Origin of the sequence: Streptomyces sp. NPDC096136, from assembly GCF_044763325.1 — a bacterium.
Taxonomy (GTDB): Bacteria; Actinomycetota; Actinomycetes; order Streptomycetales; family Streptomycetaceae; genus Streptomyces.
The window spans coordinates 430,483-521,651 of sequence record NZ_JBIWFZ010000005.1 but is presented as its reverse complement, the minus strand read 5'-3'; the positions used below and the strand labels follow the sequence as shown (position 1 = coordinate 521,651).

The window sequence follows — 91,169 nt, the reverse complement described above, 5'->3', positions numbered from 1 at the left end:
GAAACCACCCGACGGACGGTCGTCACGGCGGTCGTCACGACGGAACCCACCGGACGGACGGTCGTCGCGGCGGAAGCCACCACGGTCACCGCGGTCACCGCGGTCGTCGCGGCGGTTGTCGCGGCGCTCGTAGTTGCCCCGGTCGTCGCGGCGCTCGAAGCTGCGCTGCTCCTGGGCGGCGGCCTGCGCGGCCTGCTCGGCCACGGCGGCGGCGAGCTCGGCCTCGGCGGCCTCGACGACCTCGGCGACGGCGGCCTCCGGGTCCTCACCGCGCTCGCGGGCGGAGCGGGCGACGAGGCGGTCGGCCTCCTCGCGCAGCTCGGCGGCGCGACGGGTGGCGCGCTCCAGCTGCTTGGTCAGGTCGGAGACCTCGCGCTCGGCCTGCTTGGCGGCGTTGTTCGCGGAGTCGGCCTGGACCTCGGTGAGCGAGCGCGCACCGGTGATCTCGGCGACCTCCGGGTCGAACGCGCCGGCACCGCCGACGATGTGGCGCGAGGCGTCGACGCCCGCGTCCTCCATCAGGCGGAAGATCTGGCGGCGCTGGTGCGGCAGGGCGAGGGAGACCACGACGCCCGACTTGCCGGCGCGGGCGGTACGGCCCGAGCGGTGCAGGTAGTCCTTGTGGTCGCCGGCCGGGTCCACGTTGAGGACCAGGTCGATGCCGTCGACGTGGATGCCGCGGGCGGCGACGTCGGTGGCGACGAGCGCGTTGACGTAGCCGTCCTTGAAGTCGGCGAGGACGCGGGTACGGGCGCCCTGCGTCATACCGCCGTGCAGCGCGTCGGCCTTCACGCCGGCCTCGACGAGCTGCTCGGCGATGCGGTCGGCGCCCAGCTGGGTGCGGACGAAGATGATGGTGCGGCCCTTGCGGGCGGCGATGGCGGCCGTGACCGGGGCCTTGTCCTTCGGCTTCACGACGAGGACGTGGTGGGTCATGGTCGTGACGTTGCCCTGGGCGCTGTCGACCTCGTGGCTGACCGGGTTCGACAGGTAGCGCTTGACCAGGGTGCCGATCTCGTTCTCCATCGTGGCGGAGAAGAGCATGCGCTGGCCGCCGGCCGGGACCTGGTCGAGCAGCTCGGTGACCTCGGGCAGGAAGCCCAGGTCGGCCATCTGGTCGGCCTCGTCGAGGACCGCGACCTCGACGTTCTCCAGGGAGCAGGCGCCGCGGTTGATGATGTCGCGCAGACGGCCGGGGGTGGCGACGAGGATGTCGACACCGCGCTCCAGGGCGTAGATCTGGTTGCCCATGGAGGTACCGCCGCAGACGACCTTCATCTTCAGGCCGAGGACGTCGCCGTACGGCTGGAGGGCGTCCGCCACCTGCATCGCGAGCTCGCGGGTGGGGGTGAGGATGACGGCGCGGGGCTTCTTCTTCTCCGTGTAGCCGTCGGCCAGGCGGGCCAGGGTCGGCAGACCGAAGGAGAGGGTCTTGCCGGAGCCGGTGCGGCCGCGGCCGAGGATGTCCTTGCCGGCCAGGGCGTCCGGGATGGTCGCGGCCTGGATCGGGAACGGGGTGGTGACGCCGTTCTGGCCGAGCTTGCGCACGACGCCCTCGGGCAGACCGAGGTCCGCGAAGGTGACCGTGGGCTCGGCGTCGGCGCCGTCCTCGTCGGAGTCGGCGGCGGCGTCGGCCGTCACGTCGGCCTCGAGCGCCTCGATGATCTCGTTGGCCTCCGCGGCCTCCATGGCCTCGGTCACCACAAGGGCCTCAACGGCGTCGACGATCTCGGTGGAGTCGTTCTCGGGCATGACGGAACGGTCAGAACTGGAAATGGACATGCGAAATGCGAAACCTTCCGGAGTCTCGGCACGCGCCCAAACTCCGTGAATCGCAAATCGACCGCCTCAATGCGGTCAGCCACGGCTAGGGAGAGTACGCGCCACACGGCGCTCTTCGGATTCGGCGCCGGGCAATGGGATCAAACGATCTATAACCATACGCACCCTCCCGGGGGTCTGGCAAGTCGTTCCTGCAATACCCCCTCCGACCTGCGACGGGATCCCCGGCGGCGGCCCGGCTCCGGCCGCTCAGGCGATGCTCGGGCCGGGGGTCGCCGGGGCCGTGTCGCTCGGCGTGGGTTGCGTCACAGGAGGAGTGGTCTCCCCTCCGCCGGGCGTGGTGGTCGACCCCCCGGAGCCTCCGGAGCCGCCCGACCCTGACCCACCGGCCCCACCGGCGCCGCCCGCACCACCGGACCCCGACCCGGAACCAGAACCTCCCGCTCCCGAGCCCGAACCCGACCCGGAACCTCCCGCCCCGGACCCCGAGCCCGACCCGGAACCGCCCCCGGACGGCACCGGGCCCCCCTGACCGCCCGCCCCGCCCCCGGGGCCGGCCGACGGCGAGGGCGGGCCCGGCCGGCCCGCGGGCGTGCCGGGGCCGGGGGAGGCCCCGGTCGCCCCGGAGGCCTTGCCGGGCTCCCCGGACTTCACGCCCTGGGGCCCCGTGCCGTCCTTCACGCCGTGCCCGTTGCCGTGGATCCCGGAGCCGTGCCCCGAGCCCGCCGCCGCGCCCGCCCCGCCGGCGCCCCGGCCGCCGACCGAGGCGGAGGGCCCCGGCTTGGCGGCGTCCTCGCCGACGCTCATACAGCCCGCCGTCGCGGCCACCGCGAGGGCGGAGACGGCCAGTCTGAGGGTCGCGGACAGGGATGCGGGCAATGGGCGCACGGGGGCACCTCCGGGGCGCGGGACGGGGTCCGCGATGAGCGGGTCAATGAGCCCAACTCCCTTTACCCCGTAAGAGACACGCCCCTTGCGCGAGTTGCGCGGACGGCCCGCGGGTCAGGCGAACAGCGCCTGCGCCAGCTCCGAGCCCAGCGTCACCGCACCGAGGCCGACGAGCACCGACGCCGCCACGTTCGCCGCGGCGAGGAACCTCCAGCCGCGCTCGGCGAGCCGCAGCGTCTCGTACGAGAAGGTCGAGTACGTGCTCAGCGCCCCGCACAGCCCGGTCCCCAGCAGCAGCGACAGGTGCGAGGAGCCGGCGCCCGTGAGGGCGACCCCGGCCAGCGTCCCGAGCAGCAGGCAGGCCCCCGCGTTGACCACGAAGGTCCCCCACGGGAAGACGGAGTCGTGCCGCGCCTGGACGGCCCGGTCGGTCAGGTAGCGCAACGGCGCCCCGACGACCGCGCCCGCCACCACCAGCAGCCAGTTCACGCGGCCCCCCGCGTCCGTACCGCCAGCCGCGTCAGCGAGGCCGCCGCCCACACGGCGCCCAGCGCGCCCACGACGGTCAGCCCGGCGTACACCAGGGCGAGCCCGGCCCGGCCGGCGTCCAGCAGCCGCGAGAAGTCCACGGCGTAGGTCGAGAAGGTGGTGAACCCGCCGAGCACCCCGGTGCCGGCGAAGGGCCGCAGCAGCGGGTGCGGGGAGCGCCGCCCCTCCTCGCTGATCAGCGCCATCAGCACGCCGATCAGCGCGCAGCCGGCGACGTTGGTCCCGAAGGTCGCCCACGGGAAGCCCTCGGACCCGGCCGGCCACAGCAGCGTGAGCGCGTAGCGCGCGGTCGCCCCCAGGGCCCCGCCGACGGCCACCGCCGCGATGACGCGGGCCTGCGGCTCGGCCCGCTGGGCCGGGACGTGGAGGTCGACGTCGGGGTCGATCGCCTCCGCCCCCGGCACGGGCCGGGTCACCCGTACCCCAGGGCGTGCAGGCGCTCGTCGTCGATGCCGAAGTGGTGGGCGATCTCGTGGACCACGGTCACCTCCGTCTCGGCGACCACGCTCTCGCGGTCCTCGCACATCCGCAGGGTGGGGTTCCGGTAGATCGTGATGCGGTCGGGGAGCACGCCGGCGTACCACTCGCCGCGCTCGGTGAGCGGGGTCCCCTCGTACAGGCCGAGCAGCTCGGGGTCTCCGGCCGGCGGCTCGTCCTCGACGAAGACCGCCACGTTGTCCATGAGTCGCGTCAGCTCCGGCGGGATCCGGTCCAGGGCCTCTGCGACGAGCTCCTCGAACTCCTCGCGCGTCATCTCCAGCACCCGGCCATTGTCGCCCCGCCGGGGGCGGTTCCCGCGCCCGGGCGGAAGTCGTTTTGGCGTTACCTCCTCCGATCCCATATGCTTCTCACGTCCCCGACGCGCTGAAAAGTGCCCGGCGGGCCTTTAGCCCTCATCGTCTAGTGGCCCAGGACGCCGCCCTTTCAAGGCGGTAGCACGGGTTCGAATCCCGTTGGGGGTACGCAACACCATGTGCAAGACTTGCTCTTGCACACACCAGGTCCTGTGGAGCAGTTGGTTAGCTCGCCACCCTGTCAAGGTGGAGGTCGCGGGTTCAAGTCCCGTCAGGATCGCTGAGGCTGGAAACAGTCTCGTGGCTGGGTAGCTCAGTTGGTACGAGCGATCGCCTGAAAAGCGATAGGTCGCCGGTTCGACCCCGGCCCCAGCCACAAAAGGAAGGCCCCGTCTCCGGACGGGGCCTTCCGCGTTTCACTCCTCCTCCGCCTCCTTGCGGGCCGCGCGCCGCCGGTGCAGCAGCCCGAAGGCCACCGCCGCGACGCCGACCAGCCCGAGCAGGGCCCAGTCCGGGACGGCGTCCGCCACGGCGCCCACCTTCTCCTCGACGGCGTACGAGTCGTCCACGTCCAGCAGCCCCGGCAGCGCGCTCGCCCCGTCGTACAGCAGGAACAGGGCGCCCAGGGCGATGAAGAACAGCCCGGACAGCAGCGAGGCCGTGTGCAGTTCCAGGCGCCCCACCCGCACGGCGCGGCCGCGCAGCCAGCGCCGCCGGCCGAGGTCGAAGCGCTCCCAGAGCAGGGCCAGCACGAACAGCGGCACGGCCATGCCCAGCGCGTACACCGCCAGCAGCAGGCCGCCGTAGACCGGGCTGCCGCTGACCGCCGCCACCGTCAGGACGCTGCCCAGGATCGGGCCCGCGCAGAAGCCGGCCAGCCCGTAGACGGCGCCGAGGGCGTACACCGACAGGGCGGTGGTCGGGCGGATCCGCCCCGAGAGCTCGGAGAGCCGCTTCGGGGCGAAGCCGAGGCCGAGGATCTGGGCCAGGCCCAGCGCGATGATCAGCCAGCCGCCGGCCAGCACCAGCTGGTCGCGGTGGGAGTGGAAGAACCGGCCCGCGAACGAGCCGGCCGCGCCGAGCGGGACGAGGGTGGTGGCGAGGCCCGCGTAGAAGATCCCGGTCCGGGCCAGCAGCCGGGAGCGGGAGTCGATGGAGTAGGCGAAGAAGGCCGGCAGCAGCAGGGCGCTGCAGGGGCTGAGCAGGGCGAGGAGGCCGCCGATCAGGGCGGCCGCGTACCCGATGCCGTTCACTGCCCGGCCCGCGCCTGCGCCTTGGCCCGGGCGATGGCCGTGGCGAAGGCCTCGAAGGGCTGGGCGCCCGCGATGGGCTGCCCGTTGACGAGGAAGGAGGGGGTGGACTGCACGCCGATGCGGTAGCCCTCCTCCCGGTCGCGGCGCAGGGCGGCCGCGGCCTGCTCGCCGGCCATGTCGGCCTTGAACCTCTCCAGGTCGGGGACCCCGGCCTCGCGGGCCAGCTCGACCAGCCGGTCCTCGCCGAAGCCCTTGGCCTTGGCGCCCTCGGCGTAGGCGGCGGCGTGGAAGGCGGTGAAGCGGTCCTGCTGCCCGGCCGCCCAGGCGGCCTTGGCGGCGGCCTCGGACTCGGCGCCGAAGATCGGGAAGTTGCGCCACTCGATGCGCAGGGTGCCGTCCTCGACGTACTTCTTCACCAGTTCGGGCTCGGTGTCCCGGGCGAACTTGGCGCAGTAGCCGCACTTGAAGTCGGAGTACTCGATCAGGACGACGGGTGCGTCGGTGCGGCCCACGGCGAGCTTGTCGCCGCCGTCGCGGCGGGCCAGCGCCTTCAGCTCGGCGGCGGCGCCGGTCTCGGGGGCGTCAGGGGCGGAGGCGCTGGCGCTGGCTCCGGCCGGAGTGCCGCGCTCCCTCTCCGGGGGCGCGGTGGCCTGCCAGGAGGCGAGGCCGAGGGCGACCGAGGCGACGGCGACCGCGGCGGCGTACAGCAGGGGCTTGCGGGAGGTCTTGCGGGATGCGGGCATACGGGTGCTCCAAAACGGGATGTACAGGGGTGATACCGGCAGACCGGCTCCCCTACACCCGCATCATGGAGAGCTCCACCGGTCCGGGCGCCCGCGGGGCGGGCCCGCACACGGGCACCCGTACGCACACGGCCCGGTACGGCCGCACCCCCTCCGGCGCGGGGCGCGCGGCGGGGACGGAGACGTGCTCCTGCCCGGCCCGGGGCGGCACGGCCGGGGCGGTGCCGAGCCCGTCGGAGCCGGGCGCGCAGGACGGCGCCCGCTCCGGGAGGGCGCCGGCGGCCGCGGGGGCCGGGCGCGCGGAGGAAGCGGTGGCCGGACCGGGACCCGGCCGCGCCGCGGGCACCGCGGCCGGACCGGATCCGCCGGGAGCCGCGTCCGCCGAGGCCGCAGAGGCCGCCCGCGGGAGGGGGCCGCGGTCCGCCGCCCCCCGTACGGGCCCGGCCAGGGCGAGGGCCAGCACCCCCAGGACCAGCGCGAGCACGGCGGCGGCCGACGGGCACCACACGTGACGACGGCCTGACAAGGTGGGCTGCCTCTCACTCGCTCGGCTGGGGGACTCGTCCCGAAATGGTACGGGGCGGGGCACAAATGCGTTCGCCACCCGCCGGGCCCAGGTGAGATCCTCGATCAGGTATGTCTACTTCCTTCGCCGCCCTGCAGACGCTCCTCGGTGAGATCTCCCTCCGGGACGCGCACCGCCTCGGCCGCCGCCTCGAGGGCGCCCGCCGTATCCGCAAGCCCGAGGCCAAGCAGGCCGTGCTCGACGAGATCGCCGCGGAGGCCGAGAAGGCCGCCGCGCGACTGGCCGGCCGCGCCTCGCGCATGCCGGAGGTCACGTATCCCGAGAACCTGCCCGTCAGCCAGAAGAAGGACGAGATCGCCGAGGCGATACGCGACCACCAGGTCGTGATCGTCGCCGGCGAGACCGGCTCCGGGAAGACCACGCAGATCCCCAAGATCTGCATGGACCTGGGGCGCGGCGTCCGGGGCATGATCGGGCACACCCAGCCCCGCCGGCTCGCCGCCCGCACGGTCGCGGAGCGCATCGCCGAGGAGCTGGGGTCCGAGATCGGCCGCACGGTCGGCTGGAAGGTCCGCTTCACCGACCAGGTGAACCCGGACGAGACCTTCGTGAAGCTGATGACCGACGGCATCCTGCTCGCCGAGATCCAGACGGACCGCGAGCTGCGCGCCTACGACACGATCATCATCGACGAGGCCCACGAGCGCAGCCTCAACATCGACTTCCTCCTCGGCTACCTGGCCCAGCTGCTCCCCAAGCGCCCCGACCTCAAGGTCGTGATCACCTCCGCCACCATCGACCCGGAGCGCTTCTCCCGCCACTTCGGCGACGCCCCGATCGTCGAGGTCAGCGGCCGTACGTACCCGGTCGAGGTCCGCTACCGGCCGCTCCTGGAGGAGGATTCCGAGGAGAGCGACCGCGACCAGATCACCGCGATCTGCGACGCCGTGGACGAGCTCCAGGGCGAGGGCGCGGGCGACATCCTGGTCTTCCTCTCCGGCGAGCGGGAGATCCGCGACACCGCCGACGCGCTGATCAAGAAGAAGCTCCGCTTCACCGAGGTCCTGCCCCTCTACGCCCGCCTCTCGCACGCCGAGCAGCACCGGGTCTTCCAGGCCCACACCGGCCGCCGGATCGTCCTGGCGACCAACGTCGCCGAGACCTCCCTGACGGTCCCCGGCATCAAGTACGTGATCGACCCGGGCACGGCCCGCATCTCCCGCTACAGCCACCGCACGAAGGTGCAGCGGCTGCCCATCGAGCGGATCAGCCAGGCCAGCGCCAACCAGCGCAAGGGCCGCTGCGGCCGCACCAGCGACGGCATCTGCATCCGGCTGTACTCCGAGGACGACTTCAACGCCCGCCCGGAGTTCACCGACGCCGAGATCCTGCGGACGAACCTGGCCTCCGTCATCCTCCAGATGACCGCCGCCGGGCTCGGCGAGATCGAGAAGTTCCCCTTCATCGACCCGCCGGACCACCGCAACATCCGCGACGGCGTGCAGCTGCTCCAGGAGCTCGGCGCGCTCGACCCGGCCGAGAAGGACCCGAAGAAGCGACTCACCCCGATGGGCCGCCAGCTGTCCCAGCTGCCGGTGGACCCGCGCCTGGCCCGCATGGTCGTGGAGGCGGACAAGAACAACTGCGTCCGCGAGGTCATGGTCATCGCGGCGGCCCTGTCGATCCAGGACCCGCGCGAGCGCCCTTCGGACAAGCAGACCCAGGCGGACCAGAACCACGCCCGGTTCAAGGACGAGACGAGCGACTTCCTCTCGTTCCTGAACATGTGGCGCTACATCCGCGAGCAGCAGAAGGAGCGCGGCTCGTCCTCCTTCCGCCGGATGTGCAAGCAGGAGTACCTGAACTTCCTGCGGATCCGCGAGTGGCAGGACATCTACGCCCAGCTGCGCTCGGTCGCCAAGACGATGGGCATCCACGTCAACGAGGCGGACGGCGCCGAGACGAACATCCACGTCTCGCTGCTGGCCGGCCTGCTGTCGCACATCGGTCTGAAGGACACCGACAAGAACGAGTACCTGGGCGCGCGGTCCGCGAAGTTCGCGGTCTTCCCGGGGTCTGCGCTGTTCAAGAAGCAGCCGCGGTTCGTGATGTCGGCGGAGCTGGTGGAGACCTCGCGGCTGTGGGCGCGGGTCAACGCCAAGGTGGAGCCGGAGTGGGTGGAGCCCCTCGCCCAGCACCTGATCAAGCGCACGTACAGCGAGCCGCACTGGGAGAAGGACCAGGCGGCCGTGATGGCGTACGAGAAGGTCACCCTGTACGGGGTGCCGATCGTCGCCCAGCGGAAGATCAACTACGGCCGGATCGATCCCGAGGTCTCGCGCGAGCTGTTCATCCGCAACGCGCTGGTCGAGGGCGACTGGCGCACCCACCACAAGTTCTACGCGGACAACCGCAAGCTGCTGACCGAGGTCGAGGAGCTGGAGAACCGGGCGCGGCGCCGCGACATCGTCGTGGACGACGAGACCCTGTTCGACTTCTACGACCAGCGGATCCCCGAGCACGTGGTGTCGGGGGCCCACTTCGACTCCTGGTGGAAGCACAAGCGGCGCGAGGAGCCCGAACTCCTCGACTTCGAGCGCGAGATGCTGCTGACGGAGAAGGCGGCCGGGGTCACCAAGGCCGACTACCCGGACTCCTGGCGGCAGGGGCAGCTGAAGTTCCGGGTGACCTACCAGTTCGAGCCCGGCGCGGACGCGGACGGCGTGACCGTGCACATCCCGCTCCAGGTACTGAACCAGGTCGCCGACGAGGGCTTCGACTGGCAGATCCCGGGTCTGCGCGAGGAGGTCGTCACCGAGCTGATCCGCTCGCTGCCGAAGCCGATCCGCCGGCACTGCGTGCCCGCCCCCAACTACGCCTCGCGCTTCCTGGAACAGCAGCCCGCGCTCCGGGAGCCCCTGCCGGCGGTGCTGGCGCGCGAGCTCCGGCGGATGGTCGGGGTGCCGGTCTCGGCGGAGGACTTCGACCTCTCCCGGATCCCCGACCACCTGAAGATCACCTTCCGGATCGTTGACGAGCGCCGGCGCAAGCTCGCCGAGGCCAAGGACCTGGAGGCCCTGCGGCTCCAGCTGAAGCCGAAGGCCCGCCAGGCCCTCTCCCAGGCCGCGGCCGCCACCGCCGAGCGGGCGGGCGGGGAGTCGGTGGAGCGCACCGGGTTGACCGACTGGACGATCGGCAGCCTGGTGAAGGTCTTCGAGGCCCGGCGGGCCGGCCAGCCGGTGAAGGCCTACCCGGCGCTGGTGGACGAGGGGGCGAGCGTCTCCGTACGGCTCTTCGACACCGAGGCCGAGCAGCAGCAGGCGATGTGGCTGGGCACCCGGCGGCTGATCCTGCTCAACATCCCGGTGAACCCGGCGAAGTTCGCCTCGGAGAAGCTGACCAACCAGCAGAAGCTGGCCCTCTCCCGCAATCCGCACGGCTCCATCCAGGCGCTGTTCGACGACTGCGCGACCGCCGCAACTGACCGGCTGATCGCCGACCACGGCGGTCCGGCCTGGGACGAGGCGGGCTTCCGCCGGCTGTTCGACGCGGTGCGGGCCGACCTGGTGGACACCACCGTGCGGACCGTCCAGCAGGTCCAGCAGGTCCTGGCGGCCTGGCAGGCCTGCGAGCGGCGGCTGAAGGCCACCGGCAGCCTGGCCCTGATGGCGAACGTCGCGGACGTGAAGGCGCAGCTGGCGGCCCTGATGCCGACCGGTTTCGTGACGCTGACCGGGCTGAAGCGGCTGCCGGACCTGATGCGCTACCTGGTGGCGATCGACCGGCGGCTCCAGCAGATGCCGACGGGCGCCCAGCGCGACACCACGCGCATGGAGAAGGTCCACGAGATGCGGGACGAGTACCTGTGGCTGCTGGAGCAGCTGCCGAAGGGCCGGCCGGTGCCGGAGGCCGTCACCGAGATCCGCTGGATGCTCGAGGAGCTGCGGGTCAGCTACTTCGCGCACGCGCTGGGGACGGCGTACCCGATCTCCGACAAGCGCATCGTGAAGGCGGTGGACGCCCTCGCTCCGTGATCCGGTTCGACCGAACCCCCTGACCTGCTGTACAGTCTGAATCGCAGCCGAGCGATCGGCAGCGATCGAGGACCTGTGGAGCAGTTGGTTAGCTCGCCACCCTGTCAAGGTGGAGGTCGCGGGTTCAAGTCCCGTCAGGTTCGCAGAAACGTCAGGGCCCGTATCCCGCAAGGGATGCGGGCCCTGACGCGTTGTCGGGTCCGGCGCTCCGGGCCCGCGCGGACGCGCTCCGCCACCTCATGATCACACCGGGCTCACGACACCCCTGGAAGCCCCTCAGGCGGCTCCGGCCGACCTCCCGGACCTTCCCGTCCGACGCGCGCGCCACAGCCCCTCCAGGGGCCTTCCAGCCGACCCGGGGTGCACATCGCCCGGAGGGGAGAAATCCCCCATTCGCGTGAGGCGCTCTGCGCGGGACGTCCCTTTACGAGACGCATTGCCGGATGTACAAGAGTTATCAGCTGTGACGGGAGTCACCCGACGAGTTTTTGAGACTCGTACGTTTATCGGAGCCCTACGCCTGCTCGATTTAATATGTGCAATGGCACCCACCCGTCAGGAGCCCCGGCCCGGTACCCGGCAGTAGCCTCCGGAACCCCCGAAACCCTCCGGGACTCCCCGAGCCCCTCGAGACCCTCCCGGCACAAAAAAATCGCGCTGGACCCGGCGGAGTCCAGCGCGATCGACGACGGTGCCTGTTGGGGCAGGCCCCGTCGCATGAAGCTGTGTGGGTTCATCGGATTGGGGGATCCGATACGCACCCTTTAAAGCGGTGGTGCTGCGGGACCTCAGGCCTCGCTGCGCTGCTGCGGAATTCCCGCGAGCAGTGCGCGAACCTCGGCCTCGCGGTAACGGCGGTGTCCACCCAGGGTGCGGATGGACGTGAGCTTGCCGGCCTTGGCCCAGCGGGTAACCGTCTTCGGGTCCACGCGGAACATGGTGGCAACCTCAGCCGGGGTCAGCAGCGGCTCGGCATCAGGGGTGCGAGCGGTCATGAGCGGCCTCCTCGGGAGAACCGAACCATCTCGGTTCTTTCCTCTAAATTCTGCACCTTGGCCCGCGTTGCCCGAAATGGACATACGCAGGCCGAGTCGGTTATAGGACGAACGGCTTGTCCTCGGCACTACAACTACACCATCCGTCCAGCCTCGACGGCCAAACCGATGGAATTGCCCTCCGAGGTGTTCATCAGCGGCGGAAGCCGATGGACCGCCCCATAACGGACAGTCACCCCACTGTGACGATCAGTCACAGAGCGATCAGGAGTCGTCAGACCCCCCATAGAGTGCAATACCGAGCATTCCGCCCGAAGTTGGGCGGAAGGAACCCTCCCCGGACTCCTTGTCCTATTTTGGCATGAGGATAGGGGATGGGCGCAAGGGTGTGGATAGTGCGGTCCGTCACGCTTGGGCCAATGGCCCGGATCGGGACGTAGGTCCTGGAACAAAGACCCTAATACCGTGATCAAGCCCCTGATCTGCGACTTGTGGGCCATTCAGCCGATCATGACCGATACGGGCGATACGCCTAGCGCCCGAACGGGTTCCGAACAGGTACGTCCATGATCTACGCAGACCCCGCCTCCGGAAAGGGTCAAGGCTGCCTCTAGTTCGCGAAAAGTCTCTCCCTCACCGTCCGCCAGCGCCCCGCCAGTTCCTCGTACGCCGCCACCGCCCCGTCGTCGTCCCCCTCGCGCAGGGCCGCGATCCCCTCCGCGAGGTCGCGGGCCGACCGGTCGCCGGCCAGTCCGTCAGCCGGGAGCGCGTGCAGCAGCCCGCCGTAGTCCAGTTCGACCATCGACCTCGGGTGGAACTCCTCCAGCCAGCGGCCGACCTCCGCCAGCCCCTCCGCCAGCGGCCCGTACCCCGGCCGCCCCCGCTCCTGCGCCTGGCGCAGCGTCCGCAGGGCCCGCGCGAGCCGGCGCCGCGCCTGCACCATCGGCGTCCGGTACCGCAGCCGCTCGCCCGGCAGGTACTCCCGCTCCTCGTCCGCCACCAGCACGAACCAGCGCAGCGGCACCTGCCACACCCCGGTGCGGATCCACGGCCGGGCGTCGGGGTTCCGCTCCCGCCAGGCCTCGTACTCGGCCGCGGCCCGCCGGCGCGCCGACGGCGGGAGCGCCGCGTCCAGCACCGCCGCCGGGAAGTTCGCCACCAGCTCCTCCAGCGCCAGCCAGCCGCGCAGCCGCGTCCGCCAGGGGCAGACCAGCAGCACCCCGTCCAGCTCCGCCGTGAACGCGTCCCCGCTCTCGTGCGCCGGCACCCCGACCACGGGCACCCGCACCAAGTCGGACAGGGACCGGCGCAGTTCGTCCTGGGCGGTCGGTGCGGGCCCGCGCCGGGCGTACGCCGCCCAGTGCGTGCGCTCCGGTTCCGGGAAGGAGGCCAGGGGTTCGTAGACCCTCAGGTAGGAGGCGTACGGGACCGTCGGCGCGGGGCGCGCGGACGGCGGCCGGAGGTCGGGGGATTCGCTCACCCCCTCGTCCTCCCCGTTCCGGGGGCCGGGTTCACCTCCAACTCGCGGCCCGGAAAAGGAATCCGGCGACCGGTGGCCGAGGGGGCCGTGCCCCGGGAGTGTTCCGATCCCCGGACAAGGGCCACCCGTACGCGCCGCAGGTCTTACTCTGCTCCCAGTGCGCCCTCCCCCACCCGCAGGGCGGGCGTCTTTCCGCCGCATCTCTTCCATGGGAGTCACCACCGTGACCGAAATGACCGACGGCGTCCTGCACACCCTGTTCCGCAGTGAGCAGGGCGGCCACGAGCAAGTCGTGCTGTGCCAGGACCGGGCCACCGGACTCAAGGCCGTCATCGCCATCCACTCCACCGCCCTGGGCCCCGCCCTCGGCGGTACGCGCTTCCACGCGTACGCCTCCGACGAGGAAGCGGTCCGTGACGCGCTGAACCTCTCGCGCGGCATGTCGTACAAGAACGCCCTCGCCGGTCTCGACCTGGGCGGCGGCAAGGCCGTGATCATCGGCGACCCGGCCGTCCTGAAGACCGAGGAACTCCTGCTGGCCTACGGCCGCTTCGTGGAGTCGCTCGGCGGCCGCTACGTCACCGCCTGCGACGTCGGCACGTACGTCGCCGACATGGACGTCGTCGCCCGCGAGACCCGCTGGGCCACCGGCCGCTCCCCCGAGAACGGCGGCGCCGGCGACTCCTCGGTGCTCACCGCCTTCGGCGTCTTCCAGGGCATGCGCGCCAGCGCCCAGCACCTGTGGGGCGACCCGACCCTGCGCGGCCGCAAGGTCGGCGTCGCGGGCGTCGGCAAGGTCGGCCGCCACCTGGTCGAGCACCTCCTGGAGGACGGCGCCGAGGTCGTGATCACGGACGTCCGCGAGGAGTCCGTGCGCGAGATCCTCGACAAGCACCCCGGCGGCAAGGTCACGGCCGTCGCGGACACCGAGGCGCTGATCCGCACCGAGGGCCTGGACATCTACGCCCCCTGCGCGCTCGGCGGCGCCCTGAACGACGGCTCCGTCCCGGTGCTCACGGCCTCGGTCGTGTGCGGCGCGGCGAACAACCAGCTGGCCCACCCCGGCGTGGAGAAGGACCTCGCGGACCGCGGGATCCTCTACGCCCCGGACTACGTGGTCAACGCGGGCGGCGTGATCCAGGTCGCCGACGAGCTGCACGGCTTCGACTTCGACCGCTGCAAGGCCAAGGCCTCGAAGATCTTCGACACCACCCTGGCCATATTCGCGCGTGCGAAGGAAGACGGCATCCCGCCGGCCGCCGCGGCCGACCGGATCGCCGAGCAGCGGATGGCCGACGCCCTCGCCGCGCGCGCCGCGGCCCGCACGGCCTAGCCCCGCCGGGGTCCGGCCGGACCCCCGCCGGACCCCTGCCGGAGCGCGGCGAGACGGAACTCACTGCGCTTCGGCGGGTCGGCGGCCAGGAAAGCGTTAAAATCGCAGCTGACCAGCGAGTACGGGGTGTCCCGCTGGTTCTGTGGACAGGCGCGTCATGCGGGCGGCGTACCGTATGGGCACGGAAGCAGGTACCGTTAAACCCCTACGGACGGTCTCTCCACGGAGAGCCCGCTCCGAACCATGAACGCGTGTCAGACTCTGGGGCCGTCGAGCCCCGTCACCGAGGGGGTCGAGCCATGGGGCGCGGCCGGGCCAAGGCCAAGCAGACAAAGGTCGCCCGCCAGCTGAAGTACAACAGCGGCGGGACTGACCTCTCGCGTCTGGCCAATGAGCTGGGCGCATCGCCGACAGAGCCGCTGCCTATCAGCGCGCCGGTCGAAGTCGATGACGATCTGGACGACGACGACCCGTACGCCAAGTACGCGGATCTGTACAACGATGACGACGAGGACGAGGACGACGAGTCCGGTCCGTCGGCGCACCGTCGCGGGGCTTGACGCGCAGCACCTCTGCATCGAGCGTCTGCACAGCCCAGCTCTTGCTGGCTGACAGCTGAAGAATGCCGAAACCCGGTCCAGGGCCTTGCCCCGGACCGGGTTTTAGCGCTGCTCAGCCCGCGTAGCTGCCGGTGAGGGCGGCACCCTCGGCGTGGTCGCCGCGGTCCAGGATCTCGCCCGCGACCCAGGCCTCGACACCCCGGTCGGCCAGCGCGGTCAGGGCCACGTCCACCGACTCCTGCGGGACCACGGCCATCATGCCGACGCCCATGTTCAGGGTCTTCTCCAGCTCCAGCTGCTCGACGTTCCCGGCCTTGCCGACCAGGTCGAAGACGGCACCCGGGGTCCAGGTGGAGCGGTCGACCGTGGCGTGCAGGTGGTCCGGGATGACCCGGGCCAGGTTCGCGGCGAGGCCGCCGCCGGTGATGTGCGAGTAGGCGTGGACCTCGGCCGTACGGGTGAGGGCCATGCAGTCGAGCGAGTAGATCTTGGTCGGCTCCAGCAGCTCCTCGCCGAGGGTCCGGCCGAGCTCCTCGACGTGCTGGTCGAGGGACATGCCGGCGCGGTCGAAGAGGACGTGGCGGACGAGCGAGTACCCGTTCGAGTGAAGGCCGGACGAAGCCATCGCGATGACGGCGTCCCCCGTACGGATGCGATCGGCGCCGAGGAGGCGGTCGTACTCGACCACGCCCGTGCCGGCGCCCGCGACGTCGAAGTCGTCCGGTCCCAGCAGGCCCGGGTGCTCGGCGGTCTCGCCGCCGACCAGGGCGCAGCCGGCGAGGACGCAGCCCTCGGCGATGCCCTTGACGATGGCCGCGACGCGCTCGGGGTGGACCTTGCCGACGCAGATGTAGTCCGTCATGAAGAGGGGCTCGGCACCGCAGACGACGATGTCGTCCATGACCATGGCGACCAGGTCGTGGCCGATGGTGTCGTAGACGCCCATCTGGCGGGCGATGTCCACCTTGGTGCCGACGCCGTCCGTGGCCGAGGCCAGCAGCGGGCGCTCGTAGCGCTTGAGGGCGGAGGCGTCGAAGAGGCCGGCGAAGCCGCCGAGGCCGCCGAGGACCTCGGGGCGCTGCGTCTTCTTCACCCACTCCTTCATCAGCTCGACGGCGCGGTCGCCCGCTTCGATGTCGACGCCGGCGGCTGCGTAGCTGGCACCGGTGGTCTTCTCTGTCATGACAGGCGAGAGCTTTCGTGTCGTTGCTGCGTGTGGTGCCGGGCCCCGGGAGAAGCCTCAAAGACAGGGCTCGGCGCAGGTGGAGCCGGGCCGGCCCGGGGAGGGCCGGCCCACGGGCCTACGGTCGGCGGAGCGCGTCGGCGGCGTCGGTGCCGCCCGCGAGCTCGTTCTCCAGGAGCTGCTTGCCCAGGAGCTGCGGGTCGGGCAGCTCCATGGGGTACTCGCCGTCGAAGCAGGCACGGCAGAGGTTGGGCTTCTGGATGGTCGTCGCCTCGATCATCGCGTCGAGCGAGATGTACGACAGCGAGTCCGCGCCCAGCGACGTGGCGATCTCGTCGACCGTCATGCCGTTGGCGATCAGCTCGGCCCGGGTGGCGAAGTCGATGCCGAAGAAGCACGGCCACTTCACCGGCGGCGAGGAGATCCGGATGTGGACCTCGGCCGCGCCGGCCTCGCGGAGCATCTTCACGAGGGCGCGCTGGGTGTTGCCGCGGACGATGGAGTCGTCGACGACGACGAGGCGCTTGCCCCGGATGACTTCCTTGAGCGGGTTGAGCTTGAGGCGGATGCCGAGCTGGCGGATCGTCTGCGAGGGCTGGATGAAGGTCCGGCCGACGTAGGCGTTCTTGACCAGGCCGGAGCCGTACGGGATCCCGCTGGCCTCGGCGTAGCCGACGGCGGCGGGCGTGCCGGATTCCGGCGTCGCTATCACCAGGTCGGCCTCGACCGGGGCCTCCTTGGCGAGGCGCCGGCCCATCTCGACGCGCGAGAGGTAGACGTTGCGGCCGGCGATGTCGGTGTCCGGGCGCGCCAGGTAGACGTACTCGAACACACAGCCCTTGGGCTTCGCTTCCGCGAAGCGCGAGGTGCGCAGGCCGTTCTCGTCGATCGCGATGAGCTCGCCCGGCTCGACCTCGCGGACGAAGCTGGCGCCGCAGATGTCGAGGGCGGCGGTCTCGCTCGCGACCACCCAGCCGCGCTCCAGGCGGCCGAGGACCAGCGGGCGGATGCCCTGCGGGTCACGGGCGGTGTAGAGGGTCCCCTCGTCCATGAACACCAGCGAGAAGGCGCCCTTGACCTGCGGGAGGACCTTGGCGGCCGACTCCTCGATGGTCAGGGGCCTGCCCTCGTCGTCGGTCTGGCCGGCGAGGAGGGCGGTCACCAGGTCGGTGTCGTTGGTGGCCGCCACCTGGGTGGCGCGGCCGTCCTGACGGGGGAGGTCGGCGACCATCTCGGCGAGCTCGGCGGTGTTCACCAGGTTGCCGTTGTGACCCAGGGCAATGGAGCCGTGGGCGGTCGCCCGGAAGGTGGGCTGAGCGTTCTCCCAGACCGACGCTCCGGTGGTCGAGTAGCGGGCGTGACCGACCGCGATATGACCCTGGAGCGAGCCGAGGGAGGTTTCGTCGAAGACCTGGGAAACGAGGCCCATGTCCTTGAAGACGAGGATCTGGGAACCGTTGCTCACAGCGATTCCCGCGGACTCTTGTCCGCGGTGCTGCAGTGCATACAGTCCGAAGTAGGTGAGCTTGGCGACCTCTTCACCCGGAGCCCAGACACCGAAGACGCCGCAAGCGTCCTGGGGGCCCTTCTCGCCGGGGAGCAGGTCGTGGTTGAGTCGTCCATCACCACGAGGCACGTCCCCGAGTGTAGGCGAGATCGACCACTGGTCCGAATTGGGGACGGCCGGGAAATGTCACAGCACAGAGGGTGACCGAATGCCTCCGTCTCGCTCTTCGATCTTTTGTTGACATCTACGAGGGCATTCGTACAGGCTCTCGCCCCATGCAGCCTCTCGGTGACCGCGCCGTCACCCTCGTCGAGCGCCGGCACGTGGACCTGGTCCGTGTCGCGAGCGCCATCTGTCGCTGTTTCGCGTAGTCGCAACTCCGCTTCCCCCTCTCACCATTCCGCTTCGCCCCGGCCTGCCCCGCCGCGCCGCGCGCCGTCCCGCGCCCCGCCGGGGGCGGGCGGGTGAGCCGTGCCCTGGAGTACCTGTGTCTTCGCACAACAGCAACTTTTCCCGCCGTGCCTTCGGAGGCGCCGTCGGAGCGACCGCGGCGGCCGCCGCCGCGGGGCTCGGGGCGGCTCCCGCCCAGGCCGCCGACCGGTCCGCCGACGCCCGTGGGGCCGCTCCCGGGGAGCGGGACTTCCGGGCCGCCCGCGAGCGCCGCTCGCGGCGTCCCAACGTCCTGTTCGTCCTCGGCGACGACCTCGGCTGGGCCGACCTGTCCTCGTACGGGTCCCCGCACATCAAGACCCCGAACCTGGACCGGCTGGCCCGCCAGGGGGTCCGCTTCACCGACGCCTACTCGGGCTCGGCCACCTGCTCGCCGACCCGCTTCAGCCTGTACACGGGGCGCTACCCGGCCCGTACCAAGGGCGGGCTGGCCGAGCCGATCGCGGACAGGTCCGTCGGCCTGGACCCGAACCACCCGACGCTGGCCTCGCTGCTGCGGGAGGCCGGGTACTCCACCGCGCTGATCGGCAAGTGGCACGCGGGCTACCTGCCGGACTACGGCCCGACCCGGTCGGGGTGGGAGGAGTTCTTCGGGAACTTCGGCGGGGCGCTGGAGTACTACTCCAAGCTGGGCCTGGGCGGCGAGTACGACCTGTACGAGGGCGACGCCGCGTACGAGGACCTGCGGTACTACACGCGGATCATCACCGAGCGGGCGGTCGAGTACGTCTCCCGCGACCACCACGGGAAGCCGTGGCTGCTGAACCTGAACTTCACCACCCCGCACTGGCCGTGGATCGCCGAGGGCGACACCGCGCAGAGCGCCGAGGTCGTCCGGCGGATCGAGGCGGGGGACGCGCGGGCGCTGTGGCACCAGGACGGCGGCTCGGTGGAGAAGTACAAGCAGATGGTGGAGGACCTGGACCGCTCGGTCGGCCGGGTGCTGGACGCGCTGGGGCGCTCGGGCCAGGAGGAGGACACCGTGGTCGTCTTCTCCAGCGACAACGGCGGCGAGCGCTTCTCGTACAACTGGCCGCTGTCGGGCAACAAGGCCTCCCTCCAGGAGGGCGGCATCCGCGTCCCGAACATCCTGCGCTGGCCCGCCCGGATCGACGGCGGCCAGGTCAGCCGGGTCCCGGTGTTCAGCCCGGACTGGACGGCGACCCTGCTGGAGCTGGCCGGGACCCGGCCGCACCGGGCGTACCCGCTGGACGGCGTGAGCCTGGCCGGGTACCTGCTGCGGGGGGAGGAGCCGGCCGAGCGGGACCTGTTCTGGCGGGTGCGGGGGGAGCGGGCGCTGAGGCGCGGGAACTGGAAGTACTACCGGGGGAAGTCGGGCCGCGACCAGCTGTTCGACCTGGCCGGGGACCTGCGCGAGCAGGCCGACCGCGCGGCGGCGGAACCGGCCCGGCTGGCGGAGCTGCGGTCCGCCTGGGAGCGGACGGACGCGGGCCTGCTCCCGTACCCGGCCTGACCGGGGCTCCCCCGGGGGGGGAGCCCGCGTCTGATCACTCGGCCGCCGAGGCCGCCTCGGCGGTCAGGGTCCGGCCGTCGGCGGCGGTGAGGGTGAGGGTCCGGCCCCGCACCGTCCAGGTGAGCGGGCCCGCGCCGAAGAGCCCGGTCAGGGCCCGTTCGACCTCGCCCGCCGGGCCCTCGCAGGCCATCCGGGTGCTGGTGACGGGCCCGAAGGTGACGGTGGCGCCCTCGACGGCGGCCGGGGCGCTGAACCGGTTGCAGCCGAGGCTGCCGCCGGCGGTGCCGTCGGGTGCCAGGCCGAACCGGGCCCGGCCGGCCGCGCCAGCGGGGACCGGCACGCCGTCCAGGGCGGTCACGGTCCACTGGGTCGCGGTCAGCGGGGCGTCCGCCGGCGGGGGCGTGGCGGAGCTCTGCACGGTCGCGGCGGTGTCGCTCCCGTCCTGCGGGGCGGCGGTGCAGCCGGCGAGGGCCAGCAGGAGGGCCAGCCCCGCTGCGGCGGCGGGCCCGGCGGGGTGCCTGGGGGTACGCATGCCCCTGGGACGGTCCCGGCCCCCGTCGGGTTCCCCCCTCAGCCCATCAGCGGCAGCAGCCCGGACAGGTCGGCCCGCTCGCCGCTGGCGCTGACCCGGGCCTCCGCCAGGGCCTCGGCCCAGCCGGTACGGCCCGTGGCGAGGCGGAGCCAGGTGAGCGGGTCGGTCTCCACCACGTTGGGCGGGGTGCCGCGCGTGTGCCGGGGGCCCTGCACGCACTGGACCACCGCGAAGGGCGGGATCCGCACCTCCACCGACCCGCCGGGCGCCTTCAGGGCGAGGGCGTCGGCGAGCAGCCGGGTGCAGGCGGCCAGGGCCTGCCGCTCGACCGGGATGTCCAGGCCGGCGGCCCGGTTCAGGTCGTCGGTGTGGACCACCAGCTCCACGGTCCGGGTGACCAGGAAGTCGGCGAGGGTCATGTCCCCGATCCACAGGTCCATCACCCGGCTGCCGGGGTTCGCCTCCAGGGCCTCGGCCAGCCGGGCGCCGGCCCGCTCGAACAGCTCGGGGACCGGGGCGCCGGTGAGGGTCTCGCGGGCCGCCTCGGAGATCTTCCCGGCGAGGGAGGCCGTGGCGAAGGGCCACTCGACGGCGGTCAGCTCGGCGACGGCGCCCGGCGGCCGGGCCAGCCCCGCGGCCAGCGAGTCCGCGATCCAGGCGATGTGCCCGGCGAGCTCCCCGACGCTCCACTCCCCGAGCCCGCTGGGCAGCCCCAGCTGCTGCGGGGTCAGTTCCCGGACGGCTTCGGTGATGTGGCCGAACTGTGCGGTGACGGCTACTCGGATCTTCGCGGCGTCGTACGTACGGGTACGGGTCCTGGATGCCATGCGGCGAGTCTGCCCGATCGGCCCGCGCGGTGGCGGGCTCGGTCCCGCGGTCCGGCGTCGAACACCTCCCGGCCCGCCGGGACGCCGACGCCGCGCCAGGTGAAGGGCAGTCCTCGCGCGGTCCGCGGATCCGGGCCGTCCATCAGCTGGAAGTCGGCGGCGGGGCGGGTCACGGCGTGGCCGCCGCGAACAGGACCAGCAGCGGTACGACCCTGCCGCCGGGGACCTCGTACCGGCCGCGGCCGGTGGTGTGCAGCCAGCCGGCGGCGGTGAGCTGGCGCAGGTGGTGGTACACCTGCCCGCTGGTACCGACCCCGTCGAGCGCGGTGAGCTCGGCCGCGGTGCGCCGGCCGGCCAGGATCTCCCGGAGCAGGCGGATCCGTACGGGGCTGCCGAGGGCGGCGAGGGCGTCGGCGGTGCGCTGCCGGTCGGCGGCGGGGGCGTCGGCCCGGTCGCCTCCGCCTTCGCCGAGCAGTCCGGCGGTGGGGAAGGCCTGCTGCCACTCGTAGTGCTCGCCGGCGGGGAGGCGGACGGCGCCGGTGAAGAGCACCCCGCCGTCGGGGGCGTCGAGGTCGGCGAGCTGCCGCTTCCAGCCCTCCAGGGCCCAGAAGTCGCCCGCCTCCACGGCCGGTCCGGCCCGCTCGGGCCCCTGTGCTCCGCGTGCTTCGAGTGCGTCGAGCCGGTGTTCCAGCTCCGCGACGCGCGCTGCGAGATCATCCATGACACGAAATTACGTGATTACGTAATTCCGTACAAGAGGGGGCCGGGAACGCACCGAGGCCCCGCCCACAGGGTGTGGGCGGGGCCTCGGGGAGCCGGGGGCGGTCAGGCCAGGAGGGCCGGAATGGTCGCCTCGTGGGCCTCGCGGAGTTCGGCCAGGGGGAGGGTGAACTCGCCCTGGATCTCGATCGCCTCGCCGTCCACCACGCCGATGCGGGTGGCGGGCAGGCCGCGGGCGCCGCACATGTCGGTGAAGCGGAGCTCCTCGCTGCGCGGGACCGACACGACGGCACGGCCGGCGGACTCGGAGAACAGGAACGTGAACGCGTCCAGGCCCTCCGGGACCACGATCCGCGCACCGTTGCCGCCCTTGAGGCAGGACTCGGTGAGCGCCTGGATCACGCCGCCGTCCGACAGGTCGTGCGCCGCGTCGACCATGCCGTCGCGGGAGGCGGAGATCAGGATCTCGGCGAGCAGCTTCTCGCGGCCCAGGTCCACCTTGGGCGGCATGCCGCCGAGGTGGTCGTGGACGACCTGCGACCAGGCCGAGCCGCCGAACTCCTCGGAGGTGTCGCCCAGCAGGTACAGCAGCTGGCCGGCCTCCTTGAACGCCATCGGCGTGCGGCGGTTGACGTCGTCGATCACACCGAGGACCGCCACGACCGGGGTCGGGTGGATCGCCGTGTCGCCCGTCTGGTTGTAGAGGGAGACGTTGCCGCCGGTCACCGGGGTGCCCAGCTCCAGGCAGCCGTCCGCCAGGCCGCGGGTGGCCTCGGCGAACTGCCACATGACGCCCGGGTCCTCCGGCGAGCCGAAGTTCAGGCAGTCGGAGATGGCCAGCGGCTTGGCGCCGGTCGCGGCGACGTTGCGGTACGCCTCGGCCAGGGCCAGCTGCGCGCCCGTGTACGGGTCGAGCTTGGCGTAGCGGCCGTTGCCGTCGGTGGCCATGGCCACGCCGAGGTTGGACTCCTCGTCGATGCGGACCATGCCCGCGTCCTCGGGCTGCGCCAGGACGGTGTTGCCCTGCACGAACCGGTCGTACTGGTCGGTGACCCAGGACTTGGAGGCCTGGTTCGGGGAGGAGGCCAGCGCCAGGACCTGCGCGCGCAGCTCCTCGGAGGTCTGCGGCCGCGGCAGCGCGTTCGCGTCGTCCGCCTGGAGGGCGTCCTGCCAGTCCGGACGGGCGTAGGGGCGGTGGTAGACCGGGCCCTCGTGGGCGACGGTGCCCGGGGGCACGTCCACGATCTGCTCGCCGTGCCAGAAGATCTCCAGGCGCTCGCCGTCGGTCACCTCACCGATGACGGTGGCGATGACGTCCCACTTCTCGCAGATCTCCATGAAGCGGTCGACGTGCTGCGGCTCGACGATCGCGCACATGCGCTCCTGCGACTCGCTCATGAGGATCTCCTCGGGCGAGAGCGTCGCGTCGCGCAGCGGGACGGTGTCCAGTTCCACGCGCATGCCGCCGGAGCCCGCGGAGGCCAGCTCGGACGTGGCGCAGGAGAGCCCGGCGCCGCCGAGGTCCTGGATGCCGGCGACCAGCTTCTCCTTGAAGATCTCCAGGGTGCACTCGATGAGGAGCTTCTCCTGGAACGGGTCGCCGACCTGGACGGCGGGGCGCTTGGTGGGCTTGGTGTCGTCGAAGGTCTCGGACGCGAGGACCGAGACGCCGCCGATGCCGTCGCCGCCGGTGCGGGCGCCGTAGAGGATGACCTTGTTGCCCGGGCCGGAGGCCTTGGCGAGGTGGATGTCCTCGTGCTTCATCACGCCGATGCAGCCGGCGTTGACCAGCGGGTTGCCCTGGTAGCAGGCGTCGAAGACGACCTCGCCGCCGATGTTCGGCAGGCCCAGGCAGTTGCCGTAGCCGCCGATGCCCGCGACCACGCCCGGCAGGACGCGCTTGGTGTCGGGGTGGTCGGCCGCGCCGAAGCGCAGCGGGTCCACGACCGCGACCGGGCGGGCGCCCATGGCGAGGATGTCGCGGACGATGCCGCCGACGCCGGTGGCCGCGCCCTGGTAGGGCTCGATGTACGACGGGTGGTTGTGCGACTCGACCTTGAAGGTGACCGCGTAGCCCTGGCCGACGTCGACGACGCCGGCGTTCTCGCCGATCCCGACGAGCATGGCGTCGTTCTGCGGGACCTTCTCGCCGAACTGCTTCAGGTGGACCTTGCTGCTCTTGTACGAGCAGTGCTCGGACCACATGACCGAGTACATGGCGAGCTCGGCGCCCGTGGGACGGCGGCCGAGGATCTCGCGGATCCGGGCGTACTCGTCCTCCTTGAGGCCGAGTTCCTTCCAGGGCTGCGCCGCGTCCGGGGTTTCGGTGGCGTTCTTGACGGTGTCGAGGCTCATGCGCTGACCAGCTTCTTCAGGACCGACGTGAAGAACGGGAGGCCGTCGGTGCGGCCGGTCCCGATCAGCGGCTCGACCGCGTGCTCGGGGTGCGGCATGAGGCCGACGACGTTCCCCTCGGCGTTGGTGATGCCGGCGATGTCGCGCAGCGAGCCGTTGGGGTTCACGTCCAGGTACCGGAAGGCCACGCGGCCCTCGGCCTCCAGTTCGTCGAGCGTGCGCTCGTCGGCGACGTACCGGCCGTCCATGTTCTTGAGCGGCACGGAGATCTCCTGGCCGGCGGTGTAGTCGCCGGTCCACGCTGTCTCCGCGTTCTCCACCCGCAGCTTCTGGTCGCGGCAGATGAAGTGGAGGTGGTTGTTGCGGAGCATCGCCCCCGGCAGCAGGTGGGCCTCGGTGAGGACCTGGAAGCCGTTGCAGATGCCGAGGACCGGCATGCCGGCCCTGGCCTGCTCGATGATGGTCTCCATCACCGGCGAGAAGCGGGAGATGGCCCCGGCGCGCAGGTAGTCCCCGTAGGAGAAGCCGCCCGCGAGGACGACCGCGTCGACCTGGTGCAGGTCCTTGTCGCGGTGCCACAGCGAGACCGGCTCCGCCCCCGCGAGGCGGACGGCGCGCAGCGAGTCACGGTCGTCGAGCGTTCCGGGGAACGTGACGACACCGATGCGAGTGGTCACCGTCAGGCCTCGACCTTCACGGTGAAGTCTTCGATGACGGTGTTGGCGAGGAACGTTTCGGCCATCTTGTGGATGCGGTCGAGGGCGGCCTGGTCGACCGGTCCCTCCACTTCCAGTTCGAAGCGCTTCCCCTGGCGGACGTCGGCGATCCCCTCGAAGCCCAGGCGCGGCAGTGCACGCTGCACCGCCTGGCCCTGGGGGTCGAGGATCTCCGGCTTGAGCATGACGTCGACTACGACGCGTGCCACTGGCACTCCCGATGAGGTGGTTGGTGCAAGGCGGTTCCCTCAGCGTACCCGTCCGAAATTTCTACGCGGGTAGATATCGGCCGGGGTCGCCCGGGCCGCGGTTTCGGCTTCACCAACGCTTCGCAAAATCCACCGGAAAACCACTCGCCCGGCATTGCGGCGGGACACGCGGGAGGAATTAACTGGGCTTCGCAATTCAATGGGAATCGCGGTACAAAGGAATCAGCCGAGCCCGTAACATTTACCGCTTCGCGACGGGCACGGTTTGCCGCATTCCACCGAAACCTCCACACAGGCGACATCACCGCACGTCAGCGCGCGGCGAGGCGCACGAAGGGACCGATATCCGTGGCGCAGCGCGTAGTAGTCACGATCTCCGACGACCTCGACGGCGGGGAAGCGGCGGAAACGGTGACGTTCGCCCTGGACGGTAAGTCCTACGAGATCGACCTCAATGTGGCGAACGCAAAGAAACTGCGGAAGAGCCTGGAGCCCTTCGTGGCCGCCGGCCGCCGCCAGTCCCGCTCCGGCAAGGCCTTCAAGCACACGGCCGTCGCCCCGGACCCGGCGGTCGTCCGGGCCTGGGCCCGCTCCCACGGGCACGACGTGCCCCCGCGCGGGCGCATCCCGAAGGCGGTCTACGCCGCCTACAACGACGCCCACTGACCCCGGATTTGCCATGCACCCCCTCTGATCGGCTAGTGTGTGGATCACGCCGAGGGGCCGGGCCGAAAAGCCGGGAACCGAAGTCGTGCGGGTGTAGTTCAGTAGCAGAACACCCCCCTTCCAGGGGGGAGGCGCAGTGTGCAATCCCTGTCACCCGCTCTGCATCGCTTTACCGACCACCGTCGTGGATCAGGTAGAGTGAGGCACACAGTGAACGGCCCACAAGCCGTCGCTGGACCTGCGGACGTAGCTCAGTTGGTAGAGCACCACCTTGCCAAGGTGGATGTCGCGCGTTCGAGTCGCGTCGTCCGCTCAGATGACAAAGGCCCCGATCTTAGATCGGGGCCTTTGTCGTTGTGGCGTGCGCCCGCACCGTTGTGGCGCATCCCACTCCCGATGACAAATGTCATCGCGGGTCATGACAGCGCGCACTGCTCCCCCGCCCGGCCCGCCGGGAGCCTTGGAGCATGACCACCGACACAGTGATCCAGGCGCGGGAACTCCGCCGCGGCTACGCCGGGGGCTTCGAGGCCGTGCGCGGCATCGACTTCTCCGTCGCCCGCGGCGAGGTCTTCGCGCTGCTCGGCACCAACGGCGCGGGCAAGACGTCCACCGTCGAACTGCTGGAGGGGCTCGCCGCCCCCACCGGCGGCGAGGTCCGCGTGTTCGGGCTCGACCCGTACGCCCGCCGCGCCGAGGTCCGCCCGCGCACCGGGGTCATGCTCCAGGAGGGCGGCTTCCCCTCCGACCTGACCGTCGCCGAGACCCTGCGGATGTGGGGCGGGGTCACCACGGGCGCCCGCCCGGCCGGGGAGGTGCTGGAGCTGGTCGGACTGGCCGCGCGGTCCTCCGTACGGGTCAAGCAGCTGTCCGGCGGCGAGCGGCGCCGGCTCGACCTGGCACTGGCCCTGCTGGGACGGCCCGAGGTGCTGTTCCTCGACGAGCCGACCACCGGGATGGACCCCGAGGGCCGCCAGGACACCTGGGCCCTCGTCCGGGAGCTGCGGGCCCAGGGCACCACCGTGCTGCTGACCACGCACTACCTGGAGGAGGCCGAGTCCCTCGCGGACCGGCTCGCGATCATGCACGAGGGGGAGCTGGTGCTGTCCGGCACCCCCCGGGAGGTCACCGCGACCCGGCCGTCCCGGATCCGCTTCACCCTGCCCGACGGGGTGCCCGCCGGACGGCTGCCGCTGGCGCTGCGCGCCGCCGCCGACGGCCCGCGCGTGGAGATCCGTACCGACCGGCTCCAGGCCGACCTCACCGCGCTGCTGCGCTGGGCCGAGGGGGCCGGGGTCGAACTGGCCGGGCTCGACGCCCGCCACGCCTCCCTGGAGGAGGCCTTCCTGGAGATCGCCCGGAGCCGCCGCGACGCGGCCGCCGTCGCCCACCGCACCGACGGCACGAGGGCGGGGACCCGATGAAGGCGCTCACCCCGGACCCCGGCCGGCTCGCCGCGCTCGGCCGCTCCGAACTGACCCTGCTGGTCCGCAACCGGGCCACGCTGGGCGTGGCCGTGCTGATGCCGGCTTCGATGGTCTTCGTCCTGCGCACGATCGCCGGCGGGGACACCGCGGCCGCCGTCGCCGAGGCCACCCTCACCGGGGGCATCGGGATGGTGCTGGTCCTCGTCGTCTACATGAACCTGGTCTCCGCCTACGTCGCCCGGCGCGAGGAGCTCGTGCTGAAGCGGCTGCGCACGGGCGAGGCCGGCGACCTGGAGATCCTCACCGGGACGGCGCTGCCCGCGGCGGTGATCGCCCTCGCCCAGATCGCCGCCCTCGCGGTGGCCGGGGCCGCCGTGCTGGGCGCGCCGATGCCGCAGCACCCGGCGCTGCTGGCCGCGGGCGTCCTCGGCGCCCTGCCGCTGCTCGCCGCACTGGCCGCGCTGACCAGCGCCGTCACCCGGAACGTGGAGACCGCGGGGCTGACGACGCTGCCGCTGTTCCTGGTGACGGCAATCGGCTCGGGGCTGTTCACGGCGACGGACTCCCTGCCCGGCTCCGTGGCCTCGGTGTGCGAACTGCTGCCGCTCAGCGGGGTGATGGCACTGGTCCGGGCCGGCTGGAGCGGCGGGGCCGGGGGGTACGAACTGCTGGGGGCCGCGCTCACCACGCTGGCCTGGATCATGGTCACGGTGTTTGCTGTCCGGCGGTGGTTCCGCTGGGAACCGCGCCGTTAGACGAGGGAAGAACCGGGGGACGGGCCGTGTCGAAGCTGACCGGGTGGTGGAAGAACCGCAGCAGTGCGGGCAAGGTCGAGGTGTACACGCGCTGGTCGTTCCACTTCTTCGTGCTCGTGGAGATCCTGTCCTTCGGGTCGATGGCCTTCACGGTCCGCGACCCCGCCTCCCCCAAGCCGCTGGCGCCGGCGGTGGCGGCCTTCCTCGCGGTGTGCGCGCACTCCCTGCTCGTCGGGTTCCTGTCCTCCAGGGCCCTGGACGGGGTGACCGGCCGGCGCGAACGGCCCGTGCGGCTCGCGGTGGCCACCGCGGTCGTCACGGCCGGCACGGTCCTGCTCTTCCTCGGCCTGCGCCGGTTCGGCTGGCTCCACGAGGCCGCGGCCCCCGGACTGGTGGTCGGGGTGAGCTGCTTCGGCTGCGGATCCCTCGTGCTGACCCTGGAGAAGGTCCGCCACATGAGGCTCGTCCCCCTGGCCGCCGCCGTGGGGACCGCGGCGGCCGTCGCCGCGCTGGGCCTGCCGCTGGAGGAGGCCGTCGGGTATTTCATCGGGGTCCTGCTGACCTGCGCGTTCCTCGCCTTCACCTGCGGGTTCTCCGGGTGGCTGCTGCGCACCGTCTACGAGCTCGACCAGGCCCGGGAGGTCCAGGCCCGGCTGGCGGTTGCGGAGGAGCGGCTGCGGTTCGGGCGGGACCTGCACGACGTGATGGGCCGCAACCTGGCGGTGATCGCCCTCAAGAGCGAGCTGGCGGTGCAGCTGGCCCGGCGAGAACGCCCCGAGGCCGTGGACCAGATGATCGAGGTACAGCGGATCGCGCGGGAGTCGCAGAAGGAGGTGCGCGACGTCGTGCGCGGCTACCGCGAGGCGGATCTGGCCGTGGAGCTGGAGGGTGCGCGCGGGGTGCTCAGCGCGGCCGGGATGGACTGCCGGGTGGAGTTCGCGACGGCCGGGAGGGAGCTGCCGGGCGAGGTGCAGTCGGCGCTGGGCTGGGTGGTCCGGGAGGCGACGACGAACGTGCTGCGGCACGGGGACGCCCGCAGCTGCCTGATCCGGCTGACGGACCGGGAGGCTCCGGGCATCCTGACGCTGCTGGTGGAGAACGACGGGGTGCCCGACGCCCCGGTCGGACCACCCGGATCCGGGCTCGCGGGCCTGCGGGAGCGGCTCGCGGCCGTCGACGGGACCCTGCACGCGGGACCGGCCGGTGACGGCAGGTTCCGGCTGCGGGCCGAGATACCCCTGGACGCACGACGAGTGGAGGTGCGGGCGTGAGCCCCGTACGGGTACTGCTGGCGGACGACGAACATCTGATCCGGGGCGCGCTGGCCGCCCTGCTGGGTCTGGAGGACGACCTGGCGGTCGTCGCCGAGGCGGCCTCCGGGCCGGAGGCCCTCGCCATGGCGCGGGCGCACCGGCCCGACGTGGCGGTGCTGGACCTCCAGATGCCCGGGGCGGACGGTGTGAGCGTCGCCACATCGCTGCGGACCGAGCTGCCCGACTGCAAGGTCATGATCGTGACCAGTCACGGCCGTCCCGGGCACCTGAAGCGGGCCCTCGCGGCGGGGGTGCGGGCCTTCGCCCCGAAGACGGTGTCGGCGCAGCGGCTGGCCGAGCTGATCCGTACGGTGCACGCCGGAGGCCGTTACGTGGACCCGGAGTTGGCGGCCGACGCGATCAGCGCGGGGGACTCCCCGCTGACGGCCCGCGAGGCGGAGGTGCTGGAACTCGCGGCCGACGGGGCGCCCATCGCGGAGATCGCGGAGCGGGCCCGGCTGTCGCAGGGGACCGTGCGCAACTACCTGTCCTCGGCCGCCATGAAGCTGGGCGCGGAGAACCGTCATACGGCAGTGCGTCTCGCCCGGTCCCGGGGTTGGGTATAGTAGGCATCGCGCTGAGGCGCACAGGCGGACATAGCTCAGTTGGTAGAGCACCACCTTGCCAAGGTGGATGTCGCGCGTTCGAGTCGCGTTGTCCGCTCAGTCAACGAAGGCCCCGATCGGTTGATCGGGGCCTTCGTCGTATCAGCTCCAGGTCTGGCCGGTGAGGCGCTCGTAGGCCTCGACGTACTTGGCGCGGGTCTGCGCCACGACGTCCTGCGGGAGGACCGGCGGCGGGAGCTCGCCCTTGGAGTCCCAGCCGGAGGCCGGGGAGGCCAGCCAGTCGCGGACGTACTGCTTGTCGAACGAGGGCTGCGTGCGGCCCGGCTGCCACTGGTCGGCCGGCCAGAAGCGGGAGGAGTCCGGGGTGAGGACCTCGTCGGCGGCGACGAGCGTGCCGTCCTTGTCGAAGCCGAACTCGAACTTGGTGTCCGCGAGGATGATCCCGCGCTCGCGGGCGATGTCGCGGGCGCGGCCGTAGACGGCGAGGGTGGTCTGGCGCAGCAGCGCCGCCGTCTCGGCGCCGGTGGTGCGGGCGACCTCCTCGTAGGAGACGTTCTCGTCGTGGTCGCCGACCTCGGCCTTGGCGGCCGGGGTGAAGATCGGGGCGGGCAGCTCGGAGCCGTCGACGAGGCCCTCGGGGAGGGCGAGTCCGCAGACCGTGCGGGACTGGACGTACTCCTTGAGGCCGGAGCCGGTGAGGTAGCCGCGGGCCACGCACTCGACCGGGACCATGTCCAGGCTCGTGCAGACCAGCGTGCGGCCCTCCCAGTCGGCGGGGGCGCCGGCGGGCAGGTCGGTGCTGATGACGTGGTTCGGGACCAGGTCCGAGAGCTGCTCGAACCACCAGAGGGAGAGCTGCGTGAGGATGCGGCCCTTCTCCGGGATCTCGGTGGGCAGCACCCAGTCGGCGGCGGAGATGCGGTCGCTGGCGACCATGACGAGGTTGCCGTCCTCGCCGCGGTAGAGGTCGCGGACCTTGCCGGTGTGGAGGTGGACGAGGCCGGGCACCTGCACCGGCTCGGGCTTTTCGACGAATCCGGGCACGGGGTCTCCCTGTGGTTCTGTACGAGCGCGGGGCGCGGGACCATTCTCCCGCACGGGGAACCGTGCCCGGGGCAGGGGGGTGGGCCGGTCGTCCGGCCGCCGCCGGGCCGGGGCGTCCCGTCAGTCCCGCTTGCAGATCCGGTCGAGGAGGTTGGCGGTCGCCCGCTGGATCCGCTCGTCCACGTGTCCGGGGCGGTCCAGGGCCGGGGACCAGGCGAAGGTGCCGGAGGCGAAGACGAGGGACCCGCTGGGGGCCCGGTACAGGGAGGTCTCCTGGTGGCGCTTGGCTCCCTCGCCGTCGAGGTACGGGGAGTGGGCGAGGAGGATCCGGTCCTGGTGCTCGGGGAGCTGGGTGCGCGGGAAGTACCGGTCGGCCTCGCCCGCGACCAGGCCGTCGAGCTCGTCGTTCTCGACGGCGCCGGTGGAGTCCCAGAGCCAGTGCGTGGCGTTGCGGACGATCAGGGGCGCGGGCTCCGGGACCCGGCCCGCGTACTGGATGCCGAGCAGCTGCTGCTCCGGGCGGTCCACCTCGCGCCACAGGCTGGGGCGGCCGGGGCCGCGGCGTTTTCGGCAGGTCAGGAGCCGGTCGGGCACCCCGGAGGGGGAGGGGGCCAGCTCGACCTGCCAGTACATGGTGTTGGCGGAGAGGAAGACGAGCGAGGTGCCGTGGTCGCGGGCGCGCTCGACGGTGCGGCGCATGGGGAGCGACCAGTACTCGTCGTGCCCGGGGAAGACCAGGCCCCGGTAGCGGGTGGGGTCGACGCGGCCGGCGTGGAGGTCGCGGGTGTCGGCGTAGGCGAGGTCGTAGCCGTAGCGCTCGGCCCAGCGGATGAAGTCGTAGGCGTGGCCGACGTGCAGGGGCAGCCCGGCGCCCGCGTAGGGGCGGTCGAAGGAGACGGTGATGGCGGCGTCCCGCTCGCCGAGCAGCCGGCCCTCCTCGTCCCAGGCGTGGTACAGGCTGGCGCCGGTGTGGCCGTCCTCGGGGTAGAGGTTGTAGGCCTGCCAGGTGATGTCGGGGAGCAGGAGGAGCAGGTCCGCGGGGTGGTCGTCGCGGACCGTGAAGGGGATGTGGGAGCGGTAGCCGTCGGCGGTCGTGAGGACGGCCACGTACGCGCCGACGCTCCAGTACGAGGGGATCTGGAGCCGCCAGGACTGCCACCAGTGGTGGCAGGAGACCGTGCGGTCGGCGGTGAGCGGGGGCGGCTGGACGATGCCGGACAGCCGGGGGCTGGTGGTGATCTTCGAGGCGCCGTCGCCGCCGTAGTGGCCGATGCGGTAGACGTCGACCTGGAACTGCTGGGGCGGGTCGACGGTGATGTGGAAGTCGATGGCCTCGCCGGGGGCCACGGCTCCGGTGGAGCTGAAGCCCTTGATCTGCCGGTGCACGTCGTCGGCGGTACGGGGGCCGCCGCCGCGGTGGGCGCCGGGCTTCTGGCCGGGGGCCAGGGCGGGGTCCACGTACCAGGGGACGACGTGTCCCGTGTCGTCGAAGTACAGCTCGCTGCCCCGGAACCAGGGCAGCGGGCCCTGGCCGAAGGGGTCGTTCACCGCGTGCGCGAGCGCACCCGATTCCCAGCGACGGATCTGGTCCGCACCCATTCCGCTCCCCTCCCTCGCTCCCCCGAACGCGTTCTCGACACGGTGGCGCGGGCCGGGTTCGGACACCCGCGTCGCGACCGGTCCCAGCACATCACATAACGCACTCACTCCGTCACCGTTCGTCGTGAATTGACGGGAATGGAACCTGAGGCGCCGCTTTGCTTGGCGCGGCGGGTGGCGCCGGGGTGGCCCGCGGTGGCGCGGAGCCCTTGCCCGGCCGGGCATGACGGCGGGCGCGGCGGCGTGCGGGCGGCACCTGCCGCCGCGGCGGCGCGGCGGGCTGCCGGGCCGGGGGATGGCCGGGATCGGCGCCGGGGCGGGCGCTCAGACGAGGCGTACGGGCTTCTCCGGGCGGACGCCGAGCTCGGCGAGCCAGTCCCGCAGGGGTTCCGGGTCCCCGTCCTCGACGAGGGAGAGCACCCGGGCGCCGAGGTCGGCCCGCCGCTCGCCGCCGACCAGCAGCACCGGGCCGTCCAGCCAGTCCAGTCCGGGGTCGGCCCCGGCCGAGTCCACGGCCGCGCAGCAGACCAGGGCGGTGACGTGGTCGGCCAGCAGGTCGCGGCCGCTGCGCGGGGGCTGGAGCGGGAACAGCGGCAGGGTGTCGGCGCCCCCGGACCGGCCGCCGGGGCCCGCCGCACGGGCTCCGGCGGTACGTTCCTCCCGCGCGAGGTCCCCGCTGAGCCGGCCGGCGAGGGCCTCGCCGGCGGCGCCGCCCCCGGCGGGGTCCGTGAGGTAGCCGAGCACCCGCTCCAGCGTCGGCCCGCCGAAGGCGTCGGCGGTGGCGGGGGCCTTCGCCGGGGCGGGCGCGGAGTGGGCGGAAGGCGCGGAGGAGGCGGAGGAGGCGGACGGCGCGGAGGAGGCGGACGGCGCGGGCGCGGACGGCGCGGGCCGGACCGCGGCCGACGCGGGGGCCGCCGGCTCCGGGCGGGGCGTGCCGGAGGCGGCGGGGAGGCCCGGGCCCGCCGGGACGGACAGGGCGTCCAGGGCGGCGTGCAGGCGGGCCGCCTCCGTGCGCCACTTGCGGTCGACGACCTCCTCCGGGTAGGCCGCCCAGTCCACCGGGGACCAGTCCGGGCCGGCCTCGGCCGGACCGCCGTGGAACAGCCGGGCCGCCAGCAGCGAGGCGGCCTCGTCGATCATCCCGGGCTGCTCCAGCAGGTCGCAGGCCGGACGCTCCCCGAGCCGCGAGGCGAAGCCCTCCGCCAGCCGGTCGCGCCGGGACAGTTCGGTCAGGGCGGAGACGACCCCCGCGTCGAGGTGCGCGGGCCAGCGGCCCATCCGCCAGGCGGGCAGCGCGACCCGGGTCAGCAGCCGGTCCCAGCCCGCGTAGGCCAGGCCGACCTGCTCCTGGGCCACGGTGCGCATCCCCTGGTCCACCCCCTGCGCGCGCTCCGAGGCGGCCGCGGCCACCCCGCGCTCCATCTCGGCGGCGTCGGGCCCGCACAGCCGCAGCAGCAGCCGGGCGGGGCGGCCGACGAGCCAGCCCAGTCCGGGCCGGCTCCCGACGTCCGCCGCGGCGTCGAGCCCCCGCACGAAGCCGCGGGCGTCGGCTATGTCGGGGTGCGCGGAGGGGCCCGTGCCGGCGACGACGGGCGCGAGGAGGGCCCGCAGCTCCGCGACGCGCATCCACCACAGGAACGGCGAGCCGATCACCAGCACGGGGGCCGCGCCGGGCTCCGACTCCGGGCTGGCGGATATGCCGCCCCGGCGGTGCGCGCCGTGGCTGCGGTCCTCCAGCCAGCTGTCGCAGTCGGGGGTCAGGGCTATCGCGGAGGGCGCGGGCACGCCCATCCGGTCGGAGAGGTCCCGTACGAGCCGGTACAGGTCGGGCGCCGCGGCCTCGGGCAGCGGCACGGTGGGCGTCACGGCGGGGCTCGCCCGCAGCACCACGGCACCGAAGATCCCGCCCGCCAGCAGCACCAGCACGGCCACCGCGCAGACGGCCAGGGTCACGGAGGGCCAGGGGTCGCCGGCCAGCCGGCCCGTCAGCCGGGCGGCGACCAGCACCACGGCGAGGGCGGCGGGCAGCAGCACGGCCGCCATCGCCCGGCTGCGGACCCGCAGCACGGCGAGGGCCCGGGAGCGCGCGGACGGCACGCCCACTTCTGCGATCGAACCGGTTCCGGACACGGCCGGACCTCACCCCCTCTGCCCTGCGGCGGCTTTGCTCACTCCCCCACTGTGACACCCGCCACTGACATCGCAATGCCGGTGGGCCATGTGCCGGAATGCTTGCGCCGCACCCTAGTTGGGGCGCACGCGGCCGTCAGGCGGACAAGGGGACCATCACCCGATGGAATGGCTTTGGGCAAAGGTGGGTGCGCTCGAGCGCCGCTAGAGGCAGGCGCACGCGGGCGCACGCGAAGGCCCGGCGCGCGCTGTCGCGCCCCGGGCCCCCGGTTGCTCACAGGCCTGCTGGTCAGCGGCCCTCGGCCGCCTTGGCGGCGATGTCCGTGCGGTGCTGCGATCCGTCGAGGCGGATCCGCGCGACGGCCTTATACGCCCTCTCTCGCGCCTGCGCCAGATCGGTGCCGGTCGCCGTCACGGACAGCACGCGGCCGCCCGCGCTGACGACGGCGTCGCCCTCCTGCCGGGTCCCGGCGTGCAGCACGTAGGCCTCCGGCCCGTCCTCGGCGGCCACCTCGGCGAGGCCCTCGATCGGGTCGCCGGTGCGCGGGGTGCCGGGGTAGTTGTGCGAGGCGATGACCACGGTGACGGCGGCCTCGTCGCGCCAGCTCAGCGGCGGCAGCGCGTTCAGGGTGCCGTTCGCGGCGCCCAGCAGCACGCCGGCGAGGGGGGTCCGCAGCCGGGCGAGGACCACCTGGGTCTCGGGGTCGCCGAAGCGGGCGTTGAACTCGATCACCCGGGTGCCGCGGCCGGTGAGGGCGAGCCCGGCGTACAGCAGGCCGGAGAAGGGGGTGCCGCGGTGGCGGAGCTCGTCCACGGTCGGCTGGAGGACGGTCTCCAGGACCTCGTCGACCAGCTTCGGGTCGGCCCAGGGGAGCGGGGAGTACGCGCCCATGCCGCCGGTGTTGGGGCCCTCGTCGCCGTCGAGCGCGCGCTTGAAGTCCTGCGCGGGCTGGAGCGGCAGCACGGTGACGCCGTCGGTGATGGCGAAGAGGGAGACCTCGGGGCCGTCGAGGTACTCCTCGATGACCACGCGGTCGCAGCCGGCCGCGTGCGCCCGGGCGGCCTCGCGGTCCTCGGTGACCACGACGCCCTTGCCGGCGGCCAGGCCGTCGTCCTTGACCACGTACGGGGCGCCGAAGGCGTCGAGCGCCGCGTCGACCTCCTCGGCGGTGGTGCAGACGTAGCTGCGGGCGGTCGGGACGCCGGCGGCGGCCATCACGTCCTTGGCGAAGGCCTTGGAGCCCTCCAGCTGCGCCGCCTCGCCGGACGGGCCGAAGACGGGGATGCCGGCCGCGCGGACGGCGTCGCCGACCCCGGCGACCAGCGGCGCCTCCGGGCCGACGACGACCAGGTCGGCGCCGAGTTCGCCGGCGAGCGCGGCGACCGCGGCGCCGTCGAGGGCGTCGACCGGACGCAGCTCCGCCACCTCGGCGATGCCGGCGTTGCCGGGGGCGCAGTACAGCGCGGAGACGTCGGGGTCGAGGGACAGAGAGCGGCACAGGGCGTGTTCGCGGGCGCCGCCGCCGATGACGAGGACCTTCACGCCGCCCAGGGTAGCCCGGACGGCGTGGCCGGTTTCGTGCGGCCACCCATATACCGGGGGCCTACTCGTTCGTGTATTCCTCCACAACGGTCGCTCCGAGCTCGCGCACGATCAGGTCGTGTCCGGTCAGGGCGCTGTCGACGAGGTCGGGGTCGTCCGCCTCGGGCACGTCGTCCTCGGGGGCCACCGGCGGGGGCGCCTGCTGTACGGAGGGCCGCGGCGCGGGGGCCGCCTGCGGGGGCGGCGGCTGCGGCGACTGCTGCTGGGGCGCGGGGGCCTGCGCCGCCGGGGGCGGGCTGTACGCGGGCGCCGGGGGCGGGCTGTAGGCCGGGGCCGCCGGGGCTCCGTACGAGGGCGCGGACGGCGCGGGGCCTCCGCCGCCGCCGACGACGGCGTCGATCTTCCAGTGGACCTGGAACTGCTCGGCCAGTACCGCCTTGAGGACGTCCTCGCTGCCGCTGCTCGCGAAGTTGTCGCGGGCGCCGGGGTTGGGGAAGCCGAGCTGGAGGGTGGTCCCGTCGAAGCCGGTGACCTGGGCGTTCTGGCTGAGCAGGATCCAGGTGAAGCGGCGGCGGTTCTTCACGGCCTCCAGCACGCCGGGCCACATCGCCTGCACCTGGCCGGCGCCGGCCGCCATCTCGGCGGAGGGCGGGGCGGAGACGGGCACGGCGGGACCGCCCTGCGCCGGGGCGGGAGCGGGCGCAGGGGTCCGTGCGGGTGCGCCGCTGCCGGGCGCGGCCGCCGTGGGCCAGGCTCCGGCGGCGGGAGCGGCGGCCGCGGGGGCACCGGCTCCCGGCCAGGCGCCGGGGGCGGCGGCGGAGGAGGGAGCGGGAGCCGCAGCGGGGGGAGCGCCCGCGCCGGGCTGCGCCGCCCCGGGCCACGCCCCGGGTGCCTGCGCGGGGGCACCGCCGCCCGCCTGGGCGGCGCCGGGCCAGGCGCCGGCCGCCTGCGCCGGAGCGGCGGCCTCGGCGGGCGCGGGCGCCTGAACGGGTGCGGGAGCCGGCACCGGGACCGGGACGGGAGCCGCTGCGGGCTCCTCCGCGGCCGGGCGGACGGCGGCGCGCGCGGCGGCCACCCCGCCCCCCGGACCGGCCGGGGCCATGCCGTGCGCGTCGGGCGCGGGCACGTAGCCCATGGCGGGCACGGCGGCCGGGGCCGCGAAGGCGGCGCCGGCGGGCGGGCCGCTGCGCTCCAGCCGGTCGAGCCTGGCCTGGAGGGACCGCTCGTCGTCGAAGGCGGCCGGGAGCAGCACCCGGGCGCAGATCAGCTCCAGCTGGAGGCGCGGGGAGGTGGCCCCGCGCATCTCCGTCAGGCCGGCGTTGACCAGGTCGGCGGCGCGGCTGAGCTCGGCGGCGCCGAACACCGACGCCTGCGCCTGCATCCGCTCCACCACGTCGGCGGGGGCGTCGATGAGCCCCTTCTCCCCGGCGTCGGGCACGGCGGCCAGGATCACCAGGTCGCGCAGCCGCTCCAGCAGGTCGGCGACGAAGCGGCGCGGGTCGTTCCCGCCCTCGACCACCCGGTCGACCACCTCGAAGGCGGCGGCCCCGTCCCCGGCGGCGAAGGCGTCCACGACGGAGTCGAGCAGCGACCCCTCCGTGTACCCGAGCAGGGAGGTGGCCATGGCGTATGTCACACCCTCCTCGCCCGCGCCGGCGAGGAGCTGGTCCATGACGGACATGGAGTCGCGCACGGAGCCGGCGCCTGCGCGCACGACGAGCGGGAGCACCCCGTCCTCGACCGCGGCCCCCTCGCGCCCGCACACGTCCCCGAGGTACTCGCGCAGGGTCCCGGGCGGCACGAGCCGGAAGGGGTAGTGGTGCGTACGCGACCGGATCGTCCCGATGACCTTCTCGGGCTCGGTGGTGGCGAAGATGAACTTGAGGTGCTCCGGCGGCTCCTCGACCACCTTCAGCAGGGCGTTGAAGCCCGCCGAGGTGACCATGTGGGCCTCGTCGATGATGTAGATCTTGTAGCGGCTGGACGCGGGCCCGAAGAAGGCCTTCTCGCGCAGGTCGCGGGCGTCGTCGACACCACCGTGCGAGGCGGCGTCGATCTCGATCACGTCGATGGACCCGGGGCCGTTCCTCGCCAGGTCGCGGCAGGACTGGCACTCACCGCAGGGGTCGGGGGTGGGACCCTGCTCACAGTTGAGGCAGCGGGCCAGGATGCGCGCGCTGGTCGTCTTTCCACACCCGCGCGGCCCGCTGAACAGGTACGCGTGGTTGACCCGGTTGTTCCGCAGGGCCTGCATCAGCGGGACAGTGACATGCTCCTGCCCGATGACCTCGGCGAACGACTCGGGGCGATAGCGGCGGTACAGCGCAAGGGACGACACGTCTACGAGGTTATCCGGGCCCACCGACAACAGCCGCCCGCCGCCGCCCCCGGAACGCAAAGCGCCCCCCACGCACCCGCCAGAGCCCACTTACCCTTGCTGCCTTCCGGCCCTGGGGGAGTTGGGTGAGATAGCGCCACGTGAGGGGCTGGGCCCCACCCTAGCGGATGGAAGCCCCGGGAATCGAGCCCGCCCCGACCTCCCTCCCCCGCCCCGACCCCCGATCCGGATCGTGTTCGCGAGCACCCCTCAACGTCTTGTATTGTTTGCGGCGGAGGATTCGCCTAGAGGCCTAGGGCGCACGCTTGGAAAGCGTGTTGGGGGCAACCCCTCACGAGTTCGAATCTCGTATCCTCCGCCAGCCCAGAGGGCCGGACCGCGGAAGCGGTCCGGCCCTCTGGCGTTTCCCGTCCCGTTTCCCGTCCCGGTTTCCGTCCCGGCTCCCGTCCCACCCGGATGTGCGGAGCCCTGATCCCGGGCGGTCCCGCCGGCCCCCTCCCCCGCCCTCTAGCGCCGCTCGACGGGGACTCCGGCGCTCGCGCCTAACGTCGGGACGGGATCGCGGTGTCCGCGTCCCCCGCCCTCAGGCGTCTTTTCAACAAGGAGTCCGACCATGACCGTTCGCGTCCTCGCCCTCGTCGGCAGCCTCCGGGCCGGCTCGCACAACCGCCAGCTGGCCGAGGCGGCCGTCAAGCACGCGCCGGGCGACGTCTCCGTCGAGATCCACGAGGGCCTCGCCGAGATCCCCTTCTACAACGAGGACATCGACGTCGAGGGTTCCGTCCCCGCCGCGGCGACGGCCCTGCGGGAGGCGGTGTCCGGTGCGGACGCGCTCCTGCTCGTCTCCCCCGAGTACAACGGCACCATCCCCGCCGTCCTGAAGAACGCGATCGACTGGCTGTCCCGCCCGTACGGGACCGGCGCGATCACCGGCAAGCCGGTCGCCGTCATCGGCACCGCCTTCGGCAGCTACGGCGGCGTGTGGGCGCAGGACGAGGCCCGCAAGTCCGCCGGCGTCGCCGGCGGCGCCGTCCTGGAGGAGGCCCGCCTCTCGGTCGCCGGATCCGTCACCCGCTTCGCCGACACCCACCCCGCCGACGACACCGAGATCGCCACCGCGGTCCTCGGTGTCCTGGAGCAGCTCGCCACCAAGGCCAACGCCTGACGCACCCCGCGGCCGCAGCTCCGTCGGCCGTTCACGCTGCAGCCGGGCGACCGGCCGGAAAGGAACACCGCCATGCTCACCCTGACTCCCCGCGAGGGCGCGGCCCCGAAGGTCTTCGGCCCGGCCCCGCACGGCCAGGGCTCCCAGATCTCCCCGATCATGCTGCAGGAGGAGCTGTGGGAGCGGATGCGCGCGCTGCCCTACGTGTACATGGCGCCCACGCTCGTCTCGGTCCCGCACGCCCGGGCGCTCTTCCTGCCCGAGGGCGTCGGCACGGGCCCGGCCGAGGCCTTCCAGCGCGGTAGGGAGTGGGCCCACATCCACCCCCACCACGACGGCTCCCTCCACCTCACCCTCCCGAAGGAGGCCGAGGAGGAGGTGATCTCCGCGGGCTGGGGCGTGCACCACCCGGTCCAGGCGGTGACGCTCGTCTACGGCCCCCGCAGCTACGCGGAGCTGGAGACGGTCTGGAAGATCGTCCACTTCTCGTTCCGGTACGCCGTCGGCATGAAGTGACGCCTGGGGGACCTCCGCCAGGAGAGGGCCGGACCGCGGCGGCGGTCCGGCCCTCCGGCGTCCACGGTCGGCGAGGCGGACTGGGAGCCCACCGACGGGCTCAAGGTCGAGACGGGGCGCCCCGCCTCCCCCGAACGGCTCGCCCGCGCGCTGGGCGGCCACCGCCTCGTGGTGGTGGGCGGCACGTTCTGACGGCGCGCGAGCGCCCGTCTGACGGCGTGCGAGCGCCCGGCGGCCCCTAGCGCAGCCGGTCGGCCGCCCAGCGGGCCCACTCCCGCTGCATCTCGTTGAGGCGCAGGCCGTACTCCAGCGCGATCCGGCCGTACACCGACAGCTGGTCCTCGCCCCAGTCGATGGACCGCTCCAGCGCGCGCAGGGCCTCGTACTCCTCGTCGGAGTGGTCCATCAGCCCGGTCAGGTAGGCGGTCGCCTGCTCCCGGGGGAGCACGCCGAGGAAGAAGACCCTCAGCAGGGTGTCGCTGCGGGGGGTGCGCTGCGGCCTGGTCTCCGTCAGCCAGTGGCGCAGTTCGGCCATCCCCTCGTCGGTGAGGGTGTACTCCTTGCGGCCGCGCGGACCCTCCGCCGAGACGGTGATCAGCCCGGCGGCGGCGAGCTTGGACAGCTCGCCGTACATCTGGCTCTGGGTGGCGGGCCAGACGTTGGCCAGCGAGGTATCGAAGCGCTTCAGCAGGTCGTAGCCGCTGGCCGGGCGCTCGGCGAGGAGTCCGAGGAGGGCGTGTCGAAGGCTCATACCCCTCACCTTACATTCCATCCTTGACATGTCAGTTTTGGAAGGTCTACCTTCGACGTGTCAGAGCAGGAATGTCAGAGCGGCGAGCAGCACACACCCGGGGGTCTTCGATGTCGTACCTGCGCACCTTCCTTCCGTGGATCGTCTTCGCCGTGATCCCCTCCGCCCAGTGGCAGTGGGGCGCGCTCGCCGCGCTGGCGGCCGCCGTCGCGGTGGCCGTGCAGCAGCGCCGCGAGGGGGCCGGGTTCGACGCGCTGATCATCGAGATCGGATCGGCGGTCTTCTTCGCGGCCCTGGCCGGCATCGCCTTCGCCGATCCGGGGTCGGCCGCGCACGGCTACTCGGCGGCCCTCTCCTCGGCCACGCTGGCCCTGGTCGCCGCCGTCTCGCTGCTCATCCGCAGGCCCTTCACGCTGGGGATCGCGAAGCGCACCACCCCGCGCGAGGTCTGGGGGCTGCGCGCCTTCGTCCGGGCCAACACGGTCATCACCGGCGCCTGGACGGCCGCCTTCGCCCTGACCGCCGGCGCGCTCGCCGTCCTCGCCCACGCCGGCCAGGGCCACTCCACGGCCGCCACGGCCGTCCAGGCCGCCGGCTTCGTCGTCCCGATGCTCTTCACCTCCCGCTACGTCGCCTCCCTCCAGAAGAAGGCCGGTGCCCGATGACCTCCCCCGACACGACCCCCCGCCACCTCTCCGGCAACTACGCCCCGGTCATGGACGAGCTGACGGCGCACGACCTGCCCGTCACCGGCCGGATACCCGAGGAGCTGGCCGGCTGGTACCTGCGCAACGGGCCGAACCCGGCCGACGCCGCCTCCGGCCACTGGTTCTTCGGCGACGGCATGGTCCACGGCGTACGCCTGGAGGGCGGCCGGGCCCTCTCGTACCGCAACCGCTGGGTCCGTACGGCGCAGTTCACCGACGGGGCCCGCATGTACGACGGGCGGGGCCGCCGCGACCTCGCCGCCGGACCGGCCAACACCCACGTCGTCCGGCACGCCGGCCGCACCCTCGCCCTCGTCGAGACGGCCCTGCCGTACGAGCTCACCCCCGCGCTGGACACCGTCGGCCCGTACGACTTCGGCGGCCGGCTGACCACCGCGATGACCGCGCACCCGAAGGCCTGCCCCGTCACCGGCGAGCTGCACTTCTTCGGCTACGGCATCGCCGAGGCCCCCCACCTCACCTACCACCGGGCCGACGCCTCCGGCGAGCTGACGGTCAGCCGGCCGGTGGAGGTCCCCGGGGCGACGATGATGCACGACTTCGCCCTCACCGCCGGCCACGTCGTCTTCCTGGACCTCCCGGTGGTCCTCGACCCCGGCCTGCTGGGCAGCGGCACCATGCCGTACCGCTGGGACGACGGGTACGGGGCCCGGCTGGGGGTGCTGCGCCGCGACGACCCGTACGGGCGGGTGCGCTGGTGCGCCGTCGACCCCTGCTACGTGTTCCACGTGCTGAACGCCTACGACGCCCCGGACGGGACGGTGGTGGTCCACGTGATGCGCTACCCCGAGCACGCCCGGCGCGCCGCGGACGGGACGGTCGTCGGGGGAGGGGAGGCCGTGCTGTGGAAGTGGACGGCCGACCCCGCCACCGGGACGGTCCGGGAGGAGCAGTGCGACGACCGGCCGGGCGAGTTCCCCCGCATCGACGACCGGCTGGCCGGGCTGCGGGCCGAGCACGGGCACGTGACCTGCGGGAACTCCCTGGTCCGCTACGACCTGGAGACCGGGGCGTCCACCGCCCACGACTTCGGCCCGGCCCGGACGCCCGGCGAGGCCGCCTTCGCCCCGGCCGCCGACGGGTCGCCGTCCGGCACGTCCGGCTGGCTCGTGACGTACGTCCACGACGCCGGGACCGGCCGCAGCGACCTGGTCGTCCTCGACGCCGAGGACCTCGCGGCCGGACCGGTCGCCACGGTCCACCTCCCGGCCCGCGTCCCGCACGGCTTCCACGGCAACTGGCTGCCGGACGCGGCGGTGTAGGGGCGGGGCAGGGGCCGCGGAGGCGCTAGGAGCGGCGCAGGGCCTCCTGGGAGGCGACGTACTTGACCATGAGGCGGGCGAGCTCCAGCCGGTCGCGCTCGCTCCAGTCGGCGGTGATGTACTCGTACGCCGAGCGCTGGTGGCGGCGGAAGCGGGCCATCAGCTCCTCGCCCTCGGGGCTGAGGTGCAGGACGGTGCGGCGGCCGTCGCGCTGGGAGGCGGCGCGGACCAGGTAGCCGGCGGAGATGCAGTCGGACACCATGCGGCTGGCCACCGAGGGGTCGACGCCCAGGTGGGAGCCGACGGCGCCGACGGTGACCTCGCGGGCCTCGTCCCGGGCGTCGTCCCGGGCGATCTCCAGGACGACGTTGAGGACGAGGGTCCTGCCGAGGTCCTTCGGGGAGATCGGGTGCTCGACCTCCAGCAGCGAGGAGCGGCGCAGCTTCCCGAAGGCGGGGCCCACGGCGTTCAGCAGCTCTTCGGCCACGGCGGCCTCGACGGCCGTCTCCGCCTCGTGATTCTTCATGGACACCATCGTATCTACGTGACACTCCGCAAGCATGTGTTGACATGAAAACGTGTGCGTGTCAGCATGCATATGTCTTCAGTCAATGAAAAGGCCGAACGGAGCTTCCCATGACCACCCTCATCACCGGCGCCCGCGGCAAGGTCGGCCGGGCCGTCCTCGGCCGCCTGTACTCCGCCGGGCACCCCGTCCGCGCCGCCAGCGCCCACCCGGCCGAGCTGAGCCTCCCGGCCGGGGTGGAGGCCGTCGGGCTGGTCCTCGACCGCCCCGAGACCTTCGCCGCCGCGCTCGACGGCGTCCGCCAGGTCTTCCTCTACCCCGAGCCGTCCGGCATCCGGGAGCTGGTGGAGGCCGCCGAGGCCGCCGGCGTCGAGCAGGTCGTCCTCCTCTCCTCGTCCTCGGTCCTCGGCCCCGATGCGGAGGCCGACCCGCTCGCGAGCCACAGCCTCCGGGTCGAGCGCGCCCTCGCGGCCTCCTCGCTGACCTGCACCTTCCTGCGCCCCGACGCCTTCGCGAGCAACTCCTTCGCCTGGGCGCACCCCATCGGCCGGTCGCTGCCGGTCCAGCTCGCCTACCCCGACGCGCAGACCGCGCCCATCCACCCCGAGGACATCGCCGACATCGCCTTCGAGGCCCTGACCGGGGACTCCCTCACCGGCCGCTCCGTCACCCTCACCGGCCCCGAGTCGCTCACCTTCCGCGCGCAGCTGGCCGTCCTCTCCGAGGCCATCGGCCGGGAGATCCCCGTCGAGCGCATATCCCGCGAGGCCGCCGAGCGGCAGATGGCGGCCTTCATGCCCGCACCGGTGGCCGGCTCGCTGCTCGACCTGTGGGCCGCCGCGAGCCACGGCCCCGCCGCCGTCGCCGACACCACCGAGACCCTCCTCGGCCGCCCCGCCCGCAGCTACACCCAGTGGGCCGCCGAGAACGCCCCCGCCTTCACCGGGCACTGAACGCACCGCCCGGCCCTCCCCGTCGAAGGAGCACGACCGTGAAACCCATCGGCTACTGGCTCAACCGCACCGACGCGGCCCTGACCGCCACCATGGACGCGCTGCTGGCCGAGTTCGGGCTCACGCGCCTCGCCTGGCAGGTCCTCAACGTCGTCGAGGACGAACCCCGGGCCACCGACGGCGGCGTACGGTCCGTCCTCGCGGCCAACGCCGACGCCGAGGCCCTGACCGCCGCCATCGAGGCGGTCCTCGCCGGCGGCTGGGCGCTGCGCCCGGAGCCGGGCCGGCTGGCCCTGACCGAGGGCGGTCGCGCCCGCCTCGACGAAGTCGGCGTGCGCGTCGGGGCCTTCCGGGAGCTGGCGGCGGCGGGCATATCCCCGCAGGAGTACCGGACCGCAGTGGGCGTCCTGGAGCGCATGACCCGCAATCTGGAACGGGCGACGGTCTGAGCGTTCCGGCCCCGGCCGGGGCGCGGGGGCGCCGATAGGGTGGGCGGGTGCCCTCGTACTCCATCGGTCAGGCCGCCGGTCTGCTGCGCGTGAGTCCCGAGACCGTCCGCCGCTGGGCCGAATCCGGGAGGCTTCCCGCCCTGCGCGCGCCCGACGGGACGCGGGCCGTCGACGGGACGGCGCTCGCCGCCTTCGCCAAGGAGCGGGCCGCCGGGCTGCACCCGGTGCCGGACCGGGCCGCGGCCACCTCCGTGCGCAACTCCTTCGCGGGGATCGTCACCGCCGTCCGGATGGACGAGGTGGCGGCCCAGGTGGAGATCCAGTCGGGCCCGCACCGGATCGTCTCCGTGGTGACCCGGGAGTCGGTGGAGCAGCTGGGGATCGCGGTCGGTGTGAGTGTCACCGCCCGGGTGAAGTCGACGGAGGTCTACGTGGACGTGCCCGGCGGACCCGGCGGGCCGGCCGGGGCGTAGGCGCCGCGCTCAGCGGCAGCGGAGGGCGGCGTACAGGTCGAGCTTGTGGTCCAGGCGGGACAGGTCGCGGCCGGTCAGGGCCTGCACCCGCTCCATCCGGTAGTGCACGGTGTTGACGTGCAGGTGGAGCGCCTGCGCGGTCCGGGCCCACGAGCAGTTGTTGGCCAGGAACACCTCCAGGGTCTCGCGCAGCATGCCGTCGCCGAGCGCCCCCAGCACCCGCTCGCCGAACACCGCCCGGACCTCCTCGGGCACGCCCGCCATCAGCCCGCCCAGGGTGTCCAGCTGCTCGACCCCCCGCACCGGGGCCACCGCGTCGGCGGCCGTCAGCGCGAAGCGGGCCTGGGTCAGGGAGGCCCGCAGGTCCTCCGGCCCGACGGCGGTCGCGCCCGCGCCGAGGCGCAGGTCGGCCTCCGGGCCGCCGCAGACCTGGAGCAGCGGCCACAGCCCGCGCAGCCCGGCCGCCGTGTCGACCGGGGCCTGCGGGCCCTCGTGCAGGACGGCCACCGCCTCCCCGCCGGCCGCCTCGCCGAGCGCCCACCGCACCCCCTCCAGGTGCGCGAGCGCTTCGGCCAGCGCCGGGGCCGAGGTGGCCACCAGCACCCGGTAGGGCCCCTGCACCGGGAGTCCGGCGGCGGTGAGGGCCTCCTCCAGGGCGGCGGGCTCGCAGTCCGCCGCCAGCAGCCCGGCCAGCTCCCGCCCCGCCGCCCGCGCGGCGGCGGCCTCCCGGTGGGCCGGGCCGTCGCGGTGCTGGGCCAGCACCTCGGCGATCTCGTGCAGGACGCGCGGCGGCGCCGCGTCCGCGTCGGGCACGTGGAGCTGCCAGGCGTCGTAGGGGGAGCCGTCGGCCTCGATCCGCAGCGTGAGCCCGCCCCGGGAGGGGGAGGCCGCCCGCTGGGCGGGGATCGCGGGGGCCGAGGGCGTACGGGCCACCGTGCGCCCGCTGGCGGTGAGCAGGTAGGCGTCCACCCGGCCCAGGTGGGCGCAGGCCCGCTCCAGCAGCTCGCCGGGCGCGGCCCCGTCCTCCAGCAGCCGGCTCAGCTCGGCGCGCACGTTGGAGGGGAGGGCGAAGGTCCGGGTCGGCCGGCGGCTGAGGTCCCCCCAGTGCCTCAGGTACACGGCCTCGGTGACGGCCCGGAAGCTGGTCCGCGCGGGGACGGCCACGATCGGCACCCGGTGGGCCCGGCAGGCGTCCACGAGGGCGTCGGGGACCCGCCCGTGGGTCTCCTCGCCGGCCAGCAGGGCGGTGGCCCCGGCGTCGGCGAGCGCGGAGACGAAGCGGTCCGCCTTCCCCAGGTCTCCGTCGGCCCACCACACCAGCCCGCTCAGCACGATCTCGCCGGGCCCCAGGAAGCGGCCCGGGTCCTCCAGGTCGGTCGCGGTGACCCCGCTGACCTCCTGGCCGAGAAGGGCTTCCTCGCCCCAGAGCAGGGTGAGGCCGAGACTGTCGGACTGGAGCAGGTCGAGGACGTGCATGGCAGGGACTCCTTGCGGTGGGGGTCACCCACATTCGCCAGGCGAATACGAGGAACCTCATCGTAAATGCAAGGGCATCGCCCGCCTATGCCCCGTCTGTACCCCTTGGTGAATCATCCAGGGCGACACCTTCCGGACTCTCTTGTTTCCGTGGCCTGGACCAGTCGTTTCGCCCCCTTCGCCGTTGCTTCACTGAAGTGCACGCCCCGGACGACAGAGAGGCTGGTGGCGCGAAATGGACCTCAACACGGTGCTCGACGTGCGCGATGCCCGCCGCCGCGAACCCTGGCGCCCCGGCGACGCCTTCCTCGGCGGGGGCACCTACCTCTTCTCCGAGCCGCAGCCCCACATCCGCCGCCTCGTCGACCTCTCCAGGATGGGCTGGCCGCCGCTGTCCTGGCAGCCCGACGGCTCCCTCGACATCGCCGCGACCTGCACCATCACCGAGCTGTCCCGCTTCGGCCGCGGCCTGCCCGCGACCGCCGCCCCGCTGTTCGAGCAGTGCTGCCGGGCCTTCCTGGCAAGCTTCAAGATCTGGAACATGGCCACCGTCGGCGGGAACCTCTGCAACGGCCTCCCGGCCGGGCCGGTCATCTCGCTGACCGCCGCCCTCGACGGCACCGTCCTGCTCCAGGGCCAGGACGGCGCCACCCGCCGCATGCCGGTCACCGAGTTCATCCGCGGCGCGGGCGTCAAGGACCTGCGCGACGGGGAGATGCTGCGCTCGGTCCGCCTCCCGGCCCGCGCGCTCGACGCCCGCACGGCCTTCCGCCAGGCCTCCCTCTACGGGCTCGGCCGCTCCGGCTCCCTGGTGATCGGCACGGGCGACCCGCAGGACGGCTCCCTCGCGATCACGGTCTCCGCCGCGACCACCCGCCCGTTCCGCTTCTGGTTCGCGCTGCCGCCCACCGCCGCCGAGCTGCGCGCCGCGATCGACGGCACCGTCCGCCCCGACGAGTGGTTCGACGACATCCACGGACTGCCCGCATGGCGGCGGCACATGGCCCTGCTCCAGGCCGAGCAGATCCGCCGCGAACTGCTCCCCCCGGAGGGACCCCGATGAGCTACGAGATCGAGATCAACCGGCAGCGCTTCGGGGACGAGCCCCGGGCGGGCCAGTGCCTGCGCACCTACCTGCGCGAACGCGGCTGGTTCGGCGTCAAGAAGGGCTGCGACCAGGGCGACTGCGGGGCCTGCACCGTCCACGTCGACGGGCAGCCCGTGCACAGCTGCCTCTACCCCGCCGTCCGCGCCGAGGGCCGCTCCGTCACCACCGTCGAGGGCCTGGCCTCCCCGTGCGGGGACCTCCACCCGGCGCAGAAGCAGTTCCTGGAGGCCCAGGGCTTCCAGTGCGGCTTCTGCACGGCCGGCTTCCTGATGACCACATCCGCCCTCCAGGCCGAGCAGGGCACCGCCCACGACGACGGGAAGCTCGACGACCTCCCGCGCGCCTTCAAGGGCAACATCTGCCGCTGCACCGGCTACCGCGCCATCGAGGACGCCGTCCGCGGGGTCAGGCACGTCGAGGAGCCCGAGGCCGGCCAGGCCGTCGGCCGCAGCCCGGGCGCCCCGGCCGGCCCCCAGGTCGTCACCGGCACCGCCCGCTACACCTTCGACGTCGAGGTCCCCGGGCTGCTGCACATGAAGCTGCTGCGCTCCCCGCACCCGCACGCCCGCATCGTCGACATCGACATCCGCGACGCCCTCCAGGTCCCGGGCGTGCACGCCGTGTTCACCCATCACGACGCCCCGGACCACCTGTACTCCTCCGCCCGCCACGAACACCCCACCGAGGACCCTATGGACACCCGGGTCCTGGACGACGTGGTCCGCTTCGTCGGCCAGCGCGTGGCGGCCGTGGTCGCCGACAGCGAGCAGGCCGCCGAGGAGGGCTGCCGGCGCGTGGTCGTCACGTACGAGGAGCTCCCGTACGTCATCGACCCGGAGGAGGCGATGCTGCCGGGCGCCCCCGTCCTGCACCCCAAGGGCCCCGAGTCGGGGATCTTCCGTGCCGAGAACAACGTCTGCGGCGAGGTCCACGGCACGATCGGCGACATGGAGAAGGGGTACGCCCAGGCGGACGTCGTCCTGGAGGAGACGTTCCGGACCCAGCGCGTGCAGCACGCCAGCCTGGAGACCCACGGCTGCGTCGCCTACTTCGAGCCCAAGGAGGACGGCGACGGCGAGCGGATCACCGTGCGCACCTCCAGCCAGGCCCCCTTCCTCACCCGGCGGGCGCTGTGCGCCCTCTACGACCTCGACGAGGACGAGGTCCGCGTCGTCGCGGGGCGCGTGGGCGGCGGGTTCGGCGGCAAGCAGGAGATGCTCACCGAGGACGTCGTGGTCCTCGCCGCACTGAAGCTGCGGCGCCCGGTGAAACTCGAATTCACCCGGGCCGAGCAGTTCTACGGGGCCACCACCCGCCACCCGTTCAAGATCACCATCAAGATGGGGGCGAAGGCGGACGGCACGCTCACCGCGCTGCGCATCCGCATCGTCTCCAACACCGGCGCCTACGGGAACCACGGCCCGGCGGTCATGTTCCACAGCGCGGGCGAGTCCTTCGCCGTGTACAAGGCGCCGAACAAGCAGGTGGAGGCGTACTCGGTCTACACCAACGGCGTACCCGCGGGCGCCTTCCGCGGCTACGGCCTGGGCCAGGTCCTCTTCGCCCTCGAATCGATGATGGACGAGCTCGCGATCCGGCTCGGCATGGACCCCCTCGCACTGCGCGAGAAGAACGTCATCGGCGCCGGCGACCACATGGTGACCCCGATCGGCCACGAGGAGGACCTCTTCATCGCCTCCTACGGGATGAAGCAGTGCATGGACATCATCCGCAGGGCCGAGGCCGAGGACCGCAGCCACGAGGACGTCCCCGAGGGCTGGCTCACCGGCACCGGATCCGCGGTCGCCATGATCGCGACCGGCCCTCCGGGCGGCCACTTCGCCGACGCCCGGGTCAGCCTGCTGCGGGACGGCAGGTACGACATCGCGGTCGGCACCGCCGAGTTCGGCAACGGCACCACCACCGTCCACAAGCAGATCACCGCGGGCGCGCTGAACACCACGGTCGACCGGATCACGGTCCGCCAGTCCGACACGGACGTGGTCCGCCACGACACCGGCGCGTTCGGCTCGGCCGGCACGGTGGTGGCGGGCAAGGCCGTGATGCTGGCGGCCGGTTCGCTCGCGGAGCGCCTGAAGGGCTTCGCGGCCCGGCACACGGGCGTGGCCCGGCACCTGTGCAGGCTGGAGGCGGAGGCCTTCGACTGCGCGGGCCGCGTCGTCACCCTCAAGGAGCTCTACGAGGCCGCCCACGACAAGGGCGCGCTGGACGAGGTCGCTGCGGACGGGCACTGGGGCGGCTCCCCGCGCTCGGTCGCCTTCAACGCCCAGTGGTTCCGCCTCGCCGTGGAGCCGGACACGGGCGAGATGAGGATCCTGCGCAGCGTGCACGCGGCCGACGCGGGCAAGGTGATGAACCCGATGCAGTGCCGGGGCCAGGTGGAGGGCGGCGTGGCCCAGGCCCTGGGCGCCACCCTCTTCGAGACGGTACGGGTGGACGAGCGCGGGGAGGTCACCACGGCCGCCTTCCGCCGCTACCGGCTCCCGCAGTACGCGGACGTCCCGCGCACGGAGGTCCACTTCATGGAGACCTCGGACGCGATCGGCCCGCTGGGCGCCAAGTCCATGAGCGAGAGCCCGTTCAACCCCGTGGCCCCGGCCTTCGCGAACGCCCTGCGGAACGCGACGGGGATCCGCTTCACGGAGCTGCCGGTGACCCGTGACGTGGTGTGGCGGGAAATCAACCGGAAACTGCAAGGCGGAAGTGACGAATGATGACACAGGTGCGGCTCATAGGACCCTCTCAACCTGGCAGATGAGGTTCCACCGCGCCTCCGGCGGGGCATGACTGGCCCATGGCCTCACTCCTGCTGCACGGCGACCTCGACCACCCGGCGACCCTGACCGTCGCCGACCTGCGGCGGTGGCCGCAGCACCGGGCGAAGGTCGTCTTCGACTGCGCGACGAACGGCCCGCAGCACCACGTCTTCGAGGGGGCGCTGCTGCGGGACGTCATCTCCGACGCCGGCCCCGTCTTCGACGCCCGCCGGCGCAAGGACCGCAGCCGCTACCTCCTGGCGGTCAGCGGCGGCGACGGCCACCACACCGTCCTGTCCTGGGCGGAGCTGGACGACGACTTCTGCGGGAGCCCCGTCCTGCTGGCCACCCGCCTCGACGGCGAGGACCTCGAGGGCTCGGGCAGCCAGCTGGTGGTCCCGTCCGACCGCTGCGGGGCCCGCTACGTCAGCGCGGTGACGCACGTCTGGTTCGGCACCCTGGACGTCCCGGCTCTGATCGCGGTCTAGCCGGCCGGGAACCGCCCGCCGGGTTCCGCTTCCGCCCGCGCGCGGACCGCGTCCGCCAGGCGGGTGGCCGTCGTGTCGGCGGGGTGGACGAGGCGGGTGCGGGTCAGGGCGAAGGACAGGCGGCGCCGGCGGTCGGCGAAGGCGATGGAACCGCCGCTGCCGTGATGGCCGAAGGCGGCCGGGTCGCCGCCCGCCGGGGGGAGGCCGAGGAAGTAGCCGAGCCCCTTGGCGTGGTGGCGCAGCAGCATCCGGTCCCGGCCGTCCACCGCCGACGCCGTGGCCTGTGCGACCCGGTCCGCGGGGAGCAGCCGCACGCCGTCCACCTCGCCCAGCAGCGCCGCGTACATCCGGGCGGCGGCCCGGGCGGTGGCGGTGGCGCAGGCGGGCAGGTCGGCCGCGAGGTACCCGGGGCGGTTGGCGAGGGAGGCGGTGGTCCACAGGCTCCGGTTCGGGGCGATGAGCCGGACGAAGGGGGCCTCGGGGGGCAGCCCGGCCAGGTACGCCTCCCATCCGCCCTCCACCAGCGGCGCCACCCGGGCCGGCCGGTCGGCGGGCAGCCCGAAGTACAGCTCGTCGGCGATCCCGAGGGGCCCGGTGACGTACTCCCGCAGGGCCTGACCCGGGGTGAGTCCGGTGATGCGGCGGACGGTCTCCCCGAGGATCCAGCCGTAGGTCCAGCCGTGGTAGCCGCTGTCCGTCCCCGGCTCCCACAGCGGGCGCAGCCCGGCGACGACCCCGCACATGTGCTCCCAGTCGCACAGTTCGGCGACCGTGAGGGCGCGCGGCAGCTGGGGGATCCCGGCGGTGTGCGTGAGGGCGTGGCGGACGGTGACGCCCTCCTTGCCGCGGGCCGCGAAGGCGGGCCAGTAGCGGGCGACGGGCGCGTCGTACTCGATCAGCCCGCGCTCGGCGAGCACGTGCACGAGGGTCGCCGTGCACCCCTTGCCGAGGGAGAAGGAGTGCACGGGCGTCGCCGGCCCGGGAACCCCGGCGCACGCCTCCAGGAACGGCCGCCCGTCGCGGTACGCCGCCACCTGGAGCCCGGCCTCCCGCCCGGAGGCGACCAGCTCGTCCACGGTCTCCTGGAGATCCATGCGCCCCTCTTTCGCCACCGCACGCCTCAGCACACACCGTAATCGGAAGGGCTACAGTCCGTCACGACATCCGGTCCGGTCGGGCGAGAGGAACGAGGCGGGCGAATGACGATGCGAACGGCACGGCGTGCGGGGAAGGCCCTGGGGGCGTGCGCGGCGGCCGCGCTGCTGGCGCTGGCCACCCCGGCGGGCACCGCGCAGGCGGCGGAAGGGGTCCTGTCCATCGACGGGACCGAGCACGAGGACCCGTCGGGCTGCTACCGGCTGGGCGACTTCGCCCCGCCGAAGGTCGTCAACCACACGGACGAGGCGGCGTGGGTGTGGTCCGGCCCGGACTGCGACGGCCGGGTGACGCAGCAGATCGACCCCGGCGCGAGCGCCATCGGGCGCGGCCGGAGCCTCTTCATCGAATGAGGGTCCCGGCCGCCGCCCCGGCGGGCCCTACGCGGCCTGGAGGGAGACCTCGGTCGACTTGATCAGCGCGACGACGGAGGAGCCGGCGGCCAGGCCGAGCGCGTCGACGGCGTCGGCGGTGATCGCGGCGGTCAGCCCGCCGCCGTTCACGTCCACCTTGACGGAGGCCATGGCCGGACCGGTGGCGACGTCCACGACGGTGCCGGCGATCTGGTTGCGGATGGACAGCCCCTCGACGGGCCCGGTCGCCAGGGCCACCTCGGTGGCCTTGACCAAGGCCTTCACGGGCGAACCGGCGGCCAGGCCCAGCTCCTTCACGGCGTCGACGGTGATGGCGGCGGTGATGTCCTGACCGCCGTCGAGACGGACCTTGACCGTCGCCATGGCCTCACCGGTGGTGATGGCGGTGACGGTTCCGGCAATCTGGTTGCGGATGCTCAGGCTCATGGGTGATTCGACCTCTTGCGTAGTCACGTCGCGCGGTCCGGGAAGAACCGCGCGGGACCGACCGTAGGGCGGACGGGACCACCCTGCCGGGAGCCCCTCGCATCCACGAACCGGAACCACCCGTGCGCCTCGCCTACGCCGCCAATGACGTGACGAAACCCGCCCAGGCCGAGTCGCTGACCTCGAACTGGGGGCCGAGGGCCTTGGAGTCCCGGACGTGAACCGTGCCCGGGGTGGTCGCCACCTCGACGCAGTCGTTGATGTCGCTGCTGTCGCTGTAGCTGCTCTTGAACCAGTCCAGATCCGACGCGTGGTTCATGTCTCTCCCAGCAAGTGCTCGATGAAGACCCGAGACTCCCGTGGCGTCAGGGCCTGGGATCGGATCATCCCATACCGCAGCTCCAGTATCTGGAGCTGCTTGCGGTCGGAGACGGGGCGTCCGTTGAAGGCACCCTCGGACCGACCAACCGCCGTACCGTCCGCGAATTTCAGCAACTCGATACCGCCCGTCATTCCGGCATGCGATTCACAGTTGAGCGGCATCACCTGGAGGACCAGATGCCTCAACTGCATCAATTCCAGGATCCGTTCGAGCTGCCTGCGCCACACCATTGTGGCCCCGATGCGCCGCCGGAGCGTCGCCTCCTCCTGGACGATGCTGATGGTCGGCGAGGACGTACGCTCGAAGACCGAACGGCGGGCCATCCGCCCGGCGACACCCCGCTCGACCTCCTCCTCCGAGTAGGCCGGCTGCTGCATCTCGAACAGGGCCCGCGCATGCTCGTCCGTCTGGAGCAGCCCATGGAGGTTGTGCGTGCGGTACCCGCAGATCTCGACGGCCTTGGCCTCCAACTTCGCCAGAGCGCGGACCTTCTTGGGGTACCGGACGCCCAGCAGGTCGTCCTTCATGGCCTTGATCAGCCCGCCGGCCTTCAGCGCCTCGTCCACCTCGTCCAGGTACTCCGGCTTCGGAATCCGCTTCCCCGACTCGACCTTGTACACGAGGTCCTCGCTGTAACCGATGCGCCGCGCCAACTGCGCGACCCGCAGCCCCATCGCCTCCCGCCTCGACCTCATCTGGCGACCGAAGGCCGCGACCAGCGCCGCCCCCTGTTCGTCTTCGGGGTCCACGGCCCAGCTGTGCTCTTCGACACCGTCACTGTCCATACGGCTCCCACCTCCTCAACCCGCCCTACCCGGCGGACCTGTTGGGACAGTCCGGACAGCGTTGGACAAGCCTTGGACAAACCCTCTACGGACCGGGCGGGCCACTTCACAGAGATAGCACGCGCCGACACGCTAAGTGACGTGAATCCTCCACTCCACTACGCCGTGCAGCTGTCCGCCACCCCTCGCGCCGCGCGTCTCGCCCGGCTGCTCGCCGTCGAGCAACTCCGCGCCTGGGGGCTGCCCTTCGAGAACGCCGCGCAGGTCGTGGCCGAGCTGTGCTCCAACGCCGTCACCCACGGCCGGGTCCCCGGCCGGGACTTCCATCTGGAGCTGAGCGTCACCGATGCCGGCCGGGTGCGGATCGAGGTGGCCGACACCCGGAGCGACCGGTTCCCCGATGAGCCCCGGTACGGGCTGTCCATCGTGGGCGCCCTCGCGGACCGCTGGGGGAGCTCCACCGGGCCCGCGCCGCGCAAGACGGTGTGGGCCGAGCTCAGTTCGTAGCTAGCCGGGCCGGACGGCGGAGGAGGCGGGCCGGCGTCCGGCCATGCGGCAGCCGAGGCACTCGGCGTGGCCCTCGCGCGCGGTGTGGTCGCGGGCGCCCATGGCCCAGTGCGACTGCGGCCGGGGGCCGGGCCCCTTGCCCCAGCCCGCCAGGTGCAGCACCCAGGTGAGTAGGGCGGCCGCGACCATGACGCCGGTCCCGATCCATATGCCCGGCGTCCAGCCGACCACCCCCAGGCCCGCCACCGAGGCCCCCACGGCGGCGACGGCCGTTCCGGCCCATCCGGCGACCGTGTGCCCCTCGTCGTACCCGTGCGCACTCATACGGCACCCCTTCCCGACCTATGATGTCTTAGTCAGTGAGCAATTTATCTTAGGCACTAAGGGATTTTCAATGGAGGGCACACACCGCCCCGCCGCCTCCGTCCCGGCGGCGATCGGCGCGATGGACGACCTGATCGCGACGAGCATGGTGGCCCAGCAGGAGTTCGCCCGGAACCTGGGCCTGAGCCCGACGGACCTCATCTGCTTCGCGTACGTCCTCCAGGCCGGGGACGCCCCCGTCACCGCCGGCGACCTGGCCGCGCGCGCGCACGTCACCACGGGCGCCGTCACGGGCATCGTCAACCGGCTGGAGCGCGGCGGCTTCGTGACCCGGCAGCCCGACCCCGCCGACCGGCGCCGGGTGCGCGTGGTCGCCGTACCGGAGGCCGCGCAGCGGGTCCGCGCCGTCTACGAGCCGTACTACGCGCTCCTCGCGGAGCTCTTCGCGCGGTACAGCCCGGAGGAGGTCGCGGTGCTCAACGACTGGTTCAGCCGCGCGGGCACCCTGGCCGCCACTTACCTCGCGGAGTCCTGCGGCTCCTGACCCGGCCCGGGCCGTGGCGTTCACATCCCATCCATTGCAACGAAATCCCCCGATTCATTGCGTTAAACCGCAGGCCCACTGCAACGATTTCACGGCTCTGAGCTGCATAAATGAACACCACGCGCAACTCTGCTGTTGCCGCACCCCTGAACGCAACATAGCGTTTCTCTCGTCGGAAACACCGACGGACCACCGCAGAGCACAGGAGCCCACCGTGCAGAAGTTCGCCACCTCCACCCCCGTCTCCGCCGTCCTCGACATCCCGGCCGGACGCATCCAGCTCATCGCCGCCGACCGCGCCGACGCCACCGTCGAAGTCCGCCCCGCGAACCCCGCCAAGAGCCGCGACGTGAAGGCGGCGGAGCAGATCACGGTCGACTTCCGCGAGGGCGTCCTGCGGATCGCGGCCGCCCCGGCGAAGAACCGCCTCCTCGGCCACTCCGGCGCCGTCGAGGTGACCGTCCAGCTCCCCGCCGGCTCCCGCGTCGAGGCGAAGGCGGCCGCCGCCGACCTCCGGGGCGTCGGACGCCTGGGCGACGTCGTCTTCGACGGCGCGCACGCCCAGGTCAAGCTGGACGAGACGGCCTCCGCCCGGCTGACCGTCCAGGCCGGTGACGTCGCGCTCGGCCGCACCGGCGGTCCGGTCGAGGTCAGCACCCAGAAGGGCGACATCAGCATCGCCGAGGCCGTCAGGGGCACGGTCTCCCTCTCCACCCAGTACGGCGCCATCTCGGTCGGCGCCGCCCGCGGGGTCTCCGCCTCCCTGGACGCCGGCACCTCCTACGGGCGGATCCACAACGCCCTCACCAACAGCGGGGGCGGGGACACCGCCCTGAGCATCCACGCGACCACCGCCTACGGCGACATCACCGCCCGCAGCATCTGACCTCTCCCGCTCCGCATGACCGCCGATCATGACCGCCGAGCGCACGTCCGAGCCGCACGTCCGGGCCGCGGGTCCGGGCCGCCGACCGGCGCGCGGGAGAACGCGATCCGGTCCGCCCGTACGTTTCTTCTGCTGCGCAAGAACCGGGAAAAGAACCCTCTCCCCACCCCACCAGCCTCCCGCGGCGGCCGTCTCACTCGCACGGGTGAAGAAGTCCAACTCAGCTGGATTTCGGCCGGGTTGCCGGGCATATGCTCGCCCCGACCAACCCCGGAAACTGAGACGGCCCCCGCCAGGAACGCAAATCCGGACGAGGGCCTGACCAAACAGGAAGTCAGCACACTTCCCATGGCTCCCCAGCACTTTAGCGCCCCCGAGCGCGCCACGTACGGAGTTCATCACTCCAACGTCCGTCACACGACCAGGTTCACCGTCATCGGCAACCACCTGGCCCAGCACCCCCATCTCACGCTGACCGCACGCGGCTTGGGCGCGTACATCCAGTCGCTGCCGTCCGGAACGCCCATCGGCATCAAAGACCTGGCCAGGCGCCTGCCGGAGGGCGAGATCCGCATCGCGTCGGCCCTGCGCGAGCTGGAGGCGTACGGATACCTGAAGCGGGTCCGCGAACAACTGCCCGACGGGCGGTTCGTCACCCACACGGTGTCCTACAACCACCCCAAGGCCACGGCCACCCGCCCTGCCCTGCCGCCGAAGCCCGAGCCGGAGCCCGAGCCCGAGCCGGAGCCCGCCCCACCCGCCGGGCCGGAACGCGCCGCGGAACCCGAACCGGAGCCCGTCCCGCCCCCCGCGCCGGCCCCACGGCCCGCGCCACCGTGCCCCGCCCCGGAGCCGGAACGGCGGCCCCGGCCGCCCTCCCCCGCCCTCCGGGCGGCGAAGACCGTCCTCGCGGAACTGCGCCGCACGGACCACCGCCTCCTCCTCGGCCGCCAGGACATCGAACGCCTCGCCCCGCGGCTGGAATCCTGGCTGGAACGCGGCGTGACCAGGGAAGCGGTGATCTCGGTCCTCACGGCGAGGATCCCCGCCGAACTCCGCAACCCCGCGGGCCTGATCTCCCACCGCCTCGCCGCCCAGGAACCCCCGGACCTGCCACCCGCCTTCCGCAGGCCCGCCTTCGTCCCACCGGACCCCCTGGTCTCCTGCACCAGGTGCGACAGGGCCTTCCGCAGCCCGGTCCCGGGCACCTGCAAGGACTGCTCCCGGCCCGGGCCGGCGGTCTAGGTGAAGTCCGGCATCTCGCCGACCCGGGTGTTCATGTCGATCACCGCGAACACCGCGCCCTGCGGGTCGCCGAGGGCGGCGAAGCGGCCGAAGGGGCTGTCCATCGGGCCGAAGTACACCCTCCCGCCGCGCGCCTGCGCCTTCTCGACCGCCAGATCGCAGTTCGGGACACCGAAGTAGACCTGGAGGTAGGACGGGACCTGCGGCGGGAACTCGTCGCCCATCTTCATCCGGCCCAGCACCGCGTGGTCCGCGCCGCCCACGCTGAAGATCTTGAAGTCCATCCCGGCCGCCTCCGGGTCGTCCCCGACCGCCATCTGACGGGAGGTGTAGGGGAAGACCCGCTCCAGGAACGGGTCCGCCTTGCCCGGCTCGCGGGTGTAGACCTCGGCCCAGGCGTACGAGCCCGCCTCGCCCTGCTTCTCGAAGCCCTTGTGCTCGCCCGGCTGCCAGACGCCGAAGACCGCGCCGCTGGGCTCCTTGGCGATCGCCATCGTGCCGAACGTGCCGACCTGCATCGGCTCCATCATCAGCGTGCCGCCCGCCGCCCTGATCTTCTCCGCGGTGGCGGCGGCGTCGTCCGAGGCGAAGTACAGGCACCACTGGGACGGCGCGTCGCCGCCCGGCATCGGCGGGACGACCGCCGCGACCGCCTTGCCGTCGGAGTAGGCCTGCGTGTAGTTGCCGTACTCGCTGCCGGCCTCGCCGAAGGTCCAGCCCAGCACGTCGGCGTAGAACTCCTTGGCGGCCTCCACATCGGTGAACATCGCGTCCACCCAGCAGGGGGTGCCTTCCGGGAACTCGGCCATGGTCGATCGACTCCTGTGTCGTCCGTCGTCCGTCGTCCGTCGTCCGTCGTCCGTCGTCTTTCGTCTGCCCGTACGTCCCTCCCACGCTAGGGCCGGGGTCCGGCGACCGCGCGCCGAACGGGCGCGGGAACCGGTCCCGGGGGAGGCTGGGGGCATGGACGACATCACCATCCGGCTCGCGCAGCAGCCCGAGGCCGACGCCCTGCTGGCCCGCAGCCCGCTGGCCGCCCTCACCGGGATGCTGCTCGACCAGCAGGTGCCGATGGAGTGGGCGTTCTCCGGGCCGTGGACGATCGCCCAGCGGCTCGGCGCCGACGACCTGGACGCGCACGCCATCGCCGCCTACGACCCGGAGGCGTTCGCGGCGCTGCTGTCGCAGAAGCCGGCGGTCCACCGGTACCCGGGGTCGATGGCGAAGCGGATCCAGCAGCTGTGCGCGTACCTGGTGGAGCACTACGACGGGGACGCGGCGGCCGTCTGGGCGGACGCGGCCACGGGGGCCGAGCTGCTGAAGCGGCTGAAGGCGCTGCCGGGGTTCGGGGAGCAGAAGGCCCAGATCTTCCTGGCCCTGCTGGGAAAGCGGTACGGGGTGCGGCCGAAGGGGTGGCGGGAGGCGGCCGGGGGCTACGGGCCCGCGAACGTCCACCGCTCGGCGGCGGACATCACCGGCCCGGAGTCGCTGGCGAAGGTCCGCGCCTACAAGCAGGCGGCGAAGGCCGCCGCCAAGGCCTCGGGGGGCGCGTAGACCCCTCGGCGCCGGGTCGGCGCGGCAGCCCGCCCTCCACCGCCCCTGCGGGAGGCGCGAGTTGACGGACCGTGGGACCGGGCGGGTCGATGTCCGAGGCCCCGGGTAGCGTCGGCGGGATGACCGAGAACCTCACCCGTGCCACCGCCGCCGAACGCATCTCCGACGGCCCCGGCAGCGTCATCACCCTGCTCACCGACACCGCCGAACTCACTTGCAACACCGCCAGCTTCGAGGTCGGCGCGGTCGGCGCCCCGGTGCACTTCCACACCAAGGCCACCGAGTTCTTCCACGTCACCGACGGCCGCCTCGACGTCCTCGTCGGCGACGAGGTCCACACCCTCTCCAGGGGCGACTTCCTCAGCATCGCGCCCGGCGTGAAGCACGCCTTCGCCCCGGCCGCCGGCCACACCGCCGAGGTGTTCGTCGGGTTCACCCCCGGCATGGGCCGCTTCGACTACTACCGGCTGCTCGGCCGGGTGCGGGCGGGCGAGGCCACCGTGCAGGACATCATCGACAGCCAGCCCACCTACGACAACCACTACGCCGAGAGCGAGGCCTGGGCCGGCCGGCTGCTGCGCAGCGCCGAGGCGTAGACCTCGTCGGCGTCCAGGCGCCGCAGCTCCTCCGCGATCAGCTCCGCCGTGCTGCGGATCTTGAGGGCGACCTTCCGGTCGGGCCACCCCGGCAGGACCAGGGTGGCCAGCGAGCCGGTGGGCCGGTCCACCACGACCTCGCCGGCGGCCGTCTCCAGCCGGACCCGGGTGATGACCGGCCCGCCGGTGGCCACCCGGGCCACCGGCGCGCCCAGCCGGTCCTCCAGCCAGCGCGCCAGCAGCTCGGCACTGGCGTTGTCGGGCTCGCTCTCCACCGCCGCCGCGGTCACCGGCAGGGCCTTCTGGTCGAAGGCGCAGGCCAGCAGCGAGCGCCACGGCGTGAGCCGGGTCCACGCCAGGTCGGTGTCGCCGGGGGCGTAGGCGCCGGCACGGGCGGCCAGGGCGCCGACCGGGTCCACGGCCGCCTGCGCGTCGGTGATCCGGCGCTGCGCCAGCGCGCCCAGGTCGTCGCGGGCCGGGTCGGCGGGGGCGTCGGCCGGCCACCAGGCCACCACCGGCGCGTCCGGCACCAGCAGCGGCAGCACGATCGAGCCGGCCTGGGTGGTGAGGTCGCCGTGCAGGCGCAGGATGACGATCTCTCCGGACCCGGCGTCCGAGCCCACGCGCAGCTCGGCGTCGAGGCGGGTCCGCCGCCGCCGCTCCGGGCCGCGGTGGGTCCGCTTGATCACCGCGATGATCCGGCACGGGTGCGCGCGGGCGGCCTCGGAGGCCGCGCGCACGGCGTCGTAGGCGTTCTCCTCGTCCGTGACGATGACGAGGGTCAGCACGAGCCCCATGGTCGGGCTGCCCACGGCTCGACGGGCCGCCAGCATGGCCCGGTCGATCTTGCTGGACGTGGTGTCGGTGAGTTCGGTCCGCATGCCTACGAGTCTGTCAGCGGCTGCCGCAACGCGGACAACCGGTTCGCTCGATTCCCCCTGGAGCACCGCGTCTCATCGGCGCCGGCGGGCCGTGCCGAAGAGGGAGCGGGAGATCTCGCGCCCCAGCTGGGTGCCGATCGAGCGGGCCAGCGAGCGGAACAGCCCGCTGCCGACGACCTGTTCGGCAAGCGAGGGCTCCGGCTTCGGGGCGCGGCCCGCGGGCCGCCGCGCCGCCCCGGCCTCCCGTCCGGCCTCCCTGCCGGCTTCCTTTTCGGCCTCCGCCGCCGCGGCGGCCGCCTCCGCCTCGGCCTCCGCGGCCGCCTGTTCGGCGGTGATCTTCTCGTAGGCGGACTCGCGGTCGACGGGCTGCGCGTAACGCGGGTACAGCGGGGAGGCCTTGACCGCCGCGTCGAGGGCCGCCGCGTCGATGGGGCCCATCAGCGACTGCGGGGCGCGCAGCCGGATGGCCGCCACGGGGGTGGGGGCGCCCTTCTCGCCGAGCACGGTGACGACGGCCTCGCCGGTGCCGAGGCCGGTCAGCAGTTCCTCCAGGTCGTAGGCGGAGTGGGGGAAGGTCCGGACGGTGGCCTTGAGGGCCTTGGCGTCGTCGGGGGTGAAGGCGCGCAGGGCGTGCTGGACCCGGTTGCCGAGCTGGCCCAGGACGTCGGCGGGGACGTCCTTGGGGGTCTGGGTGACGAAGAAGACGCCGATCCCCTTGGAGCGGATCAGGCGCACGGTCTGGGTGACGGATTCCAGGAAGGCCTTCGAGGCCCCGTTGAAGAGGAGGTGGGCCTCGTCGAAGAAGAAGACCAGCTTCGGACGCTCCGGATCGCCGACTTCCGGAAGGTCGGCATAGAGGTCGGCGAGCAGCCACATGAGAAATGTAGAGAAAAGCTGCGGTTTGTCCTGGACGGCGGGGAGTTCCAGTACGGAAATCAGCCCGCGCCCGTCCGGGGCCGTTCGCAGGAATTCACCGGTGTCGAATTCGGGTTCGCCGAAGAATTCCGAGGCGCCCTGCTGCTCGAATGCGGTGAGCGACCGCAGAATCACCCCGGCGGTGGCGGTGGAGAGTCCGCCGATCCCCTTCAGCTCCGGTTTTCCCTGGTCGGAGACGAGGAAGGCGACGACCGCCCGCAGGTCCTTGAGGTCGATCAGTTCCAGGCCCTTGGAATCGGCGTAGTGGAAGATCAGGCCGAGCGACTGCTCCTGCGTCGGGTTCAGCCGCAGCACCTTGGACATCAGGACCGGTCCGAAGGCGGTCACGCTCGCCCGGAGCGGGATTCCGGGGCCGATGCCGCCGAGCGCATAGAAGGCGGCGGGATATCCGGCGGCCTCCCACGCCTGGCCGACCTCCGCCGCCCGCTCCGCGGTCCTGCCCCCCGGCGCGCCGGGGGCGGAGATCCCCGAGAGGTCCCCCTTGACGTCGGCGAGGAAGACGGGGACGCCGTTCGCGGACAGCTGCTCGGCGATCAGCTGGAGGGTCTTGGTCTTGCCGGTACCGGTGGCGCCCGCGACGAGCCCGTGCCGGTTGAGCACCGAGAGCGGGACGCGGATCCGCCGCTCGGGCAGGCAGGCGCCGTCCCAGAGCAGGGCCCCCAGTTCCAGCGCGGGCCCGGTGAAGGCGTACCCGGCGGCGATCCCGGCGGCCGGACTCTCCGGGTCCGCTTGGCCCACCGCGGCGGCCGTCGGCTCGGGCGGGTCGGTGCTCTGGCTCATGCGTCACTCCCGGAATAGCCCTGAGTGCCACTTTTGCACCGCCGGAGCGAGGCTGCGCCCGGAGGCACGGGCCCGGTAGGCTTTCCGTGTGATCTTCAAGCGCATCGGAAGCGGACGGCCGTACCCCGACCACGGCAGGGAAACCACCCGTCAGTGGGCGGACGTCGCCCCGCGCCCGGTCCGGCTGGACCAGCTCGTGACGACCAAGGGACAGCTGGACCTGGAGACGCTGCTCGCCGAGGACTCCACCTTCTACGGCGACCTCTTCGCGCACGTCGTGAAGTGGCAGGGCGACCTGTACCTGGAGGACGGGCTCCACCGCGCCGTGCGCGCGGCCCTCCAGCAGCGGCAGGTGCTGCACGCCCGCGTGCTCGAAATGGACTGACCGGGGGCCCTCCGAGAGGCCCGCACGGGGCCCGGCCGGGCGCCGGTTGCGCCTTTCGGGTCTGCCTTACCCGATCAACAGATCATTTAGTAGGCATCGTTCCGGTACGGCACTACGCTGCGCCCATGAGCATGCTCACTCCCCCCGGCATGGGCGGAAAGTACCGCGTCACGGGGACTGCGTACCCCCGCATGAGCCGGCCTCGGCGACGCCGGAAGATCGTGTTCGCCCTGCTCGGATCGGTCCTCGCGCTGGCCCTGCTCGGCTACGGGGCACTGCAGCTCATCGACGTGTTCCGGGGCGGCGACGGCGACCGGCGCGCCGCCGCGGCCGCGAAGGACTGCCCGACCAAGAGCCCCGCGGCCTCCGCCCGGCCCGCCGAGGCGGCGAACCCCGGCCCGGCCGCCTCCGGCGCCCCCGCGGCCGCCCTGCCGCAGCCCGGCCAGATCACCGTCAACGTCTACAACGCCACCCCGCGCGCGGGCCTCGCCAAGGCCGTCGGCGACGAGCTGAAGAAGCGCGGCTTCACCATCGGCCACGTCGGCAACGCCCCCGCCGACTTCGACAAGAAGGTCCCCGGGCCCGGGATACTGCTCGGCTCCCCGCGCACCGACAAGGCGGTGTACTCCGTCCTCGGCACCCAGCTCACCGGCGTCACCCAGCAGACCGACACCCGCGAGGGCGCGGACGTCGACCTGATCCTGGGCGACTCCTTCAAGGAGCTGAACACGAAGGAGGACGCGGACAAGGCGCTGGCCGTCCTGGCCAACCCCGCGCCCGCGCCCTCCCCGAAGTGCTGAAGGCGGGCCTGCGCTACTCGGCCGAGCCGTACATGCGGTCGCCCGCGTCGCCCAGGCCCGGCACGATGTAGCCGTGCTCGTTGAGCCGCTCGTCCACGGCGGCCGTCACCACCGTCACCGGCGTGCCCGCCAGCTCGCGCTCCATGACCTCGACGCCCTCGGGCGCGGCCAGCAGCACCACGGCGGTCACGTCGTCGGCGCCGCGCTTGATGAGCTCCTGGATCGCGGCGACCAGCGTGCCGCCGGTGGCCAGCATCGGGTCCACGACGTAGACCTGGCGGCCGGAGAGGTCCTCGGGCATGCGCGTCGCGTACGTGGAGGCCTCCAGGGTCTCCTCGTTGCGGACCATGCCCAGGAAGCCCACCTCGGCGGTCGGCAGCAGCCGGACCATGCCGTCCAGCATGCCGAGGCCGGCGCGCAGGATCGGCACGACCAGCGGGCGCGGGTGCGACAGCTTGACGCCGGTGGTCGGGCCGACCGGGGTCTCGATGTCCGACTGCTCGGTGCGCACGTCACGGGTGGCCTCGTACGCGAGGAGCGTCACCAGCTCGTCGGCGAGCCGCCGGAACGTGGGGGAATCGGTGCGCTTGTCGCGCAGCGTGGTGAGTTTGTGCGCCACCAAGGGGTGATCGACGACCTGCAAACGCACAACATCCTCCAAGACTCAGCCGGGCTTCGACCTGCGATCCGCGACCTGCGACCCTGCTACCTGCGATAAACGGCCGCTGTTCGCGACCTGCTGCCAAAAGGCTACGCGGTGGAAGGGGCGCGGCGCGTCCCGCGCACGCCCCGGGCCCATGAGATGCGGGCCGCCGCGACGACCAGCACGCTGGACGGGTGAGCAACGGCCCAGCGGGCGGCGGCCTCGTGATCGCCGCCGTCGACGGATCCGAGCACAGCCTGCGCGCCCTGGAATGGGCCCGTCTGGCCGCCCTGCGCCACGGCGCCGGCCTGATGGTCGCGCACGTCCTGCCCGACGTCTCCCAGCTCTACGCCGGGCGCCGCTCGTCCCTGCACGACCCCAACGAGCCCGAGGAGTACGCCGACCCCGTGGGCGACCGCGTCCGGGCCCTGCTGGCGGCGGGCCCGCAGTACCCCGCCCACGTCCGCTACGAGGCCCTGGAGGGCTCCGTGCCCGAGGCGCTGCGGGTCGTGGGCGCCGAGAACGCGCCCCTGATGCTGGTCATGGGATCGCGGGGGCGCGGCGGGTTCGCCACCCTGATGCTCGGGTCCAGCAGCCGGGCCGTGGCCGGCAGCGCGAAGTGCCCGGTGGTGGTCGTCCCGCACGAGGACCGCGCGGTCGAGGACCCCTGGGGCGCTTCCGCCGGGCGGGTGGTGGTCGGGCTGCACGCCGCCGAGACGCCCGAGGACGTGCTGCGCTTCGCGTTCGCGGAAGCCGCCGCCCGGGGGACCACCGTCCAGGTGGTCTCCGCGTACGCCGTGCCGCCCGGACCGACGGCGCTGGTCGACGCCCCCTTCGAGGTGGTCCCGCCCGAGGGCCTCGCCGACGGCGGGGACGGGGTGCCGGCCGAACGGGAGATGCTGCGGGCCCAGACGGAGCGGCTGGCCCCGCTGCGGGCCCGCCATCCGGACGTACCGGTCGAGCAGGCCGCCGTGCCCGGGGACGCGGCGGGGCGCCTGGTGGAGGCGTCCCGGTCGGCCGCGCTGGTCGTGGTCGGCCGCCACCATCCGCGCCGGCGGTCGCTGCTGATGGGATCGGTGGCGCACGCCGTCCTCCACCACGCGCACGGCCCGGTGGCCGTCGTCCCGGCGCTCACGGACGACGGCGCGGACTGAGGCGGGCCGCGGCCCGAGGTCACCGGGCGTGATCTGACCCTTCAGGGGTTCCCCGTCCTGACCTGGGCCTATCCGGAAGAGGGTGGCATCAAACGCGCCGGCGGGGGGAAGGTGGGAGCCGGGGGGTCTGCTTCGCGCCGGCGGAGGAGGACGACCCGGACCAGCCTGGGGTGGTGCCGATGCCCGAGACGCAGCCCGAGAACGACGGCAAGGGGAGCGAGGCGGACCGAGCGCCGGAGACAGCGGCGCAGCGCAGGGCGCGACGCGCCCAGTTCCTGCGCGACCTGATGGAGGCCCGGGCGCTGCGCGACCGGGTCCAGCCCCGCCGCGCCCGCGCGGCACGGATGCGGCAGCAGATGCGGATGCGTACGTTCCGTTGGTGAGGGGCACGATGCCCACGGCAGCGACCGGCCCCCGACCGGCCCTCCGCCCGGCGCCGCGACACGGCCGCCGCGCGGAAGACCTCTCGCAAAGCCGCTGTTTCTGCCACGATGCCGATTGGGCGGGGTGCGAACAGCTTGTGTCACGACCGTTCACACCCCAACCTCCGGCCGGGGGGACCTCCAACCGGCACGCCTATGACCAGTGGGAGAGTCACGGTGTATTTCGCCGCACTGCTCGCGCGCACCGAAGACGGGTGGGAAGCGAGCGACCTGGAACTCGACGACGTCGAGTCCCTCAGTGATCTGATCGATCTCGCACGTTCCGCCGCTGTCGACGACGACACGGTGGTCGCCCTCATCGAGCAGGAGGACGCCTGGTTCGGCGTCATCCGCGTGGACGGAGAGGAGGACCCCCGGTACTTCGTGTCGAACGCCTCCGCCGCCGACCGGAGCTCTTACGGATCGATGCTGACCAAGGAGCTGCTGGGCAGCGTCGACGAGGACGACGAACTCGACGAACTGGACCTGGACGGCACCGAGGACGGGGAGGACGAGCCCGTCGCCGCCTACGCGGACGAGGACGACGGGGCGGAAGCCGGGGCGGGGTCGGGCTCCGAGCCGGTGCCGGCCGGCCCGCTCGGCGATCCGCGCCTGCTGGACGACCTCGGCGTCGGCCACAAGGAGCTGATGTCCCTCGACGGGGAGGCCCTCTCGGAGATCGCCGACGCGCTCGGAGCCACCGAGGTGCTGGAGGCCGTCCGCTAGTGATCGCCGCGCACCACCTCACGTACGACACGCACGACCCGCAGGACCCGCACGGCACCGGGGACGGGCCCGGTGTCGGCCCCGACCCGGTCCGGGACCCCTGGCGCGACTCCATGCGCCTGGCGCTCCGGGAGGCCGCCCTGGCGGTGCCGGCCGGCGACGTGCCGGTCGGCGCCGTCCTGCTCGGACCGGACGGCGCCGTCCTCGCCACCGGCCACAACGAACGGGAGGCCGTCGGGGATCCCACGGCGCACGCCGAGGTGCTGGCGCTGCGCCGGGCGGCCGCCCGGCTCGGGGAGTGGCGGCTCACGGGGTGCACCCTGGTGGTCACCCTGGAGCCGTGCGTGATGTGTGCGGGCGCGCTCGTCCAGTCCCGGGTGGCCCGGGTGGTCTACGGCGCGGGGGACGAGAAGGCGGGTGCGGCGGGATCCCTGTGGGACCTCGTGCGGGACCGCCGGCTCAACCACCGCCCCGAGGTGATCCGCGGGGTGCTGGAGGAGGAGTGCGCGCGGCAGCTGACGGAGTTCTTCCGGGAGCGGTGAGCGGGCGGCGGGCGGCGGGCGGCCGGTGGGCGGGCGGCCGGTGGGCGGGCGCCGCGACCGGGTGGTGAGGGGTGAGCAGGGCCACTCGACCGGAAGTTGCGAAGCACTCCCCACCATCGGCTAGGATCTCTCTCGGTGGTGTGTCCGAGTGGCCGAAGGAGCTCGCCTCGAAAGCGAGTATGGGGCAACCCATCGGGGGTTCAAATCCCTCCACCACCGCTCTGGAAACGAGAGCCCCGGTTCGTACGAACCGGGGCTCTCGTGCGTTCCCGCCGTGACCGGGCGTCGGCTCGGCCGTTGGACACGGCATGACCAAGACCCAGCGCCTCCTCGCCGCCTTCGCCCTCGCGGGGGCCGCCGCGGGCCTCGCCGCGCCCGCGGCCTCCGCCGCGCCGCTCGCCCCGCTCACCCTCCCCGACCTGCCGACGGCCGCCCCGGGCATGCCCGCGGGCGCCACGCCGTCCTCGGTCCAGGAGATCGGCGGCAAGATCGGCGAGGGGGCCAACCAGCTCAACCAGCTCATGACGCTGCCGGACCAGCTCCAGCCCGCGATCGCCCCCGTCGCGCCCCTCGTGGACCTGCTGGGCGCCGTCCAGTAGGCCGGCCCGGGGCTCCGTCCGGCGCGCGCCGGGGCACGCGAAGAAGGCCCCGGCCGGAGCCGGGGCCTTCCACGCGGACGGGGGAAGTGACATCGGGGGGACAAGCCACTTCCCCCGGTGAGGACGGAACCCGCCAGCCCGGGCCGCGGTCAGGGGGGGAAGCCCGCGGCTCGGACCCCGCAGTGAGGCCCTGTCCCTCACCCACCGGTTTCCTGCCAGAACCGGTGGGCTCGTGTTCCATCCTGCTCCTCCCGCGCCCGGACGCCTACCGGCAAAAGACCTGTCCGACAGGGTCATTGGTCCTTAAAGGACAGGTGAGTGTCCAAACCTGACCGGTTAGACTCACCCGACTTTGCAGTACCGGTTGGGGAGGCCGACACCGTTCATGGACACCAAGAAGCTCATCACGGGCGCCCTCACGGTGTTCGTCCTCTTCGTGATCATCACCCAGCCCAAGCGGGCGGCCGAGATGGTCGGAATAGGCTTCCAGGGCATATCGGATGCCGCATCCGGCATCGGCGAGTTCATCACCGAACTGGTGACCTGAGCCCGTACGCTGAAGCGATTTCCGGACATCCAGGCCCCTCACTCCGCGGGTGGGGGGCCTTTCGCGTTCTCACCGGTAAAAAGAATACCCCTAAATGCCCAACTTGCCCTCAACACGGCTATATACGGTGCTTGCACACAGTCCACATCTCTTGTGATGCTATGACCACTTTTGACGGATGAGACGGATGAGTTGACCGAAGGGGTGGCGTGACCGTGCCGGCCAGTACTGCGCCTCAGGTGCCTCCCCAGCATGAGCCCCGGCAGGAGCCCAGGCCGGAGCCGCCGCACGAGCCGCCCGCCGACCTCCAGGAGCCCGTGGCGGCCACGGCGAGACCCCAGGGCCGGGGCGCCGACACCCGGGCCCTGACCCAGGTCCTCTTCGGCCAGCTGAAGGGCCTGGAGCCGGGCACCAGCGAGCACAACCGGGTGCGCGGGGCCCTGATCGAGGCCAACCTCCCGCTGGTGCGCTACGCGGCCGCCCGCTTCCGCAGCCGCAACGAGCCCATGGAGGACGTGGTCCAGGTCGGCACCATCGGGCTGATCAACGCGATCGACCGGTTCGACCCCGAGCGCGGGGTCCAGTTCCCCACCTTCGCGATGCCGACGGTCGTGGGGGAGATCAAACGATACTTCCGGGACAACGTCCGCACCGTCCACGTCCCGCGCCGCCTCCACGAGCTGTGGGTGCAGGTCAACGCCGCCACCGAGGACCTCACCACCCTCCACGGCCGCACCCCGACCACCCCGGAGATCGCCGAGCGGCTGCGGATCAGCGAGGACGAGGTGCTCTCCTGCATCGAGGCGGGCCGCAGCTACCACGCGACCTCGCTCGAAGCCGCCCAGGAGGGCGACGGGATGCCCGGGCTGCTCGACCGGCTCGGCTACGAGGACCCCGAGCTGGCCGGCGTCGAGCACCGCGACCTCGTGCGCCACCTGCTCGTACAGCTGCCCGAGCGGGAGCAGCGGATCCTCCTGCTGCGCTACTACAACAACCTGACGCAGTCGCAGATCAGCGCCGAGCTCGGGGTCTCCCAGATGCACGTCTCCCGGCTGCTGGCGCGCAGCTTCGCCCGTCTGAGATCCGCAAACAGGATCGAGGCGTAACCGGATCGGGTGGAGCCCGGCCCGCGATTCCCTACAGAACCGGCTCATTCCGCTCGGTCGGCCGTCTGTCGCTGGAGATACTTGTCGACATGACGCTACAGCGTGTTGCCGACATGTGACATTCTGCTGGAACCGCGTTTGCCGCAGCTCCGCCTCCGGTATTCAGGTGGAGGCTGCGTTCCTCCGACGGACGCGCCGATACGCGACCGTCCGCGACCTCAAGGGGGTGGCATGTCCGTAGACCAGGGCAGCTCCAAGGTGCTCACGCTCGACGAGCGTGAGCTGCCGGCAGTGGCCGACCGCTCGGAAGCCATCGACACCCGCACCCTCTCCCGCTCCCTCTTCCAGCGACTCGCCACCCTGGACCCGGACAGCCCCGAACGGGCTTACGTGCGCGACACCCTGATCGAGCTGAACCTGCCGCTGGTGCGCTACGCGGCAGCCCGGTTCCGCAGCCGCAACGAGCCGATGGAGGACATCGTCCAGGTCGGCACCATCGGCCTGATCAAGGCGATCGACCGCTTCGACTGCGAACGCGGAGTGGAGTTCCCGACGTTCGCGATGCCGACCGTCGTGGGCGAGATCAAACGATTCTTTCGGGACACCTCCTGGTCCGTCCGCGTCCCGCGCCGACTCCAGGAGCTGCGCCTCGCGCTGACCAAGGCCAGCGACGAGCTCGCCCAGCGCCTCGACCGGTCTCCGACCGTGCCGGAGCTGGCGGCCGTCCTCGGCGTCTCCGAGGAGGAGGTCGTCGACGGGCTCGCCGTCGGCAACGCCTACACGGCCTCCTCGCTGGACTCCCCCTCCCCGGAGGACGAGGGCGGCGAGGGCTCGCTCGCGGACCGGCTCGGGTACGAGGACACCGCGCTCGAAGGCGTCGAGTACCGCGAGTCGCTCAAGCCGCTGCTGGCCAAACTCCCGCCCAGGGAGCGGCAGATCATCATGCTGCGCTTCTTCGCGAACATGACCCAGTCGCAGATCGGCGAGGAGGTCGGCATCTCGCAGATGCACGTCTCCCGGCTGCTGACGCGCACGCTCGCGCAGCTGCGCACGGGCCTCATCGGCGAATAGTCCCGCCGGCCGGCCCGACACCCGCCGGACCGGCCATCCGCAGGCGCGGGGTTCACATTTGACAGGGCGTCAGGAACACTGGCGCGATGCGAACGGGATCCCGCGCGGCGCGCACGCTCGCCCTGGCCCTCTGCTGCACGGCCGCCGCCACCCTGACCGGTTGCGGCGGCCCGGACCGCGACGGCTACGCCGCCGTCGGCGCCGCGGCCGCCGGGCCCGAGCGGGGTGCGGGGGAGAACGTGCCGCCGCAGGGGCGGGTGGAGTACCAGCCGATCGCGTCGGCGGGCTCGGCCCCTTCCACGAGCGCCTCCGGCTCCACGGCGTCCGGCGCACCGGGGTCACCGGCAGCCGGCGGCTCCGCACAGGGGGGCTCCGGCCCCGCACCCGGCACCCCGCCGGTCCCGGGCACCCCCGGGACCGCCCCCGCCCCCGCCCCCGGCGCCGGGGGCTCGGGCGGCGGGAACGGCGGCGCGGCGGGCGGCACGGGTGGCCCCGGCACCCCGACGCCCCGGCCGGGCGGCTCCGGCGGCACGGACGGCTCCGACTCCACAGGCGGCTCCGGCGGCGGCACGGCCGGCGGCAGCACCGGCGGCCCGGGAGGATCCGGGGGCTCCGGCGGCTCCGGTGGCACCACGCCCCCGCCCGCCACCCCCGCCGCCCTCACCCTGGGCACCCCGGTCCGCGCGGCGGCGTCCGACCGCTGGTGCGAGCGCGTCACGGTGACCTTCACCAACACCGGCACCACCGCGGCCCGTTCCGGCACGGTCGGCTTCGCGACGCACGTCATCGGCGCGCTGGGCATCGACTGGGCCACGATCACCACCACCCAGCCCCTGCCCGCCCCCATCGCGGGCCGGACCTCCAGGACGCAGGCCTACACGGTCTGCGTGGAGGCCTGGCGGGTCCCCCTGGGCATGCGCGTGGAGACCCGCGGGGTCACCGCGAGCTGGAGCTGACCCGCCCGGGCCCGGCCGGTCAGTGCAGGACCACCCACAGCGCCGCGCCGAGCACCAGCGCCAGCGCGAGGACCAGGGCGAGCCGGCCGGCGCCCTTCGAGCCGGACTCCTTGGGCCGGCGGCGCGATCCCGGCACGGACGGGGTGCGCGCCGCCTGGTCCTCGCCCTCCGCCACGAACGCGCGGAACATCTGCGTGCTGCCGGCGGGGTCGTAGGAGCCCTCGGCGCCGGATGAGTTGTGCTGTGCGGACATGGCTGGACCCTAGCGGGTTTTCCGATTCCTTTACCGCTCCACCCCCGGAATTCATTTGCCTGTAGCAACCATGCTCTTCTATGGTTGCCCTAAGCAACGAGATGGGGGCGGTCCGGTGGGCACGCAGACGACGCAGAGCACCCGGTACGAGGAGCTGGCCCGCCAGCTCACCGGCATCGGGGCGGTCAAACGCGACCTCGCCCGGATCCTGCCCCCGCACTGTCCGCCCGGCGCCGCCGCCGTCCTCACCGTGCTCGACCGGCACGGCGAGATGCGGCTCAGCCGGCTCACCGAGTTCATGGCCGTCGACATCTCCGTCAGCAGCCGGCACGTCGCCCACGTGGCGCAGCGCGGCTGGATCGACCGGGAGACCGACCCCGGCGACGGCCGCTGCCGGATCCTGCGCCTGACCGACGAGGGGCGCGCCGTGCTCGCCGAGCTCGGCGCCCGCTACACGGACGCGCTGGAGAAGGCCCTGGCCGACTGGTCGGCCGAGGACATCGACGCACTCAACACCCTGCTGGCCCGACTCCGATCGAGCTTCTAGGCAAAGGAAACCCATGGCTACGACCACACCCTCCGGTGTGCGGGGAGGCGGCCAGTCGGAGACCACGTCCGACGGCGCCCCCATGACCCACTCCCAGATCATGAAGGCGCTGTCCGGGCTCATGCTCGGCATGTTCGTGGCGATCCTGTCCTCCACGATCGTCTCCAACGCCCTGCCCCAGATCATCAGCGACCTCGGCGGCACCCAGTCCTCCTACACCTGGGTCGTCACCGCCGCCCTGCTGTCGATGACGGCCGCGACCCCGCTGTGGGGCAAGCTGTCCGACCTCTTCAGCAAGAAGCTGCTCGTCCAGATATCCCTGGTGATCTACGTCCTCGGCTCCGTGGTCGCGGGCCTGTCCCAGAACACCGGCATGCTGATCGCCTGCCGCGTGGTCCAGGGCATCGGCGTCGGCGGCCTCTCCGCCCTCGCCCAGATCGTGATGGCCGCGATGATCTCCCCGCGCGAGCGCGGCCGCTACAGCGGCTACCTCGGCGCGGTCTTCGCCGTCGCCACCGTCGGCGGCCCGCTGCTCGGCGGCGTCATCACCGACACCTCGTGGCTCGGCTGGCGCTGGTGCTTCTACGTCGGCGTGCCCTTCGCGGTGATCGCCCTGATCGTCCTCCAGCGCACCCTGCACCTGCCGGTCGTCCGCCGGGACGTGAAGGTCGACTGGCTGGGCGCCTTCCTGATCAGCGGCGCCGTCTCGCTGCTGCTGATCTGGGTCACCCAGGCCGGCGACTCCTACGACTGGATCTCCTGGACCACCCTGGCCATGACCGGCGGCGCCGTCGTGCTCGGCCTGCTCTTCCTCCTCGTGGAGTCCCGCGCGAGCGACCCGATCATCCCGATGCGCCTCTTCCGCAACAAGACCATCAGCCTGGCCTCGGCCGCCTCGCTCTTCGTCGGCATCGCGATGTTCTCCGGCACGGTCTTCTTCAGCCAGTACTTCCAGCTGGCCCGCGGCGAGTCCCCCACCATGTCGGGCATCCTGACCATCCCGATGATCGGCGGCCTCTTCGTCTCCTCCACGGTCTCCGGCCAGATCATCACCAAGACCGGCCGGTGGAAGGCCTTCCTGGTCTCCGGCGGCGTGCTGCTGACCGCGGGCCTCGGCTTCCTGGGCACCCTGCGCTACGACACCCCGTACTGGCGCATCGCCCTGTTCATGGCGCTGACCGGCCTCGGCCTCGGCATGATGATGCAGAACCTGGTCCTCGCCACCCAGAACCAGGTCGCCCCCGAGGACCTCGGCGCGGCCAGCTCCGTCGTCACCTTCTTCCGCTCCCTCGGCGGCGCCATGGGCGTCTCGGCGCTGGGCGCGGTCATGGCCAACCGGGTCACCCACTACGTCAAGGACGGGCTGGCCGCCCTCGGCCCGAAGGCGGCGGCCCTGGGGCACGGCGGCTCCGGCGGGGGCGGCATCCCCGACCTCGACAAGCTCCCCGCGCCGCTGCGGCAGGTCATGGAGTCCGCGTACGGGCACGGCGTCGGCGACGTCTTCCTCTACGCCGCCCCGAGCGCGCTCCTCGGACTGGTGCTGGTCGTCTTCATCAAGGAGGTCGCGCTGAAGTCGAAGCCGGCCGCGCACGCCCCGAGCGCGGAGGGCACCACCGCCGGGATCCCGGCGCAGTCGTCCGGCGAGGACTCCGAGGCCTCCTCTCAGGCCCCGTCCCAGGCCTGAGTCCGGCGGTCTGCGGCCTTGGCCTCGATGCCCGCGATCAGGACGTCGAGGGCCAGGGCGAAGTCCGCCTCGGGCGCCCGCCGGACCGTGCCCCCGCAGCCGTGCAGCGCGCAGCCGTTCAGGAACTGCGACACGGCCAGGTGGGCGCCGGTCCGGCCGGCGTCCGCCAGGCCGGCGGCCTCCAGCAGCCGCTGCAGGGCGGCGTCGAAGGCCCGCGCGTGCGGGCCGATGTTCGGGTAGACGGCGCTGAGCGGGGCCACCCACGGGTGCTCCGCCAGCAGCCTGCGGTAGCCGCAGGCCAGTCCCCTCAGCCGGCTCGGCCAGGACTCCCCCGGCGGCGGGCCGGCCGGCAGCGGCTGCTGGCCCAGGGCACTGTCCAGGGCCAGTTCGAGCAGGTCGTGCTTGGTGTCCACGTACCAGTACAGGGACATCGCGGTGACGCCCAGCTCGGCCGCCAGCCTGCGCATGGAGAAACGGCCGAGCCCCTGCGCGTCCAGCAGCCGCACGGTGGCGGCGGTGATCCGGTCCCGGTCCAGCCCCGAGGGGGCCTCGGTACGCCGTCTGACGGGGGCGGCGGGCCTCACGGCCAGCCACACACTGGTCCTGGCCTCGCCCGGATCAGCCTCGGTCACCATCGAGGTGCCCTCCTCATCACAAGGGGATCAGCCCGGAATGCCCGGTCCGCCCTCTTGATGCTAGGGGGTGCCGCGTGGATCGGGGCGGGTTCAGGACGTGCCGGTCGAAGGGGCCGTCAGGTCGTAGAAGGTGGCCCCGCCGATGGTGGTGGGCTTGAACGTCGCCCGCACCCAGCTGTCGATGGCGGTACTGGTCGACCCGCCCGGGCCGCCCTGCCCGCCCGCCCGGCCCGCCGTCCGGGACTCCCCGCCGCCCGCGCCGCCTTCGAGGCCGCCCTGGGCGATGAACCAGTGGATCCTGCCGGCCTTCACGTAGGCCTTGAACTGCTCCAGCGTCGGAGAGGGGTCACTGCCGTTGAAGCCGCCCAGGGGCATCACGGGCCGGCCGGAGGCCAGCTGGTAGCTCGCCGCGTTCTGCGAACCGATGGCGGCCGCCGCCCAGGTGTGGCGGTCGGCGTCGGCGCGCAGCGCGGCCTTGGCCCCGGCGGAGACCCGGGCCCCGTCGAGCAGTCCGCCGGCGCCGCCCCGCATGCCCGGGCCGCCGCCGCGGGCGCCCCGGCCGGATCCGGACCGGCCCGCGCCGCCCGTACCGCCGGCGCCGCCCGTACCGCCCGGCTGTCCGAAGCCCGGTGCGCCGCCCGGCGGGAAGCCCTGGGGCCCGCCCTGCGGCACGCCCCCCTGGCCGCCCTGCGGCGCCCCTTGCGGCGCGGCTCCGCCGGGACCGCCTCCGGGAAGGCCCGGCAGGCCGCCCCCGAACCGCTCCCCGCCCGGACCGAAGCGCATCCCGCCGGGACCTCCCCGCCCGCCGGCCACCGCCGGACCGGCCGTGACGATCGACCCCGTGTGACCGGTGGAGACCGTGGTCAGGCAGTACGCGAACGGGCCCGCCAGGGCAGCTCCCAGCCCCAGCGCCGCCACACCGAGCAGCACCCGGCGTCCCAGGCGGGCGGCGAACGGCAGCGCGACGGCGGCGAGGAGGCCGGCCACCAGCACCGCCCAGCGCAGCCACGGCACATAGCCGGAGGAGCGGCCGAGCAGCACGTACGACCAGACGGCGGTCAGGGCGAGGGTGCCGGACAGGGTGAGCGCGGCGGCCCGGCCGCCCCGCTCCTCCCACAGCACGGCCACGCCCATGCCCACCAGCGCCGCCACGAAGGGGGCCAGCGCGACCGTGTAGTACTGGTGGAAGATGCCCTGCATCCAGCTGAACACCGCGGCGGTGATCAGCAGGCAGCCGCCCCAGGCCAGGAAGGCCGCGCGGGCCATGCTCTGGAGGGAGTCGGCGGCCCGGCCGGCCCGCCAGGTCACCACCAGCCCCGCCACGAGCAGCACGAGCGCCGCGGGCAGCAGCCAGGAGATCTGACCGCCCACATCGGCCGAGAACAACCGGCCCGCGCCGGTCTCCCCCCAGCCCCCGCCGCGCAGGCCCGGCCCGCCCTCGGGCAGCCCGTACGCCCCGGAGCCGCCGGGGGCCCCGCCGGTCCGGCCGCCGCCCACGCTGCCGGTCTCGTTGCCGTTCAGCCGGCCGAGCCCGTTGTAGCCGAAGGTCAGCTCCAGGAAGGAGTTGTGCTGCGAACCGCCGATGTACGGGCGCGAGGAGGCGGGCCACAGCTCCACGACCGCCACCCACCAGCCTCCGGCCGCCACCATCGCGGCCCCGCCCAGCAGCAGCTGCCCGAGCCTGCGGCGCAGCCGGGTCGGCGCGCAGACGGCGTACAGCACGGCCAGCGGCGGCAGGATGAGGAAGGCCTGGAGGGTCTTGGTGAGGAAGCCCAGGCCGATCGCCGCCCCGGCCGCCACGAGCCACCCGGTCCGTGCCCCGTCGAGGGCGCGCAGCACGCAGTACACGGTGACGGTGAGCAGCAGCGTCAGCAGCGCGTCGGGGTTGTTGAAGCGGAACATCAGCGCGGCGACGGGCGTGAGGGCGAACGCGGCCCCGCTCAGCAGCGCGGCCGCGGGCCCGAACTGGCGGCGCACGGCGGCGTACAGGACGGCGGTGGTGCCGACGCCCATCAGGGCCTGCGGGACGAGGATCTGCCAGGAGCCGAGGCCGAACATCCGGACGGACAGCATCATCGGCCACAGCGCGGCCGGGGGCTTGTCGACGGTGATGGAGTTCCCGGCGTCGGAGGAGCCGAAGAAGAAGGCCTTCCAGCTCTCGGAGCCGGCCTGTACGGCGGCGGAGTAGAAGGAGTTGGCGTATCCGGACGCGCCCAGGTTCCACAGCAGGAGGACGGCGGTGGCGAGCAGCAGCGCCGCGTACGCGGGCCGCTCCCAGCCGGGCCGGCCGGCGGCGGTCCGGTCCCCGGCCGGGGACGCGTCCCGGACGCGGGCGCGGTCGGGGAGCGGGGAGTCGAAGGGTGGGAGGGCCGTGGTCATCGCTGGTCGTCCTTCACGGGAACGGGAGTGGTGCGGCGCTCGGGGAACACCCAGGCGCGGAAGAGCAGGAACCGCAGCACGGTGGCGGCGAGGTTGGCCGTGATGAGCACGGCCAGTTCGGTGCCGTGGGCGGGGTCGTCGGTGGCCGCGCCGAGGGCGGCGAGCGAACCGCTGGTCAGGGCGAGTCCGATGGCGAACACGACCAGGCCCTGGGCCTGGTGGCGCAGGGCCCGGTCGCGGCCCCGGACGCCGAAGGTGAGCCGGCGGTTGGCGGCGGTGTTGGCCACGGCGGAGACCAGCAGGGCGGCGGCGTTGGCGGCCTGCGGTCCGGTGCCGAGCCGGAAGAGCGAGTACAGGGCGAGGTAGCCGAGGGTGGAGAGCACGCCGACCGCGCAGAAGCCGAGCAGCTGGCGGGCCAGCCCGCGCGGCACGCCGGGCAGGGCGGTGCGGTCGCGCGGGTCGTCGCCGAAGGGGCGGGCCAGCCGGTCCAGGGGGAGCGCCCCCAGGGCCAGCGCCCGGCCCACCCGCCAGACGCCCTTCAGGTCCTCGGCGGCGGTCTTGACGAGGTGCACCGTGGAATCGGGGTCGTCGACCCAGTCCACCGGCACCTCGTGGATGCGCAGCCCGGCCCGCTCGGCGAGCACCAGCATCTCGGTGTCGAAGAACCATCCGGTGTCCTCGACGAGCGGCAGGAGCCGCTGCGCCACCTCCCGCCGGATGGCCTTGAAGCCGCACTGGGCGTCGCTGAACCGGGCGGCGAGCGAGGAGCGCAGCAGCAGGTTGTAGGCGCGGGAGACGAACTCCCGCTTCGCCCCCCGCACCACGCGCGAGGAGCGGGCGAGCCGGGTGCCGATGGCCAGGTCGGAATGGCCGGAGATCAGCGGGGCGACCAGGGGCAGCAGGGCGTTGAGGTCGGTGGAGAGGTCCACGTCCATGTACGCGAGGACGGGTGCCTCCGAGCCGCTCCACACGGTGCGCAGGGCGCGGCCGCGGCCCTTCTCCTCCAGCCGGACGCTGCGTACGCCGGGGATCCCGGCGGCGAGCTCGGCCGCGCACGCGGGGGTGCGGTCGGTGCTGGCGTTGTCGGCGATGGTGATGCGGAAGGGGTAGGGGAAGGTCCGGGTGAGGTGGGCGTGCAGCCGGCGCACGCAGGGGCCGAGGTCCCTTTCCTCGTTGTAGACCGGGATCACCACGTCGAGTACGGGCTCGCCGGGCACGGGCGCGAGGGGCGCCCGGGCCGGGAGGGCGTCGGAAGAGGTGTCGGTTGGCATGCTCCGACCCTCGCCGGGCGCCCTGTCACCTCGGTGTGCTGAGCCTGTGGCCCCTCTGTGAGTCCGCCGGTGTCAGGGGACGGTGGTCCGCGGTGAGGGGGAACAGCACCTCGAAGCAGGTCCGTCCGGGCTCGCTGCGCACCTCGACCCGGCCGTCGTGCGCCGTGACCACGGCCTGGACGATGGCCAGGCCCAGGCCGGTGGAGCCCGCCGCGCGGGAGCGGGAGGCGTCGCCCCGGGCGAAGCGCTCGAAGACGTGCGGCATCAGCTCGGCCGGGATCCCGGGACCGTCGTCCTCGATCCGCAGCCGGACGGCGGATGTTTCACGTGAAACACGGGCCGTCACGGTGGTCCCCGGCGGGGTGTGGGTGCGGGCGTTGGCGAGGAGGTTCACCAGGACCTGCTGGATCCGGGCCGGGTCGGCCAGGACGGGGGCGGGGTCTTCGGGCAGTTCCAGGCGCCAGTGGTGTCCGGGGCCGGCGGCCCGGGCGTCGCTGACGGCGTCGACGACGAGCGGGGCCAGGTCGGTGTCCTCGCGGGACAGCGGGCGGCCCGCGTCCAGCCGGGCCAGCAGGAGCAGGTCCTCGACCAGACCGGTCATCCGGGTGGCCTCGGACTCGATCCGGGCCAGCGCGTGGCGGGTGTCGGGGCCGGGCTCCTCCCTGCCCCGGCGGGTGAGTTCGGCGTAGCCGCGGATGGAGGCGAGCGGGGTGCGCAGCTCGTGGGAGGCGTCCGCGACGAACTGGCGGACCTGCGTCTCGCTCTGCTGGCGTGCCGTCAGCGCGGAGGAGACGTGGCCCAGCATCCGGTTGAGGGCCGCACCGACCTGCCCCACCTCGGTACGGGGGTCGGCCTCGGCCTCGGGTACCCGTTCGTGCAGGGCCGGTTCCCCGCTGTGCAGGGGGAGTTCGGAGACCCGGGTGGCGGTGGCGGCGACCCGGCGCAGCGGGCGCAGGGCGACCGCGACCAGGGCCTGTCCGGCGAGGGAGGCGGCGATCAGCCCGGCGAGGGTGACGCAGACCTCCACGGCGATCAGGGTGTTCACGGTGGAGTCCACACCCCTGAGCGGGAAGGCGAGCACCAGGACCCCGTCGGGCGCGGCCAGCGCCCGGTAGGCGCCGAGGCCCGGCAGGTCCACGTCCACCGTGCGGGGCCGGCCGGGGCCGGCGGTCCGCGCGACGTGCTCCAGCACGGCCGTCTGCGCCTCGGTGAGGACCTCCCGGTGGTCGAGCCCCGGTCCCTCCACGGGGGCGATCCTGGCGCCGCCGATCACCTTCCCGACCGGGTCGAGCCGGATCCCGGCGGCACCCATGGGGGAGCCGGGGGCGAAGACGAAGCCGAGGCTGCCCTCGCGGGCCGCCTTGCCCGCGCCCGGTCCCCGGACGGCCATCCCCACGGAGTTGTCCAGCTGCTTGTCCAGCTCGCCCATCAGGCGGGAGCGCATGGCGAGGGTGGTGACGGTCCCGATGGCCGCGCCCACCACGGCGATCAGCGCCACCGCGGACACGACCAGCCGGGTGCGCAGCGACCACGGCCGCCGGCGGCGCGGTCCGCGGCGTCCGGACCGCGGCCGTGTGAGGCGGAGTGCCACTACTCGGCCGGCTTGATCAGGTAGCCGGCGCCGCGCCGGGTGTGGATCATCGGGGGCAGCCCGGTGCCGCCCTCCAGCTTCCGGCGCAGGTAGGAGATGTAGAGCTCGACCACGTTGGCCTGGCCGCCGAAGTCGTACGACCACACCCGGTCCAGGATCTGCGCCTTGCTGAGGACCCGGCGCGGATTGCGCATCAGGTAGCGCAGCAGCTCGAACTCGGTGGCGGTCAGATGGACCTCACGGCCGCCCCGGACCACCTCGTGGCTGTCCTCGTCGAGGCTCAGGTCACCGACGGTGAGGACCGAGCCGCCGCGCGCGGCCTGCGCCGCTCCGGAGCGCCGGACCAGTCCGCGCAGCCGGGCCACGACCTCCTCCAGGCTGAACGGCTTGGTGACGTAGTCGTCGCCGCCCGCCGTCAGGCCCGCGATGCGGTCCTCGACGGAGTCCTTGGCGGTCAGGAACAGCACCGGGACCTGCGGGATCTCCCGGCGGAGCAGGCCGAGCACGGCCAGCCCGTCCATGTCCGGCAGCATGACGTCGAGGACCACCACGTCCGGCCGGAACTCCCGCGCCGCCCGGACGGCGCCCGCTCCGTCACCGGCGCTGCGGACCTCGCAGCCCTCGTAGCGCAGGGCCATGGACAGCAGCTCGGAGAGGGAGGCCTCGTCGTCGACGACGAGGACCCGGCAGGGACCCCCGTCGGGGCGCCGCAGCGCCGTCGGGTTGGCGGTGGACGTGGACGCGTGGGAGGTGGTCGTCGCTGTCATGCCCCCACGCTGGCCCGCGCCCGTGAGAGCGATCTTGCCCCAACCTGTGAATCTCCTGAGAAAGGGATCGGGGCGGACCGGGCCGTCAGCCGGGCAGGGAGAACAGCCGGGCGCCGTTGTCGTGGCAGACCGCGCGCAGCCAGTCGTCGCCGAGCCCGAGGCGTTCCAGGGCCTCCAGCTGGTGCTCGTAGGGGTAGGGGATGTTGGGGAAGTCGGTCCCGAGCAGGATCCGGTCCCCGAGGTCGGCGAGCCGTCCGAGGTCCCCGGGCGGGAAGCCGCTGAACTGCGCCGAGAAGTCGGTGAAGGCCATGGTGGTGTCCAGCCGCACCTCGCGGTGGCGGTCGGCGAGGTCGAGGAAGTCGGCGTACTCGGGCATCCCCATGTGCGCGACGACCAGCGGCAGCCGGGGGTGGCGGGCCAGCAGCCGGGCGATCGGCCCGGGCCCGGTGTACGCGGCCGCGACGGGCCCGGAGCCGCAGTGGACCACGACCGGGATCCCCGCCTCGGCGAGCAGCCCCCACACCGGTGTGAGCAGGGGGTCGTTCGGGTCGTACCCGCCGACCTGGAGGTGGGCCTTGAAGACGCGGGCGCCGCGCTCCACGGCCCGCCCGACGTAGGCGGCCGCGTCCTCCTCCGGGAAGAAGGTCGCGGTGTGCAGGCAGTCGGGGGTGCGGGCGGCGAAGTCCTCGGCCCAGGCGTTGAGCCAGGCGGCCATCGCGGGCTTGTGGGGGTACAGCATCGAGGTGAAGGCCCGCACGCCGAACTCCCGCAGCAGCGCGACCCGCTGCTCTTCCTCGTGCCGGTAGGTGATCGGCCACTCGACGCCGGTCAGCGGGCCGGCGGCGTCGAAGTAGTCCCACACCTTGCGCATCACCCGGTCCGGCATGAAGTGCGTGTGCACGTCCACCAGTGCGGGCAGGCCCAGCCGGTCGCGGAAGGCCCGGACGGCCTCAGCCGTGGCGGGCAAAGCCGTGGCTCCGCTCGACGGTCGCGACGTGCAGGGTGTAGCTCTCGTACCAGTGGTCGCGGCCCCGGCTCATGGCCGCCTGGTGCTCCAGGTCCGTGCGCCACGCGGTCAGGGAGGTGTGGTCGCGGAAGTAGGCGACGGTGATGCCGAGGCCCCCGGGGGTGCGCGCGGACTCGTACCCGAGGAAGCCGGGGTTGTCCCGGACGAGCTCGTTCATCCGGGCGTTGACCTCCGGGTAGCCGGTGTCGTCGGGGGTGCGGACATTGCTGAATACGGCCATGACGTAAGGCGGTTCGAACGCCGGAACGGGCTGGATGCTCATGACCGCCACCCTCTGCGGAAGCCCCTCGGCATGTCCACCGGAAACGGCCCCGGGCGTCCAAAGGGATCCAAGTCTTGACCTTCGGGGGCCCCGCGGCTCCCGGTCAGAACAGCCCGTCCTGCCCGCCCGGCCGGGCGGGCGGGGCGGCGGCCGCCGTCGGGGCGTCGGTCGCCGCCCGGTCGGGTGCGGCGGCCAGCTCCCAGCCGGCCAGCAGCCGGGTGTCCACCACGAGCCCGTCCGCGAAGTGCAGGTCCGGTCCCGCGGCGCCCGCCAGCCGCCCCACGACGGCCGCGCCGGGCAGCAGTTCGGTGACCACGCGGGCCGGGGCGGGCAGTGCGGCCAGCCCGAACGGACCGGCGTGGTCGGTGGTCGCGCACCCCAGCCGCTCCAGCGACTCCGGCCACCCCGGGAGCCCCGCCGCCCGGGCGTGCAGTTCGGCCACCTCCCGCGCCCGCTCGGCCTCCGGCGGCAGCCCGGCCCGCACGGCGCGCTTGCGGGCGTAGGCGATCCGGTCCGGCACGCCGAGGGCGGCGCGCAGCAGCTCCTCGGTCCGGCGCGCCGCCATCAGCGGCCCGCGCCCCAGCCAGGTCCAGGTCACCGCCCCCTGCTCCAGCAGCCGTACCGCACCGCGCTCCTCGGCGGTGATGCCGACCTTGACCATCCCGGGCCCGAACCACGCCAGGTACACCCGGTACGGGCGCGGATCGGCGGCGTTGGTGTCGGCCGCCACCGAGAAGGACCGGTCCAGCCGGGCGCACTCGGGACACTGGGCACTCCCGGCCCGCCCCGGCACCGTCCGGCCCGCCGGGCACGGGGTCCGCTTCCCGGCCCGCCGCACGCCGAGGCAGTGCCGCTCGCCCCGGGCGGCGAAGGCCAGCCGCTGCCCGTAGCTGAGCGGACTGCGGCGCTCGCCCCGCCCGGGCCCGGACCACCCGATGGCGGGCCGCCCGTCGCTCCACCGGATCCCGGTGCACCACCAGCCCCCGGCGGCGGTCACAGGGGCAGCGGCCGCTCGAAGAAGGTCTCCAGGACCACGGTCGCCTGCGTCCCGCTGACCCCGTCGATGGCGTAGAGGCGGCGCAGCACGTCCTGGAGCTGCTCGGTGGTGGCCGTGCGGACCTTCACCAGCACGGAGGCGCTGCCGGCGATGATGTGCGCCTCCTGGATCTCCGGGATCGCCGCGAAGTCCCCGGCCGACTCGCCCATCCAGGCGTTGGAGTCGACCATCACGTAGGCCAGCACCCCGCTGCCGACGGCCGCCGGATCCACGTCGACCGTGGTCCGTCTGATCACCCCGCGCTCGCGCAGTTTGCGCACCCGCTCGTGGGTGGCTCCCGCCGAGAGCCCCACGGCCGTCCCGAGGGCGGCGTAGGACTGCCCCGCGTCCTCCTGGAGGCGCAGGAGCAGCGCCCGGTCGATGTCGTCCACGCGTTCTTCCTCCCAAGTGCCCGCCCGCCCTTGCGAAGACGGTACCTGATCCTGCAATCTCACCGTCAAGCCGAATGACATTCGGCCTTCCACTCTGATGGGGGAACCATGTTGGGTATTGCCGACCTCGCCCTGTACGAGATCCTGGACGAGCGCTTCCGGACCGGCCGCTGCGCCAACGGCGACCTCCGCCTGGAGCGGCTCCACGACGGCTGCCGCTGGGCCGAGGGCCCGCTGTACCTGCCGGCCTGGCGGCAGCTGGTGTGGAGCGACATCCCCAACGACCGGATGCTCCGCTGGGACGAGGCGACGGGCGCGGTGTCCGCCTTCCGCACCCCGGCCGGCCACCCCAACGGCAACACCCTCGACCGCGAGGGCCGCCTGATCACCTGTGAACAGGGCAACCGCCGCGTCACCCGCACCGAGCCCGACGGCAGCCTCACCGTCATCGCCGACCGCCACGACGGCAAGCGGCTCAACAGCCCGAACGACGCGGTGGTGCGTTCCGACGGGTCGATCTGGTTCTCCGACCCCGACTTCGGCATCACCAACGACTACGAGGGCCGGCGCGCCCCGAGCGAGATCGGCTCCTGCAACCTCTACCGCGCCGACCCGGCCACCGGCGAGGTCCGCCTCGTGGCCGACGGCTTCCTCGGGCCGAACGGGCTGGTCTTCTCCCCCGACGAGAGCGAGCTGTACGCGGCAGACACCCGCGCGGGCCACATCCGCGCCTTCACGGTCGGGGACGACGGCACGCTGGGCGGGGACCGGGTCTTCACGGCGTGCCCCTCGGTCGACAACATCCGCTTCGACGACGAGGGCCGGCTCTGGGCGGCCGCGATGGAGTCGGGCGTGCACTGCTACGCGGCGGACGGCGACCTCATCGGCCGCCTGCGCGTCCCGGAACCCGTCTCGAACATCGCCTTCGGCGGCCCGAAGAACAACCGCCTCTTCATCACCGCCACCACCTCGCTCTACTCGCTGGTGATGTCGGTGACGGGCCTCCCCCGCGTCCTGCCCGCCCGCCGGCCCTAGCCGACGGGGACGGCCCGTCCGGACATACGCGAGAGGCCCTCAGGATTTCTCCTGAGGGCCTCTCGGGCTGTGCACTCGGCAGGATTCGAACCTGCAACCTTCTGATCCGTAGTCAGATGCTCTATCCGTTAAGCTACGAGTGCTTGGCTTCCCGGCGTTTTCTGCCCGGTTGGCCTTGCGAGAACAACAATACATGGACCTCGCCGGGACGCGAAATCCATAAGCCGCAACGCCTCTGACCTGCGGAAACATGCTGAACGAAGATCGTCGGACCTGTTCCGGGCGGAGCGCGGGAGCCCCGGCGGTTACCCACGGAGGGCCGTCCCAAACGCCAAGGCCCGCCTTCGAGCCCCGAACGCACCGAAGCCCCGGTCCGTCAGGACCGGGGCTTCGGTGAGGTGCGGAGGCGGAGGGATTTGAACCCTCGATGGGGTGTAAGCCCCAAACCGCATTAGCAGTGCGGCGCCATAGACCGGACTAGGCGACGCCTCCAGCACACCCCCGTAACGAGGGCGCGTGCAGATGATGACACAGCCGCGGGGCCGGTCACCAATCCGCTCCCACGGTACAAGGAGCCGGGCCCACAGGGCAAAGCCTTAAGCCCTCTTCCTTGATCCCTTTCGCCCGGACCCTCCCCGTCGCAACGTCCGGGCGGGCGGGTCGTTGGTGAGGCGTACGACGTACGGACGACCTGGAGTGCCCCATGCTGCGTCTCGCCGCCTTCGCCGTCACCTCCGCGCTGGCCGCCGCGGCGGCCGGACCGCTGCCGCCGCTGCCCCTGGGCCGGCTGCTGGCTTCCCCCGACCGGCTGACGATCGACATCTCCAAGGCGGGCGGCCTCGACGGCCGGTACCGCCTCGACTGCCGGCCCGTCGGCGGCGACCACCCCAAGGCGGAGGAGGCCTGCGCCCGCCTCGACGCGCTCACGAGGCAGGGGAAGGACCCGTTCGGCCCCGCGCCGAAGCCCGGCGTGTGCACCTTCCAGAGCGGCGGACCGGCCACCGCGCACATCACGGGAACGTGGCACGGACAGAAGGTGGACAGCTGGTTCGGACGCGAGAACGGGTGCGACATCGCCCGCTGGGACAACCTGGAACCTGTCCTTCCGACTGCGGGTGCCTGACCTGGGAGGATGCGGCGGATGCGCGGTTTCCCCCGTTCATCCGCCCCCTCTCGGCGGGACGGTGCCCTTAGACTCCTCCCGTGACATGCCGGTAGTCGTGGTCAGGGAGGACGCTCGTCGTGAGCAGCAGGCCATCCCGAGGCGCTGCTCGCCTCGCAGCAATACTCGACGCGCTTCCGGACGCGCTGTTGCTCGTCAACGCCAACGGCACGGTCGTCAACGCGAATTCGATCGCCCTCGAGGTCATGGAGAGCCCCGGCACCGGTCTCGTCGGCCGCGGTGTGCTCGACCTCTTCCCCGAGTTCGACTCGAAACTGATCCCCGGTTCGATGCGCCGTCCCGGCGACGAGCTGACGGGCCGCTCCAAGCCGAAACGGATGACCGCGCGCCGCACCGACGGCACCGAGTTCCCCGTCGAGGTCACCAGCGCCCACCTCGACGGCCGTGACGCCTACCGCGAGCCCCAGCCGTACACCGGCGACGAGCTGCTGATGCTGGTCGTGCGCGACCTCACCGAGGCCGTGGACACCGAGGCCGAGCTGGCCCGCTCCCAGCGGCAGACCGAGATGATCCTGCGCGCCGCCGCCGAGGGCGTGGTGGGCACCGACACCGACGGCCGCGTGGTCCTGGTCAACCCGGCGGCCGCCCAGATCCTCGGCTACCGCGCCACCGACCTCGGCAACCGCGAGCTGCACGGGCTGATCCAGCACTCGCGCGCCGACGGCTCGCCCTTCCCCTTCGACGAGTCCCCGCTCGCCGACACCCTGCGCAGCGGACGCAAGCACCGGGTCCGCGGCCAGGTGCTGTGGAACAAGGCCGGCCAGGCCGTGGCCGTCGACCTGACCACCTCGCCCGTACGGGACGGGGACCTGCTCGTCGGCGCCGTCATGACCTTCACCGACCGGCGCCCCTACGACGCGCTCGCCGCACGCCACGCCCAGCTGGTGGCCGTGCTCGGGGACGCGCTGCGCGGGCCGCTGGAGGAACTGCGCGGGGAGCTGGCCACGCTGGCCGCCGACGACGGCGGGCAGCTGTGGCCCGAGGCCAACCAGCTGCTGCACCATCTGGCCGCCGGGTACTCGCGGATGACCACCCTGGTGGACAACGTCCTCGGCTACCAGCGCCTGGACGCGGGCAGCGAGAAGCTCAAGAAGCGGAACGTCCTCATCAACGAGGTCGTCAAGACCGGCATCGACGGGGCGGTCGAGCTGATCGGCCCCGGCCGGGCGCAGTTCGCCGTCCACGCCCCGACCATCGAGGCCGAAGTGGACCCGGAGCGGGTCGCGACCGCCCTGGCCCATCTGGTCGCGGACGTGGCCGGGGTGGACGCCACCGGCAAGACCCGTCAGGGCAGCGGGTACAGCGACTCCACGATCGTGGTGGCCGCGGCCCAGCGCGGCGAGGTCGTACGGATCGAGGTGCGCGGCCCCTACGAGGGCGGCAACCCCGTGCACGAGCCGATCGTGCGCGGCGTGGTCACCGCGCACGGCGGGCTCCTGCAGACGGTGGAGGTACCCGGCGCGCCGGGCGGGGCGTACGTCCTGGAGCTGCCGCTGGGCGCGGGGGCCGGGACGGTGGAGCTGCCCGAGCCCGAACCGGAGGCCGCACCGGAGCCCGAGGCCGCACCGGCGACGGTCTCCGGCGGCCGACGGGGCCGGCGCGGGGTGGACGCCTTCCTGGAGGACGGCAACGGCGAGGCGGACGGCGCCGGGGGCCGCGAGGCCGGAGGCGCGCTGGCGCTGCCGTCCGGGCGCCGCCGCGCGGACGGTGAGGCCCCCGCCCAGGACGCCGAGGGGTCCGGCCCGGCGGAACTCGCCCAGTCCCCGGTGAACCCGGCGGGGCTCGGTACCGGGCGCCGGCGCGGACGTGACGGCGACGACGGCCCGGGCTCCGGGCGGGCGGACGGCGGACGGCCCGTGCCCCCGCAGGGCACCGCCCTGCCGGCGCTGCCGCCCGTACCGGCCGTTCCCCCCGTTCCGGTGACCGAGCATCCGGCCGGGCGCCGGCGTGCGCTGGGGCCGGTGGCCGCACCCGCGCAGCCCGGCGGTCCGGTGCCCGCGGCCGGTCGTGCGGCTCCCGCGGGATCCCGCGTCGCGCCCGAGGGCGGCTTCGCGCTGCCCCCGGGCCCGTCCGCCGCCGCCCCGGCCGGCGCCGCCGAGGCCGACGCCGACGGCCCGGGCGGGCGCCGTGCCCGCCGCGTGCTCGGCGCGCCCGCGACCCCCGACCCGCAGGCCCCGGCCGCCCCCGGCGGCGGCGAGGACCCCGCGCTCCCGACCGGGCGGCGCCGTGCGCTGCCCGCGACCCCCGCCTGGCCCGTCCCGGCGGCCCGGACCGCGCCCGAGGACACCGGGTCCGCGGCGGCCGCCGTGCCCGGCGCCCGGCAGCCCGCGGACGCCCCGGCGGGCGGGCAGCCGATCAGCGTGCGCGCGCTCGGCACCCTGGGCCAGGGCATCTCCGTGGACCCGGGTGCCGCGGGACCCGGCGGGTCCGGCTCCGGCCGGCGCCGCCGGCTCTCCGAACCCGCGCCCCAGGGCCGTGCCTTCGCCATAGGAGCCCCGGAGGCGGGAGCCGCCGAGGGTCCCGAGCCGCTCGACGGCCCGGGCGGTGCCGTCGAGGTGGTCAACCGCCCCGTGCCGCGGCCCGTGGACGACGAGCTCCCGCCCGAGCCGCTCGACAACCCGCGCCGGCTGCTCGTGTGGCCCGCGCCGGACGCGCAGACGCAGCAGGCGCTCAGCGACCGCGGCTACCGCCCGGTGATCGTGCACTCCCGCGAGGAGGTGGACGCGCAGATCGCGGCCTTCCCGGCAGCGCTGTTCGTCGACCCGCTGACCGGGCCCATCACCCGGACCGCCCTGCAGGCCCTGCGCCAGGCCGCGGTGGCCGCCGAGGTCCCCGTCCTGGTCACGGCCGGGCTGGGGCACGCCACGCGCGAGGCGGCGTACGGAGCCGATCCGGCCGTCCTGCTCAAGGCGCTCGCGCCGCGCGACAGCGAGCAGCACCCTTCGCGCGTCCTGCTGATCGAGGAGCACGAGGAGGTCGCCACCGCGCTGACCGCCGCGCTGGAGCGGCGCGGCCTCCAGGTCGCCCGTGCGGGCGCGGACACCGACGCCGTGGAGCTGGCGACCCGGATGCGGCCCAACCTGGTGGTCATGGACCTGATGCAGGTGCGCCGCCGGCGGGCCGGGATCGTGGACTGGCTGCGTGCCAACGGCCTGCTGAACCGGACCCCGCTGGTCGTCTACACGGCCACCGGGATCGAGCCGTCCGACCGGCCTCGGCTGGCCTCCGGGGAGAGCGTGCTGTTCCTGGCCGAGCGGTCCAACACCGCGGACGTACAGGGCCGCATCGTGGACCTCCTGGCCAAGATCGGCACCAACTAGCCATCCTGGTCCGATGGCCCTCACCGACACGACCGAGCGCAGCGTCCCCGCCGACAACGGGGAGGTGAGCCTGCTCATCGCGCGTCAGGTGGAGCCGGGCTACGAGGAGGCGTTCGAGACCTGGGCGCGCGGCATCCTGGAGACCGCCGCGCGCTTCCCGGACCACCTCGGCTACGGGCTGTTCCGGCCGGCGGCCGAGGGCGCCCCCTGGTTCCTCGTGCATCGCTTCCGCGACCAGGAGGCGTTCCAGCGGTGGCAGGACTCGCCCGAGCGGGCCGAGTGGTTCGCGCACTGCGAGGGCCACCACCACACCGAGATAGCCCGGCGCGAGCTGCACGGCATGGAGACCTGGTTCGCCAAGCCGGGTACGACCCGGCCCGCGCCGCCGCGGTGGAAGATGGCCATCAGCTCGGGACTGGCCATCTTCCCGATCTCGCTGGTGGGCAACGCGGTGCTCGGGCCGTACCTGGTGGACCTCGGCTCCGTGCTGCGGACGGCCGTCTTCGCGGCCGTCTTCAGCACCCTGATGACCTACGCGGCCATGCCCGCCGTCAGCCGGCTGCTGCGGCCGTGGCTGACCCGCGGCTGACGTCCGGCCGGCCGCCGCGGTCCTAGGCGAGGGTGGTGACCTCCAGGTCGCCGTCGGCGTACTGCTTGCGGATCACCTTCTTGTCGAACTTGCCGACGCTGGTCTTCGGCACGGTCGCGACGAACGTCCAGCGCTCCGGCAGCTGCCACTTGGCGATGGACTCGCCGAGGAACGCGCGCAGGGCGGCGTAGTCGGCCGTGGCGCCCTCCTTGAGGACGACCGTGGCCAGCGGGCGCTCGCCCCACTTCTCGTCGGGAACGGCGACCACGGCCGCCTCGGCGACCTCGGGGTGGGCCATCAGGGCGTTCTCCAGTTCGACGCTGGAGATCCACTCGCCGCCGGACTTGATGACGTCCTTGGCCCGGTCGGTGAGGGTGAGGAAGCCGTCGGCGCTGATCACGCCGACGTCCCCGGTCTTGAGCCAGCCGTCGGCGCTGAACTTGTCCTCGGGGCGCAGGGGTTCGCCGGACGCGCCGCCGTAGTAGGCGCCCGCGATCCAGTTGCCGCGGACCTCCAGCTCGCCCGCCGACTCCCCGTCCCAGGGCAGGACGTCGCCGCCGGGTCCGATGAGGCGGGCCTCGACGCCGGCCGGGAAGCGGCCCTGGGTGACCCGGTAGGGCCACTCCTCCTCGGCGGTGAGGCGGGCCGGCGGGTGCGCCATGGTCCCCAGCGGAGAGGTCTCGGTCATGCCCCAGGCGTGGCAGAGGCGGACGCCGAGCTTGTCGTAGGCCTCCATCAGGGAGGGCGGGCAGGCGGCGCCGCCGATGGTGACCTGCTTCATCGAGCTCAGGTCGCGCGGGTGCGCGGTGACCTCGGCGAGCAGCCCCTGCCAGATGGTGGGGACGGCCGCGGCGTGCGTGGGCTTCTCCCGCTCGATCATTTCGGCGAGCGGGGCGGGCTGGAGGAAGCGGTCCGGCATCAGCATGTTGATGCCGGTCATGAAGGTGGCGTGGGGCAGGCCCCAGGCGTTCACGTGGAACTGCGGGACCACGATCAGGCTGGTGTCGTGGTCGGTGAGGCCCATCGACTCGGTCATGTTGACCTGCATGGAGTGCAGGTAGACCGAGCGGTGGGAGTAGACGACGCCCTTGGGCTCCCCGGTGGTGCCGGAGGTGTAGCACATGGCCGCGGCCTGGCGCTCGTCCAGCTCGGGCCAGTCGTAGTGGTCGGGGCGGCCTTCGAGGAGCTCCTCGTACTCGTGCACCCGTACGTCGAGCCCGTCGAGGGCGGAGCGGTCGCCGACGCCGACGACCACGACGTGCTCGACCGTCGGCAGGTGCGGCAGCAGCGGCGCCAGCAGCGGCAGCAGGGTGCCGTTCACCAGCACGACCCGGTCGGCCGCGTGGTTGACGATGAAGACCAGCTGCTCGGGGGGCAGCCGCAGGTTGAGCGTGTGCAGGACCGCGCCCATGGACGGGATCGCGAAGTACGCCTCGACATGCTCGGAGTTGTTCCACATGAGCGTCGCGACCCGTTCGTCCTGCTGGACTCCGAGTCCGTCGCGCAGGGCGTGCGCGAGCCGCGCGGCGCGGACGCCGATCTCGGCGAAGCTGCGCCGGTGCGGCTCGGCCTCCCCGGTCCAGGTCGTGACCTGGGAGTCCCCGTGGATCGTCGACCCGTGGGCCAGGATCCGCGAGATCAGCAGCGGTACATCCTGCATGGTGCTCAGCAAAGCGTCCTCCCGGTGAGCGCTGCGGCGCTGCGGCGGCTGTCGGATGCTGCCGATTCTGCGCACGTACCGGTCGGCATGTCACTACCCGGGAGTACAAACAGGCTGGTCGATCACTGTCCGGGCCCGTGGTCTGGCCGATGTTTCACGTGAAACAGGGTCAGCGCACCGGGGTGAGTTCGGGGTCGTCGCGGAGCTTGACCAGCGCGCGGGAGACGGCGCTCTTGACCGTGCCCACCG

General features: G+C 73.2%; 90 protein-coding genes, 11 tRNA genes and 1 other RNA gene (1 of these 102 running past the window's edge). 53 read left to right on the top strand and 49 right to left on the bottom strand.

The genetic code is table 11. The annotated features are described in order from the left end of the window. The 4 genes from ACIRBY_RS14395 to ACIRBY_RS14380 form a co-directional block, all read right to left on the bottom strand. Window positions 1-1,752 (bottom strand): DEAD/DEAH box helicase (locus ACIRBY_RS14395; protein WP_403900501.1); only part of this gene is annotated, 1,752 nt, incomplete at its 3' end. Window positions 1,753-2,784: 1,032 nt separating this feature from the next. After that, window positions 2,785-3,159: a fluoride efflux transporter FluC gene (locus ACIRBY_RS14390; protein WP_403900499.1), complete on the bottom strand. Its 375-nt coding sequence runs from the start codon at window positions 3,157-3,159 to the stop codon at window positions 2,785-2,787. Continuing rightward, window positions 3,156-3,635: a fluoride efflux transporter CrcB gene (gene crcB, locus ACIRBY_RS14385; protein WP_403900497.1), complete on the bottom strand. Its 480-nt coding sequence runs from the start codon at window positions 3,633-3,635 to the stop codon at window positions 3,156-3,158. Before crcB ends, ACIRBY_RS14390 begins: the two co-directional genes overlap by 4 nt. Beyond that, window positions 3,632-3,982 carry a metallopeptidase family protein gene (locus tag ACIRBY_RS14380; protein WP_042814671.1) on the bottom strand — a complete coding sequence of 117 codons (351 nt, stop codon included), beginning with the start codon at window positions 3,980-3,982 and terminating at the stop codon, window positions 3,632-3,634. The genes crcB and ACIRBY_RS14380 overlap by 4 nt, the downstream gene beginning before the upstream one ends. 126 nt (window positions 3,983-4,108) lie before the next feature. On the opposite strand from ACIRBY_RS14380, the gene ACIRBY_RS14375 reads away from it, so the two are divergent. The 3 genes from ACIRBY_RS14375 to ACIRBY_RS14365 all read left to right on the top strand — a co-directional run bounded on the left by ACIRBY_RS14375 (window position 4,109) and on the right by ACIRBY_RS14365 (window position 4,389). Further along, window positions 4,109-4,181: transfer RNA gene (locus ACIRBY_RS14375), tRNA-Glu, on the top strand. A 38-nt stretch (window positions 4,182-4,219) separates the two neighbouring features. Next, a tRNA-Asp gene (locus tag ACIRBY_RS14370) sits at window positions 4,220-4,293 on the top strand. Window positions 4,294-4,315: 22 nt separating this feature from the next. Beyond that, window positions 4,316-4,389, top strand: a tRNA-Phe gene (locus tag ACIRBY_RS14365). 40 nt (window positions 4,390-4,429) lie between these two features. Here the strand turns inward: ACIRBY_RS14365 and ACIRBY_RS14360 are convergent. From ACIRBY_RS14360 to ACIRBY_RS14350, 3 genes are read right to left on the bottom strand one after another with little or no spacing between them, the layout of a single operon-like run. Next, window positions 4,430-5,266, bottom strand: coding sequence for a cytochrome c biogenesis CcdA family protein (locus ACIRBY_RS14360; protein ID WP_403900495.1), 837 nt, complete (start codon window positions 5,264-5,266; stop codon window positions 4,430-4,432). Continuing rightward, complete coding sequence (locus ACIRBY_RS14355; protein WP_403900493.1) at window positions 5,263-6,009, bottom strand: DsbA family protein; 747 nt, start codon at window positions 6,007-6,009, stop codon at window positions 5,263-5,265. Before ACIRBY_RS14355 ends, ACIRBY_RS14360 begins: the two co-directional genes overlap by 4 nt. Window positions 6,010-6,061: 52 nt before the next feature. Continuing rightward, a complete protein-coding gene (locus ACIRBY_RS14350) occupies window positions 6,062-6,535 on the bottom strand; it encodes a hypothetical protein (protein ID WP_403900491.1) in 474 nt (157 codons plus the stop codon). A gap of 110 nt (window positions 6,536-6,645) precedes the next feature. Between ACIRBY_RS14350 and hrpA the strand changes: the two genes are divergently transcribed. Both hrpA and ACIRBY_RS14340 read left to right on the top strand, forming a co-directional pair. After that, window positions 6,646-10,569 carry an ATP-dependent RNA helicase HrpA gene (gene hrpA / locus ACIRBY_RS14345; RefSeq protein WP_403900489.1) on the top strand — a complete coding sequence of 1,308 codons (3,924 nt, stop codon included), beginning with the start codon at window positions 6,646-6,648 and terminating at the stop codon, window positions 10,567-10,569. A gap of 69 nt (window positions 10,570-10,638) precedes the next feature. Beyond that, window positions 10,639-10,712 (top strand) — tRNA-Asp (locus tag ACIRBY_RS14340). 645 nt (window positions 10,713-11,357) lie between these two features. Here ACIRBY_RS14340 and bldC read toward each other — a convergent pair. Both bldC and ACIRBY_RS14330 read right to left on the bottom strand, forming a co-directional pair. Next, window positions 11,358-11,564 (bottom strand): developmental transcriptional regulator BldC, encoded by a 207-nt coding sequence (gene bldC, locus ACIRBY_RS14335; RefSeq protein WP_003949541.1) that lies wholly within the window; start codon window positions 11,562-11,564, stop codon window positions 11,358-11,360. Between the two features lie 610 nt (window positions 11,565-12,174). Next, on the bottom strand, window positions 12,175-13,044 hold the full coding sequence (locus tag ACIRBY_RS14330) for a hypothetical protein (protein ID WP_403900487.1): 870 nt from the start codon (window positions 13,042-13,044) through the stop codon (window positions 12,175-12,177). 223 nt (window positions 13,045-13,267) lie between these two features. Between ACIRBY_RS14330 and ACIRBY_RS14325 the strand changes: the two genes are divergently transcribed. Both ACIRBY_RS14325 and ACIRBY_RS14320 read left to right on the top strand, forming a co-directional pair. Beyond that, window positions 13,268-14,377, top strand: coding sequence for a Leu/Phe/Val dehydrogenase (locus ACIRBY_RS14325; RefSeq protein ID WP_403900485.1), 1,110 nt, complete (start codon window positions 13,268-13,270; stop codon window positions 14,375-14,377). Between the two features lie 299 nt (window positions 14,378-14,676). Then, entirely contained in the window at window positions 14,677-14,937 is a 261-nt protein-coding gene (locus ACIRBY_RS14320; RefSeq protein ID WP_403900483.1) for a DUF3073 domain-containing protein, read from the top strand. Between the two features lie 112 nt (window positions 14,938-15,049). Here ACIRBY_RS14320 and purM read toward each other — a convergent pair whose 3' ends face one another. Then, on the bottom strand, window positions 15,050-16,120 hold the full coding sequence (gene purM, locus ACIRBY_RS14315) for a phosphoribosylformylglycinamidine cyclo-ligase (RefSeq protein ID WP_403900481.1): 1,071 nt from the start codon (window positions 16,118-16,120) through the stop codon (window positions 15,050-15,052). 118 nt (window positions 16,121-16,238) lie between these two features. Next, the gene (purF, locus tag ACIRBY_RS14310) at window positions 16,239-17,756 is read right to left on the bottom strand and encodes an amidophosphoribosyltransferase (RefSeq protein WP_403900479.1); all 1,518 of its coding nucleotides are present in this window, start codon (window positions 17,754-17,756) and stop codon (window positions 16,239-16,241) included. A gap of 146 nt (window positions 17,757-17,902) precedes the next feature. On the opposite strand from purF, the gene ACIRBY_RS14305 reads away from it, so the two are divergent. Further along, window positions 17,903-17,998 carry a putative leader peptide gene (locus ACIRBY_RS14305; protein WP_365076803.1) on the top strand — a complete coding sequence of 32 codons (96 nt, stop codon included), beginning with the start codon at window positions 17,903-17,905 and terminating at the stop codon, window positions 17,996-17,998. 116 nt (window positions 17,999-18,114) lie between these two features. After that, window positions 18,115-19,551 (top strand): sulfatase-like hydrolase/transferase, encoded by a 1,437-nt coding sequence (locus ACIRBY_RS14300; RefSeq protein ID WP_403900476.1) that lies wholly within the window; start codon window positions 18,115-18,117, stop codon window positions 19,549-19,551. 34 nt (window positions 19,552-19,585) lie between these two features. Here the strand turns inward: ACIRBY_RS14300 and ACIRBY_RS14295 are convergent, their stop codons facing one another. From ACIRBY_RS14295 to purS, 6 genes are all read right to left on the bottom strand, one after another. Beyond that, a complete protein-coding gene (locus ACIRBY_RS14295) occupies window positions 19,586-20,083 on the bottom strand; it encodes an META domain-containing protein (RefSeq protein WP_403900474.1) in 498 nt (165 codons plus the stop codon). 38 nt (window positions 20,084-20,121) lie between these two features. Continuing rightward, window positions 20,122-20,910, bottom strand: a complete 789-nt coding sequence (locus ACIRBY_RS14290; RefSeq protein ID WP_403900472.1) for a sterol carrier family protein — start codon at window positions 20,908-20,910, stop codon at window positions 20,122-20,124. Between the two features lie 169 nt (window positions 20,911-21,079). Next, window positions 21,080-21,631: an ArsR/SmtB family transcription factor gene (locus ACIRBY_RS14285; protein WP_403900470.1), complete on the bottom strand. Its 552-nt coding sequence runs from the start codon at window positions 21,629-21,631 to the stop codon at window positions 21,080-21,082. A gap of 104 nt (window positions 21,632-21,735) precedes the next feature. Beyond that, on the bottom strand, window positions 21,736-23,985 hold the full coding sequence (gene purL, locus ACIRBY_RS14280; RefSeq protein WP_403900468.1) for a phosphoribosylformylglycinamidine synthase subunit PurL: 2,250 nt from the start codon (window positions 23,983-23,985) through the stop codon (window positions 21,736-21,738). After that, window positions 23,982-24,662, bottom strand: coding sequence for a phosphoribosylformylglycinamidine synthase subunit PurQ (gene purQ / locus ACIRBY_RS14275; protein WP_031156354.1), 681 nt, complete (start codon window positions 24,660-24,662; stop codon window positions 23,982-23,984). Before purQ ends, purL begins: the two co-directional genes overlap by 4 nt. 2 nt (window positions 24,663-24,664) lie before the next feature. After that, window positions 24,665-24,916: a phosphoribosylformylglycinamidine synthase subunit PurS gene (gene purS, locus ACIRBY_RS14270; protein ID WP_008740952.1), complete on the bottom strand. Its 252-nt coding sequence runs from the start codon at window positions 24,914-24,916 to the stop codon at window positions 24,665-24,667. 342 nt (window positions 24,917-25,258) lie between these two features. On the opposite strand from purS, the gene ACIRBY_RS14265 reads away from it, so the two are divergent. The 8 genes from ACIRBY_RS14265 (at window position 25,259) to ACIRBY_RS14230 (ending at window position 29,734) form a co-directional block, all read left to right on the top strand. Next, complete coding sequence (locus ACIRBY_RS14265) at window positions 25,259-25,576, top strand: Lsr2 family protein (protein WP_403900466.1); 318 nt, start codon at window positions 25,259-25,261, stop codon at window positions 25,574-25,576. Between the two features lie 87 nt (window positions 25,577-25,663). Continuing rightward, window positions 25,664-25,735, top strand: a tRNA-Gly gene (locus ACIRBY_RS14260). Window positions 25,736-25,816: 81 nt separating this feature from the next. Continuing rightward, window positions 25,817-25,889, top strand: a tRNA-Gly gene (locus tag ACIRBY_RS14255). A gap of 154 nt (window positions 25,890-26,043) precedes the next feature. Next, window positions 26,044-27,000: an ABC transporter ATP-binding protein gene (locus tag ACIRBY_RS14250; protein WP_403900464.1), complete on the top strand. Its 957-nt coding sequence runs from the start codon at window positions 26,044-26,046 to the stop codon at window positions 26,998-27,000. Next, on the top strand, window positions 26,997-27,758 hold the full coding sequence (locus ACIRBY_RS14245) for an ABC transporter permease (protein ID WP_403900462.1): 762 nt from the start codon (window positions 26,997-26,999) through the stop codon (window positions 27,756-27,758). The genes ACIRBY_RS14250 and ACIRBY_RS14245 overlap by 4 nt, the downstream gene beginning before the upstream one ends. A gap of 26 nt (window positions 27,759-27,784) precedes the next feature. Next, a complete protein-coding gene (locus tag ACIRBY_RS14240; protein ID WP_403900460.1) occupies window positions 27,785-29,029 on the top strand; it encodes a sensor histidine kinase in 1,245 nt (414 codons plus the stop codon). Beyond that, the gene (locus ACIRBY_RS14235) at window positions 29,026-29,637 is read left to right on the top strand and encodes a response regulator transcription factor (protein ID WP_366453682.1); all 612 of its coding nucleotides are present in this window, start codon (window positions 29,026-29,028) and stop codon (window positions 29,635-29,637) included. The genes ACIRBY_RS14240 and ACIRBY_RS14235 overlap by 4 nt, the downstream gene beginning before the upstream one ends. Window positions 29,638-29,661: 24 nt before the next feature. Further along, window positions 29,662-29,734: transfer RNA gene (locus ACIRBY_RS14230), tRNA-Gly, on the top strand. A 44-nt stretch (window positions 29,735-29,778) separates the two neighbouring features. Here the strand turns inward: ACIRBY_RS14230 and ACIRBY_RS14225 are convergent. The 6 genes from ACIRBY_RS14225 to ffs all read right to left on the bottom strand — a co-directional run bounded on the left by ACIRBY_RS14225 (window position 29,779) and on the right by ffs (window position 38,444). Next, window positions 29,779-30,681 (bottom strand): phosphoribosylaminoimidazolesuccinocarboxamide synthase, encoded by a 903-nt coding sequence (locus ACIRBY_RS14225; RefSeq protein ID WP_403900458.1) that lies wholly within the window; start codon window positions 30,679-30,681, stop codon window positions 29,779-29,781. 120 nt (window positions 30,682-30,801) lie between these two features. Then, the gene (locus ACIRBY_RS14220; protein ID WP_403900456.1) at window positions 30,802-32,280 is read right to left on the bottom strand and encodes a N,N-dimethylformamidase beta subunit family domain-containing protein; all 1,479 of its coding nucleotides are present in this window, start codon (window positions 32,278-32,280) and stop codon (window positions 30,802-30,804) included. 324 nt (window positions 32,281-32,604) lie between these two features. Continuing rightward, window positions 32,605-34,410 (bottom strand): hypothetical protein, encoded by a 1,806-nt coding sequence (locus tag ACIRBY_RS14215; RefSeq protein WP_403900454.1) that lies wholly within the window; start codon window positions 34,408-34,410, stop codon window positions 32,605-32,607. 289 nt (window positions 34,411-34,699) lie between these two features. Continuing rightward, window positions 34,700-35,953, bottom strand: a complete 1,254-nt coding sequence (purD, locus tag ACIRBY_RS14210) for a phosphoribosylamine--glycine ligase (RefSeq protein ID WP_403900452.1) — start codon at window positions 35,951-35,953, stop codon at window positions 34,700-34,702. A 61-nt stretch (window positions 35,954-36,014) separates the two neighbouring features. After that, on the bottom strand, window positions 36,015-38,291 hold the full coding sequence (locus ACIRBY_RS14205) for a DNA polymerase III subunit gamma and tau (RefSeq protein WP_403900450.1): 2,277 nt from the start codon (window positions 38,289-38,291) through the stop codon (window positions 36,015-36,017). A 54-nt stretch (window positions 38,292-38,345) separates the two neighbouring features. Continuing rightward, an RNA gene (gene ffs / locus ACIRBY_RS14200) (signal recognition particle sRNA small type) lies at window positions 38,346-38,444 on the bottom strand. A 120-nt stretch (window positions 38,445-38,564) separates the two neighbouring features. On the opposite strand from ffs, the gene ACIRBY_RS14195 reads away from it, so the two are divergent. From ACIRBY_RS14195 to ACIRBY_RS14185, 3 genes are all read left to right on the top strand, one after another. Beyond that, window positions 38,565-38,652, top strand: a tRNA-Ser gene (locus ACIRBY_RS14195). A 252-nt stretch (window positions 38,653-38,904) separates the two neighbouring features. Beyond that, window positions 38,905-39,456: an NADPH-dependent FMN reductase gene (locus tag ACIRBY_RS14190; RefSeq protein WP_390686036.1), complete on the top strand. Its 552-nt coding sequence runs from the start codon at window positions 38,905-38,907 to the stop codon at window positions 39,454-39,456. A 72-nt stretch (window positions 39,457-39,528) separates the two neighbouring features. Further along, the gene (locus ACIRBY_RS14185; RefSeq protein ID WP_403900448.1) at window positions 39,529-39,972 is read left to right on the top strand and encodes a luciferase family protein; all 444 of its coding nucleotides are present in this window, start codon (window positions 39,529-39,531) and stop codon (window positions 39,970-39,972) included. Between the two features lie 238 nt (window positions 39,973-40,210). On the opposite strand, the gene ACIRBY_RS14180 is transcribed toward ACIRBY_RS14185, so the two are convergent. After that, window positions 40,211-40,723: a PadR family transcriptional regulator gene (locus ACIRBY_RS14180; RefSeq protein ID WP_403900446.1), complete on the bottom strand. Its 513-nt coding sequence runs from the start codon at window positions 40,721-40,723 to the stop codon at window positions 40,211-40,213. 110 nt (window positions 40,724-40,833) lie between these two features. Between ACIRBY_RS14180 and ACIRBY_RS14175 the strand changes: the two genes are divergently transcribed. Further along, on the top strand, window positions 40,834-41,388 hold the full coding sequence (locus ACIRBY_RS14175) for a hypothetical protein (RefSeq protein ID WP_403900444.1): 555 nt from the start codon (window positions 40,834-40,836) through the stop codon (window positions 41,386-41,388). Then, window positions 41,385-42,713, top strand: a complete 1,329-nt coding sequence (locus ACIRBY_RS14170) for a carotenoid oxygenase family protein (RefSeq protein ID WP_403900442.1) — start codon at window positions 41,385-41,387, stop codon at window positions 42,711-42,713. The genes ACIRBY_RS14175 and ACIRBY_RS14170 overlap by 4 nt, the downstream gene beginning before the upstream one ends. 25 nt (window positions 42,714-42,738) lie before the next feature. Here ACIRBY_RS14170 and ACIRBY_RS14165 read toward each other — a convergent pair whose 3' ends face one another. After that, window positions 42,739-43,239, bottom strand: a complete 501-nt coding sequence (locus ACIRBY_RS14165; RefSeq protein ID WP_403900440.1) for a MarR family winged helix-turn-helix transcriptional regulator — start codon at window positions 43,237-43,239, stop codon at window positions 42,739-42,741. 110 nt (window positions 43,240-43,349) lie between these two features. On the opposite strand from ACIRBY_RS14165, the gene ACIRBY_RS14160 reads away from it, so the two are divergent. From ACIRBY_RS14160 to ACIRBY_RS14150, 3 genes are read left to right on the top strand one after another with little or no spacing between them, the layout of a single operon-like run. After that, window positions 43,350-44,192, top strand: a complete 843-nt coding sequence (locus ACIRBY_RS14160) for an NAD(P)H-binding protein (RefSeq protein ID WP_403900438.1) — start codon at window positions 43,350-43,352, stop codon at window positions 44,190-44,192. A 38-nt stretch (window positions 44,193-44,230) separates the two neighbouring features. Next, on the top strand, window positions 44,231-44,641 hold the full coding sequence (locus ACIRBY_RS14155; RefSeq protein WP_403900436.1) for a MarR family transcriptional regulator: 411 nt from the start codon (window positions 44,231-44,233) through the stop codon (window positions 44,639-44,641). A 47-nt stretch (window positions 44,642-44,688) separates the two neighbouring features. Further along, window positions 44,689-45,114: a molybdopterin-binding protein gene (locus ACIRBY_RS14150; protein ID WP_403900434.1), complete on the top strand. Its 426-nt coding sequence runs from the start codon at window positions 44,689-44,691 to the stop codon at window positions 45,112-45,114. A 9-nt stretch (window positions 45,115-45,123) separates the two neighbouring features. Here the strand turns inward: ACIRBY_RS14150 and ACIRBY_RS14145 are convergent, their stop codons facing one another. Continuing rightward, window positions 45,124-46,590: a PucR family transcriptional regulator gene (locus ACIRBY_RS14145; RefSeq protein WP_403900432.1), complete on the bottom strand. Its 1,467-nt coding sequence runs from the start codon at window positions 46,588-46,590 to the stop codon at window positions 45,124-45,126. A 235-nt stretch (window positions 46,591-46,825) separates the two neighbouring features. Here ACIRBY_RS14145 and ACIRBY_RS14140 point away from each other — a divergent pair, with 235 nt between their 5' ends. The 3 genes from ACIRBY_RS14140 (at window position 46,826) to ACIRBY_RS14130 (ending at window position 50,963) form a co-directional block, all read left to right on the top strand. Beyond that, window positions 46,826-47,653: an FAD binding domain-containing protein gene (locus ACIRBY_RS14140; protein ID WP_403900430.1), complete on the top strand. Its 828-nt coding sequence runs from the start codon at window positions 46,826-46,828 to the stop codon at window positions 47,651-47,653. Beyond that, window positions 47,650-50,433: a molybdopterin-dependent oxidoreductase gene (locus ACIRBY_RS14135; RefSeq protein WP_403900428.1), complete on the top strand. Its 2,784-nt coding sequence runs from the start codon at window positions 47,650-47,652 to the stop codon at window positions 50,431-50,433. The genes ACIRBY_RS14140 and ACIRBY_RS14135 overlap by 4 nt, the downstream gene beginning before the upstream one ends. A gap of 80 nt (window positions 50,434-50,513) precedes the next feature. Continuing rightward, window positions 50,514-50,963 carry a molybdopterin-dependent oxidoreductase gene (locus ACIRBY_RS14130; RefSeq protein WP_403900426.1) on the top strand — a complete coding sequence of 150 codons (450 nt, stop codon included), beginning with the start codon at window positions 50,514-50,516 and terminating at the stop codon, window positions 50,961-50,963. On the opposite strand, the gene ACIRBY_RS14125 is transcribed toward ACIRBY_RS14130, so the two are convergent. Beyond that, the gene (locus ACIRBY_RS14125) at window positions 50,960-52,057 is read right to left on the bottom strand and encodes a serine hydrolase domain-containing protein (RefSeq protein ID WP_403900424.1); all 1,098 of its coding nucleotides are present in this window, start codon (window positions 52,055-52,057) and stop codon (window positions 50,960-50,962) included. The genes ACIRBY_RS14130 and ACIRBY_RS14125 overlap by 4 nt on opposite strands. Window positions 52,058-52,162: 105 nt before the next feature. On the opposite strand from ACIRBY_RS14125, the gene ACIRBY_RS14120 reads away from it, so the two are divergent. Next, the gene (locus ACIRBY_RS14120) at window positions 52,163-52,471 is read left to right on the top strand and encodes a hypothetical protein (RefSeq protein ID WP_403900422.1); all 309 of its coding nucleotides are present in this window, start codon (window positions 52,163-52,165) and stop codon (window positions 52,469-52,471) included. A gap of 27 nt (window positions 52,472-52,498) precedes the next feature. Here the strand turns inward: ACIRBY_RS14120 and ACIRBY_RS14115 are convergent, their stop codons facing one another. The 3 genes from ACIRBY_RS14115 to ACIRBY_RS14105 form a co-directional block, all read right to left on the bottom strand. Beyond that, window positions 52,499-52,918 carry a molybdopterin-binding protein gene (locus ACIRBY_RS14115; protein WP_403900420.1) on the bottom strand — a complete coding sequence of 140 codons (420 nt, stop codon included), beginning with the start codon at window positions 52,916-52,918 and terminating at the stop codon, window positions 52,499-52,501. A 133-nt stretch (window positions 52,919-53,051) separates the two neighbouring features. After that, window positions 53,052-53,237 carry a DUF397 domain-containing protein gene (locus ACIRBY_RS14110; protein WP_403900418.1) on the bottom strand — a complete coding sequence of 62 codons (186 nt, stop codon included), beginning with the start codon at window positions 53,235-53,237 and terminating at the stop codon, window positions 53,052-53,054. Further along, window positions 53,234-54,085, bottom strand: coding sequence for a Scr1 family TA system antitoxin-like transcriptional regulator (locus ACIRBY_RS14105; protein ID WP_403900416.1), 852 nt, complete (start codon window positions 54,083-54,085; stop codon window positions 53,234-53,236). The genes ACIRBY_RS14110 and ACIRBY_RS14105 overlap by 4 nt, the downstream gene beginning before the upstream one ends. Before the next feature lie 141 nt (window positions 54,086-54,226). Between ACIRBY_RS14105 and ACIRBY_RS14100 the strand changes: the two genes are divergently transcribed. Continuing rightward, on the top strand, window positions 54,227-54,592 hold the full coding sequence (locus ACIRBY_RS14100) for an ATP-binding protein (protein WP_403900414.1): 366 nt from the start codon (window positions 54,227-54,229) through the stop codon (window positions 54,590-54,592). On the opposite strand, the gene ACIRBY_RS14095 is transcribed toward ACIRBY_RS14100, so the two are convergent. After that, entirely contained in the window at window positions 54,593-54,916 is a 324-nt protein-coding gene (locus ACIRBY_RS14095; protein ID WP_403900412.1) for an HGxxPAAW family protein, read from the bottom strand. Between the two features lie 70 nt (window positions 54,917-54,986). Between ACIRBY_RS14095 and ACIRBY_RS14090 the strand changes: the two genes are divergently transcribed. The 3 genes from ACIRBY_RS14090 to ACIRBY_RS14080 all read left to right on the top strand — a co-directional run bounded on the left by ACIRBY_RS14090 (window position 54,987) and on the right by ACIRBY_RS14080 (window position 57,591). Next, window positions 54,987-55,460, top strand: coding sequence for a MarR family winged helix-turn-helix transcriptional regulator (locus ACIRBY_RS14090; protein ID WP_403900410.1), 474 nt, complete (start codon window positions 54,987-54,989; stop codon window positions 55,458-55,460). Between the two features lie 214 nt (window positions 55,461-55,674). Beyond that, window positions 55,675-56,346 carry a DUF4097 family beta strand repeat-containing protein gene (locus tag ACIRBY_RS14085; protein WP_403900408.1) on the top strand — a complete coding sequence of 224 codons (672 nt, stop codon included), beginning with the start codon at window positions 55,675-55,677 and terminating at the stop codon, window positions 56,344-56,346. A 348-nt stretch (window positions 56,347-56,694) separates the two neighbouring features. Continuing rightward, the gene (locus ACIRBY_RS14080) at window positions 56,695-57,591 is read left to right on the top strand and encodes a helix-turn-helix domain-containing protein (protein ID WP_403900406.1); all 897 of its coding nucleotides are present in this window, start codon (window positions 56,695-56,697) and stop codon (window positions 57,589-57,591) included. On the opposite strand, the gene ACIRBY_RS14075 is transcribed toward ACIRBY_RS14080, so the two are convergent. Continuing rightward, complete coding sequence (locus ACIRBY_RS14075; protein ID WP_403900404.1) at window positions 57,588-58,400, bottom strand: VOC family protein; 813 nt, start codon at window positions 58,398-58,400, stop codon at window positions 57,588-57,590. The two genes, ACIRBY_RS14080 and ACIRBY_RS14075, sit on opposite strands and share 4 nt — an antisense overlap. Before the next feature lie 154 nt (window positions 58,401-58,554). Between ACIRBY_RS14075 and ACIRBY_RS14070 the strand changes: the two genes are divergently transcribed. Both ACIRBY_RS14070 and ACIRBY_RS14065 read left to right on the top strand, forming a co-directional pair. Beyond that, window positions 58,555-59,145, top strand: a complete 591-nt coding sequence (locus ACIRBY_RS14070) for an HhH-GPD-type base excision DNA repair protein (protein ID WP_403900402.1) — start codon at window positions 58,555-58,557, stop codon at window positions 59,143-59,145. Window positions 59,146-59,264: 119 nt separating this feature from the next. Then, window positions 59,265-59,741 carry a cupin domain-containing protein gene (locus ACIRBY_RS14065; RefSeq protein WP_403900400.1) on the top strand — a complete coding sequence of 159 codons (477 nt, stop codon included), beginning with the start codon at window positions 59,265-59,267 and terminating at the stop codon, window positions 59,739-59,741. Here the strand turns inward: ACIRBY_RS14065 and opcA are convergent. Then, window positions 59,687-60,622 carry a glucose-6-phosphate dehydrogenase assembly protein OpcA gene (gene opcA / locus ACIRBY_RS14060; RefSeq protein ID WP_403900398.1) on the bottom strand — a complete coding sequence of 312 codons (936 nt, stop codon included), beginning with the start codon at window positions 60,620-60,622 and terminating at the stop codon, window positions 59,687-59,689. The genes ACIRBY_RS14065 and opcA overlap by 55 nt on opposite strands. A gap of 72 nt (window positions 60,623-60,694) precedes the next feature. After that, window positions 60,695-62,338 carry a helicase HerA-like domain-containing protein gene (locus ACIRBY_RS14055; protein WP_403900396.1) on the bottom strand — a complete coding sequence of 548 codons (1,644 nt, stop codon included), beginning with the start codon at window positions 62,336-62,338 and terminating at the stop codon, window positions 60,695-60,697. Window positions 62,339-62,426: 88 nt separating this feature from the next. On the opposite strand from ACIRBY_RS14055, the gene ACIRBY_RS14050 reads away from it, so the two are divergent. Both ACIRBY_RS14050 and ACIRBY_RS14045 read left to right on the top strand, forming a co-directional pair. Further along, the gene (locus ACIRBY_RS14050; RefSeq protein ID WP_008740979.1) at window positions 62,427-62,723 is read left to right on the top strand and encodes a type II toxin-antitoxin system VapB family antitoxin; all 297 of its coding nucleotides are present in this window, start codon (window positions 62,427-62,429) and stop codon (window positions 62,721-62,723) included. A 125-nt stretch (window positions 62,724-62,848) separates the two neighbouring features. After that, window positions 62,849-63,523, top strand: a complete 675-nt coding sequence (locus ACIRBY_RS14045) for a LytR C-terminal domain-containing protein (protein WP_403900393.1) — start codon at window positions 62,849-62,851, stop codon at window positions 63,521-63,523. 13 nt (window positions 63,524-63,536) lie between these two features. Here ACIRBY_RS14045 and upp read toward each other — a convergent pair whose 3' ends face one another. Beyond that, window positions 63,537-64,172, bottom strand: a complete 636-nt coding sequence (gene upp / locus ACIRBY_RS14040) for a uracil phosphoribosyltransferase (RefSeq protein WP_030225496.1) — start codon at window positions 64,170-64,172, stop codon at window positions 63,537-63,539. A 188-nt stretch (window positions 64,173-64,360) separates the two neighbouring features. On the opposite strand from upp, the gene ACIRBY_RS14035 reads away from it, so the two are divergent. The 10 genes from ACIRBY_RS14035 (at window position 64,361) to ACIRBY_RS13990 (ending at window position 71,289) form a co-directional block, all read left to right on the top strand. Further along, window positions 64,361-65,320, top strand: a complete 960-nt coding sequence (locus tag ACIRBY_RS14035; protein ID WP_403900391.1) for a universal stress protein — start codon at window positions 64,361-64,363, stop codon at window positions 65,318-65,320. A 179-nt stretch (window positions 65,321-65,499) separates the two neighbouring features. Further along, window positions 65,500-65,703, top strand: coding sequence for a hypothetical protein (locus ACIRBY_RS14030; protein WP_403900389.1), 204 nt, complete (start codon window positions 65,500-65,502; stop codon window positions 65,701-65,703). Between the two features lie 216 nt (window positions 65,704-65,919). Then, window positions 65,920-66,468, top strand: coding sequence for a hypothetical protein (locus ACIRBY_RS14025; protein WP_366453716.1), 549 nt, complete (start codon window positions 65,920-65,922; stop codon window positions 66,466-66,468). Between the two features lie 113 nt (window positions 66,469-66,581). Continuing rightward, on the top strand, window positions 66,582-67,010 hold the full coding sequence (tadA, locus tag ACIRBY_RS14020) for a tRNA adenosine(34) deaminase TadA (RefSeq protein ID WP_366453793.1): 429 nt from the start codon (window positions 66,582-66,584) through the stop codon (window positions 67,008-67,010). Window positions 67,011-67,144: 134 nt separating this feature from the next. Continuing rightward, window positions 67,145-67,229: transfer RNA gene (locus ACIRBY_RS14015), tRNA-Ser, on the top strand. A gap of 89 nt (window positions 67,230-67,318) precedes the next feature. After that, window positions 67,319-67,609 (top strand): hypothetical protein, encoded by a 291-nt coding sequence (locus ACIRBY_RS14010; protein ID WP_403900387.1) that lies wholly within the window; start codon window positions 67,319-67,321, stop codon window positions 67,607-67,609. Window positions 67,610-67,994: 385 nt separating this feature from the next. Further along, on the top strand, window positions 67,995-68,156 hold the full coding sequence (locus tag ACIRBY_RS14005; RefSeq protein WP_167747595.1) for a hypothetical protein: 162 nt from the start codon (window positions 67,995-67,997) through the stop codon (window positions 68,154-68,156). 215 nt (window positions 68,157-68,371) lie between these two features. Then, a complete protein-coding gene (locus ACIRBY_RS14000; RefSeq protein ID WP_403900385.1) occupies window positions 68,372-69,262 on the top strand; it encodes an RNA polymerase sigma factor SigF in 891 nt (296 codons plus the stop codon). A gap of 231 nt (window positions 69,263-69,493) precedes the next feature. Continuing rightward, window positions 69,494-70,333 (top strand): RNA polymerase sigma factor SigF, encoded by an 840-nt coding sequence (locus tag ACIRBY_RS13995; protein ID WP_403900383.1) that lies wholly within the window; start codon window positions 69,494-69,496, stop codon window positions 70,331-70,333. 86 nt (window positions 70,334-70,419) lie between these two features. Next, a complete protein-coding gene (locus ACIRBY_RS13990) occupies window positions 70,420-71,289 on the top strand; it encodes a hypothetical protein (RefSeq protein ID WP_403900381.1) in 870 nt (289 codons plus the stop codon). 19 nt (window positions 71,290-71,308) lie between these two features. Here ACIRBY_RS13990 and ACIRBY_RS13985 read toward each other — a convergent pair whose 3' ends face one another. After that, entirely contained in the window at window positions 71,309-71,542 is a 234-nt protein-coding gene (locus ACIRBY_RS13985; protein ID WP_403900379.1) for a hypothetical protein, read from the bottom strand. 115 nt (window positions 71,543-71,657) lie between these two features. Here ACIRBY_RS13985 and ACIRBY_RS13980 point away from each other — a divergent pair, with 115 nt between their 5' ends. Further along, complete coding sequence (locus ACIRBY_RS13980; RefSeq protein ID WP_403900377.1) at window positions 71,658-72,089, top strand: MarR family winged helix-turn-helix transcriptional regulator; 432 nt, start codon at window positions 71,658-71,660, stop codon at window positions 72,087-72,089. 13 nt (window positions 72,090-72,102) lie between these two features. Further along, entirely contained in the window at window positions 72,103-73,773 is a 1,671-nt protein-coding gene (locus tag ACIRBY_RS13975) for an MDR family MFS transporter (RefSeq protein WP_403900375.1), read from the top strand. Here the strand turns inward: ACIRBY_RS13975 and ACIRBY_RS13970 are convergent. From ACIRBY_RS13970 to ACIRBY_RS13930, 9 genes are all read right to left on the bottom strand, one after another. Beyond that, window positions 73,752-74,408, bottom strand: coding sequence for a TetR family transcriptional regulator (locus ACIRBY_RS13970; RefSeq protein WP_403900373.1), 657 nt, complete (start codon window positions 74,406-74,408; stop codon window positions 73,752-73,754). The genes ACIRBY_RS13975 and ACIRBY_RS13970 overlap by 22 nt on opposite strands. A gap of 90 nt (window positions 74,409-74,498) precedes the next feature. After that, a complete protein-coding gene (locus tag ACIRBY_RS13965) occupies window positions 74,499-76,787 on the bottom strand; it encodes a glycosyltransferase family 39 protein (RefSeq protein ID WP_403900371.1) in 2,289 nt (762 codons plus the stop codon). Next, window positions 76,784-78,058: a glycosyltransferase gene (locus ACIRBY_RS13960; protein WP_403900369.1), complete on the bottom strand. Its 1,275-nt coding sequence runs from the start codon at window positions 78,056-78,058 to the stop codon at window positions 76,784-76,786. The genes ACIRBY_RS13965 and ACIRBY_RS13960 overlap by 4 nt, the downstream gene beginning before the upstream one ends. A gap of 25 nt (window positions 78,059-78,083) precedes the next feature. Then, entirely contained in the window at window positions 78,084-79,565 is a 1,482-nt protein-coding gene (locus ACIRBY_RS13955; protein WP_403900367.1) for a sensor histidine kinase, read from the bottom strand. A gap of 83 nt (window positions 79,566-79,648) precedes the next feature. Then, the gene (locus tag ACIRBY_RS13950) at window positions 79,649-80,416 is read right to left on the bottom strand and encodes a response regulator transcription factor (protein ID WP_403900365.1); all 768 of its coding nucleotides are present in this window, start codon (window positions 80,414-80,416) and stop codon (window positions 79,649-79,651) included. 85 nt (window positions 80,417-80,501) lie between these two features. Further along, window positions 80,502-81,383, bottom strand: a complete 882-nt coding sequence (locus tag ACIRBY_RS13945; RefSeq protein ID WP_403900363.1) for an amidohydrolase family protein — start codon at window positions 81,381-81,383, stop codon at window positions 80,502-80,504. After that, on the bottom strand, window positions 81,367-81,705 hold the full coding sequence (locus ACIRBY_RS13940) for an antibiotic biosynthesis monooxygenase family protein (RefSeq protein WP_403900361.1): 339 nt from the start codon (window positions 81,703-81,705) through the stop codon (window positions 81,367-81,369). Before ACIRBY_RS13940 ends, ACIRBY_RS13945 begins: the two co-directional genes overlap by 17 nt. A 103-nt stretch (window positions 81,706-81,808) precedes the next feature. Further along, window positions 81,809-82,702, bottom strand: coding sequence for a DUF2797 domain-containing protein (locus tag ACIRBY_RS13935; protein WP_403900359.1), 894 nt, complete (start codon window positions 82,700-82,702; stop codon window positions 81,809-81,811). Beyond that, window positions 82,699-83,133 (bottom strand): Lrp/AsnC family transcriptional regulator, encoded by a 435-nt coding sequence (locus ACIRBY_RS13930; protein ID WP_366453730.1) that lies wholly within the window; start codon window positions 83,131-83,133, stop codon window positions 82,699-82,701. Before ACIRBY_RS13930 ends, ACIRBY_RS13935 begins: the two co-directional genes overlap by 4 nt. 108 nt (window positions 83,134-83,241) lie before the next feature. Here ACIRBY_RS13930 and ACIRBY_RS13925 point away from each other — a divergent pair, with 108 nt between their 5' ends. Further along, on the top strand, window positions 83,242-84,168 hold the full coding sequence (locus ACIRBY_RS13925) for an SMP-30/gluconolactonase/LRE family protein (RefSeq protein WP_403900356.1): 927 nt from the start codon (window positions 83,242-83,244) through the stop codon (window positions 84,166-84,168). Between the two features lie 70 nt (window positions 84,169-84,238). On the opposite strand, the gene ACIRBY_RS13920 is transcribed toward ACIRBY_RS13925, so the two are convergent. Continuing rightward, window positions 84,239-84,311: transfer RNA gene (locus ACIRBY_RS13920), tRNA-Arg, on the bottom strand. 258 nt (window positions 84,312-84,569) lie between these two features. Beyond that, a tRNA-Ser gene (locus tag ACIRBY_RS13915) sits at window positions 84,570-84,660 on the bottom strand. A gap of 211 nt (window positions 84,661-84,871) precedes the next feature. Here ACIRBY_RS13915 and ACIRBY_RS13910 point away from each other — a divergent pair. The 3 genes from ACIRBY_RS13910 (at window position 84,872) to ACIRBY_RS13900 (ending at window position 89,260) form a co-directional block, all read left to right on the top strand. Further along, a complete protein-coding gene (locus tag ACIRBY_RS13910; RefSeq protein ID WP_403900354.1) occupies window positions 84,872-85,291 on the top strand; it encodes an SSI family serine proteinase inhibitor in 420 nt (139 codons plus the stop codon). 119 nt (window positions 85,292-85,410) lie between these two features. Then, entirely contained in the window at window positions 85,411-88,671 is a 3,261-nt protein-coding gene (locus ACIRBY_RS13905; RefSeq protein ID WP_403900352.1) for a PAS domain-containing protein, read from the top strand. Between the two features lie 13 nt (window positions 88,672-88,684). After that, window positions 88,685-89,260 carry an antibiotic biosynthesis monooxygenase gene (locus ACIRBY_RS13900; protein WP_403900350.1) on the top strand — a complete coding sequence of 192 codons (576 nt, stop codon included), beginning with the start codon at window positions 88,685-88,687 and terminating at the stop codon, window positions 89,258-89,260. Window positions 89,261-89,282: 22 nt separating this feature from the next. Here ACIRBY_RS13900 and ACIRBY_RS13895 read toward each other — a convergent pair whose 3' ends face one another. Both ACIRBY_RS13895 and ACIRBY_RS13890 read right to left on the bottom strand, forming a co-directional pair. Beyond that, entirely contained in the window at window positions 89,283-90,932 is a 1,650-nt protein-coding gene (locus tag ACIRBY_RS13895) for a long-chain fatty acid--CoA ligase (RefSeq protein WP_403900348.1), read from the bottom strand. Between the two features lie 157 nt (window positions 90,933-91,089). Next, window positions 91,090-91,169: the 3' end of a SigE family RNA polymerase sigma factor gene (locus ACIRBY_RS13890; RefSeq protein ID WP_403900346.1), read on the bottom strand. Its footprint extends 454 nt past the window's final position; only the last 80 of its 534 coding nucleotides appear in the window; the start codon falls outside the window, past its right edge; its stop codon occupies window positions 91,090-91,092.

What these genes read in the sequence shown, in the direction of transcription:
- ACIRBY_RS14355 (WP_403900493.1), bottom strand. Translation starts at nt 6,009, where the DNA reads ATGCCCGCATCCCGCAAGACCTCCCGCAAGCCCCTGCTGTACGCCGCC.
- hrpA (WP_403900489.1), top strand. Translation starts at nt 6,646, where the DNA reads ATGTCTACTTCCTTCGCCGCCCTGCAGACGCTCCTCGGTGAGATCTCC.
- bldC (WP_003949541.1), bottom strand. Translation starts at nt 11,564, where the DNA reads ATGACCGCTCGCACCCCTGATGCCGAGCCGCTGCTGACCCCGGCTGAG.
- ACIRBY_RS14320 (WP_403900483.1), top strand. Translation starts at nt 14,677, where the DNA reads ATGGGGCGCGGCCGGGCCAAGGCCAAGCAGACAAAGGTCGCCCGCCAG.
- purM (WP_403900481.1), bottom strand. Translation starts at nt 16,120, where the DNA reads ATGACAGAGAAGACCACCGGTGCCAGCTACGCAGCCGCCGGCGTCGAC.
- ACIRBY_RS14305 (WP_365076803.1), top strand. Translation starts at nt 17,903, where the DNA reads ATGCAGCCTCTCGGTGACCGCGCCGTCACCCTCGTCGAGCGCCGGCAC.
- ACIRBY_RS14295 (WP_403900474.1), bottom strand. Translation starts at nt 20,083, where the DNA reads ATGCGTACCCCCAGGCACCCCGCCGGGCCCGCCGCCGCAGCGGGGCTG.
- ACIRBY_RS14290 (WP_403900472.1), bottom strand. Translation starts at nt 20,910, where the DNA reads ATGGCATCCAGGACCCGTACCCGTACGTACGACGCCGCGAAGATCCGA.
- ACIRBY_RS14285 (WP_403900470.1), bottom strand. Translation starts at nt 21,631, where the DNA reads ATGGATGATCTCGCAGCGCGCGTCGCGGAGCTGGAACACCGGCTCGAC.
- purL (WP_403900468.1), bottom strand. Translation starts at nt 23,985, where the DNA reads ATGAGCCTCGACACCGTCAAGAACGCCACCGAAACCCCGGACGCGGCG.
- ACIRBY_RS14250 (WP_403900464.1), top strand. Translation starts at nt 26,044, where the DNA reads ATGACCACCGACACAGTGATCCAGGCGCGGGAACTCCGCCGCGGCTAC.
- ACIRBY_RS14245 (WP_403900462.1), top strand. Translation starts at nt 26,997, where the DNA reads ATGAAGGCGCTCACCCCGGACCCCGGCCGGCTCGCCGCGCTCGGCCGC.
- ACIRBY_RS14220 (WP_403900456.1), bottom strand. Translation starts at nt 32,280, where the DNA reads ATGGGTGCGGACCAGATCCGTCGCTGGGAATCGGGTGCGCTCGCGCAC.
- ACIRBY_RS14190 (WP_390686036.1), top strand. Translation starts at nt 38,905, where the DNA reads ATGACCGTTCGCGTCCTCGCCCTCGTCGGCAGCCTCCGGGCCGGCTCG.
- ACIRBY_RS14185 (WP_403900448.1), top strand. Translation starts at nt 39,529, where the DNA reads ATGCTCACCCTGACTCCCCGCGAGGGCGCGGCCCCGAAGGTCTTCGGC.
- ACIRBY_RS14180 (WP_403900446.1), bottom strand. Translation starts at nt 40,723, where the DNA reads ATGAGCCTTCGACACGCCCTCCTCGGACTCCTCGCCGAGCGCCCGGCC.
- ACIRBY_RS14175 (WP_403900444.1), top strand. Translation starts at nt 40,834, where the DNA reads ATGTCGTACCTGCGCACCTTCCTTCCGTGGATCGTCTTCGCCGTGATC.
- ACIRBY_RS14170 (WP_403900442.1), top strand. Translation starts at nt 41,385, where the DNA reads ATGACCTCCCCCGACACGACCCCCCGCCACCTCTCCGGCAACTACGCC.
- ACIRBY_RS14165 (WP_403900440.1), bottom strand. Translation starts at nt 43,239, where the DNA reads ATGAAGAATCACGAGGCGGAGACGGCCGTCGAGGCCGCCGTGGCCGAA.
- ACIRBY_RS14160 (WP_403900438.1), top strand. Translation starts at nt 43,350, where the DNA reads ATGACCACCCTCATCACCGGCGCCCGCGGCAAGGTCGGCCGGGCCGTC.
- ACIRBY_RS14145 (WP_403900432.1), bottom strand. Translation starts at nt 46,590, where the DNA reads ATGCACGTCCTCGACCTGCTCCAGTCCGACAGTCTCGGCCTCACCCTG.
- ACIRBY_RS14140 (WP_403900430.1), top strand. Translation starts at nt 46,826, where the DNA reads ATGGACCTCAACACGGTGCTCGACGTGCGCGATGCCCGCCGCCGCGAA.
- ACIRBY_RS14135 (WP_403900428.1), top strand. Translation starts at nt 47,650, where the DNA reads ATGAGCTACGAGATCGAGATCAACCGGCAGCGCTTCGGGGACGAGCCC.
- ACIRBY_RS14130 (WP_403900426.1), top strand. Translation starts at nt 50,514, where the DNA reads ATGGCCTCACTCCTGCTGCACGGCGACCTCGACCACCCGGCGACCCTG.
- ACIRBY_RS14125 (WP_403900424.1), bottom strand. Translation starts at nt 52,057, where the DNA reads ATGGATCTCCAGGAGACCGTGGACGAGCTGGTCGCCTCCGGGCGGGAG.
- ACIRBY_RS14120 (WP_403900422.1), top strand. Translation starts at nt 52,163, where the DNA reads ATGACGATGCGAACGGCACGGCGTGCGGGGAAGGCCCTGGGGGCGTGC.
- ACIRBY_RS14115 (WP_403900420.1), bottom strand. Translation starts at nt 52,918, where the DNA reads ATGAGCCTGAGCATCCGCAACCAGATTGCCGGAACCGTCACCGCCATC.
- ACIRBY_RS14110 (WP_403900418.1), bottom strand. Translation starts at nt 53,237, where the DNA reads ATGAACCACGCGTCGGATCTGGACTGGTTCAAGAGCAGCTACAGCGAC.
- ACIRBY_RS14105 (WP_403900416.1), bottom strand. Translation starts at nt 54,085, where the DNA reads ATGGACAGTGACGGTGTCGAAGAGCACAGCTGGGCCGTGGACCCCGAA.
- ACIRBY_RS14095 (WP_403900412.1), bottom strand. Translation starts at nt 54,916, where the DNA reads ATGAGTGCGCACGGGTACGACGAGGGGCACACGGTCGCCGGATGGGCC.
- ACIRBY_RS14090 (WP_403900410.1), top strand. Translation starts at nt 54,987, where the DNA reads ATGGAGGGCACACACCGCCCCGCCGCCTCCGTCCCGGCGGCGATCGGC.
- ACIRBY_RS14080 (WP_403900406.1), top strand. Translation starts at nt 56,695, where the DNA reads ATGGCTCCCCAGCACTTTAGCGCCCCCGAGCGCGCCACGTACGGAGTT.
- ACIRBY_RS14075 (WP_403900404.1), bottom strand. Translation starts at nt 58,400, where the DNA reads ATGGCCGAGTTCCCGGAAGGCACCCCCTGCTGGGTGGACGCGATGTTC.
- ACIRBY_RS14070 (WP_403900402.1), top strand. Translation starts at nt 58,555, where the DNA reads ATGGACGACATCACCATCCGGCTCGCGCAGCAGCCCGAGGCCGACGCC.
- ACIRBY_RS14065 (WP_403900400.1), top strand. Translation starts at nt 59,265, where the DNA reads ATGACCGAGAACCTCACCCGTGCCACCGCCGCCGAACGCATCTCCGAC.
- opcA (WP_403900398.1), bottom strand. Translation starts at nt 60,622, where the DNA reads ATGCGGACCGAACTCACCGACACCACGTCCAGCAAGATCGACCGGGCC.
- ACIRBY_RS14055 (WP_403900396.1), bottom strand. Translation starts at nt 62,338, where the DNA reads ATGAGCCAGAGCACCGACCCGCCCGAGCCGACGGCCGCCGCGGTGGGC.
- ACIRBY_RS14045 (WP_403900393.1), top strand. Translation starts at nt 62,849, where the DNA reads ATGAGCATGCTCACTCCCCCCGGCATGGGCGGAAAGTACCGCGTCACG.
- ACIRBY_RS14030 (WP_403900389.1), top strand. Translation starts at nt 65,500, where the DNA reads ATGCCCGAGACGCAGCCCGAGAACGACGGCAAGGGGAGCGAGGCGGAC.
- tadA (WP_366453793.1), top strand. Translation starts at nt 66,582, where the DNA reads ATGCGCCTGGCGCTCCGGGAGGCCGCCCTGGCGGTGCCGGCCGGCGAC.
- ACIRBY_RS14010 (WP_403900387.1), top strand. Translation starts at nt 67,319, where the DNA reads ATGACCAAGACCCAGCGCCTCCTCGCCGCCTTCGCCCTCGCGGGGGCC.
- ACIRBY_RS14005 (WP_167747595.1), top strand. Translation starts at nt 67,995, where the DNA reads ATGGACACCAAGAAGCTCATCACGGGCGCCCTCACGGTGTTCGTCCTC.
- ACIRBY_RS13995 (WP_403900383.1), top strand. Translation starts at nt 69,494, where the DNA reads ATGTCCGTAGACCAGGGCAGCTCCAAGGTGCTCACGCTCGACGAGCGT.
- ACIRBY_RS13990 (WP_403900381.1), top strand. Translation starts at nt 70,420, where the DNA reads ATGCGAACGGGATCCCGCGCGGCGCGCACGCTCGCCCTGGCCCTCTGC.
- ACIRBY_RS13985 (WP_403900379.1), bottom strand. Translation starts at nt 71,542, where the DNA reads ATGTCCGCACAGCACAACTCATCCGGCGCCGAGGGCTCCTACGACCCC.
- ACIRBY_RS13975 (WP_403900375.1), top strand. Translation starts at nt 72,103, where the DNA reads ATGGCTACGACCACACCCTCCGGTGTGCGGGGAGGCGGCCAGTCGGAG.
- ACIRBY_RS13970 (WP_403900373.1), bottom strand. Translation starts at nt 74,408, where the DNA reads ATGGTGACCGAGGCTGATCCGGGCGAGGCCAGGACCAGTGTGTGGCTG.
- ACIRBY_RS13965 (WP_403900371.1), bottom strand. Translation starts at nt 76,787, where the DNA reads ATGACCACGGCCCTCCCACCCTTCGACTCCCCGCTCCCCGACCGCGCC.
- ACIRBY_RS13960 (WP_403900369.1), bottom strand. Translation starts at nt 78,058, where the DNA reads ATGCCAACCGACACCTCTTCCGACGCCCTCCCGGCCCGGGCGCCCCTC.
- ACIRBY_RS13950 (WP_403900365.1), bottom strand. Translation starts at nt 80,416, where the DNA reads ATGACAGCGACGACCACCTCCCACGCGTCCACGTCCACCGCCAACCCG.
- ACIRBY_RS13940 (WP_403900361.1), bottom strand. Translation starts at nt 81,705, where the DNA reads ATGAGCATCCAGCCCGTTCCGGCGTTCGAACCGCCTTACGTCATGGCC.
- ACIRBY_RS13925 (WP_403900356.1), top strand. Translation starts at nt 83,242, where the DNA reads ATGTTGGGTATTGCCGACCTCGCCCTGTACGAGATCCTGGACGAGCGC.
- ACIRBY_RS13910 (WP_403900354.1), top strand. Translation starts at nt 84,872, where the DNA reads ATGCTGCGTCTCGCCGCCTTCGCCGTCACCTCCGCGCTGGCCGCCGCG.
- ACIRBY_RS13900 (WP_403900350.1), top strand. Translation starts at nt 88,685, where the DNA reads ATGGCCCTCACCGACACGACCGAGCGCAGCGTCCCCGCCGACAACGGG.